Here is a 96,310-nt window from a genome sequence, read left to right as displayed (position 1 = left end):
CGCGTGCATGAAAAAGCCTCTGCAAGGCACACGCATTGCCCATCGGGCGATCGCCGGTCCCGTCCCCATCACCGGCAAGCGCACAAGCGCTGGGGACATTCTTGATGACTTGAAGAGGTATGAATCATGGCTCTTGTATTCCCACGTGTGGCCAGAAACCTGGCCAGGAACGGGTTTTTCCCAACCGATGCCGAGACGGTTCGCCGGATCGGTTTTGCACTCACGCCTACGGGTGACAAGCCGGTACGCATTCTGGATCCGTGCTGCGGCAAAGGAGAGGCAGTTGTCCAGCTGGTTCGTGATCTGGGGCTGCGCAAGGCGAAGACTTATGGTGTGGAACTGGACGCTGACCGTGCCATCCCGGCCCGGCAGCAGCTGACGCATCTGCTTTGGTCGGACGTGCAGGACACCTCGATCGAGGCTGGCGCGTTCGACCTGCTGTTCCTCAATCCGCCCTATGGAGATCTGGTGGCGGACAAGGCCGCGACCGGCAACGAGGACATCAGTCGGTTCGAGGAACTGTTTGTGCGCCGGACGATGCCGACCCTGGCCATGGGCGGGGTGATGGTGTTGATCATCCCGCACTATGAGATGCGGCCGAAACTGTGTGGTTGGCTGGCTCGATCGTTCGACCGGTTGACGGTTCGCCGTGCTGCGGTGGACACGTACAAGCAGGTGGTGATCTTCGGTATCCGCAGAAGGGCGGTGCAGGGGGATGTCTCAAGGCAGGTGGCCAAGCTGGTTGAGTTGGCTGCCAACCCCGAGTCGATTCCCTTTCTTCCGGAAAGCCCGGATGGGTGGGTTGATGGGGTAGTCGAAGATGTAGCTCCCGAGCAATTCATCGCGGTGGCTGCGGACTCGATTCAGCAGTTGCGCAAGGCTGACGTGGCTCGCGTTCTGGATGAGACGCCCCGTGCACACCGTCACCGTGTCGCCGGCTACATCAAGCTGCATCGTGTCGATTTGAGCGATGAGGTTGACCAGGTGGTGTCTGAATCTGGCGGTCTGGCGATGCTGACTTTCCCCTTGCGAGGGACGGTTACGTCCGAGGCGCCGATCAGGTTCGTGGCACACGAACTGGATCCGGTTTTCCTTGGGGATGCAGCTGCACGCAACCCGGTGCTGTGGAACACGTTTGAGAGCTGTCTGGGGCAGGGTGGAGTTGAACCCAACAAGCCGCCTTTGCACGAGATGTCGGACTGGCATATCGCCATGCTGACGGCTTCTGGACAGAGCAACGGCGTGATCGCCGATGAGTCCGGGTATCAGGTTCTGGTGAAGGGTCAGACGACCAAGACCCAGCACAAGACGACCGAGGTTGAGTACGGGGAGGATGGTCTTCCGGTGGCTGAAGTGTCCACGGTACGAGAGCGTTTCGTGGCCTCGATCCGCGCACTGGACATCACCCCCTGGTCACCCCGCTTCGGTGAGTCTTTCACGGTGCAGTAGCGCCATCCAAGCCGGCGATCAGAAGGATCGCCGGCTCTTCTTCTTCACAACCTTCAATAGGAAACGATGTCATGAAATTTCGTGTTGCTGTGGCATGTCGTGATGCAAATGGGTGTGCGGCGATGCCGGTGTTTGATGTCGAGGCTAATGAACAGGAACGGCGGGACGGTGTTCACTACCGCAAAGCTGCGGAACAGGCTACGCAGAAGGGCTATGAGTGGCCCTATGTCTGCTTTGATGACAGTGAGCAGGCTGTCATTCTGAAGTGCGCTCAGGCCCTTGGAATCGCAACTCAGGTTGTTGCGATCGACATGACTGGTGGAGCCATCCACTCGGTGCAAGCCGACGCGGGTGACATCCGAGTCATTTGCTATGACACGGATGATCTTTACGAGAGCGAGTTGGTTGAAGATCGACCACTTGGGAGCAACGGTGAAATGATCACGTGCTGGGCTTGTGATTGCCTGGCCGATGAGAATCCACACCTCGCCAAGCTCTTGTAGAGCTTGGCGCAGGCTTCGTTGTTTCAGCCCCCGTTCGGGGGCTTTTTCTTGCGCGTGATCCGGCTCGGTGCCGGCGTCGTCGCGTGCATGAAAAAGCCTCTGTAGGCACACGGATTGCCCATCGGGCGATCGCCGGTCCCGCCCCATCCACCGGCAAGCGCACAAGCGCTGGGGCATTGTCTGCAACAAGGAAATCAACATGAGCAATCATCAGTTGGAGATCCCGGCCAAAAAGCCGGGTTGGTTCTGTGTCACCTGTGGAGCGGAAGAGGTCTTCCACGATGCCCAGGTTCGCTGGTGTCGGGACACGCAGGATTGGGAGGTGGTCGCGGTACTCGACGATCACTGGTGTGAAGCCTGTGCCAATGCCGGCAAGGAAGGCGAGACGGTCTTTGGTGAGCTTGAAGACCAGCAGGAGGTGCCGGTATGAGCGCTTCTCAACCAACCATGCCAGCACTGCAATCAGCAGTGCATCGCGTTGCCACAACGGCCATGAAACTGTTGGGAAGGGGCTGTCGTGAGACGCTCAAGGACGTGGATGATCCGACCCTGGAAGAGGTGCTGATAGCCATGCGTGCCAAGGCCAAGGAGATCATGCCCAGCGTGCTGGAAGAGGTCCAGAAAAACCCGTGGCTGGTTGTACCCTTGCTTGATGATGCAGCGATGTCCGTGTATCAGTCTGGGAAGGCTCAACTGGAGGCGATCATGGAAGGTCGGTCATGACGATCCTGTCTGTCACCGGGCATCGCCCGGCCAGACTCGGTGGGTACGGAGATACGGTCAATGGCCGGCTCCATGCGCTGGCCCATCGAGTGCTTGGCGAGCGATCGCCAAAGCTGGTGTTGACGGGCATGGCACTTGGCTGGGATCAGGCCATTGCCAGGGCCGCACATGATCTGGACATCCCGTTCCATGCCTATATTCCGTTTTCAGGACAAGAGGCGCGCTGGCCAGACCATGCGCGTCGGCGCTATGAGAAGCTGCTGGCCGTTGCCGAAAAGCAGGTGCATGTCAGTCCCGCGTACAGCCCGGCCGCGCTGTTCCAGCGCAACGAGGCGATGGTGCGGGATTCAGACGAAGTGGTTGCACTCTACGATGGCAGCGGCAAAGGCGGCACCGCGCATTGCGTGGCGTTCGCCCGGCGTCTGGGAAAACCGGTCCTCAACGTCTACGCGATGTGGTTGGAAATGGCCCAATCTGGTCGCTGAACAAAAAAATGTTGCCCCAGGCAATTTGGTGTATGATCCGGACAGGTGATGTAAGATTTCATCTAGTGCGGCTCTGTTCCGTACCTTAAGCAACCCGGCAGGCATTCCTGCCGGGTTTTTTTTCGCCTGCTGTTTCCGCATGAATAGTCAATGAACAGAAAGGGCGCGTAAGTATTCCCAAAGGTGCGAAAGGGGCGCAGACTGGTTCCATCGACAGTCAAGGACCACCCCATGCAACGCACCGGAACACGTTTCACCCTGTACTTGCGGGAAGGCGCCGAAGAGGTGCTGGCCGGCTTTGAGAAAGAGCGGTCGCCGCGTATCAACCAGGTGGTACAGGACTACATGGGTTTCGTGGAACACCTGGTGCCGGGCCTGACGGCTGCACAGTGGCGGGTGCTGGTGGATCTGGTGGATGGTGATCCGAAGATGCTCGAAGAGCTGCGAACGGTCGCGCTGCTGTGGGGAGTTGTCCTGACACAGCAGGATGCTGCCCAGGCCCGAGGTGTGGATGCCAGCGAGCTGGCAGCTCACCTGCGTTCGTTCTCGGACCCCGAGCAACGGGCGCTGCGAGAGGTGCTGTGGCGAGTGCGTGCCCGGATCGAGCAGGGTCTGGATTTCAGTGTCGCATTGCAGCTGGCCGGTGCGCCTGTGGTGGATGCCTCATCAGAGGCGAAGCCGGCTACAAAGCAGACCGGGCGCAAGTCGCTCAGGAGTGGATCGTGAGTTCTGTTCGCATTCGCAAGGGGCGACTGCATGCGCTTCGTGGCAGCGGCAGGGCATGGTCGGAAGTGGCGCAGATCACGGGCTACTCCGTGGCTGCGGTGCGCGTGATGGATCAGGTTGGATCCATGAAGCATGCGTTGCCGGGCAAGCGTCGGGAACTGGCGGAACGGCTGGGTCTGATCGAGCTTGTGAAGCCTGGCGATCAGCATGCCGCTGTTGAGCAGGTCCACGTGGGTCATCCATCACTGAATCAACAAACCCCACTACAGGAGAGCTGACATGGAACAGAACATCGTGATGAGCAATTCGTTCGTCTTCGTCCTGGCATGCGTCTTCATGACGCTCCTGGGCATGTATCTGCGAAGCGTGTGTGAAGTGCGTCGTGGGCGCAGGTCGGAGACGGTCGATACCGAAGAGCTGGAAAAGTGGACGCAGGCGGAAAAGCTGATGAAGCGGGTGCTGTGGGTACTGGCCCCGGTGCTGGGCTTGGCGCTGCTGCTGTCTCGCAGTGCTTTCGGCTGAGCCAGGGTCAAATCAGGTGGGAGCTGGTGCCATGGACAAAAAACAGATCGAACAGCTGGTGCTCGATGAGCCACGTATGGCGCCCGTCATGGACATGCTTTCTGAGTTGTACCAGATGGATGAAACGCAGCTGGAAAAGCATTTTGAAGCGGTGCATGGGCGATTTGCGTTGGAACCAGAGGATCGGTAATGAACAAGGAATCACAAACCTTCCCGATGACCGATCTGGAAGCCATCGGAACGATTGTCGCTGTGTTCGAGGAACTGCAAAAGCGGCAGAAGATTGCCACGGACCAGGAGAGGCAGGTGTTGGAGCCGTTGCTTGTCCGCTCCGCGCAGGTGATCTCGCACGTGCGAACGCGACTAAATGCAACAAATCGAAGAAATCAGGGCTGAGTGCGCTGATACAAGGGGCAAGCACATGAAAACTACAGTTGAGTACCAGGGCTACTACGCCGAGCTTTCCCCGGTGCCAGGTCAGAATCTGGTGCAGGGCAGGTTGCTGTATGTGGCCGATGTGGTGGCTTTCACCGTGCCGCCGGCGGCGGCACGGGCCTGCTTTGGGCAGGTGGTGGAGGACTACCTGAAGAAGTGCCACCAGCTGGGCCGGATGCCGCCCTTTGTCTGCCCGCAATGCGATCAGCCCGCCGAGGATCTGCTGACCCATGCGTTCGCCACGGCGCTGTGCGGACAGCCGGTGTGTGCGGACTGTTACACGAAGGCGTGTGCACCTGCTGTTCGGGTCGGGAACTGCTGATGAGCGCGCTCAACGTGGTGGATTTAGTTGTGTTGGACTTGATGGTTTGAGGAGATTTTATGAACAAAAAAGATTTGCAGTACATTATGGATAGCGAGGAAGTCCCGAATGAACTCAAGGAGGTCATTCGACGCTACGGTGAAGTGGCTTGGAGATCGAGTCCTGACGGCAGATTGCTTTCAACGCCATCCGCATTTATTTATGGTCCGTTCGTGGGTATGGGGTTGTTCTTGGCAGTACACGCGCTTCTATCTTTATTCGGAGTGAGCTACATAGATGATCCGTTGCTGTACTTTGCGAGCGTCGCATTGTTCATGTTCCCGGTTGCTTTGTTGGGCATTCGCTACATGAGCCGAGTAATCTTAAGTTGGCGTAATGAGATGGGCGACACGTCGGATGAAAAAGACCGCATTCGTAAAGATTTGCACCAACATCTGAAGGCTTTTCTTTCATCTGAAAAATTGTCTGATGACATGCGGGAGTTCTTTACCAGGGTGGCGGAAAAACAACAGCGCCGGAAGCGCCTTTGGGGGTGATCAAGATGATGCGCGCCCGGCTCGGCTATGGACTGTCCTGGCTGCTGTATGCGCTGGGTCATCTTGCCTGGCTTGCCAGGTGCCCCTACCGGATCTATGACGGGCTGATGACCCGATCATTGAGTGTGCAGGATCGCTTCGGTGCCACCGGCCCGTGGGTGGCACCAAGCGGCGATGAACTGACTGGATCAGCGCTTAGCGAAGAGGCTGGCCGATGAGCTACTGGCGATTGTCCGTGCTGCCCGGCTTCATCCTTCTGACCGGCGCCATAGTGGCGCTCATGGCCCGTTTCGTCTTTTCCAAGACTCCAATGGTCGGCGCCCTTGCCGATCAGGTGGCCAGCTACGCATTCCCGGTGGCGCTGGTTCTGGCATTCGTGGTTTACATGTGGAATTTGCTGGCGGTCCTGGAATGGCAGCGCAATCCAGATGCAGCAGCCTGTCGCCACTGCGGTGGCCCGCTGGGCCACATCAAGGACGGCCGCTGGGGGCCGTATTCCAAGTGTTTCGCGTGTGGGCGGAACACGCCTCGCACGTAGGCGATCAGCAATAGGCAGTCGGCAGCTCTTCAATGCGCGTGGTGTAACGCGGTGACAGCGAAGCCTGACGCATCGCCCAGGTGGGCGCCTTCTGCCAACCCGTGGCAGCAAAACCGATCACGCCACGCCCGAACCTGGCATTGATTCCGTCCACAACGTCCATGAGGCCATCGCCGGCTGCTGCCGGCGCAAACAGATCGGGTTGGACCAACTCACGCTCTACCAGGTCCAGAAGCCAAACCCCGGCCTTCCTGTAGCAGTGATCAGTCTTGAAGAAGCCTGATTGCAGCAGTCGATGCATGGTGTGCAGCAGCTCGCGTGTGTCCGATGTCGGGATTGGCAGTGCGGCCACGCGCTGCGGGTGGTGTTGAGGCAGATCCGACCGGAAAGCATCGGTGGATGCGAACACACCCAGGGCGCCGGCCACCAGATTCCGGGATCTCAACTTCTCGCCGGCACGCACGGCGAACGTCGCCAGGGCCTGGGCGATATCGTCGTGATTCTGGACAGCGCGCCCGAAGGTGCGGCTGACCATGATCTGTTTCCGCGCCGGCTCCATTTCGGTCAGAGCGAGGCAAGAATCGCCACGCAGCTCGCGCTGAGTGCGCAGCAGGACGACGCCGAATTGATCGGCAATGTGCTGCGAGTCGGCATCACGCAGCGCAAGGGCATGGTCGATGTCCAGGCTGCGCAGGCGCTCTGCCCAGCGGTGGCCAACACCCCAGACATTCGCCACCGGCGTGGCTTCCAGGATGCCCGCCAGTGCGGCTGGAGGAAGTGCGCACAGGTCTGCCACGCCGGCAAGATCGGCCGGGTACTGGCCAGGCTTGCGCGTGACCGTCTTGGCGACGTGGTTGGCCAGCTTGGCCAGTGTCTTTGTCGGGCCGATGCCGATGCAGGTGGGTATGCCGGTCCAGCGCCACACGCGATCGCTCAACGCTTGCGCCCACGGGCCGCGTTGCGTGATCTGGCGCCGATCCAGCAGGAAAGATTCATCAATGCTGTACGCCTCAACCGGCAAGCCGGTGTCGCGCAAGATGGAAAGCACGCGGGCGCTGATGTCTCCGTAAAGCGGAAAGTTCGCAGACCGTATGTGGAGCTGTCGCCGGACGGTGACCGGAACCTGGTGGATGGGATGTCCCATACGAATCCCGAGTGCCTTGGCTTCCTGGCTGCGAGCGATCACGCACCCGTCATTGTTGCTGAGCACCACGACCGGTACGCCGCACAGGTGGGGCTGGAAGATCCGCTCACAGGAGGCGTAGAAGTTGTTGGCGTCGATCAGATGGAACGCAGTGTTCATGCGCTGATCGTTCGTGAGCCGCTGTACTGACCGTGCCCTCGGTGCATCTGCCTGGCCACGCTGGCTACCACGTAGATTTCCACCTCGGTTTCCAATGGCAGCACGATGGGCGTGTGCCGAGGGTTGCGACAGTGCAGCTCGATGTGGGTCGGCATCAAGCGAAGCACCTTGCAGGTTGGCTGATTGCCTTCCCAAGTGGCGATCACGATGTGACCATCCACAGGTTCGATGCTGCGATCGACCACCAGAATGTCGCCGTCGCAGATGCCGGCCAGGATCATCGACCAGCCGGATGCGCGGTACAGATACGAGGCGGCCGGATTGCGGATCAGCACCTGGTTGAGGTCGATGCCTTCGTCAAGGAAGTCCTCTGCCGGCGAAGGAAAGCCAAGGGCAACACGGGCCGCGCCCATGGGTAGGTGCAGCTCTGGCGGTTCGGGGTGCACTGCACCCAGGGGGATCGCGACGGTGTGCGATAGCGTGGTGGTTTCAATCGGCATGGCGGGACGGAGCAAGAGGCAGGCTGTTAGCAGCAATGCTAACAGGTGCTGGTGTCGAGTCAGGCACTCACTTTACGGGTTGACACAAATGGCGTGCCATGCCTAGACTGGCATCGTTAGCGGCACCTCAGCGTTTCTGAGGTCGGTCCACTCGCATCCAACCTGGACCAGGCTCACAAGAGCCGGATGCATCCTCAACTCAACCCTGACGGGAGACAGACTCTCCCCGACCAGGGTGGTGTTCTGTCTTCCTGAATGGGTATTTTTCATTCAAGGAGTCTTCACCATGAGCACCGCTACCAACAATTTCCACAACACCGCCCTTCGTGGACCTGCCTACCTGAACGACGTTCGGATGGTCACTCCCAAGGGATCTCGCCGTGGCGAACCATATTTGGCCGCCCGCGTGAAGTTTTTGCAGGGTGCCAAGAACCCTGCGCAAGGCGACCCTGATGAGGGTTTCCTCGTCAACTGCAACATCCAAGGCCCTGCGGCTGAGCTTCTGAACCAGTACGCTGGTTCTGAATCGCAGATCTGGGCTGTTGTCCGCGTCAGCAATTTGTCGTCCTCGATCTACACTCGGTCGAAGGACAGCAAGTACGGCAAGGCTGGTGACCCGGCCATTGCCAACTACGGACGCCTTTATGCCGTCGAACAGATGTATGTCGACGGAAACAAGGTCTACTCTCGCACTGACGAGGCAGCGGAAGCTGACTCCCAGGCGAAAAAGGACGCCCCTCGCCGCGCAGCGGTGATGGGTGACCAGCACGATGGTTCGTCGTTCGATGACGATGACATCGGATTCTGAGTTCCACGCCGCAACCGAAAGGCACCCTCACCAGGGTGCCTTTCGGCTTTTATGGGCAGGAGAAATCCATGAACATCTACGAGATTTGGGGGAACAAAAACCCCGACACCGGCGCCTTCATGCAGAAGACCCGCCGCGTCCTCAAAAACGATGAGCAAGCCGAAGAAGAAGCACATCGTCTCTTCGGGCAACACGGTCAAGAGCATGAGGTCCACTTCCTGTATCCGGTCACTGCCGATGTTGAGGCACTTGATCGCGAATGGGATCCGCATGAGCTGCCGTTCTGAATGCAATGAAGGTACGGCAGGTTTCCTGCCGTACCAATGATGTGTGCATGGACCTGGGCATCCGGGTGCCCAGGTCCATGCACATCCCATCTACGTGCTGAACTGCCCCGCGACGGCCTCCCTACCTTCACATCATCATGCGGCCGTTTTGCCAGTCGCACCTGGTGATGTCATTCCTGATCAGGCTCGACCGCACGAGCACAAGGCTTCACCTGTGCGGTAATCAAAAATAAATCACGGTCCGCCCCCTGCTCCGTGTGCAGCGTTGGTTTGGCAAGGCCATCGCGGGGCCTACTTGCCGTGTCCCGGTGAGACTTGCCGGGACGCGGTTTCCCCAGGCGCACTTGCAAAAGTGTGCCTGGGGAAACCGAACATCCCCTTTGCTTGGAATCCATCGGCATCTGCCGATTCGGCCTCACCGATCTGAAAAGGCCAGCCGGCTTGTACCGGCGATCGACTCTCCCACCCAAGCAAAGGAGCACCACCATGTGGTTCCAGGGCACTCTGGCCGTCAAGGCCGTCAATGGCCGCAACGGCCCGTTCAATGTCGCCAAACTCCATCTGGAGATTGGCGAGTTTGCAATCAAACACCCCCTGATCCAGCAACTGGATGAAGGGCGCTACCCCGTCACTGCTGACGTGGAAAACATCTTCATCGCCACCCGGCCAGCCAATGGAGCTTCCATTTCGGAACTGGCGGTGTGGGCACGTGATCTTCAGATCCAGTCCGATGAAGCGCAGGAAAACTCGGATGACAACGATCCCCTGATGGCGCCGGGGCTGGTTGAGGAACCCGAGGATGAGATTCCTGATCCTCCGACACCTGTTGCCAGCAAGGACGAACCGCAATCTGCTGACGGGAGCGATCTGCACCCAACATCGGATGAGGACGCAGAACCTGATCCGGATTCGGAGGTGGCCAAGCTGTTTGGCGATCTTGCTCAGGCCGTGCTGGCACGCCAGCCCGTCAAGCTGGATCCCGCATCGGGCTTGATGCGCAAACAGGTCGCCTACCTGAAAGCCAATGGCTTCCGGTTCAAGTCGACCGACAAGATCTGGTTGCCCATCATCGAGTAAAGGGAAAAGCAGGCCGGCAATCATGCCGGCCTGCTCGCTTCTGACTTGCCCGGTGGATTTCCCTGGATGTGTGGCGTTGTCCGCGCACCCAGGGAAATCCACCACCGCAAGAGAGGCCCCGATGAAAACCGAACCCATCATGATGTTCCCTGGTGTCTATCCGATCAGCCGCTGCGAGCGAAAGGTACAGGTCGGCGCCAAAGCCATCCTGGCTCGCGCCGGTCTGCTTGATGCGGTTTGGCCCACGCGAGATCGCATCGAGCACATCTTCTACAACACGTTGACCCAGCGCATTTGGGTTCGACAAACCAACCGGCATTACCCGGTCATGGATCTCAAACAAGCCGTCGTGCATCTGAAGAAGAACGGCTCGGACGCAAGCGACTGTCGGCCTCTGGCCGGCTTGCTTGAAGCTCCACACTACAGGGCGGTCATGATCGACATCCGATCCCCGACAGTCTGGCGGCGTCGGGTACAACACAACCGCCCACCCCTGGCAGGGGACACCCGGGTGATGGTCCACGTCGAACCGACAAGGCCCATCGCCCCGCAGCTGGCCAGCTTTATGGCGCCGCTGGAGTAGCCCTGCCCTTCCAGCCCCCATCCGGGGGCTTTTTCATGTGCGCGAGCCGGCCCGGTGCCGGCGTCTGCGCGCACATGAAAAAGCCTCTGCAAGGCACACGCATTGCCCATCGGGCGATACGCCGGTCCCGTCCCCATCACCGGCAAGCGCATAAGCGCTGGGGACATTCTTGAAAGGAAAAAGCCATGGATCGCGCTTCTGCGAAACAGTACGTGCACGGTGTCGTGCACGCGTTCGTCCCGAGCAATGCTCGGAAGTACAATTTCGGTTACATCAACCCGATGGAGCCGGCCCAAAACACGCTGGGGTTCTTCATTGACCCCAGGCCGATGGAGGGCACGGTGGTGGCCTTCGATGACTTGCTTCTGGTCAAGACCGGGCGCATCCAATTCATCGGTGTCCCGGCCAGCATTCTGAGGGGAGATGAGTTGCCCCAGGTGGGTGACAAGGTCCAGATCGTGCCTTATGCCCGTCGCAAGTTTGATGGGCGCAGGTTTGATGAGCCGAATGTCGAAACCCGGACCATGCCGGACGGCACGCAGTACGAGGTCAAGACGCTGGTCATCGGTGGTGGTCATCTGGAGTTTCCGCTGGAAACCAAGCCCACCTGTCCTGAGCTTGCGGAGATGATCCGTCAGATGACGGTGTTGCCGGCGCCTGGCTCTGATTGTGGCTATCGCAGGATCGTCCACATGATCGCCGATGCCGGTGGCAAGGACTTCCGGTTGGTGGATCCGGTGCCTGAGAAGATCATCGAAACCCCTCCTGAACTGAGCTTCCACGTGTCAACGGCCATGTTCCAGGGCCGCGTGGCGGTGCGTTACAACCGAGGCTCCGATACCTACGAAGTGCACGCCGATAGCGACCATGCCGGTCGTGATCCGATTCGGATTGAAGATGTGCACTTCATCGAGCTGGGTGAGGTCTTCGAGCGCATCTTCGATGATGGCTCCTGGGCCTATGTCACCGTCAACATCACCAAGAGGGCGCGTCGGCCGCGTGCCAAGGCCCACTGATGGGTAGTCAGCTGTACCACATTGACGTGGTGAACACCGACATGGATCGCCGCGTTCGGCAGACCGCCTATCCCATGACCCGGCGCGAGTGCGAGGTCATGGCCAGCAAGATGACGCCATACACCTGGCGGAAGATCGAGCTGGTTCCGGTGCCTGATCCCATCCACTGAGCGCGCTTTACGTGCTCACTCACCAAGCCCCCATTCGGGGGCTTTTTCATGTGCGCGAGCCGGTCCGGTGCCGGCGCCGTCGCGTGCATGGAAAAGCCTCTGTAGGCACACGCATTGCCCATCGGGCGATCGCCGGTCCCGCCCCCATCACCGGCAAGCGCACAAGCGCTGGGGGCATTATTGAGAGGAAATAGCCATGATCTTGGATGTTGATGTCATCTGCGGTGGTGCTGAAAGCGGTGATTCATGTGTCACCCAAAGGCGGCGCGCTCAGAGCTTCGGGCCGCAACCGGTTGAGCACTACCTGATCCGGAAATCCGCCTCCAACTCGGTATCGGTGCGCCCGCCTGTCGGGAAGCGATTCAGTGAAGAGCAATGGGCTGCGATCCGTGAGTGGATTGTAGCCACAGGTCGTTGGACTGCGATTCGGCATCCAGGTGAGCAAAGCCTGCTTGCCATTGCCTACCACCATGGAGCGCTGTGGTCAGAGTTTCCATCTTCTAGCTTCGTATCGAAGAAGAAGAAGGCGGAGGCCGCTGCCTTGGCTGAGAGCGATCGCGTGAAAAAAGCCATACAGGAGGAAACCGCCAGCCTGCTTCAAACACAGGCCGGGAAATGGGTTCGAGGCTACATTGGCGAAGATCTGCTCGGTGACTACAACGCGGCGCGATTGGCAGATGCCATTTCGGCAACTGATCCCAGCAAACGCCAGCTTCGATCGTTCCTGTTGAACTGGCAGGTGGGCGAGAAGTTGAAGGCCGATGGCCTGCCCGAAGATGTTGTTGACACAAAGGGGCTGGTTTCCTGGTTGCGTCAACGGATGCTCAACGAACTGGCTGTTTGACAAGCCCAGTTTTTCAGATTGCTCCACCAAGCCCCCATCCGGGGGCTTTTTCATGTGCGCTTGCCGGCCAGGTGCCGGCGTCAGCGCGTGCATGAAAAAGCCTCTGCAAGGCACACGCATTGCCCATCGGGCGATCGCCGGTCCCGTCCCCATCACCGGCAAGCGCACAAGCGCTGGGGACGTTTTCCCAAACCAGAGGTGCTTCCAATGTCCTTCTATTCCCTTCCAGACGCCCGTGGCGTCTTCTGCGACGCTGCGGTCATGACGACCGATGGCGTTCTCGTGTTTGCCTCGCTGTGGGGCCGCGATACGGTCATCCAGGGTTTGCTGGGCAACCTGCAACTGCCCTTGGTTGATGGTGGCCTGAATCGTATCCGGCTGGCCCGGACCGACTCTGACCAGCCGCTGGCGCCCGAGTGGATTCAGGGCGGCGCTCGCTTGCCCAATGTGGATCTGTACGACAAGACCACAGGCCGATATCCCAAGCAACCTGGGGATTCGGTCGTAGGTTCACTGGTCCACCTGTTCCTCTTCCACAAAGACGTGCAGGACCAAGGCTGTGGGTACGTACTGACCAAGGACTCCACGACTGATGGCCAGTCGCTGCTGTGGCAGCGCTTCAAGCAAATGCAAACCCTGCCGCTGCTCGATGACTGGCAGCAGATCGTCATGGATGAGCTGCATCAGGCTGGAACCATCCAGCCACTGACGTGCGTGGGAAATGTGCGCGGTTGGCACATCAACTTCGCCGATCAGGATGCATTCGACGCTCACATCACTTCGCTGCTCAGGGCCAACACCCTGCCCCTTCCTTCTCGCAACTCCCTGTAGGAGACGTTCCATGAGCATTTCCACCCTGCCGCTTCGCGGCACCACCCGCCAGGTTCCCGACTTCATCCAAGCCGGGGACAAGGACGTGGCTCTGGCTGATTTCATCAGCCACTTTCGCTCCGGTCTGCTCCACCAGATCGGTCAATCCACACCGGTCCAGTACCAGGGTCCGAATCGTTCGCGGGATCAGGTCATGGATGGCCTCAAGCGCACGCCCTTCCCCAAGCAGCGTGAGCGCGTGCAGGCCATGGCCACGCACTTGCTCGACTTCAACTCGCCGTTCGCGGTGCTGAACGCTGAAATGGGCACCGGCAAGACCATGATGTCGATCTGCCTGGCTGCCGTTCTGGAAGCCGAAGGCATCCGCCGGCATCTGGTGCTCTCTCCGCCACACCTGGTTTACAAGTGGCGGCGCGAGATCCTGGACACCATTCCCGGTGCCAGGGTCTGGGTGCTCAACGGCCCTGATTGCATCGCCAAGCTCCTGGCCTTCCGCGAAGCTCTCAAGAGCAAGCGGCGCGTCGTGGGTGAGGTGGATCCCCCCGAGTTCTTCATCATGGGGCGGGTCCGGATGCGCATGGGCTTTCACTGGCGAGTTGCCGCCACATCCCGCAAGGAACTTGTCCGTCAGGAATCCACGGATGGCACCGGCAAGGTACACGTCCACCAGTTCACCAAGGTGGTCGCTGCCTGCCCTGACTGTGGAAGCATCGTCCGGGATGAGGAAAAGCACAGCGTCGGCTATGACAGCTTCATGTCACTGCAACGCAAGGCAACCTGCACATCCTGCAAGGCCAGGCTCTGGACGCTCATGCGGCCAGGTGGCAAGCAGGCCAATCCGGATGACTCGGTACGCAAGGCACTCCTGGAACTGCCCACCATCGGTCCCAAGCGCGCTGACGCGCTCTTGAGGATGTTCGGTGCCAAGTTCCTTGGCAGCATGCTGGAGGACAACATCTACGAGTTCACCAACCTGCTCGATGAGGATGGCGATTTCGTGTTTACCCAGCGGCAATCCGAACGCATGGAACGCGCCCTGAGCAAGATGGAGTTTTCGCTCAACGGCGGGGCGCCGTATCAGCCGACCGAGTTCGTCAAACGCTACCTGCCCAAGGGATCGTTCGGCTCGCTCATCGTGGATGAAGGCCATGAGTACAAGGCAAGCAACAGTGCTCAGGCCCAGGCGTTCGGTGTGCTGGCCAGCCAGATCAAGAAGGTCATCCTTCTGACTGGCACCCTCATGGGTGGCTATGCCGATGACCTGTTCTATCTGCTGATGCGGGGCATGCCCAGCACGATGATCGCAGACGGGTTCCGCTTCAACGCCCAGGGCAGCATGGCTACTGCGGCCATGGCTTTCATGCAGCGGTACGGGGTGCTGAAGACGGTCTACCGGGACAAGCAAGGCGAAGGCGATGACTTCAAGACCGCAAAGGGATCCAAGAAAACGGTCAATGTCTCGCGGGCACCGGGGTTCAGTCCGGCTGCCATCGCACGCTACCTGCTCCCGCACACCGCCTTCCTGAAGCTCAAAGAGATCGGCGGCAATGTGCTGCCGGCCTATCAGGAAGACCTGGTGGAGGTGGAAATGGACTTTGCCATGCGTGCCAAGTACACCGAGATGCAGAACAAACTTGTGGATGCTCTCAGGGAGGCCCTTCGTCGCGGTGACCGCAGCTTGCTGGGTGTGGTCGCCAACGCGCTGCTGCGTTGGCCGGAGACGTGTTTCGAGTCGGAAATCATCAAGCATCCGCAAAGCAGGGACACCCTCATGGTCCTGCCTTCGATGTTTGGTGAGGATGAGGTCACGCCCAAGGAAGAGGCACTGATCGAGCTGGTCAGGACCGAACGGGCCAAGGGACGCAAGACCCTGATCTACACGGCCTACTCCGACAGTCGCGACACCACCACACGGTTGCGGAGGATCCTCAAGGATGCAGGGTTCAATGCGGCCGTACTGAAGGCCAACGTCCCCACGCATAAGCGCGAGGACTGGATTGCCGAAAAGGTGGACTCGGGTATCGACTGCCTGATCTGCAACCCCGAGCTGGTCAAGACGGGGCTGGATCTGCTGGAGTTCCCCACCATCGCCTTCATGTCGACGGGCTTTTCTACCTTCACCGTGCTTCAAGCCGCACGTCGATCCTGGCGTATCGGCCAGAAGGAGGATGTCCGCGTCGTGTTCTTCGGCTACACCGACAGTGCACAAACCCGGTGCCTGAAGCTGATGAGCAAGAAGATCCAGGTGTCCCAAAGCACTGCCGGCGAAATGCCGGAAACAGGGCTGTCGGATCTGGATGAAGACGATGGCGATTCCATCGAAATGGCGCTGGCCAAGGAACTGGTCGGCACGTGACCGCAAGCCCCCTCACCGAAAGGTGCGGGGGCTTTTTTTTGCCCGCGCTACTTCAGTCCCAGCAAATCCATCGCGTCAGGCTTCTTGGCGGCAGGCTCTGGCGCCTTCCCGCCCTTCCCCTTGCCCTTCTTCGGGCGCGGCTCTGGTTGTGGTGCAGGCTTGCGCGGCGGCTGACTGGTCCCCTTGCGTGCCGCCCGGGCCTGCGCCAGCTCTTCAGGCGTGGAGCGCTTCAACAGCGGGTTGGCCACCCAGCGCATGCCCGCTGGCAAGATCAAGGCGCCCGCCTCCGGAGACAGCATCACCAGGTTCAGGCCACTGGTCTTGGGCGCATCCGGCTCACCGGTGTCGATGCGATACGTGAAGACGTTTTGCCCCGGAGCAAGACCGTTGTGAACCGCCCACCGCGATCCGCGCAGGATGTTCTGGAGCATCAAGTCATCGGCATACGACCCCTGAGCATCTTCACCATCGGGAAGCACATACTCGCCCTCACCAAAGGCATACGGCCGGGCCTTCAAGAACTCACGGACCGCCTTGGGCGTCACCAGCCCCAGACACTGAGGAAGCTCAGCAGCTCCATGGATCAAGGCCGTGCGCGTGTTCATCTCGATCACCTCGCCGGCCGGAATCTCACCAGAAGCATCAGGCACACGACTCAGGCACTCACGCAACCACTCAAAGAACGCACGCATGATCGGTGGATCCACGTCCTGGTCCGCACTGCGCAGATAGTCACCGTGCTGGTTCAACGGCGCCCACTTGGTATCACCACCTGGTTCAGCAACAGCTTCAACAGACCCAGAAGCATCGGTTGCCCCAACAGGCTCTTGTTGTTCCACAACAGCAGCAGCTTCCATTGCCCCAGATGCAGGCTCTTCATCGGCCAGCGCGGCCGGCGCCGCTTGGCCAGAAGCCGTGGGCACAGGATCATCTGCCACAGATGATGCGGGTCCGGCCGCAACTGGTGCCGGTGCCTGCACAGCATCTTCATCGTCGGATGGTTCCGGATCCGCTGCCTGCCGCAAGAACGCCAGCGCAGCCGCCTCAGCATCGCTGATGCCCTCATGGTCAGGCGCCACCGCCGGCACCCGAGGATCTGCACTGGCTGCCCCAACGGGTGCTTGCGCGGGCGACGGCGGTGGCTGCACTGGCGCAGCTACCGGAGCGGCAGCCGGCACCGCAGGTTCAATGCTCGATGCCCCAACAGGTACTGCGGTTGAAGGTGCCGGCGTCGCGGTGCCCGTCACGTTGACACTTGCAGCTGACACCGGCTTGCGCGTGGTCTGCGCCAACACGTGTTCCTGCGGCAACGAGGGCGACACCACTTCGACCGTGCCATCGAACTGGCCAGGACGGTTCTTCAACGGAAACACCTGGTCAATCGGGAAGACCAACACCGTGAACTTCTCAACAACCGTGTGACCATCCGCCGTCTGTACCTTGATCGAAAACACCCCACGGCGACGGCCAGCACCATCGTCGTAAGACAAGGCAACGCCGGCATCGGTCAGCTTGGTCACCGTCCCCGGTGCAGACTCCGGAAGGCCCTGCACGCCGGCATCCACCAACGCGGTGTGAAGGTCGTTCATCACCGTGGATCGCACAAAGATGTAAGCCCCCACCACCCACGCATCCGAACCGCCCGTCTGGGTTGCACCCTTGGCCGCTCGACCGTTCACCACCCAATCACGCGCCAGCTCGCGCAAGGCCATCGCAGCGCGCTTGTAGACCGGCATCTTCACGCCAGACTCGGATACCGTTGCCCCAGGCAGTGCGCCACCTACGTTGCGGGCCGCAGACTGACCATCAGCCTCACGGCAGATCTCGCCAATCACACCGCAGTTGAACTGATCGCCATAAAGCCAGGCGCTGAGCTGACTCAACGCCTCCGGGCACTGGTTGAGCCAGGCACAGCCAGCCGAAGGCAACAGCCGGCCCAGCATGAGTTGAGCCACACGGTTGTGGAACTCGTAGTCAGCACCCTCCACCCATGAAAACGCATACTCGGTTGCCCCAAGGGAATGAAGGCTCTCACCCCAAACGGACACCTTGTCGTGCCAACGGCCACCCACCTTGGCACGCAGCTGGAACCGCGCAAGCGGACGCCCCGCGTCATGGCCCAACGCGCCCACAAACACGGCATAGGTCCAGATCAACGCCTCACGGCTGACACGCTCCGGCTCTGCGCCAAGCGGCAGGCGCAGGGAAGTGCGTTTCGCCATCGCGTTCTCGATCACTTCCAGCGTGTGTTCCAGCTGCCCCAAGGGGCCAGCATGGTGATGGGTCTGAGACGCCGGCAGGAACTGCACCCGCTCAGCAAAGGCAGCGATCGGATGAACATAGAACTGCTCGAACTGGTCCCGCGTCACCTTGGATGACTTGAACAAGCGATCCTCGATCTGCGGCCACCGGGGAAGAAGCTCCAGCAGCTCGCGCCCACTCAACACCGGGTGCGTTGGCGATCGGGCAATCTCCTCCAAGGAAACACGCGGGCGCTTGGGCGCAGACGCCGGCACCGGGGTGGCCGGTGGTGCCGAAGCGGGACCAGGACGGAACGTCTTGAGCAGCTTGTCGAACATCGGGATGTGACCTCGTTTTCGTGTGGCGCAACGGGCTTCCTTTGCCCCTCCTTTGCTCCACCCTATTGGCTGTACCTCTTGGCGCAGCCGGCTTTTATACCTGTTAAGGCCCGCCAGGGCCTGTTACCTGTTAGGGCTTTTCAGACGTGGCCCCCGCGCTATCCAGCGGGGGCCACTCCTTTTCGATAAGCCCTCTTCCCCTTTCCCTCTTCTTGCCCTCTCCCCTCTTACGGAGCCGCTCACGGCTCCGCGCTCCTGGGCTTTGCTTGCGTCCTTTCTTGCCAATCCTTTGCCGGGGACTCGTCCGGAGTGTACCTTCTGGTGTTGGAAATGTGCGGAATCCGCGCGAACAGGGTTCCAAACGGAAAACAATTCGGTATAGTAGCGCCACAGGAATGGCGGCAACGCCGAACGAAATCACCAACTGCAAGGGGTTCCACGACGATGCAACGCTTGATGTCATTGGCTTTGGCCACCGTGATCGGAGTCGCCGGGTACGCAGTGCCCGAGGTGGCCGAAGCAAGCCGCTACGCAAGGGTGGCGCCCAACAAGCTCACAACCGCCCAACGTGCACCGCTGCGCGCCATGGTCGATATCTCGTTCCCGCGTGGAACCGTCACCACGGTTGGACAGGCCGTGAACGTCGCGCTGGCTGGTAGCGGCTATCAGCTGGCACAGCCTGACTACCAGGCGCACACCCTGTTTCAGTTGCCGCTGCCCGAGGTCCATCGTCAGTTCACGCAAATCGAACTGGCTGCCCTGCTGGTGGCCCTCGGGCAGCCGGGCTACGAGCTCTTGGTGGATGACGTGAACCGCCTCGTCAGCTACCGCCGCTACACCGGCTCTCCCACGGAGTGACCTGCCGTGAACCTGGGGGGGATTCCACAGCAACCGTTTGCAGCCGCTTCGTCGGTTGCTGGCGGGCCGATTGAATCGGTAATCAGCGTTGCGGCAAAGGGAATGCCGTGGCTGGCGGTCGCTGTGGTGGTCATCGTGGCCAGCACCCAGGTTGGCAGGTTGGTTGCACGCTGGTGGAGGTGCAGGCGATGAGCCGGTTCACAGTGGATCAGCAGCGAAACCCGCTGTTGCTGGTTCTTGCCATCCTTGTTCTCGCGCTTTTTGCATACAGCGTGTTGACGCATGGCGGCAGATCGAACACCCCCTCGTTGACCGACGCAATTGCTGCCCCCAAAGGTGGCAATGGTCTTTTTTTCGGTGCCATGGAGGGTGCCGACCTTTTTGAGGGTGAGGCAAAGGCCACCGCCCAGACTGCCGGCGTAAGCGATACCCAGATCCATTCCTCTTCATCATCCGCAAGCAGCCTGGCTGCTCTCCAGTTGGAGCTGGAGGCCCTTCGCAATGAAGTGCGCCAGATTCAGGCCGAGCTTGCTGATGCCCGTCTACGGCTGCGCGAGATTGAGGCCCCCTTCGCTCCTTCACCCCCTCGGAGCGACCTCGATCAGCAGCCCACGGCTGGCACTGGAACTCCCCAACCAGTGCCAGCCGGCCTTATCAAACAGCCCACCCCTCACTTCGCCCTTAACGGGGTTCGCAAAGTGCAGGGAAATGCGCAGGCCCAGATCACCATCAAAGATGCCCCAGACGCTGGTTCAGCACTGATCACAGCGGGTGAATACGTGCTGCTGCCCAACGGCGATCACAGCCCGTGGATGCTGCTGGATGTCGATGTCGTAACCCGCAGTGCGACGTTTCTCCGGGTCGGTCGAACCATAACTGTTTATGTGGAGGAATAGCGGAAAGCTATTAGTTTTTTGGTGGGCCATCTAACCAAACACCCAACAACAGCGCACAAGGCGCATAAGGAAAGCACCATGAATATCAATATCTTCGGCAAGGCAATGATCTTCGTTTTCGGATTCGCTCTCATCAATGGAGCAACGGCCGCAGATCCGGGTCTGACGGATCAGGTGGCCAGTGCAGGCAACGCACAAGTCGTCACTCCCCAGGTGCATGTGAACAAGGGCGAAAGTGTTGTTACAGCCAGTGAGATTCTGCCGGGAATGGGCGCCTCCACATCTGTTGCTGCAAGTGCAAGCGCCGGTGCGAAATCGGGTTCTTCGGCCAGTTTGTTCTGGGTCACCCTGGGTCAATACATCCCGGCAATCAAGATTCTGATTGCGGTGGTCCCCGGCCAGGAGTAATCCATGTTTCCCTTGTTCCCGCGTCTGGCTCTTGGCGTCGTCGCACTGGTTGCGCTGTCAGGGTGTGGCCTGTTTCAACCGCGTACCGTGATAGTAGAGCGCCAGGTTGAAATGTGCTCGCCCGTCGCTTCGCCATACACCTCCTACGGCTCTGAAATCCACTTCCAAAGCCTTGCCCCAGCGGTGCCGGCAACTGCCGACTATCCACCACTGGAGCAGGACGGGCAGGACCAGAACAAGGATGAGCTGGAATGAGGCAGGTGCTCTCCATCGTTCTGACGGTGGCTGCTTTTGCAGCCACCGCTGCCGGCGCGCAGCAGGTTGAACCTGATGCGCTGCGCAGGAGCCAGGCGCAGCAGTCCCAGCAGGTCGGCACCGTCATCCATTCCTCGCAGATCGACCGATCGCAGTGGGCCTCGCTCACCGAGGCCGATTGGGAGCGTTACGACGACATCATGAAGGGGCCGCGCCGGTTCTGGTCGCCTGGTGTGGACCCGCTCACCGTGTTGGGCGCCGAAGCGCGGTCAGATGCAGAGCGCATGCGTTACGCGGAAATGCTTGTGGAGCAAGAGCGTGATCGCGCCGAGAAGGAACTCGCCTTTACCCGCGCCTATGGTGATGCGTGGATTCGTATGTACGGCGATGAAAAGCTGCTGGATCCAGTGCGCCTGGGCATCGAGCAGGTCATCCCGTTCGACATGACTGATCGCATCGCGATCTTCATGGACACCACATGCGTTGCCTGCACCAACATCATCCAGCAAGTCCTGCCACACCTTCAGCGGGCGCCATGGCCCGGACTGGATATCTACTTTGCCGACAAGGAAGAAGAGCGCATCCAGAACTGGACCGCTGCTGCCGGTATCCCCTACGACATGGTGGAGTCCGGCCGCGTCACCATCAACTTCGAGGAAGGGATCCTCGCGCAGCTCCAGGGCACCGACATGCCCAGCTATCCGGTTGCCTATCGCCGTCGAGGGGACAGCTTCTCGCCGGTTGAAATGAGCTACCTGCTGAGGGCTGATCTTTACACCACGCACGACGCGGCGCCCGCTACGGGTACTGCTGGTGGTGGTTTTCTCGATCGCATCAGGAGCTTGATCCCATGATCAGGCTCACCCTTCATGCAGCTTGTTCGGTGCTGTTCGCACTGACTGTTGCAGGCACGTCCATGGCAAAGGAGGCGATTCCGCCTGCCTACGTCAGCATCGCTGACGAACACGGCGTGCCGGCGAACCTGCTGTATGCCATTGCCAAAACCGAATCCAATGCCGGGTTCTCCGGCAAGCCGTGGCCATGGACGCTGAACGTCCGTGGGGCGCCGCTGTACTTCCAGACCCGCAAGCACGCGGTCGACTATCTGGAGCAGGAAATCGCGGCCGGTGAAGATCGCATCGCCATTGGCTTGATGCAGATCTACTGGCGCTACCACGGCGATGCCATCGGCTCGGCCGATCTGGCCATCGACCCCGTTTTCAACGTGGCCTATGGCGCCTCGTTCCTTCGCTCGCTCTTTGAGCGCCACGGCGATTGGGCCGTGGCCACTGCCTGCTATCACCACTGCGACAGGAAGAAGCCGCGCCTGGGCGACGACTACGCCCAGCTGGTTGCCAATCGTCTCGGGAGGATCCAGCCGTGATCGCCCGCATCCTCATTTCCGCTTTGATCGGCGGCAGCACGCTCGTCGTGGTCATGGACGCCTCTACGGCTACTACGCTGCCGCCGATCACCCATCTGCAAGTGATCCACGATACCGGTGAGGGAATCCCGGTACACGCCTTTGTGGGGCCGGCGCTCAAGCGCCTGGAGGAATCCAACGCACAGGCTCGCCGGACTGAGCCTGTGACCCAGCCGCCGCCGTTGGAGCAAATGCTGAAGCTGCCGCTCGTATCCCGGATGACGCCGGGACAGCAGCCGCATACCGCGCTGCCTGAGCAAACCGCAAAAGCCATGACCCAAGGCATGTTCGTGGTCGGGGCCGACGAAGCCTCACAAGCATGGTTGGTCCAGAACGAAGAGTGGCTGTTCCAGCGCAACTCCGTGGGCTACCTGGTCCAGGCCGAAACGCTCCTGGACGTAGACCGCATGCTCGAAGCCGCAGGCCGGCTCCCGCTCACGGTCCTGAATCTGGATGCGTTGGTGGATGAACTCAGATTGGTCCACTACCCCGCTGCCCTCACGGCGCAGGGAATCAGTTTCAACACCAGTGACCTGGAGCCGCGCAAATGAATGCCGATCACGACGCCATCCGTCGCATGCACCTGCTCGGAGAAGCCATCGGCCCGCACGCCGGCATCGCCCACGGCTGGGCTGAATACGTGTGGTCCATCCTCAATGCCGTTGGGTCTGCCATGGTCCATCTGGAAGACCCCATCGAGCACGACCGGTTGTGCCAGTACGTGGACAACCCGGATCCGCTGATCAAGCGGTATGCGAACAAGCTCATTCATTCGGCACTCGATGACGGTCTGATCCAGCTGCCCGAAGACTGGCCGCTCACCATGCGAAAGCTGCTGTGCAACCCGATGCCGGGCCGCAAGTTCGATCCCTGGATGTGGAAGCGCGATACCGAAGCCTGCTGGCTGGTGCTGCTGGTAACCGGCGAGCTGCGCGACGTGTTCCCGAACGCCACCCGCAACCTGGTAGCTCGCACCAGCGGTGCGTCGCTGTTCGGTCACTACATGCTCGGGCGCGGCTGGTCCAGCCTGCCGGCGAACAGGTCGCCTGAATTCGTGGCAGAAAGCGCACTGGAGTGGATCACCTGCATCAATGCCCAGATGCGCGGAGCGCAAGCGGCATGAGTACCGGTCCGCTGGAAGCCCTGTTGCGCCCCCCGGTCGAGATGTATTCCTCGATCGTGGCGGCATCGGCTGCCAGCTTCATGCTGATCGCCCCCGAGCGCCTGATGATGGTGCCCACCGTGGCCTACGGTGGCGCAGCCGTCATCGGCGGACTGGCGCTGTCGCGCCTGCGTGATGCGCACCGGATCCGCAAGTATCAGCGCGGCCTGCGAAAGCTCCCCTACTGGTCACTGGCGCCTGACCAGATCCCGGTGTCTGATCGCTATCTGTTCCTGGGCAATGGCTTCCGCTGGACCGGCACCCATACGCAGCGCCTGTACGACGCGATGCTGCCGGACAACCTCAAATACTCGGAGCCTTCCAGGCTCTACCAGCGCGCTCGCGATTTTGAGGTGAAGCATGAGCGCAACCCCATGGCCAAGGGGCTCATCAAAGCCTTGCAGGCTCAGCGCTGGGCCATGCTGCCGAACCCGGTGGCGCCCCTGCCCGATATCGGCGGCACGCCAGCTATCCACGGCGTGGGCCTGCTGGAGGGCGAGGCGCCGGTTCACCAGGCCCTGGGCGAGCGAGTTGCGCACACCATCGTGATCGGCACCACTCGCGTGGGCAAAACCCGCATGGCCGAGGTGCTGATCAATCAGGACATCCGGCGCGGCGATTGCGTGATCGTGATCGACCCCAAGGGTGACGCCGAGCTGCTCAGAAGCTGCTACGTCGCTGCCGTGCTGGCTGGACGTGCCAAGGACTTCCACATGATGCACCTGGGGTTCCCTGAGCACTCGGTGCGATACAACCCCATTGGCGACTATGCCCGCATCACCGAAGTCGCCACCCGCGTGGCGCGCCAACTCCCTGGTGAAGGCCAGTCAGCCACGTTTCGCGAGTTCGTATGGGGTTACGTCAACGGCATCGCCAAGGCCATGGACTACCTGGGCATGCGGGCGACCTACAAGTCGCTGGAAACCTACGCGATCAACATCGACCCGCTGGTGGCTCAGTACGCCGAAGCCGTCATTGTCGATGCGCAGGAAAAGAAACTCATCAATCTGCCTTCCGAATGGCGAGAGCAGCTGAAAGAGTTTGCCCATGCGCGTACCGACGATGGTAAAGCGTTCCTGATGAAGGTGTCGCGGGCGCAGCAGGAGCGCAACCGCTACACCGTGGCGCTGGCGAAGATGGCGATGGGCGAGTCGGACATCTACATCTTCCGGGGCTTGAAGAACCTGATTTCCGGGACGGCAGGCGAAGCCCTGTTCGGGCTGTTTGAATATGACCCGTCTTACTACAGCAAGCTCACCGCCTCGCTGTTGCCCTTCCTCGCAAAACTCACCACCGGCAAAGTGGCCGAAATCCTGGCGCCGGACTATTCCGATGCCAGCGACACCCGTCCGGTGCTGGATTGGCTGAGTTTCATCCGTCAGAACGGCATCATCTACATCGGCCTGGATGCCCTGTCAGATCCGGACGTGGCAGCCGTGGTCGGCTCCACCATGTTCAGCGATCTGGTGTCCACCCTGGGCCGGGTCTACAAGCACGGCTACCACGAAGGGCTGCCGGATAACGGCAAGCCTATCCAGCGTTTCATCCGCCTGCATGCCGATGAGTTCTCGGATCTGATCCGTGAAGACTTCATTCCACTGCTTAACAAGGGCGGTGGCGCCGGCTCCGTGGACAAGGGTGGCTTCTCTGCCACCGTCTACACGCAAACGCTGTCGGACATCGTGGCAAGGCTGGGGGATGTGAACAAGGCGGGCCAGACCCTGGGCAACCTCAACACGGTGGTCATGCTGCGCGTCAAGGAGCCGAAGACGGCGGAGTACCTGACCGAACAGCTGCCGAAAGTCACTGTCAAAACCACGATGCTGGTGTCCGGGTCGCAAGACAATCCGGACGGCGATTCGGACGTGACGTTCCGTTCCGGTCAGGAGCTGCGCATCACCAGCACCGAAGTGCCGATGGTGTCGGTGGATTCGCTGATCAATCTGCCCAAGGGGCAGGCGTTCGTCCTGAAGGATGGTGGCTCGCTCCACAAGATCCGGCTGCCGCTGGCCACCAACGCAAAGGTCGATATCCCGTCCTCGATCGAAGGCATGGCAAAAGCCATGGCCGACAACTACCGCTCCGAAGGCGCAGACGAATGGGCCAGGCACACCCCCGTCTGGGAAAAGGTGTTCCGCGATGCGACAGCCGCGCAGACCCTGCTGGACGCCAACACCGTCATGCCCTCGCAGTCCCCAGGGGATTGGTATGCGCCGGAGCACGGACAGGCAGGCGGGCAGGACGCTGCCGGTGGAGACGACCCAGATGGAGCGCCGCTGGCTGGTCTGGACATCTACGGCCAGAACGACGATCACGGTGGGGGCGCATGAGTACGCAGACCTCCAGCGCCCAGATCAGGCCATTGAGCAGCTACCCGTTCTATGTGCGGGCGCTGTTCGGCTCGATCAGCTTGTGGGCGTTTCTCATCATCGCCTGCGTGGGCAGCATCGGCCTGGAGTGGGCCGGACTGGCGCTGGACTTCTGGGATGCCGGCCACTCCCAGCAGCAGGTGGCCGATGAGCTGGACTTCCTCTCGCGCTACGCCGATGACCGGTTCATGCGCATTGCGGGCGTCCTGACCGACTGGATCTATCACATCTGCTGGTACTGGTCGCCGGTGGGCTGGACCGTGATGCTGTTTGACATGCTGGTCGATGCGCCCCTCTGGGTGCAGATGAGCGATTCAGCACGCGAGTCGGTGCAGGTGGTGACCCTGCGCATCGTCATTTCCATCTTCACCCTGCCCGCTTTCGCCCTGGTCGCATGTGTGTCCCTGATCGAGGGCCTGGTCAGGCGTGAAATCCGCAAACACTCCGGTGGCGCGGAGTCGTCGCTGATCTTCCATTTTGCAAAGCGAAACGTGAAGCCATGGCTCATCACGCCGTGGGTCTTCTATCTGGCAAACCCGTTCACTGTGCACCCGAACTGGATTTTCATTCCGTGCCTGATCCTGTTCGGTATTTCCATTGCCATCACGGCGTCCACGTTCAAGAAGGTACTTTAATCATGAAGCTGATCCCCCAATGCAACAACCTTGGCTATTTCTCCCGCCGCATGGCGCCGGCACTCCTGCTTGTGGCAGTGACATGGTTCGGGATGTTGGTGCTGGCATTTTCACCTTCAACCGCGAAGGCAGATACGGCACTTGAAAACGAATCACTGACCGCACTGCTTGAACAGCTGCGGATCGTGCACGCCCTGGTCGATCAGGCCGAGCAGAACTCGGACCAGAGCAAGCGCGTGAACTTCAACTACGCGGCGGTACGGGCCGACATCAAGACCATCGAGCTGGGTATCGAACAGTACGTGGCCGGCATGCGCGATGCCCCGAAGCGGATTGAACCGCTGGGTGGCGAATACCGCAGGTGATCGGAATGGATATTTCATCCATCGCTGATCTTGTGTCGCTGCTGCCGATGGCTGCTGCTGACCCAAGCACCGCGTATCAGGCTGGGACAGGAGGAAGCCACTCGGTAACCACCATCCGGCGCCTGATTGTTGCGACCACCATGGTGATCCTGGCGGTCTGGGCGGCATGGGCGGCTTGGGGTCGAGTTGAGGCGTATTGGGAGCAGCGGATTCACTTCAAGGCATTGCTGTTTGATGTGATTGGAGTGGGGATTGTTTTTACCGTGATGCTGGGTTTGTTGATAGCTGGTCTGTAGTGCTGTTTGGTTCAATTTAACGGAGTGTGAAATGACTATTTTCAATAACATGGAAGCAAAGAACATGCTGCGCATGGTAGGTGTACTTGCCCTTGTGGCAATTCTGTTTCTGATTGCGCCGGATGCCTTGGCACAGTCTCTTCCGCAGCCACCTGACGGCATGGGTGGACAAAGTGATGGTGACTGGATGGGTGCTATCGGCAAGTTGGTTGCCCGTGGCGCGGGCATTGTCCTGGTGATCGTATCCATCGGCGCGGCTATTGGTGCCCTTTGGTACATCGTTGCGACGATCAACAACATCCGTCTTGGCAAGGCCGATATGGCTGCCCTGGGCATGGCCGTTCTGATCGCCGCCGCTGGCCTGGGTATTTCGGCTCTGTTCGCCAACTACGGCATGACCATCTTGGATGACAACAAGAGCTTCCTTGAAGGCAGCTGATAGAGGGGCCCGGTAGCAACATCCCGGTCCATTGATGGAGAGTCCCATGAGCAGTTTTCAATACACACGTTCGGTCGAACATGAGCCTGTGGCCACCCGAGTCAACCATCAACCTGCCTCACTGCTGGGTATCACCAGCTCGGAGCTGGGGTTTTTGATGATGGTTGCAGCGATCGTGTTCGTGGTGATCGTGATTGGTGGTTTCTTCGTGGGACTCTCCTTCTTCTCGCCTTTGTTGGGCTTGCTTATTGGTGCGGGTCTGGTTGTTTTCGGTGCGGGCAGGCTCCGCGCTGTTAAGCGGAATCGACCGGATCGGTATTACATGCATCGCATGTGGTACTTCCTGGCAAAGCATGTGCCGGGCGTCGCTGGCGAGATCGTCATGCGCTCCGGGCCTTGGTCTACGGGCCGGGACTCCAAATAATCACACGGGTGACCATTCATGTCGTATGTAAGAGCAGTCGAACAAAACCGTTTCTTCATCAAGGTTCTGTTCGCAATCATCGCCCTCATGGCGGCAAGTGTCCTTGCCATGGCGTGGCTCGTAGGGCAATCCCGGTCAAACATCCGCGTGGATGTGCGACCCGGGCTGGCTGCGCCGGTAACCGCACGTGAAGGCGAAATGCCTTCCGAAAATGTCTACAACTTCGCGCTGGTCGTATTCCAGCAGCTCAATCGCTGGCGTGTGGATGGCGCGAAGGATTACCCCGAGCAGATCAAGCGTGTGTCCGCTTTTCTGACGGATCGGTATCGCGGCCAGTTGGAGATCGACAGCAAGCAGCGGCACGCACAGGGTGAGCTGGCCTATCGCACCCGTTCTCTGGCGCCGCCACCCGAACTGACGTTTCAGACAGATCGGGTGACCAAGGTCAATGACAACCTCTGGGTGGTCTATCTGGACCTTGAAATGCAGGAAACCATCCGGGGCAACGTGATCAAGGACACGATCATTCGCTACCCGATTCGCGTGGTTGCGTACTCGGTCGATACGCAGTTCAACCCCTACGGCCTGTTGCTGGACGGTTATCAGGATGAGCCAGTGCGGCTCGATGCTGAAGAACTGGCCAAGCTGAACATTGTGCGGAAATAAAGGAGACACCCATGTACCGCCTCTGCATCCCCTTTTTGTTGCTGCTGGCCCTGGGTGTCGGAGACGCCCATGCGCAGCAAGCTGATCGCATCGTCTGGCAGCAACGCCCGGAACAGGTCCAGTTGTCCGTGGGTCAGGAAACAGCCCTGATCTTCCCGGCGCCAGTCGAGATCAAGTATCCCCGAACCCTGGGTGGACGGCTGGAAGTCACCAGTCTTGGTCGCCGGGTTTTCATCAAGCCGCATGGCGATTTTGATGCAACCCGGATCCATGCCCAGACGCTGGGTGGCGGCTCGTACTATCTGTTCGATCTGTCCGCCACTGACGGCAGCGGTGCACCGGCCGAGATCCAGATTTTTGACGCCACTGCCGAGCCGTCCACGGAGCTTGCCTACAGCGACGGCCCGGTGCCGGCAGCCACCGAAGGCTGGGGCACCAAGATCGTCCCACTGATCCGGTTCATGGCATCGCAATTCTATGGCCCGGAACGGCTGACAGCTCAGCTGCCCGGTGCACGGCGGATCACCGTGGATCAGACCCCGATCGACCTGGTGCCGCTTCGCCATCAGGTGCTGGCTATTCCGCAGGCCGGTTGGCACTACCGGGGCCTGTATGGCTACGCGGTCAAGATCGCCAATCACAGCAACAGCGACTACATCGTGGATCCGCGTGACTTCCGTGGCGCCTGGGTCAGTGCAACCGCTCAGCACTCGCTGCTGACCGCAGGCGCAAGCCAGACGGCACAGACCCGGGCGACCCACGAAACCATCGTCTACCTGACCTCCACCCGGCCGCTGCGCAAGGTTGCGCAGCCGTCCGTGCATGCCCGTGTGGAGGCCCCATGAGCATTACAACGAAAACCCCCAAGCTGATCCCCATTGCAGCAGCGGTCATCGTACTGCTGGTGATCGTGTTCGGATTGGCCCAATGCGGCTCCGATGCACCGGCACCGCGCATCGCGGCCGACAAGCAAACGGGCCTGTCCCGTGCCGAAGGCGACACGCCGGCAGAAGTCCTGGCCCGTGTTTCGTTGCGTCAAAGCGAATACGAATCGGGTACTCGCGACATGCAGCGCCAGGTGGAATCGTTGCAGTCCCAGATTGCCGAGTTGCTCAAAAAGCAGCAGACCACACCAGGTACAGCAGACGGCGTGGTAACAGCTACGAACGTGCCCACTGGCTCGCGCCCGGTTGCACTTGATCAGGTGCAGGCAGCTGAGGTTGAACGCCTCAAGCGCGAGCTGGAAGAAAAGAACAAGGAAGTGGATCGCCTGCGGGGTAACCGGGGTGCGGCTGCCGGCGCCAGTTCCACGGCTGGCAGCGACATTCCGCCCGAATTTGGCTATGACAAGGATCAGCCACCGCCGCCCGCTCGTCGCACCCGCTCGATCTCCGACATCCCAGGCTTGATCGCCGGTAGCACCCGTACAGCCATCGGCAGCGCCACCAGCATCATCCCCGGTGCCACCGCTGGGGATTGGATTGTGGTTCGCCCCCTGGATGCACCTGATGGGCTGACAACCGCCGCCACGGCGGTCACCGGAGCTGCTGCGGGCATCGTGTCTGGTTCCCCGGCAGCGCGGGGACTTGGATCCTCTTCTTCCCGTTCTGGCAGTGGGTCGCGCAGAACGGAAGAGGAAGCCGTCAGCAAGGTCTACACCATTCCGGCCAACGCCACGTTGCTTGGGGCGACCTCAATGACGGCCATCATTGGCCGGATTCCAACATCCGGGCAGGTCAGTGATCCCTACCCCTTCAAGATCATCACCGGCCCTGAAAATCTCGCCACCAATGGCATCGAGATTCCAGGTCTGGAGGGCATGGTCTGGCAAGGCACGGCGGTAGGCGATTGGGGCCTGGGCTGCGTTCGCGGAACACTGGAGCAGGTCACCTTCACGTTTGAGGACGGGACGATCCGGACCGTCGACCAGCAAAGTGCACGGCGTGATTCGGGCAACCAGAGCCGCGCCAGCGGCGACAGCCTGGGTTGGATCAGCGATGACCGTGGCATCTGCGTCCAAGGTGAGCGGATCACCAACGCGGCTCCGATCCTGGCTGCACGTACCGGCGTGGCCATCTTCGATGCCGCAGCAACGGCACTTGCCCGCGCAGAAACCACGACCTCGCTCAGTGCCATCACAGGCGCCGGCTCGGAGTACCTGACCGGCGACGTTGCCCGCTACGCCGGCTTCTCGGGCCTGGGCGCCGGAGCCGACGATTTGAAGCGTTGGCTGGATCAGCGCCTGAACCAGATCTTCGATGCCGTCTATGCCCCTCCCGGGCAGCCGCTGACGGTGCACACCAACATCGAAATCGCCATCGACTACGACCCCATTGGAAGGAAGGTTGACCATGAACAAGTTGCTGCTGCCGATCGCAATCGCCCTCTCGATTAGCCTGATCGCGTCCGGCTGTACGCGGACGCATCGCAAGGAAGGCCCCATCCCCCGTACCGGTCCGACGATCGCCGAGATCTACCGGGGTTCGGCTGCCCACGGAACGGTGGATGGCCACATGCGGCCAATTCATCGCGGTGATGTGGATCTGCATAGCTATACCCGCCACAGCGGTAACGAGATCCGGCAGCTGTTCCCCACGGTCAACAACCCGGTGTTGGTGACCTACATCTTCCCGCACATCGCACAGGGTGGATTGCCGGTGCCCGGCTACACCACCGCGTTCCGCATGTACGCCGATGACGCCTTCGCCCTGCCGGGTGAGGCGCCGCTGTTCCGAACGGATGAATCCAACCGATGAACCAGTCTGCCAACAATTCACTGCTGTCGCGTCTGACTGACATGTTCTTCGTGACCCAACCTGGCCCGCAGGATGGCCAGGTTGGGACTGGCACGCAGGATGCGGCCAACGATCCGGCAGCCATTTCAGCCACGGAGCGCCATGTCCACCCGGGCGCCACGCACGGGAAGATGAGCGACATCAGACGGGCCTATCAGGAGCCGCCGAGCTTCCTGAAATTCGTGCCCTTCCGCGACTTCGACTCCGAATACGGCGTCTTCGTTTTTGACGATGGCCTGAACTGCGGTGTGCTGTTCGAGATCCAGCCGTATCCGACCGAGGCCCGCAGTCTGGACGAACTGGAAACCGTGGCGGAAACCATCGCCACGACCTTGCGTGAGGCCATCCCGGAGGAAGTCGGCTCCCCCTGGATCGTGCAGGCATACGCGACCAACGAGCGCTCGCTGTATCAGGCCACACAGCACTTTGAGCAGTACATCGCGCAACTAAAGCCCGAGTTGCTCAAGACCAAGTTCACGCAGGAGTGGATCAAGGTCATGCGCGCCCATCTGGAGCAGGTGGGTCGGCCGGAGGGCGTGTTCTTCGACAAGTCGGCCAAGAACATCCCCTGGTCGGGCAAGCAGGCCCGCCACTTCATCGCGCTGTATCGCCGGCATTCCCCTGCGTCGTTTGCCGACGCGGCGATCGAAGCGAACAAGGTGGCCGAATCGTTCACGGCCTCGCTTCAGCAGGCCAGTGTCGGCGTGCGCAGGTGCACCGCCAAGGATCTTTACGAGTGGATGTTCCCCTGGCTCTCACCCTGCCCGCCATCTTCTGACGGCGACCCCTACCGCTACGTCCGTGAGACGCCGATCTACGACACCGGCCACCAGGACATGCCCGAGGGTCGGGGCGAGGATTTCATTGCCGGATACGACCTGGGCGACTCAATGGTGTTGGGTCATCCGGTGAGCGATGAAAAGAACCAGTGCTGGTGGTTCAACGGGCTGCCTCATCGGGTGCTGACCTTGCAGCAGCTCACGCGATCACCCAGCTATGGGCATCTGACCGCCGAACGCACCTTTGGCGACGCCAGGATGACCTTGCTCGATCAGATGCCCGAAGGCACCACCTTCGTGCAGACGATCGTCATCAAGCCACAACACGAAGTGCGGGAAGAGCTGGAGCGATTGCAGGTGGCATCACGCGGCCACCGCGAAGAATCGCGAGCTGCCAAAGAGGAAGCCCAGAGTTGCGCGGTCGAGATCGAGGCCGGCAACAAGATGTATCCGATGGAGTTCAGCGTGTATGTGCGCGGCCGCGACATCGAGCATCTGAACAAGGTCAGCAATGAAGTCGCCGGCACCCTGCGCAACCAGGGCCTGCGGATGATGGAACTCGGGCACGATTTTTTCGTGCTCCACAAGTACGTTCAGCAGCTGCCGTTCGCCTATCGGTACGATCTGGATCGCCGTCGCACCAACCGGGCGCGCTATGTCTTCTCGCGCCAGATCGCACGCATCATGCCGATCTACGGACGCGGTGTGGGCACCGGCAATCCTGGCCTGATGTTCTTCAATCGCGGCGCAGAGCCGCTGATGCTCGATCCGATCAAGGATCGCAACAAGAATGCCCATGCCCTGATCCTGGGGCCGTCCGGGTCGGGCAAAAGCGCCTTCATCAACGGCGCCACGCTGAACCTTCTGGCGGTTCACCGCCCCCGCGTCTTCATCATCGACCCGTCTGCCAGCTTCGGGCCAATCACCGAATACTGCGCCGCTCTTGGACTGAGCACGAGCTACCTGCGGGTAGGCTCCCCTGGTGTGACCTTCAACCCTTACGCGGACGCTCTGGAGCTTCTGAACGAGCCGGTGGAGGAAGTAGAACAGCAGCCGGCCACGGATGAGGCAATGAGCACCACATGGGACGCCTGGGCAGATAACGAAGAAGAACTGCGACGGGATCTGATGGGCGAAATGCTCCAGAAGACCCAGGCCATGGTGCTGGCCAACGAAGGTCCGGAAAAGCGGGCGCAGGGGCTGAAATCCTCCCTCAAGGCCAAGTTGCGTGAGGTCATTCTGGATGCCACCCACAGGGTCGCAGCAAAGAATCAGGAGCGTGCCGCCCAAGGGCTTGAACCGTTGCAGGTGACCCCTTCGGATGTGCGAGCCTCGCTGGAAGAGCGCGCCAACAAGGAGAACAGCGAAGAGCTGCATGATCTGGGCTACTCGCTGGCGAACTTCTGCGGCAAGGACACCTTGGCTGGCCGCATGTTCGATTCCCAGGGCATCCCGATGCCCGAGTGCGATGTCACCGTCATCGAGTTTGGCTTGCTGGCCAACGAGCGTTATCAGGCTGAAATGATCGTTGCGGTCATGAGCATGTTCGACCGGATCCACTACCTGGTCGAGAAGAACCAGCACGATGATCGGATGACGCTGATCGTGCACGACGAAGTGCACGTGCAGCTCAAACAGCCGCAGCTGGCTCCCTATATCACCGGCATCGTGAAGCTGTGGCGAAAGCTGGGTGCCTGGTATTGGGCGGCGACGCAGGACTTCCAGGACATCTCCAACAACGCCAAGGCGTTGCTCAACAACCTGGAATGGACCTTCACCCTCCAGATGGGCGAGTCCGATGTCAACGACATGGGCCGATTCCGGACGCTGACCGACGACGACAGGAACCTGTTGCTGTCGCCGAACAAGCAGCCCGGCGATTACGTCGAGGGCGTGGTCATCCGCAAGGGTGTGCCTGATATCCGCATGTTGTTCCGCTCAGTCCTTCCTCCCATTGCCCTGGCGCTGGCCGGCACCGAGAAGGAAGAGAAGGTTCAGCGCCAAAAGCTGATCGAGCAGTACGGACTGAACTCTTTCCTGGAAGCCAACATCAAGTTGGCCGAATTGATCGCAGAGCGACGCGCCAAGGCCACCCGGATGGATGGCAGGCGCAAAAGCTGGCAGGAGGGCGCGTGATGAGTCGTTACCTGATGGGTGGCTTGCTTCTGGCGGTGCTGGCGTTCGCAAGCGCGCCAGCTTTGGCGCAGGGCGTTGAGATCGTGCACAGCAAGGCTGTTACCACCAGGGCGATTGCCCCAGACGATCTGTTGCCTGGAAGGATCCGGCTTTTTGTCTCAGACCAGGCTCCCATGCAGGTCAGCGACCGTCTGGCACAGGTGCTTGAAGAGGCTGGCGTGACGGTCGATGTGCACCACGTCGATGAGCTGGCCAAAGCGGAGGCCGCACTGAATGCCTCCCTGCCCAAGGACATGGCCGAAGCCGAGGCGCTGATGAAGCGCCGGATCGCGGATGGTATGGCGCTGGATCAAGAGGTGCAGCGTGGCTGGCTGAACGTGATGATGGTTCGGCAATTCCAGATCCAGCGAGTGCCCGCCGTGGTCTTTGATGACTCTCAGGTGGTCTACGGCGAATACGATCTGGAACGGGCGCTGCGGCACTACCAGGTGGCAGCGGAGCGGTCACGATGAACGCACTGGTTCGGCGCCTGATCGTACTGTTCGCGCTGGCGCTCGGGATCCCGGCGCCAGCCGGCGCGCAGTACGCCTTCAACACCTCTTGGGCAACCGGGGTGGCGATTGAAGGTGTGCCGCTGTGCCTGAACTGGTGTGTTGTGGGCGTCTGCTATTTCCTGGTTCCCAACTGCACGCCGGTCGGATGCTTCCCCACGATCGAAACCACCGCCAGGATCAAGCACAAGTTCCCGGACGTGATCGTTTCGTCGTGGACCGCAGGGCCGAATCCGTATCTGGAAGGTGCCGCCCTGTACGACATTGCAGCTGCTGCCGCTGGCGGTTCGATGATGGCCGGCGTGTTGGGTGGAGGCGAGCACATCCGGCGCGACAGCATCCTTACAACCCCGGAATTTGGGGATCTTGCGCCCAAGGTGGAGGCCGATCAGGCAGTCAAGGGAACTGGCGATCAGGAAGAACAACAGCGATCAACGCACTTGCGGTTCAAGCACACGGCCGTCATTGGCCACCCCATGACAGCGGTAAACCAGGGCGGGGTGTTCGGTGCCATCGGCGCGAACATCCCGGGGATGTGCCCCTCCGAGGCCATTCCGATGCTGTCCTACTACCACTCCGATTTCGACGCGATCAACTGGCGAACGGGCCTGACCGATCTGCTGCATCCGATGTGGCTGCTGTTCGCCAATGTTCCGGGCTTGTCCGAGGTGGGTCTGTGGCCCCTGAATGTGTATGGCCCGCGCTTTCCCCGCACCGGGTTCGTCAACCAGTATTCCGATTACATGTCGGCGGCCGTCGCCGCTGATCGCGCCATGCACATCGTCACGCGATTGCTGCAATGGCGCATCTATGTGCCGCTGTATCGACCGGATTTGCCGGCTGATGTGAAAGCCCCAGGCGAGAGCATTGGCGACTGGCTGGACACCATCGGCAACTCGCTGGGCCTGCTTAATGGGCCGTGGCAGATGGTGCTGCCCCTGCCCGATCCGTCTTGCAACAACTTCGGCCTGGAAATGGATCTTGGTCGCGGCAACGACTCTGGCCGCTATGCCTGGAATTACTGGCAGAGCTACGAGTGCTGCCTCACAAGAAACGGAATCTATCTGGGGAGCGTCAATGCCACCGAGCTGGTGTGCATGGCGCTGGGAGACTGATCATGTCTATTCGGATGCGCATTGCCTCGTTGCTGTTCATGCTCGCGGTTCCTCTCCATGCGCTACACGCGCAAACACCGGGCGGTGGAGGGGATGAGGCGCTGGAGTTGCAGGATTTCGATATCGCCACAGCCACGGAAGTGGCTATGGAAGGGATGGAGAAATGCATCAACTGGTGTGTCACCGGTGTGTGTTTCTTCCTGGTGCCCAACTGCACGCCGATTGGATGCTTTCCCACGATTGAAACAACGCCTCGCATCAAGCACGACTACCCCGATGTGATCGTGTCCGCCTGGACGACACGGGGCAATCCGTTTACCGAAGGCGGGGATCTCTATGACGAACTTCAGCATGAGGTGGGGTCATCCTTCATGGGTGGTCTGCTGGGTGGCGGTCAATCCGTGAGGCATGACGCGATCATGGAGGAAGCCACCTTCGGAGAGCCGACCGGAGATGATGTGGAAGCGGTAGCTGGCAGCGGGGATCGAGAAGAACAACAACGCTCTACGCACCTTCGCTTCAAGTACGCCACGGTTATCGGCCACCCCATTACTGCTGCCAGTGAAGCTGGTGATGGGGATATTCCCGGTATATGCCCATCCGAAGTAACCCCGATGATGGCCTATTATCTTTCTGATTTAGATGCATTAAGTTGGCGGGGGGGGGGGGGCTGGATTTAGTGAATCCAGTATATTTACTTTATGCAATGGTTCCGGGATTATCAGAGGTTGGATTATGGCCGCTTAATGTATACGGGCCGCGATTCCCTCGGACCGGCTTTGTGAATCAATATAACGATTACATGTCCGCAGCAGTTGCGGCTGAAAGGGCAATACATATTGCAACAAGACAGAATGAATTGAGGATTTACCAGCCATTGCATGACGAAGACATGCCAGAGGATGTTGAGCCACCAGGTCCAAGCCCTGACAACGTGGTCAGTTCGTCGGATGAGGCAGAGCTTCGTGGTGGTCCATGGCAAATGATCATGCCGAGAAAAGACAAGTCCTGTCACACCATGGGTGCTGAACTTGATTTTGCACGATCCAATGATTTTGGCCGGTATGGCTGGAACTACTGGCAAACCTACAAGTGCTGCCTGACCCGGAACGGGATCTATCTGGGCAGTGTGGAAGATGAGGAAGGCGACGGTGCCTGCCTCGAAACCAATTGAACCGAACGATTGCGACAAAGGGTGATGTGATGAACGCGAAGCGACTGGTGATTACGAGCATGGCCGCAGGCGCGGTGTTGACCGCAGGGATGATGTTTGCTGCGGAGTCGGCCAACGCTCAGCGTGGCCCGATGTACTACCGCCTGGGTGGCGCCTCCCCTGTGCCGCCTGCGGCACACCTGTCCTATACCTATTCGATGGGCGTGAACTTCCGGGCGGGCGCGAATTTCTCCTGTGGCAAGTTCAATCTCAAAGAGAACATCGCCGGCGTGCTGGACAGCGTGAAGGGCGCGGCCGATGACTTGCAGAACATGATGGTACAGGCTGCGAACTCCGCCATTGCCTCGCTGCCGGCACTGATCCTTCAGCGCATCAACCCGGGTCTTTACGACATCTTCCAGAACGCCCTGCTTGAGGCCAAAGCCCGGGTGAATATCTCGGTGGCCTCCTGTCAGCAGCTTGAAGCCGCGATGGCCGATGAGGATCGTAATGCCTTCCAGGAATGGATCCGTGTGGGTCAGTGGAACTCCTGGCAGGAAAAGGGTGCTGCAAATCCAGCAAAGGCGCCAGCGATCAAGGAAGAAGTCGCAGAAGACAACGGCCGCGATGGCACCACCTGGATCTGCTCCGATGACAGTGACGACAAGGCCGGTGGCGAAGGTCAGCGACCGATCAAACCGGTGCGCGACGCGGTGGTGGCCGGCATCAACATCATGCTCGATCGCCAGGGATCGGGCCGACCCAATGAAATCTGCTCGAATGCACCAATCCCCAGCGGCAGCGGATCGGGTAGTTCTGATCGTCTGGCGGGCCTTTGGGATCGACCCGAGGAAGTCGCAGAGTTTGCGGCCCAGGTCGTCGGTGACACCACGGTCTTTACCTACGATACGCCGGGCAAGGAATACCAGCCTGGCAAGGGCATTCTGCCCTTCGTGGAGCGTGATTCCACCATGGTCAACGTCAACATTGGTCAGGCCATCCAGCAGAGCATGGGGCAGCCGCTCAGCGAGGCAATGGTCGAGGCCATCAGTGCGCCGTCGCTGAACATCACCGAGCAAACGCTCGATGCGCTGCGGCAGATGCAGGGCGAAGAGCGAGCTGCCTATGTGAAGCGGCTGGCAGACGAAGTGGCCGTTGCCCGGAACATCGAAAAGCTGCTGCTGGTGCGCCGGGCGCTGCTGGCGGCGCGGGATCTTCCGGACGTTCGCAACTCGCCGGCAACCACCCAGATCAATGAGGCGATCGCTGAGCTGTACGAGGAAGTGGAAGAACTGATGTTCGAGACACGGATCCGGCATGAGTTGGTCAGCAACACGGCCCTGCTGATCCTGGGCGAACAGGCAGCACGCCGGATGGAGCCGATCATCATCAATTCCCCGGACGGCGGCGGTGGCATGGAACATGGCGCGCCTTCGCGTGGTGGTCTTGTCGGCGATGAAACCCCGTGATGGACATGCCGATGACTGATTCCGCGCCCGTGACCATGACCCGTACTCGCCGTTGGTGGCGGCGAGCACGGCTCCTGTTCGGTGTCCTGATGGCCCTGGCGGCTGCGGCCCTGCTCACCCTGATCCTGTCCCATTGGGCGTTCGGACCGGGTGCGCAAGGCATGTGGCGGATGCAGGAGGCGCTACAGGGGGCACGCTGGCCCTCGGCCATTGCACGCGGTGTGTTTGGTGCAGCGGTGTTCCTGGTGTGGCCACGGGTGTTGGTGTGGCGCAGCGGCCGGGAGGGTTGGAGTCAGGCTCGTCTGGCGGCAACCCTCCAGCGTGATCGTCTGTTCATCGGCGCTGCGATCTTCGTGGATGTCGTGGTCCTGAATCTTCCCCTTTGGATCTCTCTGGTGCGAGGCTGATATGGGCGTTTTTTCGTATGCGGAGCTTTACACGACCATTGTGGGGTGGACCCTCTATGGCCTAGTCTGGGAGCTGCTGACGCTCACCGGCATCGCGTGGATCCCGTTCCTGATCGCGATCTACCAGAACACCCGCGAACCGATGGAGGCACAGGAGTCGCGTGACGCGACCCAGGTGTCGATCAGGCGCATGTTCTGGTCGCTGGGCGTCATGGTGCTGGTGGTGGCTTTCTGCGTAGTCCCGACCACCGGGATCAACGTCAGCACCGTCACTTTCACTTGCCCGCCGACCCTGGGCAATCCATCGGCGGCATGTGTGTCGGGCGTGAGCTACGGCAGCACCGGAACGGGCTATGACGCCGCACCGATGCCAGGCATGGCAGGAGGAGCTGCCGGCAGCACGATCAAATTGCCGATCTTCTGGGCGGGCCTGTCCTCGATCAGTGGCGGCTTCATCAACGCGATGGTGTCCGGGTTGCCTCAGCGTGCTGGCTTGCGTGAGCTTCAGAGCGTGGCGGCGGCAGCCAACATCATAGATCCGAATTTGAGCAGCCAAGTACAGCGCTTTACCAGAGAGTGCTACATCCCGGCCATGAACAAGATGGAGGGATGGAAGGCGGGCGTTGGAACATCCAACCATCAGGGCGTGATGCAAATGCTCGAAGGCAATGCCATCGGCTCAAACCGATCCATGGATTACATCGGTAACAGTTTGCTTCGCAGTACGGTGGGACTGTATGTCCCCTGCCCCAATCCAGACTTCTGCGGAAACACCCTGAAAGCCTCGGCGCCGGTCCCTGGCTACGAAGGCGATGGCCGCCCGAACTGTGATGAATGGTGGAACGATCTCCGTAATGGAAAGCCCGATCTTCACCATGGTCTAGTGGAAGAAGCTGCCAGGAACATGTCGGGCGGCACCAAGAGCAAAGGCGAAGTCCTGGCCGGCATACAGGGAGCGGTAATGGGTGCAGCCCAATGGGCGGGATTCAACATCGACATGTCCGGTGGAATTGATGAGGACATGCTAGTTCACATGGCAGCTGGGAATCTGGTGCACACGGCTTCTTCGCGTGCTGATCGGGCTATTTCTGCTGGTTTGACAGCTGCGGATCATGCTTTCAAGTGGATAAACCCACTGAATCCCGGTGGGCTCTCCAGTTTGATCAACATGGAAAACGTGAGATCAGTAGGCCAAACATATGGCCTTGCCTCAGAGAAGTTCTCTCTGTCCATCAAGATGCCCCTCATCATGAAGGCCGCACCCTTGGTGCAGTCGATCCTCATCATGGTGATCATCGCGCTGGTGCCCATTGTGATGGTGATTGGCCGCTACAGCCTGAGCACGTTGATGGTGTGCGGGATCGGGTACTTCACGGTGCGTTTCTGGACCGTGTTGTGGGCGATCGCGGCCTGGGCGGATGAGCTGCTGTTTGCCCTGTTCGCCAGTAACCAGTCCCTGATCGAAACCGGGAGCTTTGGGCCGAACGATGCTTCGATCTCGTTCGCTCGTTATGCAATGCAGCTGAGCGAGTACCAGATGAGTTCGGTGGTGGAGCTGACCACGGTCATGCTCTACCTGGGCATGCCGGCGATCTTCTCCATGCTGCTGGGCTGGGCCGGTGTCGTCGGCATCAACGGCCTGAACGAAGGCATGAAGGGCATGATGTCCAGCACCGAGAGCGCGGGTAACCGGGCGGATCAGGGTGTCCGGTCAGCTGCTGGCGCGGCGGCTATTGCTGCCGCTGCACCTGTTGCGGCAGCAACTGGTGGTGTTGGCGGTGCAGTTATTGGTACGGCAGCTCGTGGCGCATCAGACATCATCCGGAAATGAGAAACGGGGCTATGCCCCGTTTCTTTAAAACTAATCCAGATATGGAAAATCTACGTTGAGCTTAGTCACCCCACCCATAGTCATCCCAGATGCTGAAAGGGTTGATGTTCGCAACGGTAAGCGGGTGAGTCGGGTTGTAGATCAGATCAACAACTTCGTTGCCCTTCGGTGGGGTAGTTTTGATCACATTGGCCACCACACCCTCCGGCACCGGAGGTGCCCGGAAGGCATTGACAGCGGCGTTGAGGATGGATTTCAGCATGACCTGGCTCCTTGGAAGGGGCCTCACGTAGTAGAGGGATCTCACCACATGAGACTGAGGGATGGTTGCACTGTACGCCTGGCGGGCGTCGTGCGCAATTTTTGCTCACCCGCGAGGGGTGTGTTGTTCAGCCTGGGCCTGCTGGCGGCATGGCCAGGGCTGGCACTGTCGGCACCCGATTCGGCAGTGACCAGCGCGCCGGCCGCAACGTCAGCGCGCTACATCATCGAAGGACAGAACCTAAGCGAATCCGATGAAAAGCAGCGGAAGATGAACCACTACCGGTTACGGGAGTGGCGCCGGATGATGGACACCGAGGTCAACGAACGCACGCGGCGGCACGCGCTGTACTGCGCCCAGACCATCGGCAGCGATATCGGCTACTGGCGACCGGAAGATGACCCGGCGTGCGAGTTGCCATGGTTGGGAGGGCGGGCGCCGTGAGCGAGCCTCAGAAGGAATCCACCCCGCCTCTGTCCGGCAAGGAATACTTCCAGGCCGTCCACGAGGAAGGCGTCATTGCCCGCTTTGCCGGCGAAGACGAAAGCGCCTGCCCGGACCCCGAAGACTCCTTCGAGCACGGCGCCTGGATGAGCGGCTGGCGCCAGGTGGATCCGCTGCCAACAGCGCAACGCCTGGCCTTGGTCGGCATCGCGCTGGTGGGCGACAACGGCAAGCACACCATCGAGCAGGTGCGCTATGCCGATGCCCGGCAGATTGGCTACGGCGACTCGGATCGCGGCTTTACCTACACCATCACCCGGAAGTTGAAGTTCAAGGGGCTGATCGAGTCCATCAGCGTCGGCCGCGATGAGAAATCCGGGGTGAAAGACTACGTGTACCGGATCACACCCCGTGGCCAGCGCGTGGCCGAAGAGATCGTGGAGCAGATGGCCGATCTGATCTTCGAGCACGGGGATAAGCAGGAGGATCAGGGATGATCCAGCGCGAAGTCACATCCAGATGGACCAAACTGCGCAAGTTCGCCTATGTGGCCCGTTCGCTGCACACCAAGAAATACGTGTACCGGAAAGCACAATATGTTGGCGGGCCGATCGTCCACACCTCTCATCCCAAAGCCTTCCGCAGGGCGTTCGTCGCCGCTTCCTTGAAGCCATCGGTGAGGGTTGAAGTCGGTCCCATCATGGTTCAATTCATGGTCTTTGACACACTGGTTGCCAGCTTTGACCGGGTAACCCGCAAGATCAGGAAGCATGAGTACGATTGGTTTTGTCCGTTTTCTTTAACCCCAACCAACATCCGAAACCTTGCGAATAGGGTTCATCGCGAGCGCTGGAAGATCATTGAGCAGCATTACAAGAATCAGGCCCCCAAGGGCACTCTTCGACTTGATGATCACTGTGCTGGCTATATCCATAGTCGCATCAGGGCGGTCAGGCCGCTGATCATACATGCCATCAAGTCTTTTACCGAGGCATCTGTGCCGCATGTGGTGTCCGCTTTCAGGTCTGCTGGAATGCAGTATCTGACAGGCGACAGGATGTTGCGGTACGTGAACGCGATGGCGAGTCGCGGCGAAGGACCAGCTCGGATTTTATTTGCACTCAAGACGTGGCCTGCACTGATGCGAGCACTCATGCTAAGGCCGAATTGCAAAGGCGAATTCGACGATATATTTGACGGCGTGCCGCCCGCTAAGGTGCTGTCAAAGGCGCTGGACATTCCGCACTTCGTGGTGCGGCGAATGATCGGCGTCACTACACAGCGCACCGGGTTCCTGATCACTGGTCCTGATAGCCCCTTGGACCTGATGCAGCACCTGCCTCAGCATGTTCTTCCCAGATCCCGGCGCGACTGGTTGGTGTTGGGGAAAATCGTACATCCGGTTTTGCAGGAGCTTGAGGATGGCCGCACCTCCTATAACTGGTGGGGCGGCGGGTTGCCGGTATACGAGGAACAGTGGAATCAGTTGGTCCCGTGCCTTTTCCGGGGTGTGAAGAAGCTCTCTGATCTGGAGCAAATTCGCACCGCCCTGCTGACCTTTGTCGATGCTTTGCAATCACTCAATGGAGCAATCGCACGACTACACCACGTGGCTACGGCGGATGACAACAGCGAATCGACCGCGCAGTGGCGACGTTTGGCTCAGTTTTATGGAGGGATCCGGAGCATGTCACTGCCCCAGATGGCCCGGCTATCCACGGCCTACCATCAGGCCCATGACCGGATCACTCGCCAGGTCAGCTCATCGTTGCTGGGAGAATCCGACCCTACAAGCTGGCCTGGGCTGATGCCCGAGGCCCAGCTTGACATTCCCAACTCCAAGATCGTCGCTGTCGAGTTGTTGAGCAGCGGTGAACTTCTCAAAGAAGGGGCTGCGTTGTCTCATTGCGTGGGTTCCTACGACAGTCCCTGCCTGATGGGAGAAAGTCGCATTGTCTCATTGCGTCAGGATGGACGTTCGCTTTCAACGATCGAGTTTGTTCAAGAGCGGGTTGACGGAAAGCCCATTCTTCACATCGGGCAGCACTTCGGGCGCGACAACAGGGATCCCAGCGCACGTTGCCTGAAAGCTGCCAGGTGGCTGCACGGCTATCTGAAAAAAAAGGGGCGCAAGCGGTGGCCCAAAAAGCTGCTGGCCAAGGACAAGGTCACCTCGCTGATTGAAGTCAGGATGATGGACTTCTGGATGGAGCAGGCATGATCGCCAAGGCACAGGTACTGCTGCTGGATGCTGCCGGTGATCGCGTGCCGATGCCGGTAGGTCACCCGGATGACCCGGATTGGCAGATGGCCCTGAAAGCGCATCTGGACAGGATCAAGCGCGAACCGGTCCTGTGCACCTGCACCACGCCGGCACCCAAGATCACTGTGCGGCAGATTGGCGCCCAGGAACGACTGTTTCTGGCGATCTATCCAGAGTCAGGACCAGGGCACGATCCGGATTGCTGGTTCTGGCGACCCAACATCGAGCAATCCGGCCGCAAGGGTTACGTCGATCGGGTGGTCAGCCACGACGGCGAGAACCTGGTGGTGTCCCTGCGCCACGGCTTGAACCGGGCGCCGCCACCGGCAGACACCACGGAGGTGCGCACCACCGGTCTGGGTGTTGGCCAGCCACGTCGCCGGCAGCGCGCCATGTCGGCGCTTGGGTTGCTGCACCTGCTGTGGGAAGAGGCCCGCATCAATCACTGGCATCCGCGTTTCAGTGATCGGCGCTGGTGGCCTGCGATCACCGCCCTGCGGGCAGCTGCGGGCCACACCCGGATCCGGCAGCGCGGACAAGAGCCGGTGCCCGTGGTCAACCGCTGCGTCTTCGTCCCGCCCTTTCCTGGCGAGCAGGACAAGAAGGCCCAGGCCGAGGTGCTGTGGACGCTGTTCCAGCCAGGTCGCAGAAAGCGCGGCGGTGATCGACTGATGGTAATGGGTCAGGTCGCCGGGTTCTGGGACCGGCCGCGTGCGGTGCGCGTTGCCGGCCTGACCCGCCTGTATCTGAATCTGGTGCCCGATGACTTTGAGCGCCTGTACGAACGGCACACGCAGCTGGCGGCGTCCAGCGATCAGGTCGTTGGGCTGTTCATGCTGGAAACCCAAGGTGTGGACCGGCGCAACAACATGCGCTGCGCGGTCATTGATGCCGGGATGATGGCCTGTACCAAGGCGCTGATCCCCGTGGATAGCCGCTTGGAGCATGAGGTGGCGTCTCGCCTGATCCAGAACGAGCGACGGTTCTACAAGCCCCTGCGCTATGACGCGGAGGTTGATGCAGTGCTGCCGGATTTTGTGTTGCTCGATGCCGGTACGCCGTACCCGATGGAGGTGTACGGCATGGCCACGCCGGCCTACGAGGCCCGGCGCGAAGAAAAGCAGGCGTACTACGACGAACAATTCGCCGGCCGCTGCTGGTCATGGGACGCGGTGGCCAATGACCCGATGCCGGCGTTCCCGGCTCGGGTGTTTCGATAGGAGAGGATGCTGTGAGGGAACACACGAACATCTTGTGGCAAGGACGCCCGAGCCAAGTCCTGAATGCCAACATCTACATGCTGTGCGCGCTGGGTGCGCTGCTGGTGGTGCCGCTGCTGATTGCTGCTTGGCAGTGGCTCAGTCTGCGGGCGGTGTCCTATCAGGCCACGGGTGAAACCCTCACCATTCGGCATGGTGTCCTGAACCGCCAGGTCGAACAGGTGGAGCTGTTCCGGATCAAGGATCTGTCGCTGAGCAAACCGGTGTGGCAGCGCATGCTCGGCATGGGCACCATCGAGCTGCTGACATCCGATCAGACGGCGCCCGTGGTGCGTCTGGAGGCCATCGCCAACAGCGATCAGGTGCTGGAGCTGCTGCGCTCCACGGTGCTGCGTGAAAGGCAGGCCAAGGGAGTGCGGGAGATCGACCGATGAGCGCCTTCCCGCTTCGCAATGCGGCCAAGCTGGTGTCCGAGGATCGGCACCCGGTCAAGCAGGCCCTGTACGCCATGGAGCGTGCCCAGGTGCATTCGGTAGAGCCGTTCCGTGTCGTGGATGAGCAGCTGAGGGTGGATGCGCAGTTGCGCTATGCGGCCGTCCTGCTGGCGCCGGACAAGATCATGCGCCGGCAGGTGGTGGTGCTGACCGACTGGACCCGGTGCGGCCTGGTCAAGTCGCTGGCCTTGCCCATCTACGTGTCCACCTTGCGGCGTGCCCAGACGCAGATCCGCCGTTCGGCTGAGTTCTACTTCCTGCTTCACTACCCTGCCCGCTTCCTGGATCCCATCGCGTTCGACGTGGCCATGGCCCGGCTGCCGTTGCTGGGCGAGCTGGGTGAGGCGCAGCGCATCGTGTGGGTGGATGTGCTCGAACGATGGCTGGTCCACGGCCATGATGCGGAAACGATCGCCACGGCGACGCAGATGCGGCCCACGCAGATCCGGGCCTTCATCAGGAACGCTGCATGGTCCTACCGCCGCGCTCGCGTGCAACCAAGCCCACTGGATCCCTTCCGCTTTGGTCGGCCGCGCTGGGGCGGGTTTGGCTTGGCCTGGGATGAGCTGACACAGGACTACATCGTGACACCGGAAGATCGCCCGCCGCTGGATGCCTGTGCACGCATTGAAACGATCTTGGCCGAGATTAAGTGGAGTCATCCGACTTCGCATCTGGGTCTTCGACCCACGTTTGACCAGGCGCTGCCCTCGCAGCAAAGCAGGATTGAAGATCCGGCAGAACACGATCCATGGAGCGGCAGCGATGACGGGATCGACCTGGCCGATCTGTTCGCAGGATCCGTGGACGACTTGATCGCCGGCTAACCCGGCCGCCCCAGAACACGCTGTCACTTCCAGGCGCCGGCCATTGGCCGGCGTCTTGCTGTGCGTGTTCGGTGGTCGGATTGCACCAGTAAACGTGTGTTCTCGATCCTTAAATGTGCGGAATCCGCGCAAATAGAGGTTGAAACAGAACGGCAAAGGGTGGATGATGGCGCGCATTGCGCAATGCCGGGTATCCAAATGGGACAGCGGAAAACAGGGGGGCGAGCTTTGTGGCTCGCGCTGATGGCAGCAGGACTGCTTGGGCTGAACATGAGTCACGCCCAGGCGCAGGCGTTGACGCCTGTGTGGTATCTGGTTCTGGACAACAAGTGGTACGAGGTCAATCCGACCGACTACTTCGTTGAAATCATGGGCGGCGCCACCGCCGTGATGGTCCCTGACAGCACCCAAGCGAACTGCCGTCGCAGCAATGGTCAGGCGGGTGTGCCAAGCCAGCGCTTGTTGGTCTACGGCCCGATCTACCAGATGGTCTACCTGGCCGGCAGCCAGTATTACGAGTGGGAAACCATCGGCAATTACAAGGTGAGGATCTTCCGGGCGACCTCCTCAACCGGAGACATCATTTGCGATAACGCGCTGACCGAAGAGCCGTTCCCTGCCGGGACGGCTGATCTGGCGGTTTCGCTGGTCGATAGCGTCGACCCGGTGGCGCCTGGTGCGGCCTTCAGCTACACCGCTACCGTTTTCAATGCTGGCCCCGATGAAGCAAGGTCGCCGAGCCTACTGTTCACGATCCCGGGCGAGGCCGTCTACAACAGTGCGGGCGGTCCGGGATGGTCTTGCACTCGCTCCGGCGTACAGGTCACCTGCGCATCGCTGACATCGCTTGCGTATGGGGCTTCGTCATCTGCCAGCGTCAACCTGCTGGCGCCGGCTGCCCCGGGCCACACGCTCAATGCGACGGTGACTGCAAGCGCCAGCAGTTCGGATCCGAACCAGGCCAACAACGTATCGACCCAGAGCACCCAGGTCAGCGGCACGCCGGCATCTGCCGATCTGGCGATCTCCATGGCGGACGCCTATGACCCGGTGGTGGCCTCTACGGCCTACGCATACACCATCACCGTAGAGAATCTGGGTCCATCGACAGCGGCCAATGCGGAGGTGACCTACACCCTGCCCGGCCCGCTCACCTATGTGGGCACGTCAGCTCCTGGCTGGACCTGTTCGCTGACCAATCGCACGCTCAAGTGTCTGCGCGGGAATCTGCCGGCAGGCACCAGCTCACAGATCGTCGTTTCTGTCACGGCGCCAGGTACGTCGACCACGCTGACCAATTCCGTCTCGGTCAGTGCGATCACTCCGGATGAGGTGGGCGCCAACAACACCGACACCGAAAGCACCCAAATCGTCACGCACTCGCAGTCGGCAGATCTGGCAGTAGGTGTGACCAATCCCGGGCCGCAGGCCGGGGGTGCGCAGTACAGCTATCTGGTTGGAGTGAGCAACAACGGTCCGATGGGCACCACCGCTGTTGAGGCCACCTTCGCCCTACCCACGGGCGCGGCCTACAACGGCGCCTCGGGTGCTGGCTGGAGCTGCCTGCCGGGTGCAGGTTCGGTGACGTGCACCCGCGCCAATCTGGCAAACGGTGCCAGCGCGCCGCTGACGATCCAGGTCACCGCGCCATCGACAGCAGGGGTCGCGGTCTTCACCGCCAACGTCCGCAGTGCGCGGGGCGACGCCAACCTGCAAAACAACACATCGAGCGTGACTCACCAGGTCAACAACCCAGGGTGGGAGCCGCCGTTGTTTGAGGATGGGTTTGAGCAGTATCAGGTTTTCAGAAACGGGTACGAAGTTGAGGCTGATGAGGCTGATTGATTAGGGGCAGTCGTGGTGGCGGTTGCCTGATGCAATTTGATGCTTTGTTTATCTTGGAGTGGACATGAAAAGTTCAACAGGGAAGGTTGTAGGGGCGCTTCTGGCCCTCTTGGTAGGTGCGGGGGGCTTGCAAGAAGTAAAGGCTGCTCAAAATACAAATGTGGCAGTCGATAACAAACTCTGCCCAAGCGGAGAGGCTTCAGATGATCCGCGATTCTGCGAAGATCCTATCCCTGCCTGCACGTCACTGAGTGAAGCATGGTGGCCTAGCGCACCGGTTGTTAGAACAAATGATGATGGTGAAGAGTACGAAACTGCAAGGTGGCGGCTTGGCGTCACAAATAACGGTGGCGAAGCGTGTCGTTTTCGTGTTGTGGCGTTTAATCCCATCCGAAAAAACGGGCTGTACGATCCTGGCGATCAGGCATTTCTTGGTGAACATAATGCACATCCATCATTCATTAGTAGGCGTACTGATCCATTCCCATATACTGGAGTATGGCCACAAGATGTAGCTCAGGAAAACGGGATTCCCTACTCAACTGAGTGGATGGCGTATTATCAGCCAGACCATGCGGGGCACATTCCCGGTAATCAATGGGCGGGAGTTCTAAGCCCCGGAGCCACTGCATGGTGGTGGGTGGGTCAAGGAAATGGGTTTCGCCTCACTGATGATTGGCGCTCAAAAGGGTGGTTTGTGGGTAATGGTGGCTCATGGGCTGGCTGTATCCACTTTGCGGCAGAAGGTGCTCGGCCAGTTGCTCGTGCGGGAACTGGTGAGATCGTTTATACATCGAGCATGACTGCTCAGGATGATGGAATTATCATTCGCGGCTGCCTCGGTGGGCAGGGTTCTCCTGGCCCAGCTGACCTGCGAATCGTCAAGTCCGGTCCGGATGCCGTCCAGCTCAACACCAATCACAACTATGTGATCACCGTAACCAACACCGGTGGCAGCTCCGCGACCAATCTTGTGGTCGAAGACACCTTGCCGGAAGGCGTTCGTTTCCAGAGCTTCCTGACCACCGGCAATTTCACCTGTAGCAGCAGTCTTGTGGGAACTCGGGATCGCCTGACCTGCACGCGCCCGAACCTTTTGCCAACGCGCCTGGACTCGATCAACGTCAATGTGCGGTTTGAGCCAACGGGTACATTCCCCATCTTTGTGACGAACACCGCATCGGTCGCGGCAGATGGCATTTCACCGAAAAGTTCGTCGGCCAATACCACCGTCCGTGGTCCGGCCGATCTGACCTTCGTCAAGACCGGTCCTGACACCGTGGTCACGGGTAGCAACATTAGCTGGACCATCCAAGGCACCAATGCTGGTCCTGACCGTGGCCGTGGGATTTATGTCAATGACACCCTGCCGCTGGGAACAACCTATGTTTCTGCAAGTGGAAGTGGCTGGTCATGCAGTTTGATCAATCCCCCCCGCAATGTGCGATGCACGCGAGCCACGAATTACGAGGCACCAATTGGGCCATTGCCGCCGATCACGATCACGGCCAATGTCACCGCTGCCCCAGGTTCCACCCTCCGCAATGTATGTACGGCTAGTTCGCAAGTTGACCCAACGCCGCAAAACCCGGACTGCGAGGCAACCACGACAGTCCTGGCACAAACCGCTGATCTGTCGTTCCAGAAGGCCGGCCCTGCAACGATTGCCGCAGGCGGCGCCATCACCTGGAACATCACAGGCAACAATGCCGGCCCTGCGGTGGCTGAGAACGTCCAGGTAGTCGATACGGTGCCCGCTGGCGTGACCAACATCGCCGCGACTGGTACAGGCTGGGCCTGTGCAGTAGCCGGTTCGGTTGTGACCTGTGATCGTGCCATCGCGTCCGTGGGAACGATTCCACCGATCACGATCTCCGGCACGGCACCAACCACGCCCGGCCCGATCACGAACACCTGTACGGCTTCGTCTTCCACCATCGACCCGACACCGGCAAATCCGGCCTGTACCACGACCACGGAAGTCACGCAGGAAGCGGACCTTGCGGTATTTAAGAGCGCTCCCTCATCGGTGATGGCCGAAGCGACCTTCACCTACCAGATCCGTGCCCGCAACAATGGGCCGAATCCGGCGCTAAGCGCTCAGATCGTGGATACGCTGCCTGCCGGAGTCACCTACCTGGGCCATTCTCAGGACAATGGCTGGTCATGTGCCATGGCGGGTCAGACGCTGACCTGCAATCGTGCAAGTATTCCGTCGACACCGACCAATCAGCAAGCATCAACAGCTGCCTGGGTGCAGGTAAGGGCGCCTGAGCTGCCGACGACCCTGGTCAACACGGCAACCATCAGCTCAACCACGACCGATCCGGTCCTCGGCAACAACAGCAGCAGCGTCGAGACCGTGGTGAATGCCACAGCTGGCCTGTCGATCGCCAAGACCGACAGTGCTGATCCGGTCTATACCGGTCAGGCGTTCGAGTATTACCTGGACGTGACCAATGTCGGGCCATCGGCAGCTACCAATGTCACTGTGAGCGATCAGGTGCCAGCGGAGTTGACCCTCATCTCAGCCACGGGATCAGGCTGGAATTGTACTGGTGCCGGGAACAATCTGATCTGTACGCATCAGTCCACGCTTGCTGCAGGTGAGGAGTCTCGGATCACGGTGAATGTTGTGGCGGGTGTGGTGAACACCGAAACCGTGATCACCAACACCGCATCGGTGGAAAGCGACGAAGAAGACAGTTATCCGGCTGACAACGTGGCGCAAGAGCAGACCACGATCATGCCGGCTGCCGATCTACAGGTAACCAAGAACGCCGATACCCTGACTCCGCGAGTGGGCGAAACGGTTGTGTTTACTGTCTCAATTCGTAATGCCGGCCCATCTGACGCAACCGGCGTCCGGGTCAGTGAGCAACTTCCTACCGGCTATCAGTTCGTGTCGGCCAACGCCAGCCAGGGGGCCTACAACCCGTTCCTTGGCATGTGGGCTGTGGGCAATCTAGCTGATCAAGGGGGCGCGACGCTGACGCTGGAAGCCCTGGTGCTGGCATCGGGTGAGTATCGAAACTACGTGATCGGTGAAGCTGATCAGGAAGATCCTGATCCGAGCGACAACGAAGATGAAGTGACGCCTGACCCTGTGCCGGTTGCAGACCTTGACCTGATCAAGGTGGTTGATAACCCGACACCGCGAGTGGGCGATCAGGTGGTCTTCACGGTCGTGGTCCGCAACAACGGCCCGTCCGATGCCACTAACGTCCGTGTGATTGAGCAACTGCCGTCCGGCTTCGAGTTCGTCTCCGCACAGGCCGATACCGGCGCCTATGACAGCGGCACTGGCCTGTGGAATGTGGGCAGCCTGGCCAACGGTGGGCAGGCTCGCCTGTCTCTTGTGGCTCGCGTGCTGGCCAGCGGCGATTACCGGAACGTGGTGACCGCCACGGCCGATGAAGAGGATCCAACGCCGCCAGAGGATGAGGAAACGCCGAACCCGACTCCGGTATCGGATCTGGGTGTGACCAAGAGCGTGGACAACGCCACGCCGTATGTCGGTGAGGCAGTGACCTTCACGGTCGTGATCAACAACGCCGGTCCGTCCGATGCGACGGGTGTCCAGGTGACCGAGCAGCTGGAGTCGGGCTACAGCTTCGTCTCCGCAGCGGCAACGGTGGGCAGTTACAACGAAGGCACCGGCTTGTGGTCCGTGGGCAATCTGGGTAATGGCGAAAGTGCCACCCTGACCCTGGTAGCGCTGGTGCAGGCAGAGGGTGAGTACCGCAACGCGGTCGTGGTGTCCGGTAACGAAGAAGACCCTGATCCGATCAATGATGAGGATGAGGTGACCCCGGATCCGGTGCCGCTGGCCGACCTTGGCGTACAAAAGATGATCGAGGGGTCAGAGGAAATTGGTGACCCGCGCATTGGTGGTCAGATCACCTACACCGTGATTGCGACCAACCATGGTCCTTCCACTGCCTCCAATGTGGTAGTTAACGAGCAGCTTGAGTCCGGATACAACTACGTGTCTTCAACGGCATCGCATGGTGCATACGATGAAGCCACCGGACTGTGGACCATCGGCGATCTGCTTAACGGCGAGTCTGCCACGCTGTATCTGACGGTCGATGTGCTGGCCGAAGGCAGCTACCGCAACCACGTCATCATCCTGGGTGATGAAGAGGATCCGATTCCGGAGAACAACGAGGATGAGGAAACCCCGACGCCGGTGCCGGTGGCTGACCTGACGCTGGTCAAGACTGCGGACAACATGACCCCCAATGTCGGGGACACCATCGTGTTCTCGGTCGTCATCTCCAACGCCGGTCCGTCCACAGCCACCAATGTGGTGGTGGATGAGCAACTGGAAACCGGATACAGCTTTGTATCCGCGTCGGCCACTGCTGGCACCTACGATGCAGTGACTGGCCTGTGGACCGTGGGTAATCTGGCCAACGGTGAGAGCGCGACCCTGACCCTGACTGCGCTGGTGTTGGCAGAAGGCGAGTACCGCAACTATGTGGTCGGCGGTGGGGATGAAGAGGATCCGACCACCCCCGAGGACGAAATCACGCCTGACCCGACGCCAGTTTCAGATCTTGGCGTGGTCAAGGTGGTAGACAACCAGACGCCTCATATCGGGGATCAGGTCACCTTTACCGTAGTGGTCAGCAACGCCGGCCCATCTGATGCCACTGGCGTCGAGGTGGCTGAGCAGCTCCCGTCCGGCCTGTCCTATGTCACATCTTCTGTTACCGCTGGCAGCTACAACGCCGGCACCGGTCTGTGGAGCATTGGCGACCTGGGCAATGGCGCCAGCGCCACGCTGACCCTGGTGGCTGAAGTGTTGGCCTCCGGCAGCTACCAGAACGTGGTGGTGGTGTCCGGTAACGAAGATGATCCGGACCCGGAAAACAACGAGGACGAATCGACTCCAACTCCGACCCCTGTTGCAAACCTCAGCGTCCACAAGGTCACCGAGTTCATGACCCCGCAGGTAGGTGAAACCATCACCTTCCAGGTTGATGTCTTCAACGCCGGTCCGTCTGATGCAACGGGTGTGGTGGTCACAGAGCTGATCGAATCCGGTTACAGTCTGGTTTCGGCGGTGCCTACGCTCGGTGGCTATGACGCTGCAAGCGGTTTGTGGACCATTGGCAATCTGGCAAACGGTGCCGGCGCGACTTTGGTCCTGACCGTCGAAGTCTTGGCTGAAGGCAGCTACCGCAACGCGGTCGTCGTGGTGGGTAACGAAGAAGACCCGGATCCGACCGACAACCAGGATGAGGTCACACCTGATCCTGTGCCGGTGGCTGATCTGCAACTGGTGAAGACGGCTGACTCGATGACCCCCAGGGTGGGTGACGACATCACGTTCAGTGTGGTGGTCAGCAATGCCGGCCCGTCCAGCGCCACGAATGTGGTCGTGACCGAACAGTTGGAGACGGGCTACAGCTTCGTTTCTTCCAGTGCCACGCAAGGTGCCTACGACGCTGGCACCGGCCTGTGGACCGTGGGCAATCTCGCCAACGGTGACAGTGCCACGCTGACGCTGGTGGCCACGGTGCTGGCCGAGGGCAACTACCGCAACTACGTGGTGGCCGGTGCGGACGAAGATGATCCAACGGATCCGGAAGATGAGATCACTCCGGACCCGACGCCGATCGCTGATCTGCATATTGTGAAGACGGCCGACACGATGACGCCGAACGTGGGCGACAACATCACGTTCAGCGTGGTGGTCAGCAACGCTGGACCGTCCGACGCCACGAATGTGGTCGTGACCGAGCAGTTGGAGACGGGCTACAGCTTCGTGTCCGCCAACGCGACCCAGGGCGCCTATGACCCCGGCACCGGCCTGTGGGCCGTGGGCAACCTTGCCAACGGCGACAGCGCCACGCTGACGCTGGTGGCAACAGTGCTGGCCGAGGGCAGCTACCGCAACTACGTGGTGGCTGGCGCCGATGAGGATGACCCGACGCTGCCGGAAGATGAGATCACCCCGGATCCCACTCCGATTGCGGATCTGTCGCTGGTCAAGACAGCCGACACGATGGAGCCGAAGGTGGGTGACGACATCACATTCAACGTGGTGGTCAGCAACGCTGGTCCGTCCGACGCCACGAACGTGGTCGTGACCGAACAGTTGGAGACGGGCTACAGCTTCGTGTCTGCCAACGCGACCCAGGGCGCCTATGACGCCGGCACCGGCTTGTGGACCGTGGGCACGCTGCCCAACGGTGACAGTGCCACGCTGACGCTGGTGGCCACGGTGCTGGCCGAGGGCAGCTACCGCAACTACGTGGTGGCCGGTGCGGACGAAGATGATCCGACATTGCCGGAGGACGAAATCACGCCGGACCCGGTGCCTGAAGCCGATCTGCAATTGGTGAAGACCGCTGACACGATGACCCCAAGGGTCGGTGATGACATCACCTTCTCGATCGAGATCAGCAATGCCGGCCCGTCCAGTGCGACGAACGTGGTCGTGACCGAGCAGTTGGAAACCGGTTACCAGTTCGTGTCCGGCGATGCGACCCAGGGTGTCTACGATGTCGGTACGGGCCTGTGGACCGTGGGCAACCTTGCCAACGGCGACAGTGCCACGCTGACGCTGGTGGCCACAGTGCTGGCCGAAGGCAGCTACCGCAACCATGTGACCGCGACCTCCGATGAGGACGATCCGACGCCGCCGGAAGATGAGATCACCCCCGATCCCACGCCTGTGGCCGATCTTGGCATCGTCAAGACGGTGGACAAGGACAGCGTGGAGGAAGGCGACGAGGTGGTCTTCACTGTCGTGGTCACCAACCACGGTCCGTCCGATGCCACCGGCGTGCTGGTGGCCGAAGATCTGCCTGCCGGATTGGAGTATGTGTCCGATGTGGCCGAACGCGGCGCCTATGACCAGGGCGTCTGGACCGTGGGCGATCTTGCCAACGGCGAGAGCGTCACGCTCACCATGGTGGCCACGGTGCTGGAAGGTGATGACCACACCAACATCGTGGTGGTCGAAGCCGATCAGGAAGATCCGAGCCTGGAGAACAACCAGGATACGGCGACCGTCACCCTGCGTGGTGGTGGCGTGGACCTCTACGTCATCAAGACCGTAGACACCAATCGTCCTGAAGTGGGTCAGATCGTGACCTTCACCGTTGAGCTGGGCAATCGTGGCTTGCGGGATGCCACCGGGGTCCAGGTCACCGAGAAGCTGCCCTCTGGCTACACCTTTGAGGAGGCTGAAACGACCTTGGGCACCTACGATGACGAGGTTGGTTTGTGGACAGTGGGTGATCTGGCCAGCGAGCAAACCGCTACCCTGACCATCAGGGCGGTGGTGCTGGAGGAGGGCGACTGGCTCAACCAGGTTGTCGCCACTTCGAACGAGGATGATGAGGATGAGTCGGACAACAGCGACGAGGCGTCAACCACGCCGCGTGTCCTGGGTCAAAAAGATGTACTCTTGATCCCGACGACCTCGATCCCTGCCCTTGCCATCCTGGCTCTGATGATGCTTGCCATCGGTGCCAGGATTCGCAAACGGATTTAACTGATCTGGAGGGATTTACGACAAGGGGCCGCGCTATGCGCGGCCCCTTGCTATCAAGTGAAGGAAAACTGAGGAAGTGTCAAAGGTTGGCTGGCGCTTGTTGAGGCGAGTGCTACCATGCCAATGCCAGTCGAGAAGGCACTAAGGAAGACGTGCCTTTAATTCGACCATACGCCACGCGAGTCAACAGAAACATGTCCAAAACGTCCGGTCCATCAGGGCCTTCCCGTGAAGAAGAGCGGCGGAAGGTGGTTGAAAGAACACGGAGCCGCATCGAGCGTTACATGACGCAATATGTCCCGGGAGTTCTCAAGACCGTGGTCATGAAGGCCACCCGCATCCGCGATGTCATCGCCACCAACGGTGGTTCCAGGGAGATCGGTGTCCAGTACCTGGAGCCAAGCGACCTATACCGTGTGCGTTACGAGGTGGCGACAGCGACGCTGGGAACACATTACATTTTTCTTGAATGCAGCTTGTTCCGAGTGCGTCTGCGTGTGGGTCTTGGATCCGATGCTGCTGCAACCGGAGACAGTTACGAGGGTTGGTTACAATTGTTAACAGGAGCCCTAGTTTCCAGCGGGTGGGATGTTATATTCTCAGATTTGGAGCCACCAAATTCAGTTGAACTGAGGGCTTCCATACGGCTACCCAAGGACTACATCATGGACAGCCAGATCTACATGAAACTTGCAGCACAGATTGCCGGCGCAGTGGGTATGCTGATTCTGGAAACAGGCAAGCATGGGTTTTACACGCTGCCAACTCTGCCGGATCGAATAGACTTCGATTGAAGATTTTCCGTGATGAGATGAGGTTATGATCAGGGGTTTTCAGCTTGATGTGAGGGGGGTAACCGCCGCCGAAATGGCATCACTTTTCCCGGCCTTGGCCCAGGTGCGCTGGCACCAGGCGCTCGGTAAGAGCGGTGCGGTTCAACTGCTTTTTGACACCGGGCTGAGCCTCTTGCTTCATGGGAAAACCGTCCACGAATGGTCTAGGTCGCTTGCGCGGCTGGATGTGGATGTCGAGGAACTGGCCTGGTATCTGGGCTTGGAAGACAGCACCCCTTGCCGTGACCGCTCCTTGGCCGGGCTGCTTCGGGAACTGGCCAACTGCCTCACTCCCTCCCTGCCCTCTAATGAGCCGGTCTTTGTTCCGGCTCAAGTGTCGGTCCCTGCCCCTGCAACGGCGAAGCTCGTCGTTGCCAACTACTTGCGCTGAGTCTTCCTCGCCGGCTTGCTGTCGGCCTTTGATGCAAGTAGTTCGATCTGGCGGTTCACGCGATCGCGCTCTTCGGCCAGTGCCTTTTCGTGCTGCGCGACTGCCTGTTCGTGCCTGGCCTCGATCTCTGCCAGGCGCTTGGTCAACTCCCGGTTCTGGCCATGCACCGTCGCAAGCTCCAGCTTGTCCTGTTCCCTGCCCTTCTGGTCGGCTTCCATCTTCTGGTGGGCGGCTTCCATCTTTTGGGTCAGGCCCTCAACCTGCTTTGAGAGCGAGTCGACCAGCGCCTGCCTGTCGGCAAGCTGCCTATCCAGATCCTTGTTCACAGCGCCCGCTGCGGCAAGGGCCTTCTCGTGTTCGTGCAGCAGCGCCTGAGCCTGGGCCTGGGCCTGTGCGGCCGCAGCTCGGGCATGTTCCAGCGCCTGCCGGCTTTCATCGACGGCTTGCCGGGCGGCATCGCGTTCACGCTTGGTGGTGGCCAGCTCCGCGTCGAGCCGACCGATTTCCGATTGCGCATGCTGAAGGTTGGCCTCCAGCTGCGTGCAGCGCTCTGTCAGAACCTGCTCGCCCTGGTGCAACGCATTGACACGGTTTTCCAACGATTCGCGCAACGCCTGCTGTGAGGCCAGTTGCTGTTCAAGGGCCTTGATCTGATTGGTTTGCGTGTCCAGCGTGTTCTGGATCTTCGCGGCCTCGCGGACATGCCGGGCCTGTGCCTTTTCCAGCTCTTCGCGTTGGGTCACCAGTTCGTTGTGGGCCACCTTGCGAGCCAACTGCATCACGCTGGAAACGGCTTCGCGCAGATGCTTTTCTTCCTCGGTTTCGGCCGTCAGGTTCGTGCCCATGAGCGTGGGGCCGTAATGCTCGTACCAGGCGGTGAGCATCCGATTGATGGTAGTGACCGATCCTCGATTCCCCAGGTACTCGCGCAACCCCGCATTCGTGGGTCGCTCGCCCTGGCTGATAACGGCGTCGATCGCGGACCAGACTTCGGCTTGGGTCAGGTTCCTGGTTGAGGTGCTCATGGGTTCGTTCGGATCTGGTGTGGGTGCGCGGACGGTCGGCCATCCTGACCGCAGGCGCCTGGCTTGGCAATCTGCGAGCTGGTCAGCGCAGGGATGTCATGACCTGGTGGGTCCGGAAACTGATGGTGCATCCGCCCATCCAGGAGTCGGCCAGCGGCCTTTTTACCAATGCGCTTCATGACCGCGTTCTGGTCATTGGAAGCGCCTTCCATCATGTCGATCGGTGCCCACTCACCCCACTGCTTGAACAGGAACGGGACGCCTACCTGTGCGCACTGGTCCCGGAGGCTTCGGACCCAATCACGATGAGTGGGTCGGGCGCGTTTGCCTGACTCGCCGCCGCAGATCACCCAATCCAGTGCTTCCAGTGCGTTGGTTCCATCGTTCAAGCGCACCGGATTGGCGAACACACCCTCAAAGCTAATCGGGCCAAGCATCGGCTCGATTGAAAGAAACCGCACTGCGGCCGGAACGGCCAGCAGTTTCGGGATGTCGCGGTCAGCTTCAGCCTGTGTGACCACGGTGGCTCCCAGCCATACGTTGGGCATCGGCCACATACAGCCAGGCTCCTGCAACCGCGACATGGCTTCCTGGATCATGTCGGCCGCGTTGCCAATCCGTTTGGTCAACAGCAGCCAGTCCAAGTTCGGCGTGCTGCGGATCAGATGGAACAGGTCAGCACGCCACTGTGGATCGACCTCGCCGTCGAACACATCCGCCAGCGAGGCACAGAACACGCGACGGCGGGCAGGACGAAGGCAAGGCTCAGGGCATTGCCCACAGGCAGCCTGTGGCCCGCTTGCGATGCCGCGCCACCCGCATCGGGCGCAGCTGTAAAATGGCTGGGCGTTCCACTGCAACGGCTTGCGCCAATAGGTGGGCGAGGTGCGAACCCGTGGCTGGCCGACACCCCACTTCACCACGCCGAATCTGGATGTTGTCTGTTCGGCGTAGCAGTGATCGCACGCGGGTGAAATCCGGGTGCATCCCACCCACGGGTTGAACGTGCTGTCGCACCACTCAATCGACGTGACATCAGCCATGGTCAGATCTCCCTATTTGTCATCAAAGTGGCAGGCCGGGCTGTGCGCCGGCAACCCGTCGCCTCGCCGTTTCCACGGCCTCGCTGTCCTGGTCGATGCCGACGAACCCGAATCCAAGATCGACGGCTGCCTTGCCTGTCGTGCCGCTACCGCACCACGGATCCAGTACCTCGCCACCGGGTGGGGTGACCAGACTGCAAAGCCAACGCATCAAAGCAAGCGGCTTGACGGTCGGATGCAGGTTCGGGCCATCCGCATTGCGCTCCTGTGCTGTGGGCTTGGCACAGTAGAAAAACCTGGCTGCACTGCCTACATCACCACGGGCCTGTAGATCCATCGGCTTGCGAACACCGTTGAATACGCGGCCACCGGTTTGCGTGGTCTGGTGACTGGCCTTGGTGTCGCTGCTGGCCCCGGGTGTATCTGGGAAGGCATCCAGCACCTGCTGGCTGCCATCATGGATGACATTGGAAGGCCAGCGCCCGAGCTGTGCGCCATCCTTCGCATCTTCGTCGTCAGAATCGCCCTGTACGGGCACACGGGCCTGCCCGATGTTGAGTGCTCCTGTCCCCCATCGAAGGACGTTGGAACGCATGCTGGACTCACTGGCGGGCTTTTGAGCCAGAACAATCGGCTCCAGCGCCGGCTTGAGAGCCTGCAAGCCGTAGCGCCACTCTTCCAGGCCCTCGATCTCCAGCTTCCGGGCTTTCGGGAAGCCGGTGCCGAAGATCCACGCCAACAAGGGATGGATCGTGAATCCGGCATCCTCGATGCGACTGGCCAGGCGATGATAGGTGCGGCTGCCGGAGAAGGCGATCAGGTACGCACCTGGCTTCACCACGCGGAAGACCTCGCGCAGCTCCGGCAGCGTCGGCAGCTCGTAATCCCACTGCTGACGCTTGAACCCCAGGCCATAGGGCGGATCGGTCACCGCTGCATCAAAGCGGCAGGTTTCAAGAGTTCGCATCACATCCAGGCATGCACCCTGGATGATCTGCGGCGAGCGGGCGTCGCCACTGCCGTCAGCGCGTGTCATGGTGCTGGCCCTTATCGTCGGTGAGCTGGAACTCGGGAACGAGGATCTTTTCGTTCCTGTTCCATAGAGCGCAGCAGATGCTGGCCACCGCGATCGGATCACCGGTCGCAAGATGAGCCAACAGCATCCGCGACAGCGATCGCTGATCAGTCGGGATTGGGCCTGACTGGTCGCCAGCATCCTTGCTGCGGTTGATCGCCATGTTGGTCTTCATCGCGGCCGCGAACAGGCCAACGCATTCTTCATCGTCCAGCCGCCGCACTTCATCGTCCGGGCCATGCAGCGCGATCAGCGCACTGATCGCATGTTCCAGTGCCTTGGCCGTGACGATCGCGTCAGGGTGGATCTGTGCGTCCAGTTGCGCGCCTGCATGCAGCTCGCGCAAGGCTCCAAGATAGTTCGGGTTCATTGCCAGATTCCTTGTCATCGTCAGGATTCACACAGGCCAAGATCGGACGTGCATCCGCCTCCTGCCTGCTGTTGGAAAAAGAGGTCAAACGCCAGCAGGTAGACAGCGGTGCTGTCCTTGCCTCCACTCACGTTGACCAGGTGCTGTGCTTTGATGCCCATCACGCCGCCCTCCGTGGCAGATCCGAAATGCCAAGGTGGAAGCCAGGGAATGGTCGAAACCGCTCAGCGCCAGCGCGCAGGTAATCGAGCATCGCTTCCACGACCAGCCAGCGGCGCCCGTTTCGTTCGGCTGCCATTCCGGTGGTGGCGGTGCCGCCGAACGGATCAACAATCAGATCGCCTACATCCGACAGGAATCGAGTGAGAAACTCGGGGATGGCAAGCGGCTGGCCAGCTCCGTGAACCGGCAAGCCCAACGCACGTGCATCGGCGCGGTACTGGTTGGAGTCCGCACAGGTGTGTCCGCGCACCAGGACATTGGTGGGGATCCTGCCGGCAGTACGCTGCCCAAAGCGGCCCGGATGGATCCGGTAGGCGCCGTCGCTGTAGCTCTGGTAACGCCGCTCGCCGCCCTGCCCCATCAGTTGCTGATGCTGCTGCGTGTGAGCTTCAAGGACGCGCCGGTTGTCTGACTTCACCTTGGTGGGATCGTTGGTCAGCCAGTAGATCGGCTCGTACCCCACGTTCAATTGCACCCTTGCCATCGAGGCCCAGCGGACCGGGCCAGGTGGCTTGGACGGGTTCGACCAAATCAGGGTGTCCATGCGATGCAGGCCGAAGCGATCGCACAACATCAACAGCAGCCGCTCCGCGTACAGGGACCGCGAGGGCAGTCCCTGCTCGAACACGTCATTGCCCAGATTGATGGCAAGGCTTCCACCAGGAGCCAGATGCTTGATCAACGGCTCCATGGCTCTACAGATGAAGTCGATGTAGGTGGCTTCATCACTTGGACCACCGTAGGCACGGCTCTTGCGCAGCGGGTATGGCGGTGAGGTAATCACCGCCGTGATCTGCTGGCCCAGGCCAGCCAGCACGTGTTCGCACTTGCCCCAAATGGCTACGCCAAGGTGAGTTGAAAAGGCGACAAGCCGAGTCGTGTCTATTGCTTCATGCAGGCCCGTTTTGGTTCGCACGGCCACGCGCCACGCGCCGCGCTGCGCGGGGTCGCGCTCGACCAGCCCCATGTGCTTCAAGGTCTGGATCTTCCAACGCACATCGCGCTGATACAGGTTGTGCTGTTGCCCTGATTCACCCACGGGCACCCGCCGGCCCGTCACTGCTTCATCCAGTCCGGCGCTTTGCGCCACCTGATCGTAGATCTCCCGGGTGGTCAGGCTTTGGCCTTCCGGTGCCGCCAGGAAGGCATCGGTGACATGCGGAAACAGGTCAAGTTGAATCGCGCCCGCGCTCATGATCTGACGCCTTCTTCCGGTGATGGCAGCGTCATGGCCATGCCCATGTCCCGCACCCAGATCGGCGTGCTGGACAGCGCGAAGGTTTGTCCGGTGCGCGCCATCAGCAAGGTCCGGCCGATCTCGGTACCGATGGCCTTGGCCGCTGCGCGAGGCACCGCGTTGCCGATTCGCTCGCGCCAGGCTTGATCGCTGTTGCCCGACAACACGAAGTGCTGTTGCGCAGCAGCAACCCTGTCCGCCTCCGCGATCTCGCCGGCAACCTTGGGATCGGTCGGCCACCGTTCCTCTGGATCAAACAGCGACTGCAATGCAGCGAGTTCCAGCGTGGTGAACGGCCGATGCCAGGTGCCGTCCAGGCTCTGGATCCTGCACACCAGGTTCTGCCGAGCCTTGGGCATGACATCAACATCCGCTGCTCCGGCAGCTGCCTGCACTCGATCATCGGCTACGGCAAAAGCGCCATGGCCGGTGTCGCTTCTGCCGATCACGGTGCTGGTCGTGTCATCGAGCGATGTCACCTGGTACTTGCCCTGGCCAGCAAAGCTGCTGTTGGAGCGAGGGTCGGCAACGCCGTAGGCGCCCATGTTGTTTCCACCGATGACGGTGCCGGCGTGCCCGGCCCAAGGCGTAATCGGGTACTTGGAATAAAGTGGACCCTGTGCTGGCCGTGGGTCGGACACGCACTGGCCCGAACCATGGGCGCCAGTCACTGTGCCGGCGCGGCCGCGCCAGGGCACGATGCGGAACTCGTTGTTGTGCTTCTTCGGCCCCGTGTGCCGGGGATCGGCAACGCTGAAGGTGCCCTGCCCTGGCGACTTCACCCCGATGACGGCGCCGGCAATGTCGTCCATGTGCATGACGCCGAACTGCTTGTACTGCGCAGCTCCCTCGCGATGACGCGGGTCGGCAACTGAGAACTTGCCGGTGGTGGCTCTGGCCGAGCCGGTCACGGTGCCCGCAGGATCTTCCCAGCCGTTCACGCCCAGCACTCCGTTGTGCCAACCGGGCACAACCAGGTAGTCGCGCAGGTAGCCATCCTGGACCACGAGCCGGTTGAGGCTGCGCCAGTCGCTCCCAGCTTCGACAAACGCCAGCCGCACCCAGGTCTTCCATTGCAGGGCCGGAATGCGGTGCATCGGACCACCACGGTCAAGATCGCCGGGCAGTGGCATCCGGCCCAGGACATCACCCACGCGCCCATGTGGGCGCTTGTGCGGCTCGTACAGGAACGGTGGCACCTTCTCTGCGTGACGGGCCACCATGAGGAAGCGGCGTCTGCGCTGCGCAAGACCGCCCAGCTCGCCGCAGTCATGCGTGGTTTCACGGACCACATATCCGTAGTGCTCCAACATGCTGACGATCTGGTCAAGCAGGTGACGACCACGCGATGCGATCAGCGGCACGTTTTCCAGCAGCAGGATCGGAATCGGATCGTCCTTGTAGGCTTCCAGCAGCAGCATGATTCCGCGCAACGTCAGCTCGTTCAGCGCCGTGTAGCGAAGGGTCCGACTCAAGGTGTCAGTCATCAGCCCGCTGAAGGCTTTGCACGGCGGACTGAGGAACACCGCGTCCGGGTGCTCGTTCCCAAATGCATGGTGGATGTCGGCAGGCACCGCCTCGCGCCAGCCTGCCGGTGGGTCTTTCCTGTGGAAGGCCCGGTACTGCTCCAGTGAGAACAGATCCAGATGCGTGCCGGCGACGCCGGTCAGCATCTTGAAGTCGTCCAGCCCGGCCGGATCCACGTCGATACCGCCGATGCAGCGCATGCGCGCCTTGGCCGTGCCGATGTCCGGACGGGCATCGTTGAAGCCGGCCGCACCAGATCCTGATCCGCAGAACAGATGCCCGTGACGGATCTCGAATTCAGCGGCCATGGGCAAGCCCTCGCCTGTCGATCATCCCGTTGAGCATTGCCAGCTGAGCCTGAGCGATGAACTGGTCCAGCTCAGCGCTCTTGCGTTCCAGCGCCTGGCACAACGCGATCAGACCTTCATCGCCATTGCGCTCGCTCGCGAGCTGGCGGGCCTGTTCGATTTCGATACCAAGCACGGTGGGTGTGCCTGCGGGCCTGTCAGCCCGCAAGGCAGGCGTGCATGTGTCGGGGGTGTTCTGCATGTCCATCTCCAAAGGGTTTTCGGGTGTTGACACGGTACACGGTACACGATACGGTACACGCTACGCAACGCCACCGATAAGGAAACCTAGCGGCATCAGGTGAACAAGCCGGAGGCGGAAGAAAACGACGATTTGACAGCCCGGAGAGGCGTGACGCGCCGGGAGGTCCGAAGCAACAGAGGGGTCAGTGCAAGGGCTTGCGCCTGTCACGCTGACCTAGCAATGTTCCACACAGGCGTCCAAACCTATTTCAAGAGGAATCAGTCAATGAAACTCACGAAGATGTTCTTTGTGGCTTGGGCGTTGTCGCTCTGTGGCTTTGTCGGCGCGGCTGCGCCGAAGATCGGTGTGCTCAAGCCTGAAATGAACGGTGTGTCCGCTCTGCTCTCCCCGGCGTCTGGCCAGATGAAGCGACAGGACGGACGCCCTGGGCAGATCAGCTTGGTAGCACTTGGAGAGGGAAAGTACCGGGGCACCTTCTCCGACTATGACGATGCCGGCGCACAAGTGTGGCTGGACTTTCACGGAAGTTTCGTTCACGCATCCGAAGAGGATGTGCTGGACGGAAAACACCTGGGTTCAATGGAAACGAAGCTGTTCTATGCCCCGGATGGGCAGCACCCGGACGACCGTTTCCAGTACGGAACCATCAACGTGATCTGGAAGACGCCGACCACGGCCATTGTCCGCGTGCAACAGGGTGACCAGAAGCCTGGCCGACCGGCCGCGTATGGTATGGATTTCCGTGATGAACCAGTCGCAAAGATGGCTGGGTATCACGAGTCCAGCCCCTTGGGGATGATCGACTTTACGATGCGCGTCCGTGTTGAGAATGTTGATGGAAGCGTGCAGGTGGTGGAAGGTGTCGCCCATTTCTTTGGAACACCCATTGCCAATCTCGCGCCCTTTCTCGCAGAGAGCACCCAGCATTATATCTACGGCATGTATTGCTGGACATGGCTGAACTGCCAACAAGATCTGATGCCCCTTCTTCTGGATGGGATGGGCTGTCAGGAAAATGACTATTGTCAGGTTGTTCTTTTGTGGGACAACGCAACCCGCAAGGGGACTCTTGAAGCGATGGTGCGTCCTGAAGGTGACTGGAAGACGTGGCATCGTGAAAAGAAGGGAGCTACGGGTGTTGTGATGTCGACCTACCCTGGTTCGGTCTTTCCCATGGCGGGTGTTGGACAGGCGTCGGGTGGGCGGACGATCAGCTTTGAGCTGATCCCTATCCAGGGAGCATATGGGTGGTTCTCTGATGAGGCGGCGCCCGAAGATCCAGTTGGCACTGTCGGCCCTGCGCCGGACAACAGTTGGTGACGGGCGATGGCTTGGTCACCTGCATCGAAGCGGCTGAAAGGCGTGGCTGAAACAAAGATCAAGGGCGCCGTCGCCACACTGGCGGCGCCCTTTCCAGGGGCATGCCCATGAGGGTGCCGGTCGCAAGCACACTGAGGCTGCGGTTACCGGGCCTGGAGTGGATCTCCCGCACGCCGGCCCGCCTGTACGTTGGATCCGATAACGAGCTGACCATCGTGTTGCGAGGCGGGTCCGCCCCTGAGTGGATGGCCTCGCTTGAACACCAGGGGATCGAGGCAGAAGAACTGCTTTGGAATCTGGGGATCCCTCCACATGAATCTGAGCCACCGGAAAGCCATAAGGCCCTGCTCCAAAGGGCGTTGGTTTTGATCCAGGAGCACTCTTTAATCAGTGAATGAGGTGTGAGCCATGAAGTATGTAATGAGCCTGCTCGCAGGCGTGATTCTGACTGTCACAGCATGCTCCCCTGGGGCCAGCGATCCCTATCTGGGGATGTACTACAACGACAAGAGTCCGAGCTTTTCAGTTGTTGAGATTGTGCGCGATGGGGACGCCTATCTCATGCAGGATGTGTTGCTCCATCCGGATCACACTGAAGTCCGAAAGATCCTGCTCAACAAGAAGGATGGACATCTTGCCTACCCCAACAGTCTGGGTGGCACCAGCTTCGTCCTCTCCGAGGACAAACAGACGTTGTATACCAGCAGCGGCAACATGGTTCGCATCACCCGTGAGGAGATTGATGCAAAGCTCAAGAAGATTGAGGAGTACCAAGCCATTGCCTCGGTGAACGAGATGGCCTGCAATGCTGAAAAAGCCGTCTACATGGAGCGTGTGAGGGGTATTTCCAACCGTGGTCGGCATGACCTTGCTATGCAGGTGTTGTACGAAGAATACACCGATAAGTACGAGGAAGCCGCCAAGGCCATTCCGGGTTGCCACAAGGACGGTCAGCCAGGCCCGGAAAAGCCGGTGCCCAGCCGTATAGCCAAGATCGGCAACGCTGACAGGCCCGCTGCTCCTGTCAGTACACCGAACTCGTCCAACAGCTACAGCCGTGGTCAGGGGGGTTAAATGTTGTTGTGCGTTACTGGTGGCTAACGAAGGATGGAGATCGTGATTGCCTTGATCTTTACGAGCGCCATTACAGCGCACACCGATACGCGGATGGTCGAGAACGAAAACTGTTCGTTGGGCCGGGCGAGTTGGCCGACACCTTGCAGGCCCAAGCCGACAAACTGTGCAGCTGTCCGCCAGCTGGTGCAGCTAACCAGGACGACTCTGAGGCATCAAAGTGGAGCATCGACACATGACGTACAAGATCAATTGGTTCTTAGAGACAAATTGGCCGCATGATAAGCCCACAGAGCCACCACTGACTGGAATGGACTGGACTCGGGTGACGCAGTTCCCCTTCCTGCCGAGAGTCGGAGACATGATTTCTCTCGGTGAAGGTGAGGATCCGCTTGAGGTTGAGTCTGTGTTCTTTTTCACTAAATCGACGTGCGTCGAAGTGCATGTGCACTTCAAGTTTGTGGATGAACGTTGTTCGTCAAAGTCTATGGTTGAAGCTGGCTGGATCGAGGGATGAAATGGCAAAGCTCAAAGTATATAGTGGCCTGACCCTCGGTCAGGGCCGAAAGGAGGTCCGCACGGTGGTAGCGGCACCGAGCTGGAAGAGGGCAGCAGAAATAGCCGGCCTTAGCATTGGCTTCATGCGGGATTATTGGTCTATCACCGGCAACACCAGTGAGATTGAAGCAGCGATGAAGAATCCCGAAACCCTTGTTCTGATTGATCAGTAGAAGCGCACGAAAGTGACAGGCCATATATGCCAGCCGCTGGCCCTTCCCATGGCCGACTCGGATCTGCACGCCGTGGATCTGGGCCGTGGGCTGCATCTGCCGATTCCAGATGAAGCAACGGTCGCCTTTGCGCAATGGAACGCGGATGTAGCAGACAGCTTCGCGCCCAACACCCACAGGGCGCTTCATTCCGCGCTGCGCGGGTACGCCCTGTGGTGTCAGCAGGGCCAACTTGCCGCGCCGTTGCCGGCGACACTGGACATGATCCTGGCCTACTGCGAGCACCTGGTAGCCGCAGGGCGCAAGCGATCCACGCTGGAGGCCCATGTGTGGGCCTTGAACCTGATCCACGAAGCATTGGAGCTGTCCAATCCCTTTGCAACAAAGCGATGGAAGCGTCGTTGGCCCGGGATCCTGCGCAATCCCCGGCTGGATGCCAGGAAGGAAAGCAAGAAGGGCCTGACCTTTGATCTGCTGGTGCAGGCGGTGGCCGCGATCGAGGATGACTTGCGCGGCCTGCGGGACGCCGCGCTGCTGCGGGTGGCCTATGACACCTTGTGCCGGCGCTCTGAATTGGTGGCCATGCGCTGGGAAGACATCGAGCGGCATGAGGATGGCACTGGCTTGGTCCACGTGCTGCGCTCCAAGACCGATCAGGAAGGCGTGGGCATGATGCGGTTCCTGCGACCCGACACCATGAAGGCGCTGGATCATTGGGGCCAGGCGCTGGTGCTGGCCGGTGCGCAGCTGGCCGATGCCGGTGGCGCCCTCTTCCGCCCGGTGCCCCGTGCCATCGAACAGTCAGCCAGCGCCCGACCGCTGTCCACGCGACAGATCCCCGAGATCATCAAGCAACGCTTGGGCGCCCTGGGATCCCACATCGACCCGGCTGACTATGCCGCCCACAGCACCCGGATCGGGGCTTGCGAGGATCTGATGGCCTCCGGTGCGGATCTGGGACTGGTCATGCTTGCAGGTGGCTGGAGCACCAGCACGCAGCCAGTGAAATACGCCCGCAAGCTCGATGTTCGCCGTGGTGCAATGGCAGCTCTGGCCAGCGCTCAGGCCGAAATCGGGAGTTGAACGTGGTTCTGTCTTGCCGTACAGTCGCGCATGGAACTGCCAACCACGTTGGCACCCGGCTCCGCACGCGCCGCATCGGAGCCACGGCCACAAGGCCGGGCGCATTCTCCGCAACACCCCGATCGGGCAACACATGCCCATGGGGTGTGTCGTTGTTCCGTGACGGGCATTTTTTGCTTTTCAGTCAAAGGAACAGGGACATGAAGAACTTCATCCGTTGTGATGACCAGGGCCGCGAAGTCGTCCCTGGCGATGACTACTGCATCGTTTACGATCCGGCCACCAATCTTGAGTGGCTGGCTGATCTGTTGCCGGAACCGCACAACTTTCATGATGCCGGCAAGGCTGCTGCCAATTTGGATCTCGCTGGCGGCAGTTGGCGTCTCCCGACATACCACGAGGCCCTGTCAATTGTGGACGTGACTCGCTCTACTCCGGCTCGCGACCCGGCTTTCCGAGCAACGATCAACACCTCGAAGTCGATCTCCGAAGTCATCTGGACTTCAACGTCTGATGCCTCCAGTCCGTTGGACGATGCCTGGGCCGTGTTTTTTCAGTTCGGTCACTTGGGCGTTTATATCAAGAGTATGGAATGGTGGGTCCGTCCATGCCGCATGCGAGGAGCAGCATCATGAACCAAGCCACTGCACGCAATGAGCCGTTCAAAGGCAAGCTCGCCGCATCCGTTGGGTACGATCTGGATGTGGTGGTTTTGACCTCTGGGAATGGCCGCTTCTACCTTGGAACGGCATCACGTATGGCTGGCCCGGAATCCCGCGAGAGTGTCGAGTATTGGGACTCCCGGGAAGAAGCAATCGAGGCATTGGAGACAGGCGACTGGACCCAGCGCGATCATCCGTGAACTAGACATACCTGATAATGATTTCGAGCCGTTGCAGCGGTTTCGCAAAGCTCTCATCGGCGCAAAGAAGTGAAAAAGTCCCAATGCGCGATCCTTCAAGTTCTCGAACAACGTCAACCGGCACCTTGAGGCAATTCACGAAGGTCGACACTTTCAAGCCCCCAATCGGGGGCTTTTTCTTGTGCGTGATCCGGCCAGGTGCCGGCGCCGTCGCGTGCAAGGAAAAGCCTCTGCAAGGCACACGCATTGCCCATCGGGTGATCGCCGGTCCCGTCCCCATACACCGGCAAGCGCGCAAGCGCTGGGGACGTTCTCCAAGAGGTACTGACATGACGCAATCTGAAATGTTTTCCGTGGATCCCTTTGAGATGGCCTTCATCGGCATCGGGATCCAGCAGGGTCTTGACGAATTGAAGCAAGAGCTTCACCGCCTGATGGTGAAGTACCACCCTGGCGGGATGATCGAGTTGGTCCATGAGTGTGTCGGATTTTGCATGAACCAGTTGAGCAAGGTTCCCGACAACATCGAGCTGGATGGTGTATTCGCTTACGAGGTGATCGAGCCACTGGCAAAGTGGGCGGTGACCACCCGCCTGCAATCCGATGCCCCGCTGCGCGACAGTGATGGATACGCCAAGCTGCTTGATCTGCTCGCAGATGTGGCCAGTGTGCCCGTCATCGAGTGCACGATGGATCCGGCTGGACAGCTCACTTTCCTGAAAGCCTCGAAATGGCCGGAGGGTGTTCCACCGCCCAGGATTGTGGTTCGGGATGTCCTGCGTCACCCCATCGGTGAGCTGACGCCGGGCAACTGCCACGACCTGGAAAAGGTGAAATCGTGGTTCCAGAAGATGACGGAAACGGGATTGCTCTTCCATCCTGATGACGATCCGGCCACCGTGATTGCCAGCGCCAATGATGAGCGGACGTTCACCGATGCTGAAGCGCGCCACCTATCTACGTTGATGCCACTGCTGTTCAAGAGTCACGGCGATGTCATTCACGAGGTGGCCGCACGATGCATCGGGGTAGCCTGATTCATCACCTAACTGGCTCCTGCTGCAATCCCTCCTTCAGCCCCCATTCGGGGGCTTTTTCTTGCGCGTGATTCGGCCAGATGCCGGTGCCGTCGCGTGCATGAAAAAGCCTCTGTAGGCACACGGATTGCCCATCGGGCGATACGCCGGTCCCGTCCCCATCCACCGGCAAGCGCGCAAGCGCGGGGACTTTCTACGAGGTGTTTACCATGAACCTGAAACAGAAGGTTGTTTTCGTTGTGCTCCAGGCCCTGGCCATGCTGGTGACCTTGTTCACCGGCATCAAGGTTATGGCCTTCCGTCCCAACTCCGGGACGGGCTTCATGTTCGCGATCGAATCGCTGGCTATGGATAGCCCTGTCCTGACCCGGGATCTTCCGGAGACGGCCAGCACGATTCGTCGTTGTCTTGCAGCTCGCAAGGCTGTCAATCACCTGATGAGCAGTCATCAGGAACTGTACGTCGACGGCACTGCCTAGACCTCATCGCCGCCCCTCTTGTGAGGGGCGGCCTTTTCCTCTATGGAGGCCGATATGGCTACTGAAACAAAACCCAAGTTGGACGCCAGGATGAGGAAGGCATTGCTGATCCTGGAAGAGGGCGGCAAATGGCACCATAGCCTCAAAAGCAATCGCTACATTGGCCGCGAGCAATTCGCGGCGTGGCTCGAAGATGATGATCACGTCATCTGCAACGGATTTGGCATGGCGACCTTTCTCCACATGAAGAAATTCAACCTGATTGTTCGGGACTTCACTGTCCTTCCAGGCTCAGCCTGGCAACAGGAATGGACGATCTCGCACGTGGGCCGTGAGCTTTGCAGGGAGCTGGACGATGAACAGTGAGCAGATGCCTGACACCCAACCCGGCCACTACTACGTGAGCGTGCTTGATGGTCGCCGGCATGCGCTGGCACTTGGCCCGTTCACGAACGATCATGCGGGCGCGCTGGCCCAGGTGTCTGCGGTTCGACGCCTGGCCAATGAGCGATGGCCCGAAGCTACGTGGTGGGCCTACGGCACGTGTCGGATCCCTTCGGAGGTGCAGTCGCCGCCGAGGGGCAAGATGAACGCGGACTTCCCTACTCTCTTCGATACAAGGAGCTTCTCATGAAAAGTGATCCCCTTCTGGTGGATGCTGTCATTGATGCTGCCCGGCAGGTGGTCCAGCGCTGGGAACATGGTGATCTGGCAGAGGCTGTGCGTGAGCTGGATCAGTCATTGCAGATGCTCGATACCGCAGGTTCTGCGAACAGCGCAAACATCCTGATCGGTGAGCTGTTGGATCAATGTCAGGACGATCCGGCCTGCGCCCAGGAGCTGCGACCGCTGTTGCAACGCCTCCACGATGTTGTGGTAGGCTGACCGTGAAAACGGCACCTCAGCGTTTCTGAGGTCGGCGCACCCGCATCCAACCTGTGCCAGGTCCACAAGGACCGGATGCATACTCAACCATAACCCCGAAGGGACATTCCCTTCGGGATGTCTCTTGGGGTTTTCCCAGGAGACACATGATGGAACTGATCGTTCTTTTGGCTTGTAGTGCTGTCGGGATTGTCATTTCCCGCTGCATCATCTTCCCCCTGCTGTCGGCCATTCAGACCGCCAAGTATCAATCCCAGGCCAGTGCTCCTGGTCGCTATCGCAAGAGCCGCTAAACGCGGAACTTTTGGATCAAGGAACACTCCGGCCTATGCCGGAGTGTTTCATTTCTTCGCTTTACCGCCCCGGCGGATCCGGGCTTCCTGATAGGAGCAACATCATGGTTATGACCAAAACCGCAGCGATCAAGGCTGCCTTTGACTCTGACGAAAAATCCGTTGAGTCCCTCATCACCCACGCTCTCCAGGAACTCCGCGACCATTCCTGTCGAGTTGCTGAGCGACTTGCTCTCCGGGAGCAGTCAAACTAATGGCTGATGCCATCATCCACCTGCGCGTCCCAGCGATCACCAAAGGTTGCTGGATTCGCGCAAGCCGAGCCGCTGGCATGCGGCTCACAGACTGGATCGTTGACGCCGTGGAGGCACAAATGAAGCGCCAATTGGCAAACGTGAGCATCCCCGAAGGTCTGTCGTTCGCGGATCTGAAGCTGTCCCGCAATGCTGACGGCAGCGTCAGCTTTGATCTGGCGGTCATTGAGCGCATCTGCACTGCCAGTGATCTACCCGTGGCATTGTTCCTCGATGCTCCGGAGGACAATGTTTCTGGTTTGATCGTTGCCTGGTATGAGGCACACCGCCAGCAAGGTGGAGCGCCTGACATGGTGGCAGAGGACTTGATCGCCGAGGTGATCGCCGAAGAGCAGGCAGGCCAATCACACAGCCTTGAACCAGGGCGAGCCTGATTGCACTTTCTTCTGACATACACAAGCCCCCGACCTTCACAGGCCGGGGGCTTTTTTTTGGCTCTGTTAGCGTTGCGTGTTGGTAAAAGGCCCGACACAAAGAAAAGGGCCTAGAAACAGGCCCTTTTAGATCAAACACTTAGGTTGGAGCTGGAGGCTACTTGGAGGCCTTCTTGGCCGCCTTACTCTTCTTGCTCTGTGTTGCAGTCTTGGCCTTCGTCAACGAGCCCAGCCAAGCCGCCATGATCTTGTCGGCGTCAATGCGCACCTGGTCCACAATGGCCTCTCGCTTGGCCTTGTCGTGCTCCTTGTGTGCCTTCTCTACCTGTTTGGCGAGGTCGGTATGAGTCTTGTCGCTCCGGTTGAACACCGGCAAGCGCATGTGCTTGAAGATATCTCCAACCTGGATAGCCACATTGTGGCTCTCAACGAACTCGGCCACCGTGGTTGAGTTGAGAATGCCACAGAGGTAATGGGCTTCGGCCTTGTTGTCCAACGCCACAAAGAAGATCTTGTGATCTGGAACATAAGGGCGCTTGCCGACGAGAGGAACATTCGCGCTGCCGGCAACAGCCGCGCTGAACTTACCTGACATTTCAGCCCAAATGACCTTCCAGGGCTTGAAAGTGAAGTCGCCGACATTGTAGATGGCGTAATGTGGTGCGCCAGTCTGCTTCATCCTGCCCCGATAGGTGGATCGGTTCTCAAGCAGTCGGCCTGGGGCCTTGTTGAAGCCTTCGAGATACGTCTTTGTGCCTTTCAGGATTGCGTATTCGCTTGCGGCCTTCTCGAAATCGGCTTTCTTGATCCCCTTGTTCGGGACGATCGCGAACAACTCTTCGACGGGCTTTAGATAGCAGGGTTTGAAGTCAGCCGCACCTTTGATCAATGGATAAAGCCAATCGGTCTCAACCCAACCCTTGCGCTCCGGTCCAATGTCCTTCTTGCCCGCTTTTGGGCGAGACGCGATTTGAATCTGTTTGGTTGTGCTGTTGAAGCCGAGTTGCCGCACAAAATAGACGCCGTTGAGGTCCACGGTAATTCCCTTGCGTCCCTCCACCCATGGCTCTGCCTCGATGACAGACATCGGTTGAAGTGCCTTGAAACGCCCGGGTGAAAGGATGGCCCATGGAGAGCCTGTATCTGTGTCTGAAACCGGATTGGCCTCCATGTCCGTGCGAGTGGTCTTCGACTCCACTTGTGGCCACGTCAATGCAGGATTGATACTCCTTCTTTCGTCCGGCTTGGCATCCCAAATCTTGTAGGGCACCGGGTAAGCAGGCGCTTTTGTGGTCTTCTCGAATACCGCCACTGCGGTTTTGTTGGCCGCGTCCGGGAATGGCTTCAATGCTTTCAGATCGTCCACACTGACGGGAACGAGATTGCCCGTGTCATTGATACGGAAGTTCCGGAACCCTGACGATGACGGGTTTTGGAACACGGCCTGGGTGATGACGAATGCCAACTTGCCGCCATCCTTCAACCACTTGTCGCCCGTGGTGTAGGTGATCATGGCGGAAATATCCAACTCGTTGCCGCCATGGTGCTTGGTCTTGGAGAAAATGTCGTAGCCCTCGCATACCGTCTTGACGCGGTTACGGTAGGCCTCCGGGAGACTGGACCAGCGAACCCAGGGCGGATTGCCCACAATAGCGTCAAACTTCCCAGCCGTGGCCGACCAGAAGAAGTTGCGGACGATCCGGAACCAGATCCCGTTCCAGCTCTTGCGGTGGAGGGCAAGCACCTGGTCGTAGGTTTCGTGCAGCGGCAGCGACCACTCGGTGCCTTCCTCCGCCGACACGAGCCCGCTGGATAGGAGCAGTCCCTGGACCACATGGAACTCTTGGTCTTGTTCGACCTGCTCACCCATGACTTCAAGCACGGCGTCCAGGCGTTCACGATTGAAGGCCAGAGGTGCTGGCAACTTGATCTTCAAGTTGGCTTCGCTGCTCCCGATCTCGTAGGGAACAACCTTCTGCCCATCGACCGGATCGGGGGCTGGTGAATAGATGGCGTCCGCGAGCAACACTGGGATTTCCACCGCAGTTCCCGGAGCCTGTTTGAGCAGTTCAGCAATCTCCATGAGGAAGTTCACGCGCGCCGTCTGGACAGCCAGGGGATTGAGGTCGAACCCCCAAACCTCGCTGCACAGCGCTTCGATCGTGGTAACTGGGTCGAGACCTTTGCCCTGGGCTTCGGTCTTCTTGTGCCGCAATACGGAAATCAGGAAGGCACCTGATCCACAGGTAGGATCCAGGAAGCGCTTGCCAAGCCAGTCCCCGTTCTTCACCCGGTCAACGGTGAAGTCCACCAGCCAGTCGGGCGTGTAGAACTCGCCCAGGCTCTTGCGTAGCGTTTCCGGCACCAGGTCCTGGTAGAAGTCGCGCAAGGTGTCGCGCTGTCGATCAAGGTGATCGGTGCGATACAGGGCCAATGTGCCCAGCAGGGCTTTCAGCGATTGAACGAGAGCCGATTGGAAACGATTGTCTTTACCTGCTTCCAGATACCAACTGAATATCGCTTCTTCGACGAATCCGTTGATATTGGAGGCGCTGAACAACCCTCCGCGCTCAATGTCGTAGTCGAGCTTCTCCAAAAGTTCCTGTGGGCCAAGCAGGGCACACATTGCTTCTGCTGGCGACTTCTCTGCCGACAGCCCATGGGCGGAGACGATCTCCGCCGCAAGCAGCTTGATCAACAGGGAGTTGTAGGAGTGAATGACGAAAAGGCGACCCGCCAGGCTGTGCTGCTTCGGCCCTGTCCATTTGAAGTTCAACGCCTTGTCGATGGCTGCTACCTGGTCTCTCGTCAGGTCCGCAACCTGCCCGTAAAGGCTCTTCCATTCCTCGTAGAGCATTTTGATCTTGGAACTGGCAGGATCCTTCAGCGCGGCAGACAGCGCGTCGGAGAACACCTGCATGACGTCAATGGCAACTTGTGCGCCATGACCAAAATCCCGGATGAGGTTGGTCGATTCAACTGCTGGCCGAAAACTGTCTAGGCAAGCGTCAACCACCATGCCGAACGAATGAAGAGAGAACGGCAACAGGTGGCCCGAATGGATAACTCCAGCGCGCACCTGGGCAAAACAGACATGATCGCCGTCGATGGCAATGCCGATGTAATCGGCTTCGGGAAGGCCTTCTTGCGTTGACAGGCGTTGAATGTAGGGCAAGAGGCGCTTGTCTGTTGCTTCCTTGAACTTGGAGCTGGAAGCGCTGCCCTTGAACAGGCCCGGCCCTTTGAACTCGATGACGACATTGTTGTAACTGCTGTCGCGCTTCTGGCGTTCTGCGTCGAAGTCGAGCCCCGTCGCCTCTTCCAGCGCACTGACCCAAGCCAGGCGCACTTCTTCCTCTCCGTGCCAAGGCTTACGCCGCTTGCGCTCGATCGTCTTGAAGGCTTTCAAGACGACGGCCGGGTCGGCTTTCTTTGCGGCAGTGGGCTTTCCAGCCATGGGGGATTCTCCGGTAGTGAACTTACCTTTTTCTACCGGAAATCTGGCCAGTGTCAATGGCCCGATCTAGTCGCCCAACGCCCCCGTCAGGAACTTCCTTGGGCTCGGCTTGGTGGCGGGAACGTCCAGGTAGCGGTGCCAGCCCAGGCAGTTCGGCAGGTTCTTGGTGGCAACGCCACGGAAGCGGAACATCCACCCCTTCAAGCGGCTGTCATAGGCGTTGACGTTCTGGATGTGATAGACCTCGCCCTTGCGCTTCTTCTTGGGGTTGGCGGGCACGCAGCGCAGTTCAATGTCCATGGCCTTGGCAAGCGTGCGGTAAGCACTGGCGTTGTCGGAGCAGAGCACGACGTCCATGGCAAGCGCAGGCACGAGTGCCTTGCCAATGTCCTTGGCCGTGCGCGAGGGAAGCGCCTTGGTCAAGGTCTTGCCAGTGGAGCGGTCGCGAGCAACCAGCACCTGGATTTGCTCACGCGACAGACCACGCTGGCTGGCGGGTTCGCCACGGCGCTTGGCCGGACGGGGCATGTCCTTCTTACGGCCCTTGAAACTTTCCTTGAAGAAGGTTTCGTCGGCTTCCACGATCCCGGACAACTCGGTCGGGTTCATCTGGCTCATGGCTTCCAGGAAGCGATGACGCCAGCGGAAGGCAGTGGGAACACTCACGCCCACCCTCTTCGCTCATGAGCGAGTTGCGCCGTGAGCGAATGGGCATCAGTGCCCCGCGACTGGAATTGGCTTTCTCGTTCCGTCAGTGGCTCGGTCGCGCAGTGCGCGCCGAGGGTCAACCTGATCGCAGGATCTGGGTCTGTGATGGACGGCTATCAGACAAGCAACACCAGTACCTGACAGGCCCCTGTCGGCGGATTCTGCTGCCCTACGAGCGACAGGTCCATTTCGCCCTTGTTGGCAAGTAAGGTCCGCTTGTGACATGATTCATGGGCAAAATGCGCGGAATCCGCGAAAATGACGCGCCAAACCATTGCAGCGAGACGGTCATGACGGTCTATCAATTCCCATCACCCGGACAGAACCCCACTCCTGGAACGGCTGCGGGCACTGCTCCGCAGGCATCCCTGGGTGTCGTAGGTTCGCTTACTCAATTGCCCGGCGTCTCAGAGCGCTATGCGCGCAAGTTGGCTGCTGGCTCCCAGCAGCTCCACGGCGCCATCCGCATTGCGCGTCAGGGCAAGGGGGCCTTGCTTCAGGTAGGCGGCTTCTCACGCCACTTGGATGAGCGTGAACTTGTCTGGCTGCGGGATCGCCTTGAAGGCATCGAGGCCGATCTTGAAGCCGAACGCTACTTCGCAGTGGACTGAGATCCATGCGCCCGATTGCTGGTCACCGCAGTGTCACATTGCCAAGCCATCCGGCTGGGCGTAGACTCGGGCGAAAGCAACACCAACAAAACAAGACAGCCCACAAGAGGCTGACAGCTCCGACACTTTTGCTTAGGTACGCGCCCTGCTACGGGGCGAACAGCGAGGACAGTATGGTTGGCGACCAAGCCAACGCCGCAACGATTCCCTTTGTTGGCGATCATCCCTGCACGGACCACGCGATGGGTCTGGCGACCAGCCGTGTGCGTCGTAGGCGTGCAGTCGGTGATCGAGCCATCAGAACCCCAGAAACGAAAAACCCGCGCTGGCGGCACGGGTTTTTCAGGAGATGGTGTTGTGATGTGACAGAGGGTAGACGATTGACCCAAACCCGAACCAGACACCAAAGCCCCAAGGGACGGCGCTATGGTACTTCGGGTCAATCGTCTGTGCAAGCCTTTTTTATGTGGATGGGGGGGGCATGCTGGCGGCATGCAGTTACCTGCCATACATCTGAAAGGCACAAAGCATGTCCACCGGGTAGGCCCACGCCCCCCCGGCCCTCACCGGCGATAGCCAGGTCGGACCATGCGATCCTGTTGAGCAGGACACCAGCACAGACACGTCTACCTTCTGCCTCATCGACAACGCCCTCTCCCCTGACCGGGAGTAGGAGCGAATGTCTGACGCCCTAGATCCCGCAAAGCGAAATTCCCCGCTGGCCAACTCTTCGCACCGCGCCATCCGCTGGCGGCGGCCGAGTGGCCATGCCAATCACCCCAAGCTCCAGGAGCTGACCATCAGCCGCTTGCTCGATGCGGTGGAGAAGGTCACCTCCCATCGCACCGCCATCCAGAGTTGCCCGCTGTGGAATGACCTGGGCAACCGGATCAACGTCTTTGATCCGCCGCCGCCCCCGGATGAGCCGACCGCGCCGGCGCCAGGTGAGGATCCTCCGGGCAAGAAGGCTCGCAAGAAGGGAACTGCTCGCGGCCGCAAGCGTGCGCTGCGCAGAGACGGAGGCATCAACCTCATCACCGTGCTGTGCGTCTTGATCTGGAATGCCGACTACTCCAAAGCCACATCCAACGGGTACATCGGTTTGCCACTTGATCGCGGCTCCAACTCATGGGAGCCGCACACATGGAAGCGGCTCTTCGAGTTCGGCTTTGGTCAAACCATTCCCGGAGAGCTTTCCCTGGCCCGCATGGAGCGATGGACTCGTGCTCTTGCCGAAGCCGGTCTTATCAAGACCTATCGGCGCAAGCACATGTACGAACCCGGCAGCTTCCAGGAACTGCCGGCCGTCAAGCTCCTGACGCCCGAGATCTTCAAGCTCTGCGGCACCTTTGGCGTCTACAAAGCCATGCGTCGAGAACAGCGCAAAGATCAGGAATCCGAGCGTTCCAAAAAACGATTGGAAAGCATGGGCAAGCTGGTCGATCTGGACAAGCACAAGAAGAAGGTCGCCAAAGATCTGCCTGAAGGTGTCCAGGCCGAACTGATCCAACGCAAGCAGGACACATCGAGCTGGCCGCCACCCACGGAAGGTGTGCATGACGCCGGCAGTGCGATGGCACACCTATCCAAGTTCTTCGGCAACAAAGTGGCAACCGATCCAAATCCTACTGAGTGACGCTACACGCGGCACCGGCGCTTTACGCATCCTCTTCCCACTCAAGGCATTCCGGCGACGCCCCTGGCTCCATACGGAGCGAATTAGGGCGGTTGCTGGCACCTTTGGGTGATCCCAACGCTCCTCAACCACAACAAATCAGCACTTGATCGCCAGATCCGGGCTTGATTGCCGTCAAGTTGGCCAGCTTGTCTTGCCTTAAACCTCGGAACCCTTACCAAGTCCGATCCGCAGCACCCAGCATCGCTGCTCTAAATATGGGTTTGATGTGGGCAAAACGTGGGCTCTACAGCTCCTCCTATCTTTCAGATAGCTCTTAACGACCCGGTGCCCACTTCGTGGTCACCAAATTGGATAGCTGCGCAACGACCGGAACCAATCCTGGACACAGACAGGGGCATCGCCTTCGGCGATACCTCCTGCCCGGCAAACCGGATCACGGGCAGCAAGCTGCCCGCGCTCCGGTGCGGGCGCGCGTGCGCGTCTGTTGTGAACGTAACTGGCCTCTTCCTGCTCAGGGTCAGCAGTGGAGTGGGAAGATTTCGGGAAGGTATCTGTAGGCGGTGCCTTGATCGCCCTCGATGAGGCAGTAGCAGGGGTCCGCTTCCGCCTGACCGAACCCCTCGATGCTCACCTCCGTTCGATCACGGTGCGCAGGACAGCGCCGGTCGCTGGTTTGCCACCCTCACTACCGAGTTCGATGACCATGTGGCCGATGCTCGCAAACCCCTGGCATGTAAGAGCAGGCCCGATTGCGGCGCTACTAGCGCCACTACACCCGTCAGCGGGATGCGGCCATGCGCCGGCAGGGACTGGATCCGGCCAGGGACACGCGCATCGAGCCATCCGGCCGCATGCGACGCACCCAGGCCCGTATCGGAAGCCTGCATGCCGGCATTGCCGATGCGCGACGCGATCACCAGCACCATCGAAAGAGAACTTGCTCAGCGTGATGAAACAAGAAAGGGCCTGTCGATCGACAGGCCCTTGGAAGGTTCCTTCTGGTGTGGGCTGTGAACTTTTAGCCGGATGGCGCCAGAGTGACTCGATGCGTGATTTCAGTCATGACGCCTGTCCAGGAATCGACGGATCCCGGCTCAGGTATTGGGCTGGAATAGCACTGGAGCGTAAAGTCATAGTGAGTGGGATTCGTGGGATGTCGAGGGAGATTCCCAACCTGAAACCCATTGGCTGGATTGGTTGTGGCTGGCCAGGCCCGGTTCCATCCGCTTACCGATGGCTGTGACCGACTTCCCCAGCACTCTTCGCTTGGGATGGCTGTCCAAGTCAAACGCGAGGCGATATCGCCTGCTGGCACATCACCCAGCGGCGCCGTGATCGTGATTGTTGCCGGCGAGAGGGATGAAGCAACACCGATGCCTGGACACTCGCCATCGGAGTCCAGCACGCAGTCAACGTAGACATGGCCATCTTCCGCATGCTCGATGGGGCTTACGATGGGCACTGCCGCCCGCTTCACACCACCGATATCGACCTGTGTCGTTTCGGTGGCGCCATGAATGGGATCGACGTTCCTGATAGCCAACTTGCCGCTGGCGAAACATGACTGGCAGCCCATCAGGAGCGCCAGCGCCACGGCGCATTGGATCTGATGTTGCATGAGCGTTTGGGTGGTCATGGTTTCAACTCCCTGGCGCAAGGGTGACGCGGTGGGTCTTTTCCACTACGGCGACGATCTGTGATCCCTGCCAGGCCGGCGTGTTGGAGTAGCAGCGCAACGTGAAATCGTAGTGCGTCGGGTTCGTCGGATGCCGTGGGAGGTTGCCAACTTGGAAACCAGAGCTTCCCGTTGTTGCAGCTGGCCACGCCTGCTGCCAAGCGGTGACGGTTGGGTTTGAGCCGATGCCGGCGCACACATGGGCGCTTGACGTGTTCCAACTCAGTCTTGCCGAAGTGTTGCCTGCCGGCACCGTGCCGGTTGGAGCCGTGAAGTTCAGGCTTGGTATGCCAGTGGCAGGCCCGAACAAGGCTCCTTGACCGACATTCGGGCAGTTGGCTTTTTGATCCAGTTTGCAGTCAACGGAGTAATTGCCTTGTTCATCCAGGCTGATACCCGAAACCATGGGTAGGGCGAGTCGGAATGCCCCATCATGATGAGCCTTGGCATCATCAGGCGCCCCAGGAAGGGCGTCTACGTTCTCGAAGATGAGTTTCGTGGGTGTCTGGCTATGGGCACTCGAAATGCCCAGGCTAAGCCCCAGACTGAACAGCACCAGGTGCTTGAGGATCGAATAGGTCTTCATGGTTCTGGCCTTATGCGTCGCATCTGACATTCGGGTTGTGGTGTTTCATTTCCAGAAGGAAATGTTCCCTGATTGCGGGCGGGATCCCCGTCAACGAAACACGTCGCTGCCCTGCCCTGTCACCAATGGCCTGGGACAGCCGCATTGCGGCGTCACAAGCCCGATTCCTGATTTCAGCGTCTGTGCGTACATCCGGATCGGTAACGAGCAGCAGCTGCGACAGCACTTTCTCTAAGTCACCAGGAAGTGTCTGCGGGGCATCATCGTTCCAGTATTTGATCATGGGATCCATGCTGATCACTCCCCTGCTTGCGACAGGTCAAAGGTAGTCTCCAGGCGCTTCAAGAGTTGCCCGATTTCTCCACTCATCAAGGTGAACGTGGCATCCACCTCGGCCACAAGGGATTGATGATCGTCGTTCGCAAGTGCCTCTGTAGCTGATTCAAGGAACTTGAGTTTCCTAATCACCATGTCTTCGCCAAGCACGAACGAGAGCCGCTCATCGAAAACAAGCCCGAGTTGGAGGCATTGCTTTCCAACCTTCAGGTGCTCCTGGATTTCGGTGGCGTCCATTTCCTGGCGGCGGCACTTGACGATGGCGCCGGCATCCACCGGATCCCGGAGTTCACATTCATCGCCAATCATGAATCCTTCCGGCAGCGCGTCACCTGCGAGCCAGCCGGTCATGATGGCTCGGGGGCTGGATTCGGCGTTGACCGGCACCGCAGGAAATGATCCAAGCGCCTCACGAATGGCTGACACCACCGCTTCCGCATTCTTGCGGCTGGTCGTATCCACCACCAACCAACCCTGCTTCAGATCCAGGTAGGCCCCTACCCGGCTTGGACGTGCGAAAGCCCGAGGCAGAAGATCCGTCAGGACTTCATCTTTCAGGCGCTTGCGCTCCCGACCACCTGCACTGCGACCCTCGCGTTCGCGCAGCTCATCGAGCTTTTCGGCCAGGGCTTGATTGAGGACGGCGGCGGGCAGGATCTTCTCTTCACTGCCCAGATTCAGCAGCAGGCAGTCACCAATCAGCCGCGAGAGTTCTTCTTCCCCCCGGCCGAGAGGTGAGACAAAGCCACGGGTGGCCAGCTGCAAGGGGCCGAGTGGGCGAAGTGCGTGCTCGGGCAGCCGACCAGGCAGATCAGCCAGGGCACTTCGGAGTTTGGGTGCAAATCGGAACAACGTGATATTTCGGAAGAGCATGGGGTCATCCTTGTTGTGCGGTTACTCCACGAGTGGTCACCGTCCCTGGCTTTCCATTCTCATCTGATTGTGTATGGCGGCAGCTTCCGTCCGTTTGTTCTTTGCTGTATTTGGAGCAGCCCCAGAAATAGCCCTTGGCGCCCTTTTTTCTGGACAGCAATCCACTTTTGCATGACGGGCAGATGTACTTTTCGCTGGGAAGGGTCCGGAGCTTGCCCTTCAATGATTCTGGAATCATTGAAGGGCGGGGGGGCTTGAAACGATTGATTTCACCGTGGAGCAACACGTGCATTTGGAGCATCAGTTGCTTGTAGTCCATCTTTTTCTGTGCAATCTGGTCCAGCAAGGATTCCACTGAGCGGGTGAAGTCGTATTCCAGAAACTGGAAGTTGGTCACCAGCATGTTGACCACCAACTCGCCTTTCGCCAGTGGGGTCAACTGGAGCCGCTTGTTGCTCTTGACGTACTCGCGATCTTGTAGGGTCTTGATGATGCCGGCGTAGGTGCTCGGTCGGCCGATCCCAAGGCTTTCCATCGTCTTGACCAGGGTGGCTTCAGTGAATTGAGCTGGTGGTTTGGTCATCCGTTTGGAACAATGACCCTTGACCGGTTCATGCTGCGATCGAGCTTCGAGCTTTGGCAGGGGCCGGTCGTTTGATTCATCCTCGTTATCGCCCTCTTCTGCCACTGGCTCATCGAGCATGGCCATCCAGCCCTTGTCCAACAGCACCTGGCCGCGAGCAACGAAGGTAGCCTCGCGTCCCTCGGGGCTGGTGCCAGCAAGCGTGACGGTAGCGGTGTCAAAGACGGCCGGTTTCATTTGCGAGCAGATCGCCCGCAGGCGGATGATCTGGTAAAGCCGTGCGGCGTCTTGCCCCAATCCGTTCACTTCTTCGACGCTGACATCGGTGGGTCTGATTGCCTCATGGGCTTCTTGCGCCCCCGCTTTAGATCGGGATTTTTCGACCTTGGCGGGGATGCTGTCGGCCATGCCGACTTGCCTCAACCAGTCCCAGATTGCGGTTCGACCTTCTTCCGAGATGACGGCCAAATCCGTTCGGTGGTAGGTGATGGCACCTGCCTCAAACAGATCCTGTGCGGCCTTCATGACGGCGCTTGTTGAAATCTTGAGCTGCTGACTTCCGACCTGTTGCATGGTGGAAGTGATCAGTGGCGGTGGCGCCTTGCGCTGCTTGCGGGCTTCTTCCACATCGGTGACGCGCACACGCGGAGTCTTCGCGATGTCCTGGGCGATGGCTTCATCGGTGCAATGCGGCAGACCTTCGGCGTTGTACGGGGTGCTATCCCAGGTTGCCGCCCACGGCAGCTCATTGGTGATGAAATCCAGTCGCACGACATAGAAGGCGTGTGGCGTGAAATTCCGGATCTCTCGGTCGCGTTCGACAATCAGGCGCAATGCCGGTGACTGGACGCGCCCTGCTGACAGATCGTTGAAACCGGTGGCTGACTGGAGCAATGGCGACACCCGGTAGCCGACGATGCGGTCAAGTACCCGGCGAGCTTCTTGGGCTGCTACCAATGGGCGGTCGATGCGACGCGGAGCTGCGATGGATTTCTTGATTGCCTCAGCGGTGATCTCGTTGAACGCGCAACGCTTGGGATTGCGCAGTTTCAGGGCTGCCTCAAGTCGTGCGGCTATCGCCTCCCCTTCCCTGTCCGGGTCGGTGGCCAGGATGATGTCTGATGTGCCAGCCATCGCTTTTCTGATGCGTGCGATGACCTCTTTCCCACGCTTGCTCAGGACGTACTCTGGCTGGAAGTCTGGCGCCTCGGGGATGAGCGTCGGTGGAAGATCATCAATGTGTCCTGCCGATGCGACGCAGCGATAGCCCTTCCCCAGGATGCCTTCGATCTTCTTGGCCTTTGTGGGCGATTCCACGATTACGAGCGTACTCATCACCCTGCCCCAACAGGTGGCGGCGGCGGGATCATGGAATCCCGTTTTTCAGTGGCGCTGGTTACACGGATCAGTTCTGCACTGTCCCATTCACCACTGCCCTGCTTTGCCTTGATGAGTCTGGTTTGCATGGCGACTTCAAGCAGCTGGCCTTGCAAGTCCGTGTCGATCTCGAAGTCCACAAAGTACGGAGCTGGATTGCTTCCACGCTCTTCCGTGCTCGTCCACTTGCGCTTTAGTGCGGCACTGGCTCCGACACGGCGAGTGATCGCGCCGACATTCGGAAGCGAAAATTGTGCGCCCAGGTTTTTGACATCATTGAGCCAGATTCCCAGGAGAAGGTGGATGGGATGAGTCTCACCGCCCGTCGCCTCTTCTACGTTCCGAGCAACAACGGGCACCCGCTGTTCCATCAGCGCTACCAGATTGGTGATGGCGCCCCTGGGCTTGCGCTTGTTGAGCGCGATATCGAATGTTTCCAGGAAGGTCTTTCGGGGGATGAACTGAAGATCCGTGGCCCGGCTCACCTCCCGGTTGTTGATATCCTCCAGGGGTTTGATTCGGAGCGTGCCAATGCCCTGGATCTTCACGTCCTTGCCGCGCAGCAATTGTTCCCGGACGACTCTGGCCACTTCGTTGATGAACTGTGTGGCTTGGCGCTGGGTCATACCCGTCTCGAACGTGAGGCCGCTGACGACCTGTTGCTGAGACTGTCGGCGATACCCTACGGGGGGTCTTTTACTGGCGGTGCTCATGGCAGTTTTCTTTGTCATCGTCTGGTTCTACGTCGCAGTTGGCCGAAAGCCTGGTCAGCGCATTGACCCACTTGCGGCCTGATTGATACCTCCTGAGAGACTGGACTTTTCCCCCATGCCTGATTTGCGAGAACCTGGCCATGTCGGCCAGGTTCTCGAAGGTGCTGCTCATCTGTCAGCCTGCTGCGGCGCGAGCCGGTTCAGCTTCTTGCGGTGCGCCCCTGCGAGGCTGCAACTGGAAGCTGGCCAGATCGTCAATCGTCAGGTAGACATCCGACAGGACAACCTCAATGCCGGCCCCATGCTTCACGCCACTGTCATCGGTCCATGGGTCGGTGCTCTGCAAGCGGCCCACAATCTTGACCATCTGACCCTTTTTCAGTCGCGCTACACGATCGACCAGGCGGGCGTTTTCTTCGTTCCCGAAGGCGACGCATCCAATCCAGAAGCTGTCGGTGACTTCCCACTCGCCATTGTCAGTGAAGCGTCCGGTTTCGCGGATGAGCCGAAACCTGCTGACCTTCACTTCCCCCTTTTCCAGATGGGTCACCTCAGTGATGCGACCTTCCAGTTCAACGGTGTTCTTCGTATCCGTCCTTGCCATGTCTTGCTCCAGTTTTGGTTGGTACTGCTCTTGGTGGATCCGGTGTGGGTCACCGGGGTGCTGCTACCTCGGAATGGGCATGTTGCGTCAACCCTTCCAGATGGATTTTGTTTTTGATGATGATCTGTCTGGCCGAGTGCGCCATGGATGACTCCGTGTTCAAGATCACCAGCATGGATGTGACCAGGCCGAACCAGTTCCTCAATTCATTGGTCATGTTTTCTTGACCCAAGACCTCGGGCCAGTCAGCCATCGTGATCCATGTCCTTCCCTTGCGAGCGGTGCGATAGCGCCACTGGATAGCCAAGGTACGGACGTTCTTCTTCCCGCTGATGCCCAATGCGAAAGGGAGCTTGAGGCTTTCGACATAGTTCTTGATGTCCAACTGAAGTTCGCGCATGGCGTCCTCAATCGCATCCAGGGCCGCGTCACATTCGGCCAATTTGGCCGCGTATAGCGGGAGAAGCTGTGTCGGCGCGAGGTTGGTGGTTGCGCCACCGCCATCACCGAACAGGTCGTTGAACTTGATCTGATAGCCCCGGACGACATCCCAATGGTTCCTCTCTCTTCCGGTGCTTCCAGTAAATGGTGAACGTGCCATCGCGTTCGGTTCCCTCTTATCGTCTATTCTTTGTGTGTGCCGAATCCGCGAAGATGACGCATCCTATCATTGCACATTCTGCGTCTCAAATTGCGCGGATTCCGCACACTGCCCCAACCGATACTTCTTCAACATTCACGATTGCGCCATCCGATCACCGGCCCAGGTGTGGGGGCAACTTGTCGCCCTGCCAGATTGGATCAGGCATCGAGCCGGTTGGGATGCGGAAGTGTTGCTTCACGAATGCTTCCAATTCGGCTGGTACAGCGTTGGTGCTGTTCTCGCGCTTTGCCCCAATGATGCTCTCGCGCTCCAGGAACAGCCGGGTGCCTGACCAGATGAAGAAACTGATCGACCGCCACTGCTTCATCAGCCGGTTGATCTCGATGAAGATCGCCTCCTTGGAGGGGATCAGGTTGTTCAGCTGAGCGTGGCGATACCGGATGGTGCAGCGATCAGCCAGCACCAGCAGATCAAGAAGCAGATTGGCGTACTGCGTTGAAATGAAGATCGGGTCATGCGGGCGTGCGATCTCTTCCGGGCGCGGCGTTGCCCATGACAGTTCGCGATGCACCAGCTTCATCCGCTCGATGCGCAGGCCATCCAACTGGTCCATGCGTCCGATCAGGTCTTTCTCGAATTGCTGCATGTAGGCGTATGCCAACAGCAGATGGAAGTCGGCCCACGGGTTCCCGCGATTGCTGAGTGACACGGCCTTGCTCAAGGCGCCGGCGCAGGCGAAGAATCCAGGGATGAAGGATTTACCGCCCTCGGCCTTTCGCCCCTTGTACATGTCCATGCCGTTCATCGAATGGAACTCGATGACGGGCTGGCTCATGATCGGCCCGACCTTGCCGTCGATGATGGCCGACCGGTTCGTCTCGTTCGACGCATTGTTCTGCTTGTCGCGCAACGCGACGACCTGCATGTACATCTCGTAGTACGGGTTCAGCTCATCGGGCTGTTTTCCGAAGACGAAGAACCCCTCTTTCCGCAGGAATGCTTCACAGCGGTCGATGTTGATCTTCGTGACCTGGGTGTCCGGCGTGATGCCGGCATCACCGATGATGGGCGGCTGGACTTCGGTGTTGGCCACAGGGGGCGGGATGATGCTCATGGTGATCTCCATTCAATAAATCTGATTGCGCCATCCGATGGCGCTTGTGGTGATTGGTTCAGGGGTTGCTGGTGGTGGAGCTGGTTGGAGCAGGGGCTTGATCGTCGGTGGCCGACTCGATGCTGTGAGCGACCAGGACGCGCATGAAGGTGATCAGCTCCTTGGCCAGATGCTCGGTGGCCGGCTGAGTGTGTGCTTGTGCCAGGAAGTTGAGCAGCGGGTCTTGGGTTTCGGCTTGTGAGGTGATGTGCTCCACAAGAGATGAAACCGGTTGGGGCAAATCCAGTTCTGCGTGTGCCTGGCGCCACGTGGCCATGGAGCTGCGCAGCTGCGACATGCGTTCGGTGCGAGAAACCCGTTGGCGCACCGGCGTGCTGGTTGCCCCATCGGTGCTGCTTGTCCCAGGGGGTGGCTCTTCGACGGTGGTGCCATCTGATGCAACGGGTTCGTCAGGCGTTTGAATTGATGCAGGCGGATCCTGATTGGGGGTTTGTTCGGTTGGGATAGGCGTGAGCAGCATGTCCCAGGATGGCAGTTTGATAGCGCTTCCACCGGGTCTTTTGGAGCCAAGGTTGGTCCAGACGGTGTGAGCTGTTTCATCGTCCAGGCCGATGGCGTCCTGGACGCAGAGGATCCAGTGTGCGGTGATTTCTGCGGCGAAGGTGTTGGGGTCTTCGTTGGGGTTGGTGTCGCAGAACTGTTTGGTCCACTCGATGCACAGGGCATTGAATTCGTCGGGGGACTCGGACTGCTTGAATGTGCAGTAGACGATCTGGCAATCACGGTGGATCTGTCGCAGCAGGCCGATGCTGTTGTGCCCATTGGTCAGCACACGCGGGTTCCACTGGATGACGGGTGCCAGTTGTGTGGTGGTGAACAGGGCACGCCCGATGCTTTCCAGTGAGCGGATCTTCTTGAACCGGCCTGATTCTTCGAGCCGGCGTGCGAAGTCGCGATTGGACATCCGCGACCCTTGCTGTGCCTCCATGAGGTTTTTGAGGGTGGTCAGGCCGTGTGCGGTGTCGGCCCAGATGGTGTCCTCGCGTTCGAGGTTTTCATCCAGATGTGCCTCGAAGATAGTCATCTCGCTCTCGAACGGCTCGAAGCGAGTGATGGGCTTTGCAAACTCCGGGCGTGGTCGCGGCTGGGTGCCTTCGGGCAGCTGCTGAGCCAGGGCATCGTAGTTGTCGACGATATAGTTCAGTGCGCGCAGGCGACCGTTGCCGCCCTTGGCCACGATGAAGTGGGCTTCGTGTGGCCGCTTGGTGATCGAAATGGGGTTGATCAGTCCGGACGTGAAGATGGACCAGGCCAGCGATTGGATGGCGTCGTCGGCGTGGCTGGCCAGTCGCGGGTTGTTGTCATAGGAGTGGATGTGCTCCAGGTTCACGCGGAACTGGTCATTGCGTTCGGTGGGGATGATGACGCCGGGAATCGGGGTTTCTTCCAGCATCTGCGTGATGCCGGTGTAGTCCTGGTTGTCGGTTGCCGGCGTGGGGTCCGGGGTGCTGGCTGGCGCACCGGATTGCGCCAGTGAGGTCAGATAGTCGTCATCAAACTTAGGCGCGTGTCGGCGCTTCTTGGTGGTCATCATGCTTCTCCGAGCAGCTCATCAATCAGGGTGTCGATGGTGGCCCCGTGGTTCTTGTCCAGGACGTAGACAGGCTCCATGGCGTTCGTGGCGTTCACGAATGCCTGGGAGTCGGGGATGTAGGTGTCCAGCAGCGAGACACGTTGCAGGGGGGTGCCTTGGGTGCGGTGCGGTGCAAGCTGTTGCTGGAGCATGTCCAGGTAGGCGCTGCCGCTGGTGGTGTGCTTGCGCAGGCGTGACACGACCACGGAGATTTTGAGATTGCGGTATGGCGCCCAGCGTGGCGCGTTATCCAGATTTCGCGCCAGATCCGATGCGCCACGAATGAAGGCTTCGACGCTGAACTTGTCGGGCACAGTGGGCGAGAGGATGGAGTCGGCTGCGATGGCGCAGGTGTAGCTGATGATGCCGGGCGTACCGCTGGAGTCGATGACCACGTGGGTGTAGCCCAGGTTGGCCTCGCGCAGCGCCTGGATGGCGACCAGCAGGCTGGTGTGTGATTCCTGCGACTGATCCAGCAGAGACTTCAGCTCGTCGTTGCTGATGTTGGCCGCGACCAGATCAAGGTTCTCGATCTGGGTGGGGGTGATGGCTTCCTTCGGAAAGGGCGCATCACTTTGCCCAGCTTCGATGACCTGCCGGTAGCCGGCCTTGATGGCGGCGGCCAGCGGGTATGCGGTGGACAGATTGCCCTGTGGGTCGCCGTCGATCAGTAGCACGCGGTTGCCGGGGCGCCGTGCGAGGTTGGCTCCCAGATTGGTGGCCAGGGTGGACTTTGATGTCCCGCCCTTGGTGTTGTAGATGGTGATGGTGTGCATGGATGTACCTGTAGGTGATGTGTTTGTTATGGGAAATGTGCGGAATCCGCGAATCCAGTCTACACAAATAAAACCCGGTGTCTATCTTTTTCTGCACCGAGTGTCCGCTGAGCTGACACTTTCGGTGGTTTCGGTCACTGCGCGGAGTGTCCGCTCAGCGGACATTCCTGCTTGCCGGTGTGTCTGTCCTGCAAGTGTCCGCTGAGCGGACACTTCCTACAGGTCGCTCAGATGCCCTACCAGGTGGTGAAGCGAGTCCGTGGTGATGTTGCTGAAGGTCAGGGTGTAGGTGCTTTGGTCGGTGGTGTCGGGCTGGTGTTGGAGGATTGCTTCAAGGATCCCGTGCAGGGACTCGATGCCCCATGCCTTCAGGGTGAGGGTTCGGTCTGCCCCGCTTCGCGACCAGTTGATATGCACCGGGCATGAGAGGCGTTCGGACAGCGATGCGCTCAAGGCTTCGACGGCGCTGTCGGTGGTTTCCTCGGCATGATCTGGCGTAGGTGTTGTGGCGTTGGCTGCGGGCGCCTCGCCAGCGTCGTGCATCGCGCCTTCTTGCGGATCGTTCTGTTTGAGCAGCTGCCGCAGTTGCTGGATGGAAAGGCGTTCGTCCTTGATCAGGTCTGCCCATCGGTGCTGGTCCGGATGGGGCAGGGCGAACAGGAGTCGGGCATGTCCCAGGGTGACCCGGCCTTGTCGGACCAGGTCGCGTAGATGGGTGTCCGCAGTGTGCAGGCTGATCCAGCGCGATACGACCGATCGTTCCAGCCCCAGCACCTGACCGATCTGGAAGTCCGGTAGGCCGGCATCACGCAGGGTGGAGCAGTAGGTGTCCAGATGCGGGGTAGGGTGGCTGTGCTGATGCAACTCGCGGATGGCAGCGATGCTGTTTGCCGAGGTTGAGCCTTCCTCCAGTGCAATACAGGGCAGGGGGGTATGGCTGTGCAGCGGTACCGCCCACGGTGAAATGAGCAGGGCGGGTTGGCGCACCAGATCGCGCAGGACCAGGCCATGCGTGGCGGCCGCAGGGTAGGGCGACATGAGGGTTTCAACACCCGCCTGGAGCTTGTGGGCGCTGGTGGTGAGCAAGGGCAGTGGTTGGCGGCGTAGCGGCTTCATGGGTCACCCCGTTATGTGGCACGTGCCACGCAAGGGTAGGGTGGTCCGCTGCCGGTGTCCACTGTGTGGCATGTGCCACATAGTGTGGCGCAAGCTTGCCGCAGCACACCGGGCTTCCGTTCTTGGCTATATTCGCTTCGTCAACGGCACCTCAGCGTTTCTGAGGTTGGTCTACCCGCGTCCAACCTGGACCAGGCTCGCAAGAGCCGGACGCATTTTCACCAACTGACAAGGCAAAGTCAGTTGCCGGATACTCGATTCAGGGAGTCCGGACGGGTTACACAGGCCCGTGCAAAGAAGCCTCGCTGTCACTCAAGGTGGCAGTTGTAGAGGTGAGTCGTCTGAATCGTGCCCTGGGCAACAATCCCCAGAGAGGGCTTCCCGCAAGGGAAGCGCGATGGCACAACACCCGGCGATTTGGCCGCGCAGGGTGAGACTGGAAGCTGAACCCTCATCGGCAGCGGGGGATGTGTTGAAAGCGCGGATGCGGCGCAACGAGGCCCATCGGATCAAGGGCAACATGCTGGATCGGTCCATCTTGGATGGACTGACGTGCCAGGGTAGCGCCTGGATACACACGCGCCCCGACCAGCACCCTGCACGGCCATTGCCGCCGTGCAGGGACGCAAGGGGATGTATGCTGAACACTACAACGGCACCTCAGCGTTTCTGAGGTCGGTCCACTCGCATCCAACCTGGACCAGGCTCACAAGAGCCGGATGCATTCTCAACCTAACCCCAACCCTGACGGGAGACAGACTCTCCCCGACCAGGGTGGTGTTCTGTCTTCTTGGATGGGTCTTTATCAAGAAGGAGTCTTCACCATGGGTAACTTCTACGACGCGCCACACGGCCTGGGCAGCATGTCTGCCCAGGAACTGGACCACATTGCTCTGGAACGGGGTGGCGTGGTTCGCTCGATCGGCTATGGTTATGCCCTGACCGGCGAGGTGGGCGAACTGCCGGGCGGCTGGACTGCCCGGTGGATCAACACGCAGGGTATGGGGAACCACGGCACGCTGGTGCTGTCCCCGCTGACCGCCCGCGCTCGCGGGGTTGCCCGCGAGGGTGCGATCCGCTCGTTCGAGCGGGCCGGTCTGACTCGCCTTCAGGCCCAGCGCCTGTACCGCGTGAAGGCGCGGTACAAGCACGAGCTGGTTGGGGTATTGGCCGATGTCTTGGTCAATCCCGGCCAGGTCTTGGCCATGCTCGCTCATCCGGGTTGCTACGGATTTGGCTCCGGCCGGTCCGAGTGGTCCCGCGCCTGGGGCGCAGCGTTCGGCCCGGAAGGGCTGGGGCTGTCAGCACCGCGAGAGGCGGAATTGGCAAAGATGGTCAGCGCATGCGTTGGCTGACCATCACAGAGGCCCTTCATGGCTTCTGATCTTCCCCCCACAAGCCCCGGTCCGCATACGCAGGCCGGGGCTTTTTCATTGACGATGCTTGCTGATTGTGGCAGTGTCGCCGTACACGGCATCGCAGCGTCTCTGCGATACAGGTTCCGCACGCGCCAAACATCGGGACCACGACCACAAGGTCGGGCGCACTCTTCACCATCCCCTGATCGGGCAGCACATGCCCTTGGGGGCGTGATGTTGTTCCGCGACGGGATTGTTCTGTCTGAAACAAGGAGCAACACCATGAGCCTGTCACAAGGTAGCCGGTATCCGGCTGATGCAGTGGAAGAGTTCAAGGCCACCGGAAAGGTGGTTGGGTTCAAAGTTCAGGACTTCCGCACCGACAAGACTCCGGCGCTGCCGGAAGTCATCGAAGCCCTGAAAGGGCAGTTGGAATGGATCGGCCCGCCCGATGAGGATGGGTTCCGTCTGACAGTCGGAGACTGTTGGGAGGATGCTGAAAGCACCATCACCGACCAGGCCAACAAGGTCTACAAGATCAAGGCCACACTTGATGGCACGCCGGAAGGCAAGCCGATCTTCCTGTTTGTCTGGGAGGGCGGTTGCGATCCGGCTATTGATCTTCTGGATCAGGACCAGGACTGGTCCGAATACCTGCGCTCTGCCGATTGTGGTGACCTGGAGTTTTCGGAGTATCTGGAAACCTACGGCCTGCACGCAGAGGCCATCCAGGAGCTGGATCAGGTCGAGGATGACGAAGATGAGACGCAGCCCTGCCGCGTCTGGGTGTCCTACAACTACTATGCAGGTTCCCTGGGCCGTCCGGCAGATGGCTTCCTCACCGAAGGGATGTTCAACGGTGATGGCCGCTATGGTGGCGATCCTGGACAGCACTATTTCGAGAACGCAGCAGCAGCTCGGGAGTGGGTCGAGGAGCAAAGCGAAGGCACCTACTACTTGAGCCACGGCGAGGCCAGCAGGCCCGACTACTTCGTCTGTCGCTGAGTTGTCAAGGCTCCCATTTTCAGCCCCCATTCGGGGGCTTTTTCATGTGCGCGAGCCGGCCCGGTGCCGGCGTCGCCGCGTGCATGAAAAAGCCTCTGCAAGGCACACAGCATTGCCCATCGGGCGATACGCCGGTCCCGTCCCCATCACCGGCAAGCGCACAAGCGCTGGGGACTTTTTATAGAGGGTTTCATCATGTCCAACGAAGTTGTTGAACACACGCTCGCCTTGGCGAGCATCGCCGGGATCCGCGAGGTTCCCGAAAGCCGTCGTCTGGCGACCCTGCCCCGGTTCTTTGGACCGAGGATGTACGTTCAGGCAGAGAGCACCATCTATAACATCGCAAGTGGGATGGTCAGGAACTATCGGGGTGCCTACTGGCACTACTACACCCGCAACAGCGACGCCTTGATTCTGGTGCCATCGCTGGGCGAGCCGGAAGACTTGTTCACCATCACGAATCTCGAAGAGGGTACGGAGTACCGCATGCACGCTGATGCCATCGGCATCAGCGTGTGCCTGTTCGCGTACAGCCAGCTGTCGTTCTGGTGTGACCGCTTTGGCGTGAGTCAGGACACAGAGCGTTTTGCTGACCTCTATCATGCGGTCAGGGACGTGGCCTGCGATCACCCGCAGAGCCAGCACATTCTTCAACTGATCGACTAGGAGCACAGGCATGAACGTGGACAGGCAAATGGCGCTGGACGAAGGCGTCGCCGCATTGCATCGGCTTGCAAAGGTGGCCCTGAATGACTCAGGGCAGTGTCGGTTCATCGCCCGGTTCCTGCTCGGCCTCTACAACGGCACGCGCTTCCCGTTTGATCTGACGGATCTGCGGGCGGTTGATGGCAACTTGTTCGAGGACTGCATGTTGGTCCTGCGGATGGATGCGCGGTTCACCGAAAAAGAGGTGCATTGCTACTTCACCGAAGGCGGGGCCTTGTTTGAAGAGATGGCAGCCCGCTGGATGGTGCAGGATCACAACGAATTGCGTATCGCGGTCAAGACCGGTGTGCGCGAGGTGACCAAGTACGTGCATGAGGGCCTGGGTGAAAGAGCGACTGGCAAGGTGCTTGTCTGTGGCCACACACCCGGCTACCGGAATGTGTCCGCCACGCTGGAACTTCGGAGCGATCCGGGTGCCGAGCCGGTCACTGTAAAGGCCGACTTCGACAACGCATCGTGCCTGGCCTTGTTTGAGACGATCCGCGACGCCCAGGCCACGGCCTGGGGGTTGGGAGATCCGATTGACAAGAGGCCGGGTGAAGTCCGGCCAGGGTGGATGAAGAGCCTGGCCTGACCATCTCTCGCACATGAATTACAGCCCCCTTTTCAGGGGGCTTTTTTATGGAGGACGATCTGATGCAAACCTATGAGATCAAACAGGTGAGCTTGGGACAGAACAAGGGCGCACCGCGCATCTTCATCGAGAACCATCGGCTGGGACAGGCGGGCTTTTCGCCAGGTGTCCGGTACGAGGTTAAAGTCGATGAGGGGCGGGTGGTGTTGCAGCTCAAGGAAGACGGTGATCGCGTGGTGTCAGGGAAGGCGCGAGGCGAGGTGCAGGTGCCGGTGATCGACCTGAACTCCAACCGCGTGTTGGGTCAGTTTGCAGATCACGCATCGGTCCGCCTGGTGGTGCGTTACGGCCAGATCCATCTGCTGCCGCTGGCCTCGCGCAAGCGGGCACGCGAGCGACTTGATCGACTGGTCAACCGGCTGGAAGAAGGCAAACCACTTCGCACCGCGTCGGTCTGTCACGGCGGTGGTGTGCTGTCCAAGGCGCTGCACGATGGATTGGGTGCAGCGGGCGTGACTTCGACGTTGGTCATGGCCAATGACTTTGAGCCAGGTGTGCTGTTTCAGGCATCGCTTCACAACCCGGTCTGGAACAAAAGGACCAAGGCGGTTGCAGCTCCGCTGCAAGAGATCGTCACCGATGACTATCTCTTGGGACAGGTGGGTGAGATCGAGGTGTTGGAGGCGGGTTTGCCGTGTACGGCCGCATCGCTTTCAGGTCGCGCCAAGAAGCATCTGTCGATGGCCGAGGCCGATGAAAAGGCCGGACATCTGGTGGCCCCGTTTCTTGCACTCATCAACCGCATGCAGCCTGCCATTGTGGTGCTGGAAAACGTACCGCCTTACCAGAACACGGCCAGCATGTGGCTGTTGCGACATACGCTCCGCGATTGGGGGTATGTGGTGCATGAGGCGATCCTGGGTGCGCAGGACTTTGGTTGCCTTGAAGATCGCAAGCGACTTTGCATGGTGGCGGTGACCACGGGCCTGAGCTTTGAGATCGAGGCCGTCAAGCCGCGATTGCACAGCAAGCCGCGTGTGCGTGATGTTCTTGAGCACGTGCCCGACGATGATCCGTCCTGGAAACAGGTGGCCTACCTGAAAGCCAAGGAAGAGCGGGACAAGGCCGCAGGCAAGGGGTTTCGCATGCAGCTGGTGGACATGGATGCCACCCGCATCGGAACGATCGGCAGCCAGTACATGAAGGCCCGCAGTACCGAGCCACGGATTCCGCATCCTGATCCGGATGATCCCAGGTCGCGGTTGCTCACACCCGGTGAGCATGCTGCTGCCAAGGGTGTGGATCCGGTACTGATCACCGGCATGCCGGCGACAAGGGCACATCACCTGCTTGGCAACGGCGTGTGTCCTGCGCCGTTTGAGGCAGTGGCCTACTGCCTGGGTGTGATGCTCACTGCGATGGTGTCGAAGATGACAGATCACGCGCCGGCATTCGCCGCCGCCAGATGATCGCAACACCTGCTGTTTTCTTGCCCCCGTTCGGGGGCTTTTTCTTGCGCGTGATCCGGCCAGGTGCCGGCGTTGTCGCGTGCATGAAAAAGCCTCTGCAAGGCACACGCATTGCCCATCGGGCGATCGCCGGTCCCGTCCCCATCACCGGCA

At 60.0% G+C, this 96,310-nt stretch carries 108 protein-coding genes; 80 read left to right on the top strand and 28 right to left on the bottom strand.

Annotated elements, in window-relative coordinates; all coding sequences use genetic code 11:
• Nucleotides 1–126: 126 nt before the first annotated feature.
• Nucleotides 127–1,449, top strand: coding sequence for a DUF6094 domain-containing protein (locus WDB66_RS13435; RefSeq protein WP_339399115.1), 1,323 nt, complete (start codon nucleotides 127–129; stop codon nucleotides 1,447–1,449).
• A 53-nt stretch (nucleotides 1,450–1,502) separates the two neighbouring features.
• On the opposite strand, the gene WDB66_RS13430 is transcribed toward WDB66_RS13435, so the two are convergent.
• A complete protein-coding gene (locus tag WDB66_RS13430; protein ID WP_339399114.1) occupies nucleotides 1,503–2,153 on the bottom strand; it encodes a hypothetical protein in 651 nt (216 codons plus the stop codon).
• On the opposite strand from WDB66_RS13430, the gene WDB66_RS13425 reads away from it, so the two are divergent.
• The 12 genes from WDB66_RS13425 to WDB66_RS13370 all read left to right on the top strand — a co-directional run bounded on the left by WDB66_RS13425 (nucleotide 2,152) and on the right by WDB66_RS13370 (nucleotide 6,239).
• A complete protein-coding gene (locus WDB66_RS13425; RefSeq protein WP_339399113.1) occupies nucleotides 2,152–2,382 on the top strand; it encodes a hypothetical protein in 231 nt (76 codons plus the stop codon). The genes WDB66_RS13430 and WDB66_RS13425 overlap by 2 nt on opposite strands.
• Nucleotides 2,379–2,675 carry a hypothetical protein gene (locus tag WDB66_RS13420; RefSeq protein ID WP_339399112.1) on the top strand — a complete coding sequence of 99 codons (297 nt, stop codon included), beginning with the start codon at nucleotides 2,379–2,381 and terminating at the stop codon, nucleotides 2,673–2,675. Before WDB66_RS13425 ends, WDB66_RS13420 begins: the two co-directional genes overlap by 4 nt.
• Nucleotides 2,672–3,160: an SLOG family protein gene (locus WDB66_RS13415; protein ID WP_339399111.1), complete on the top strand. Its 489-nt coding sequence runs from the start codon at nucleotides 2,672–2,674 to the stop codon at nucleotides 3,158–3,160. The genes WDB66_RS13420 and WDB66_RS13415 overlap by 4 nt, the downstream gene beginning before the upstream one ends.
• A 231-nt stretch (nucleotides 3,161–3,391) precedes the next feature.
• A complete protein-coding gene (locus WDB66_RS13410; RefSeq protein WP_339399110.1) occupies nucleotides 3,392–3,886 on the top strand; it encodes a hypothetical protein in 495 nt (164 codons plus the stop codon).
• Nucleotides 3,883–4,164, top strand: coding sequence for a hypothetical protein (locus tag WDB66_RS13405; protein WP_339399109.1), 282 nt, complete (start codon nucleotides 3,883–3,885; stop codon nucleotides 4,162–4,164). Before WDB66_RS13410 ends, WDB66_RS13405 begins: the two co-directional genes overlap by 4 nt.
• A gap of 1 nt (nucleotide 4,165) precedes the next feature.
• Nucleotides 4,166–4,408 (top strand): hypothetical protein, encoded by a 243-nt coding sequence (locus WDB66_RS13400; protein ID WP_339399108.1) that lies wholly within the window; start codon nucleotides 4,166–4,168, stop codon nucleotides 4,406–4,408.
• A 31-nt stretch (nucleotides 4,409–4,439) separates the two neighbouring features.
• Entirely contained in the window at nucleotides 4,440–4,598 is a 159-nt protein-coding gene (locus tag WDB66_RS13395; protein ID WP_339399107.1) for a hypothetical protein, read from the top strand.
• Nucleotides 4,598–4,804: a hypothetical protein gene (locus WDB66_RS13390; protein ID WP_339399106.1), complete on the top strand. Its 207-nt coding sequence runs from the start codon at nucleotides 4,598–4,600 to the stop codon at nucleotides 4,802–4,804. Before WDB66_RS13395 ends, WDB66_RS13390 begins: the two co-directional genes overlap by 1 nt.
• 25 nt (nucleotides 4,805–4,829) lie before the next feature.
• Nucleotides 4,830–5,165 (top strand): hypothetical protein, encoded by a 336-nt coding sequence (locus WDB66_RS13385; protein ID WP_339399105.1) that lies wholly within the window; start codon nucleotides 4,830–4,832, stop codon nucleotides 5,163–5,165.
• 59 nt (nucleotides 5,166–5,224) lie between these two features.
• A complete protein-coding gene (locus WDB66_RS13380) occupies nucleotides 5,225–5,701 on the top strand; it encodes a hypothetical protein (protein WP_339399104.1) in 477 nt (158 codons plus the stop codon).
• A complete protein-coding gene (locus WDB66_RS13375) occupies nucleotides 5,698–5,919 on the top strand; it encodes a hypothetical protein (protein ID WP_339399103.1) in 222 nt (73 codons plus the stop codon). Before WDB66_RS13380 ends, WDB66_RS13375 begins: the two co-directional genes overlap by 4 nt.
• The gene (locus WDB66_RS13370; RefSeq protein ID WP_339399102.1) at nucleotides 5,916–6,239 is read left to right on the top strand and encodes a hypothetical protein; all 324 of its coding nucleotides are present in this window, start codon (nucleotides 5,916–5,918) and stop codon (nucleotides 6,237–6,239) included. Before WDB66_RS13375 ends, WDB66_RS13370 begins: the two co-directional genes overlap by 4 nt.
• 4 nt (nucleotides 6,240–6,243) lie before the next feature.
• Here the strand turns inward: WDB66_RS13370 and WDB66_RS13365 are convergent, their stop codons facing one another.
• Both WDB66_RS13365 and WDB66_RS13360 read right to left on the bottom strand, forming a co-directional pair.
• Nucleotides 6,244–7,542: a Y-family DNA polymerase gene (locus WDB66_RS13365; RefSeq protein WP_339399101.1), complete on the bottom strand. Its 1,299-nt coding sequence runs from the start codon at nucleotides 7,540–7,542 to the stop codon at nucleotides 6,244–6,246.
• Nucleotides 7,539–8,042: a LexA family protein gene (locus tag WDB66_RS13360; protein WP_339399100.1), complete on the bottom strand. Its 504-nt coding sequence runs from the start codon at nucleotides 8,040–8,042 to the stop codon at nucleotides 7,539–7,541. The genes WDB66_RS13365 and WDB66_RS13360 overlap by 4 nt, the downstream gene beginning before the upstream one ends.
• Nucleotides 8,043–8,328: 286 nt before the next feature.
• On the opposite strand from WDB66_RS13360, the gene WDB66_RS13355 reads away from it, so the two are divergent.
• The 9 genes from WDB66_RS13355 (at nucleotide 8,329) to WDB66_RS13315 (ending at nucleotide 16,014) form a co-directional block, all read left to right on the top strand.
• Nucleotides 8,329–8,850, top strand: a complete 522-nt coding sequence (locus WDB66_RS13355) for a DUF3577 domain-containing protein (protein ID WP_339399099.1) — start codon at nucleotides 8,329–8,331, stop codon at nucleotides 8,848–8,850.
• Nucleotides 8,851–8,918: 68 nt separating this feature from the next.
• A complete protein-coding gene (locus tag WDB66_RS13350) occupies nucleotides 8,919–9,137 on the top strand; it encodes a hypothetical protein (protein WP_339399098.1) in 219 nt (72 codons plus the stop codon).
• A gap of 486 nt (nucleotides 9,138–9,623) precedes the next feature.
• Nucleotides 9,624–10,214 carry a DUF3275 family protein gene (locus tag WDB66_RS13345; RefSeq protein WP_339399096.1) on the top strand — a complete coding sequence of 197 codons (591 nt, stop codon included), beginning with the start codon at nucleotides 9,624–9,626 and terminating at the stop codon, nucleotides 10,212–10,214.
• Between the two features lie 121 nt (nucleotides 10,215–10,335).
• Nucleotides 10,336–10,797, top strand: a complete 462-nt coding sequence (locus WDB66_RS13340; protein ID WP_339399095.1) for a hypothetical protein — start codon at nucleotides 10,336–10,338, stop codon at nucleotides 10,795–10,797.
• A 185-nt stretch (nucleotides 10,798–10,982) separates the two neighbouring features.
• Nucleotides 10,983–11,813, top strand: coding sequence for a GTPase (locus tag WDB66_RS13335; RefSeq protein WP_339399094.1), 831 nt, complete (start codon nucleotides 10,983–10,985; stop codon nucleotides 11,811–11,813).
• Entirely contained in the window at nucleotides 11,813–11,983 is a 171-nt protein-coding gene (locus WDB66_RS13330; protein WP_339399093.1) for a hypothetical protein, read from the top strand. Before WDB66_RS13335 ends, WDB66_RS13330 begins: the two co-directional genes overlap by 1 nt.
• A gap of 196 nt (nucleotides 11,984–12,179) precedes the next feature.
• On the top strand, nucleotides 12,180–12,827 hold the full coding sequence (locus WDB66_RS13325; protein WP_339399092.1) for a hypothetical protein: 648 nt from the start codon (nucleotides 12,180–12,182) through the stop codon (nucleotides 12,825–12,827).
• Nucleotides 12,828–13,034: 207 nt separating this feature from the next.
• Nucleotides 13,035–13,658, top strand: a complete 624-nt coding sequence (locus WDB66_RS13320) for a hypothetical protein (RefSeq protein ID WP_339399091.1) — start codon at nucleotides 13,035–13,037, stop codon at nucleotides 13,656–13,658.
• 10 nt (nucleotides 13,659–13,668) lie between these two features.
• Nucleotides 13,669–16,014, top strand: coding sequence for a helicase-related protein (locus WDB66_RS13315; RefSeq protein ID WP_339399090.1), 2,346 nt, complete (start codon nucleotides 13,669–13,671; stop codon nucleotides 16,012–16,014).
• A 47-nt stretch (nucleotides 16,015–16,061) separates the two neighbouring features.
• Here the strand turns inward: WDB66_RS13315 and WDB66_RS13310 are convergent, their stop codons facing one another.
• Nucleotides 16,062–18,593: a TraI domain-containing protein gene (locus WDB66_RS13310; protein WP_339399089.1), complete on the bottom strand. Its 2,532-nt coding sequence runs from the start codon at nucleotides 18,591–18,593 to the stop codon at nucleotides 16,062–16,064.
• A 456-nt stretch (nucleotides 18,594–19,049) separates the two neighbouring features.
• Between WDB66_RS13310 and pilL2 the strand changes: the two genes are divergently transcribed.
• The 26 genes from pilL2 (at nucleotide 19,050) to WDB66_RS13180 (ending at nucleotide 41,025) form a co-directional block, all read left to right on the top strand.
• Entirely contained in the window at nucleotides 19,050–19,451 is a 402-nt protein-coding gene (gene pilL2, locus WDB66_RS13305; protein ID WP_339399088.1) for a PFGI-1 class ICE element type IV pilus protein PilL2, read from the top strand.
• Between the two features lie 188 nt (nucleotides 19,452–19,639).
• Nucleotides 19,640–20,347 carry a hypothetical protein gene (locus WDB66_RS13300; RefSeq protein ID WP_339399087.1) on the top strand — a complete coding sequence of 236 codons (708 nt, stop codon included), beginning with the start codon at nucleotides 19,640–19,642 and terminating at the stop codon, nucleotides 20,345–20,347.
• A 78-nt stretch (nucleotides 20,348–20,425) separates the two neighbouring features.
• On the top strand, nucleotides 20,426–20,755 hold the full coding sequence (locus WDB66_RS13295; RefSeq protein WP_339399086.1) for a hypothetical protein: 330 nt from the start codon (nucleotides 20,426–20,428) through the stop codon (nucleotides 20,753–20,755).
• Between the two features lie 3 nt (nucleotides 20,756–20,758).
• Nucleotides 20,759–21,010 carry a hypothetical protein gene (locus WDB66_RS13290; RefSeq protein ID WP_339399085.1) on the top strand — a complete coding sequence of 84 codons (252 nt, stop codon included), beginning with the start codon at nucleotides 20,759–20,761 and terminating at the stop codon, nucleotides 21,008–21,010.
• Nucleotides 21,007–21,864, top strand: a complete 858-nt coding sequence (locus tag WDB66_RS13285; RefSeq protein ID WP_339399084.1) for a TIGR03759 family integrating conjugative element protein — start codon at nucleotides 21,007–21,009, stop codon at nucleotides 21,862–21,864. Before WDB66_RS13290 ends, WDB66_RS13285 begins: the two co-directional genes overlap by 4 nt.
• On the top strand, nucleotides 21,861–22,394 hold the full coding sequence (locus WDB66_RS13280; RefSeq protein WP_339399083.1) for a transglycosylase SLT domain-containing protein: 534 nt from the start codon (nucleotides 21,861–21,863) through the stop codon (nucleotides 22,392–22,394). The genes WDB66_RS13285 and WDB66_RS13280 overlap by 4 nt, the downstream gene beginning before the upstream one ends.
• Nucleotides 22,391–22,984, top strand: a complete 594-nt coding sequence (locus tag WDB66_RS13275; protein WP_339399082.1) for a PFL_4695 family integrating conjugative element protein — start codon at nucleotides 22,391–22,393, stop codon at nucleotides 22,982–22,984. The genes WDB66_RS13280 and WDB66_RS13275 overlap by 4 nt, the downstream gene beginning before the upstream one ends.
• A complete protein-coding gene (locus tag WDB66_RS13270; RefSeq protein WP_339399081.1) occupies nucleotides 22,981–23,556 on the top strand; it encodes a hypothetical protein in 576 nt (191 codons plus the stop codon). The genes WDB66_RS13275 and WDB66_RS13270 overlap by 4 nt, the downstream gene beginning before the upstream one ends.
• On the top strand, nucleotides 23,553–25,925 hold the full coding sequence (traD, locus tag WDB66_RS13265) for a type IV conjugative transfer system coupling protein TraD (RefSeq protein ID WP_339399080.1): 2,373 nt from the start codon (nucleotides 23,553–23,555) through the stop codon (nucleotides 25,923–25,925). The genes WDB66_RS13270 and traD overlap by 4 nt, the downstream gene beginning before the upstream one ends.
• Nucleotides 25,922–26,599: an IncC plasmid conjugative DNA transfer DtrJ family protein gene (locus WDB66_RS13260; RefSeq protein ID WP_339399079.1), complete on the top strand. Its 678-nt coding sequence runs from the start codon at nucleotides 25,922–25,924 to the stop codon at nucleotides 26,597–26,599. Before traD ends, WDB66_RS13260 begins: the two co-directional genes overlap by 4 nt.
• Before the next feature lie 2 nt (nucleotides 26,600–26,601).
• Nucleotides 26,602–26,964: an integrative conjugative element protein, RAQPRD family gene (locus tag WDB66_RS13255; RefSeq protein ID WP_339399078.1), complete on the top strand. Its 363-nt coding sequence runs from the start codon at nucleotides 26,602–26,604 to the stop codon at nucleotides 26,962–26,964.
• A 5-nt stretch (nucleotides 26,965–26,969) separates the two neighbouring features.
• Nucleotides 26,970–27,260: a DUF3262 family protein gene (locus tag WDB66_RS13250; RefSeq protein WP_339399077.1), complete on the top strand. Its 291-nt coding sequence runs from the start codon at nucleotides 26,970–26,972 to the stop codon at nucleotides 27,258–27,260.
• A gap of 31 nt (nucleotides 27,261–27,291) precedes the next feature.
• A complete protein-coding gene (locus WDB66_RS13245; protein ID WP_339399076.1) occupies nucleotides 27,292–27,699 on the top strand; it encodes a hypothetical protein in 408 nt (135 codons plus the stop codon).
• A 46-nt stretch (nucleotides 27,700–27,745) separates the two neighbouring features.
• On the top strand, nucleotides 27,746–28,123 hold the full coding sequence (locus WDB66_RS13240) for a DUF3487 family protein (RefSeq protein ID WP_339399075.1): 378 nt from the start codon (nucleotides 27,746–27,748) through the stop codon (nucleotides 28,121–28,123).
• A gap of 18 nt (nucleotides 28,124–28,141) precedes the next feature.
• Entirely contained in the window at nucleotides 28,142–28,789 is a 648-nt protein-coding gene (locus tag WDB66_RS13235; protein ID WP_339399074.1) for a PFL_4703 family integrating conjugative element protein, read from the top strand.
• 11 nt (nucleotides 28,790–28,800) lie between these two features.
• On the top strand, nucleotides 28,801–29,634 hold the full coding sequence (locus tag WDB66_RS13230) for a DUF3438 family protein (RefSeq protein WP_339399073.1): 834 nt from the start codon (nucleotides 28,801–28,803) through the stop codon (nucleotides 29,632–29,634).
• Nucleotides 29,631–31,184 carry a TIGR03752 family integrating conjugative element protein gene (locus WDB66_RS13225; protein ID WP_339399072.1) on the top strand — a complete coding sequence of 518 codons (1,554 nt, stop codon included), beginning with the start codon at nucleotides 29,631–29,633 and terminating at the stop codon, nucleotides 31,182–31,184. The genes WDB66_RS13230 and WDB66_RS13225 overlap by 4 nt, the downstream gene beginning before the upstream one ends.
• Nucleotides 31,141–31,545 (top strand): TIGR03751 family conjugal transfer lipoprotein, encoded by a 405-nt coding sequence (locus WDB66_RS13220; RefSeq protein ID WP_339399071.1) that lies wholly within the window; start codon nucleotides 31,141–31,143, stop codon nucleotides 31,543–31,545. The genes WDB66_RS13225 and WDB66_RS13220 overlap by 44 nt, the downstream gene beginning before the upstream one ends.
• Complete coding sequence (locus tag WDB66_RS13215) at nucleotides 31,542–34,499, top strand: conjugative transfer ATPase (RefSeq protein ID WP_339399070.1); 2,958 nt, start codon at nucleotides 31,542–31,544, stop codon at nucleotides 34,497–34,499. The genes WDB66_RS13220 and WDB66_RS13215 overlap by 4 nt, the downstream gene beginning before the upstream one ends.
• Nucleotides 34,499–35,011, top strand: coding sequence for a DUF1525 domain-containing protein (locus WDB66_RS13210; protein ID WP_339399069.1), 513 nt, complete (start codon nucleotides 34,499–34,501; stop codon nucleotides 35,009–35,011). The genes WDB66_RS13215 and WDB66_RS13210 overlap by 1 nt, the downstream gene beginning before the upstream one ends.
• Nucleotides 35,008–36,165, top strand: a complete 1,158-nt coding sequence (locus tag WDB66_RS13205) for a TraU family protein (protein WP_339399068.1) — start codon at nucleotides 35,008–35,010, stop codon at nucleotides 36,163–36,165. The genes WDB66_RS13210 and WDB66_RS13205 overlap by 4 nt, the downstream gene beginning before the upstream one ends.
• A 2-nt stretch (nucleotides 36,166–36,167) precedes the next feature.
• Nucleotides 36,168–36,845 carry a hypothetical protein gene (locus tag WDB66_RS13200; protein ID WP_339399067.1) on the top strand — a complete coding sequence of 226 codons (678 nt, stop codon included), beginning with the start codon at nucleotides 36,168–36,170 and terminating at the stop codon, nucleotides 36,843–36,845.
• Between the two features lie 26 nt (nucleotides 36,846–36,871).
• Nucleotides 36,872–37,339: a TraU family protein gene (locus WDB66_RS13195; protein ID WP_339399116.1), complete on the top strand. Its 468-nt coding sequence runs from the start codon at nucleotides 36,872–36,874 to the stop codon at nucleotides 37,337–37,339.
• 29 nt (nucleotides 37,340–37,368) lie between these two features.
• Nucleotides 37,369–38,787, top strand: a complete 1,419-nt coding sequence (locus tag WDB66_RS13190; protein ID WP_339399066.1) for an integrating conjugative element protein — start codon at nucleotides 37,369–37,371, stop codon at nucleotides 38,785–38,787.
• Between the two features lie 11 nt (nucleotides 38,788–38,798).
• The gene (locus WDB66_RS13185) at nucleotides 38,799–39,194 is read left to right on the top strand and encodes a hypothetical protein (RefSeq protein ID WP_339399065.1); all 396 of its coding nucleotides are present in this window, start codon (nucleotides 38,799–38,801) and stop codon (nucleotides 39,192–39,194) included.
• 1 nt (nucleotide 39,195) lies between these two features.
• Nucleotides 39,196–41,025: a conjugal transfer protein TraG N-terminal domain-containing protein gene (locus WDB66_RS13180; RefSeq protein WP_339399064.1), complete on the top strand. Its 1,830-nt coding sequence runs from the start codon at nucleotides 39,196–39,198 to the stop codon at nucleotides 41,023–41,025.
• A gap of 61 nt (nucleotides 41,026–41,086) precedes the next feature.
• Here WDB66_RS13180 and WDB66_RS13175 read toward each other — a convergent pair whose 3' ends face one another.
• Nucleotides 41,087–41,287 (bottom strand): hypothetical protein, encoded by a 201-nt coding sequence (locus WDB66_RS13175; protein ID WP_339399063.1) that lies wholly within the window; start codon nucleotides 41,285–41,287, stop codon nucleotides 41,087–41,089.
• 120 nt (nucleotides 41,288–41,407) lie between these two features.
• Between WDB66_RS13175 and WDB66_RS13170 the strand changes: the two genes are divergently transcribed.
• The 10 genes from WDB66_RS13170 (at nucleotide 41,408) to WDB66_RS13125 (ending at nucleotide 57,117) form a co-directional block, all read left to right on the top strand.
• Nucleotides 41,408–41,731 (top strand): hypothetical protein, encoded by a 324-nt coding sequence (locus WDB66_RS13170; RefSeq protein WP_339399062.1) that lies wholly within the window; start codon nucleotides 41,408–41,410, stop codon nucleotides 41,729–41,731.
• Complete coding sequence (locus WDB66_RS13165) at nucleotides 41,728–42,228, top strand: PadR family transcriptional regulator (protein WP_339399061.1); 501 nt, start codon at nucleotides 41,728–41,730, stop codon at nucleotides 42,226–42,228. The genes WDB66_RS13170 and WDB66_RS13165 overlap by 4 nt, the downstream gene beginning before the upstream one ends.
• On the top strand, nucleotides 42,225–43,952 hold the full coding sequence (locus WDB66_RS13160; protein WP_339399060.1) for a PcfJ domain-containing protein: 1,728 nt from the start codon (nucleotides 42,225–42,227) through the stop codon (nucleotides 43,950–43,952). Before WDB66_RS13165 ends, WDB66_RS13160 begins: the two co-directional genes overlap by 4 nt.
• Nucleotides 43,949–45,214 carry a DUF1173 family protein gene (locus WDB66_RS13155; RefSeq protein WP_339399059.1) on the top strand — a complete coding sequence of 422 codons (1,266 nt, stop codon included), beginning with the start codon at nucleotides 43,949–43,951 and terminating at the stop codon, nucleotides 45,212–45,214. The genes WDB66_RS13160 and WDB66_RS13155 overlap by 4 nt, the downstream gene beginning before the upstream one ends.
• Before the next feature lie 32 nt (nucleotides 45,215–45,246).
• Nucleotides 45,247–45,648, top strand: a complete 402-nt coding sequence (locus tag WDB66_RS13150; RefSeq protein WP_339399058.1) for a PH domain-containing protein — start codon at nucleotides 45,247–45,249, stop codon at nucleotides 45,646–45,648.
• Nucleotides 45,649–45,722: 74 nt separating this feature from the next.
• Nucleotides 45,723–46,535, top strand: coding sequence for a hypothetical protein (locus tag WDB66_RS13145; RefSeq protein WP_339399057.1), 813 nt, complete (start codon nucleotides 45,723–45,725; stop codon nucleotides 46,533–46,535).
• A 96-nt stretch (nucleotides 46,536–46,631) separates the two neighbouring features.
• Nucleotides 46,632–48,380 carry a CARDB domain-containing protein gene (locus WDB66_RS13140; RefSeq protein WP_339399056.1) on the top strand — a complete coding sequence of 583 codons (1,749 nt, stop codon included), beginning with the start codon at nucleotides 46,632–46,634 and terminating at the stop codon, nucleotides 48,378–48,380.
• A gap of 799 nt (nucleotides 48,381–49,179) precedes the next feature.
• Entirely contained in the window at nucleotides 49,180–55,893 is a 6,714-nt protein-coding gene (locus WDB66_RS13135) for a DUF11 domain-containing protein (protein ID WP_339399055.1), read from the top strand.
• Nucleotides 55,894–56,177: 284 nt separating this feature from the next.
• On the top strand, nucleotides 56,178–56,687 hold the full coding sequence (locus tag WDB66_RS13130; protein ID WP_339399054.1) for a hypothetical protein: 510 nt from the start codon (nucleotides 56,178–56,180) through the stop codon (nucleotides 56,685–56,687).
• A 25-nt stretch (nucleotides 56,688–56,712) separates the two neighbouring features.
• On the top strand, nucleotides 56,713–57,117 hold the full coding sequence (locus WDB66_RS13125) for a hypothetical protein (RefSeq protein ID WP_339399053.1): 405 nt from the start codon (nucleotides 56,713–56,715) through the stop codon (nucleotides 57,115–57,117).
• On the opposite strand, the gene WDB66_RS13120 is transcribed toward WDB66_RS13125, so the two are convergent.
• From WDB66_RS13120 to WDB66_RS13085, 8 genes are all read right to left on the bottom strand, one after another.
• Nucleotides 57,105–58,142 carry a DNA-binding protein gene (locus tag WDB66_RS13120; RefSeq protein ID WP_339399052.1) on the bottom strand — a complete coding sequence of 346 codons (1,038 nt, stop codon included), beginning with the start codon at nucleotides 58,140–58,142 and terminating at the stop codon, nucleotides 57,105–57,107. The genes WDB66_RS13125 and WDB66_RS13120 overlap by 13 nt on opposite strands.
• A complete protein-coding gene (locus WDB66_RS13115; RefSeq protein WP_339399051.1) occupies nucleotides 58,139–59,185 on the bottom strand; it encodes a phage Gp37/Gp68 family protein in 1,047 nt (348 codons plus the stop codon). The genes WDB66_RS13120 and WDB66_RS13115 overlap by 4 nt, the downstream gene beginning before the upstream one ends.
• A gap of 22 nt (nucleotides 59,186–59,207) precedes the next feature.
• Entirely contained in the window at nucleotides 59,208–60,116 is a 909-nt protein-coding gene (locus tag WDB66_RS13110) for a DNA methyltransferase (RefSeq protein WP_339399050.1), read from the bottom strand.
• Between the two features lie 91 nt (nucleotides 60,117–60,207).
• Nucleotides 60,208–60,630: a hypothetical protein gene (locus WDB66_RS13105; protein WP_339399049.1), complete on the bottom strand. Its 423-nt coding sequence runs from the start codon at nucleotides 60,628–60,630 to the stop codon at nucleotides 60,208–60,210.
• Nucleotides 60,631–60,650: 20 nt separating this feature from the next.
• Nucleotides 60,651–60,791, bottom strand: coding sequence for an adenine nucleotide alpha hydrolase family protein (locus WDB66_RS13100; RefSeq protein WP_339399048.1), 141 nt, complete (start codon nucleotides 60,789–60,791; stop codon nucleotides 60,651–60,653).
• Nucleotides 60,791–62,047: a DNA methyltransferase gene (locus tag WDB66_RS13095; protein ID WP_339399047.1), complete on the bottom strand. Its 1,257-nt coding sequence runs from the start codon at nucleotides 62,045–62,047 to the stop codon at nucleotides 60,791–60,793. The genes WDB66_RS13100 and WDB66_RS13095 overlap by 1 nt, the downstream gene beginning before the upstream one ends.
• Nucleotides 62,044–63,792: a DNA cytosine methyltransferase gene (locus tag WDB66_RS13090; protein WP_339399046.1), complete on the bottom strand. Its 1,749-nt coding sequence runs from the start codon at nucleotides 63,790–63,792 to the stop codon at nucleotides 62,044–62,046. Before WDB66_RS13090 ends, WDB66_RS13095 begins: the two co-directional genes overlap by 4 nt.
• A gap of 121 nt (nucleotides 63,793–63,913) precedes the next feature.
• Nucleotides 63,914–64,165, bottom strand: a complete 252-nt coding sequence (locus WDB66_RS13085; RefSeq protein ID WP_339399045.1) for a hypothetical protein — start codon at nucleotides 64,163–64,165, stop codon at nucleotides 63,914–63,916.
• Between the two features lie 267 nt (nucleotides 64,166–64,432).
• On the opposite strand from WDB66_RS13085, the gene WDB66_RS13080 reads away from it, so the two are divergent.
• The 14 genes from WDB66_RS13080 (at nucleotide 64,433) to WDB66_RS13015 (ending at nucleotide 72,620) form a co-directional block, all read left to right on the top strand.
• Nucleotides 64,433–65,488 carry a hypothetical protein gene (locus tag WDB66_RS13080; protein WP_339399044.1) on the top strand — a complete coding sequence of 352 codons (1,056 nt, stop codon included), beginning with the start codon at nucleotides 64,433–64,435 and terminating at the stop codon, nucleotides 65,486–65,488.
• A 408-nt stretch (nucleotides 65,489–65,896) separates the two neighbouring features.
• Entirely contained in the window at nucleotides 65,897–66,562 is a 666-nt protein-coding gene (locus tag WDB66_RS13075; protein ID WP_339399043.1) for a hypothetical protein, read from the top strand.
• Nucleotides 66,563–66,797: 235 nt separating this feature from the next.
• Nucleotides 66,798–67,079 (top strand): hypothetical protein, encoded by a 282-nt coding sequence (locus WDB66_RS13070; RefSeq protein WP_339399042.1) that lies wholly within the window; start codon nucleotides 66,798–66,800, stop codon nucleotides 67,077–67,079.
• A gap of 1 nt (nucleotide 67,080) precedes the next feature.
• Nucleotides 67,081–67,293, top strand: a complete 213-nt coding sequence (locus WDB66_RS13065) for a hypothetical protein (protein ID WP_339399041.1) — start codon at nucleotides 67,081–67,083, stop codon at nucleotides 67,291–67,293.
• A 357-nt stretch (nucleotides 67,294–67,650) separates the two neighbouring features.
• Complete coding sequence (locus tag WDB66_RS13060) at nucleotides 67,651–68,376, top strand: tyrosine-type recombinase/integrase (RefSeq protein ID WP_339399040.1); 726 nt, start codon at nucleotides 67,651–67,653, stop codon at nucleotides 68,374–68,376.
• A gap of 200 nt (nucleotides 68,377–68,576) precedes the next feature.
• Nucleotides 68,577–69,011: an Lcl C-terminal domain-containing protein gene (locus WDB66_RS13055; RefSeq protein ID WP_339399039.1), complete on the top strand. Its 435-nt coding sequence runs from the start codon at nucleotides 68,577–68,579 to the stop codon at nucleotides 69,009–69,011.
• Nucleotides 69,008–69,238, top strand: a complete 231-nt coding sequence (locus WDB66_RS13050; protein WP_339399038.1) for a tudor domain-containing protein — start codon at nucleotides 69,008–69,010, stop codon at nucleotides 69,236–69,238. Before WDB66_RS13055 ends, WDB66_RS13050 begins: the two co-directional genes overlap by 4 nt.
• Nucleotides 69,239–69,567: 329 nt before the next feature.
• The gene (locus tag WDB66_RS13045) at nucleotides 69,568–70,275 is read left to right on the top strand and encodes a hypothetical protein (protein ID WP_339399037.1); all 708 of its coding nucleotides are present in this window, start codon (nucleotides 69,568–69,570) and stop codon (nucleotides 70,273–70,275) included.
• Nucleotides 70,276–70,484: 209 nt separating this feature from the next.
• Nucleotides 70,485–70,754, top strand: coding sequence for a hypothetical protein (locus tag WDB66_RS13040; RefSeq protein ID WP_339399036.1), 270 nt, complete (start codon nucleotides 70,485–70,487; stop codon nucleotides 70,752–70,754).
• A gap of 54 nt (nucleotides 70,755–70,808) precedes the next feature.
• The gene (locus tag WDB66_RS13035; RefSeq protein ID WP_339399035.1) at nucleotides 70,809–71,120 is read left to right on the top strand and encodes a hypothetical protein; all 312 of its coding nucleotides are present in this window, start codon (nucleotides 70,809–70,811) and stop codon (nucleotides 71,118–71,120) included.
• The gene (locus WDB66_RS13030) at nucleotides 71,110–71,388 is read left to right on the top strand and encodes a hypothetical protein (protein WP_339399034.1); all 279 of its coding nucleotides are present in this window, start codon (nucleotides 71,110–71,112) and stop codon (nucleotides 71,386–71,388) included. The genes WDB66_RS13035 and WDB66_RS13030 overlap by 11 nt, the downstream gene beginning before the upstream one ends.
• Entirely contained in the window at nucleotides 71,385–71,639 is a 255-nt protein-coding gene (locus WDB66_RS13025; protein ID WP_339399033.1) for a hypothetical protein, read from the top strand. The genes WDB66_RS13030 and WDB66_RS13025 overlap by 4 nt, the downstream gene beginning before the upstream one ends.
• Before the next feature lie 149 nt (nucleotides 71,640–71,788).
• Nucleotides 71,789–71,932, top strand: a complete 144-nt coding sequence (locus WDB66_RS13020; RefSeq protein ID WP_339399032.1) for a hypothetical protein — start codon at nucleotides 71,789–71,791, stop codon at nucleotides 71,930–71,932.
• 253 nt (nucleotides 71,933–72,185) lie between these two features.
• Complete coding sequence (locus WDB66_RS13015; RefSeq protein ID WP_339399031.1) at nucleotides 72,186–72,620, top strand: hypothetical protein; 435 nt, start codon at nucleotides 72,186–72,188, stop codon at nucleotides 72,618–72,620.
• Between the two features lie 157 nt (nucleotides 72,621–72,777).
• Here WDB66_RS13015 and WDB66_RS13010 read toward each other — a convergent pair whose 3' ends face one another.
• Both WDB66_RS13010 and WDB66_RS13005 read right to left on the bottom strand, forming a co-directional pair.
• Entirely contained in the window at nucleotides 72,778–76,077 is a 3,300-nt protein-coding gene (locus WDB66_RS13010) for an Eco57I restriction-modification methylase domain-containing protein (protein WP_339399030.1), read from the bottom strand.
• A gap of 66 nt (nucleotides 76,078–76,143) precedes the next feature.
• Complete coding sequence (locus WDB66_RS13005) at nucleotides 76,144–76,749, bottom strand: IS1595 family transposase (protein ID WP_339399029.1); 606 nt, start codon at nucleotides 76,747–76,749, stop codon at nucleotides 76,144–76,146.
• 266 nt (nucleotides 76,750–77,015) lie between these two features.
• On the opposite strand from WDB66_RS13005, the gene WDB66_RS13000 reads away from it, so the two are divergent.
• The 3 genes from WDB66_RS13000 to WDB66_RS12990 all read left to right on the top strand — a co-directional run bounded on the left by WDB66_RS13000 (nucleotide 77,016) and on the right by WDB66_RS12990 (nucleotide 80,049).
• On the top strand, nucleotides 77,016–77,396 hold the full coding sequence (locus WDB66_RS13000; protein WP_339399028.1) for a hypothetical protein: 381 nt from the start codon (nucleotides 77,016–77,018) through the stop codon (nucleotides 77,394–77,396).
• Between the two features lie 679 nt (nucleotides 77,397–78,075).
• Nucleotides 78,076–79,032, top strand: a complete 957-nt coding sequence (locus WDB66_RS12995; RefSeq protein ID WP_339399027.1) for a hypothetical protein — start codon at nucleotides 78,076–78,078, stop codon at nucleotides 79,030–79,032.
• An 888-nt stretch (nucleotides 79,033–79,920) separates the two neighbouring features.
• A complete protein-coding gene (locus WDB66_RS12990; RefSeq protein ID WP_339399026.1) occupies nucleotides 79,921–80,049 on the top strand; it encodes a hypothetical protein in 129 nt (42 codons plus the stop codon).
• 4 nt (nucleotides 80,050–80,053) lie between these two features.
• On the opposite strand, the gene WDB66_RS12985 is transcribed toward WDB66_RS12990, so the two are convergent.
• The 12 genes from WDB66_RS12985 to WDB66_RS12930 form a co-directional block, all read right to left on the bottom strand.
• Nucleotides 80,054–80,671, bottom strand: a complete 618-nt coding sequence (locus WDB66_RS12985; protein WP_339399025.1) for a hypothetical protein — start codon at nucleotides 80,669–80,671, stop codon at nucleotides 80,054–80,056.
• Between the two features lie 4 nt (nucleotides 80,672–80,675).
• A complete protein-coding gene (locus WDB66_RS12980) occupies nucleotides 80,676–81,296 on the bottom strand; it encodes a hypothetical protein (RefSeq protein ID WP_339399024.1) in 621 nt (206 codons plus the stop codon).
• A gap of 10 nt (nucleotides 81,297–81,306) precedes the next feature.
• Nucleotides 81,307–81,588, bottom strand: coding sequence for a hypothetical protein (locus WDB66_RS12975; protein ID WP_339399023.1), 282 nt, complete (start codon nucleotides 81,586–81,588; stop codon nucleotides 81,307–81,309).
• Nucleotides 81,589–81,593: 5 nt separating this feature from the next.
• Nucleotides 81,594–82,505: a recombination-associated protein RdgC gene (locus WDB66_RS12970; protein WP_339399022.1), complete on the bottom strand. Its 912-nt coding sequence runs from the start codon at nucleotides 82,503–82,505 to the stop codon at nucleotides 81,594–81,596.
• 4 nt (nucleotides 82,506–82,509) lie between these two features.
• Nucleotides 82,510–84,423 (bottom strand): type I DNA topoisomerase, encoded by a 1,914-nt coding sequence (gene topA / locus WDB66_RS12965; protein ID WP_339399021.1) that lies wholly within the window; start codon nucleotides 84,421–84,423, stop codon nucleotides 82,510–82,512.
• Entirely contained in the window at nucleotides 84,423–85,178 is a 756-nt protein-coding gene (locus tag WDB66_RS12960) for an HU family DNA-binding protein (RefSeq protein ID WP_339399020.1), read from the bottom strand. The genes topA and WDB66_RS12960 overlap by 1 nt, the downstream gene beginning before the upstream one ends.
• A gap of 175 nt (nucleotides 85,179–85,353) precedes the next feature.
• Nucleotides 85,354–85,782, bottom strand: coding sequence for a single-stranded DNA-binding protein (locus tag WDB66_RS12955; RefSeq protein WP_339399019.1), 429 nt, complete (start codon nucleotides 85,780–85,782; stop codon nucleotides 85,354–85,356).
• A gap of 49 nt (nucleotides 85,783–85,831) precedes the next feature.
• On the bottom strand, nucleotides 85,832–86,383 hold the full coding sequence (locus WDB66_RS12950) for a hypothetical protein (protein WP_339399018.1): 552 nt from the start codon (nucleotides 86,381–86,383) through the stop codon (nucleotides 85,832–85,834).
• A gap of 154 nt (nucleotides 86,384–86,537) precedes the next feature.
• A complete protein-coding gene (locus tag WDB66_RS12945) occupies nucleotides 86,538–87,500 on the bottom strand; it encodes an AcaB family transcriptional regulator (RefSeq protein ID WP_339399017.1) in 963 nt (320 codons plus the stop codon).
• A 58-nt stretch (nucleotides 87,501–87,558) separates the two neighbouring features.
• Nucleotides 87,559–89,091 (bottom strand): ParB N-terminal domain-containing protein, encoded by a 1,533-nt coding sequence (locus tag WDB66_RS12940; RefSeq protein WP_339399016.1) that lies wholly within the window; start codon nucleotides 89,089–89,091, stop codon nucleotides 87,559–87,561.
• Nucleotides 89,091–89,909 carry a ParA family protein gene (locus tag WDB66_RS12935; RefSeq protein ID WP_339399015.1) on the bottom strand — a complete coding sequence of 273 codons (819 nt, stop codon included), beginning with the start codon at nucleotides 89,907–89,909 and terminating at the stop codon, nucleotides 89,091–89,093. Before WDB66_RS12935 ends, WDB66_RS12940 begins: the two co-directional genes overlap by 1 nt.
• Before the next feature lie 216 nt (nucleotides 89,910–90,125).
• Nucleotides 90,126–91,025 (bottom strand): hypothetical protein, encoded by a 900-nt coding sequence (locus WDB66_RS12930; protein ID WP_339399014.1) that lies wholly within the window; start codon nucleotides 91,023–91,025, stop codon nucleotides 90,126–90,128.
• Nucleotides 91,026–91,849: 824 nt separating this feature from the next.
• Between WDB66_RS12930 and WDB66_RS12925 the strand changes: the two genes are divergently transcribed.
• The 5 genes from WDB66_RS12925 (at nucleotide 91,850) to WDB66_RS12905 (ending at nucleotide 96,157) form a co-directional block, all read left to right on the top strand.
• On the top strand, nucleotides 91,850–92,380 hold the full coding sequence (locus WDB66_RS12925; protein WP_339399013.1) for a hypothetical protein: 531 nt from the start codon (nucleotides 91,850–91,852) through the stop codon (nucleotides 92,378–92,380).
• A 285-nt stretch (nucleotides 92,381–92,665) separates the two neighbouring features.
• Nucleotides 92,666–93,388, top strand: coding sequence for a hypothetical protein (locus tag WDB66_RS12920; protein ID WP_339399012.1), 723 nt, complete (start codon nucleotides 92,666–92,668; stop codon nucleotides 93,386–93,388).
• A gap of 195 nt (nucleotides 93,389–93,583) precedes the next feature.
• Nucleotides 93,584–94,054: an antirestriction protein gene (locus tag WDB66_RS12915; RefSeq protein WP_339399011.1), complete on the top strand. Its 471-nt coding sequence runs from the start codon at nucleotides 93,584–93,586 to the stop codon at nucleotides 94,052–94,054.
• A 10-nt stretch (nucleotides 94,055–94,064) separates the two neighbouring features.
• Nucleotides 94,065–94,688 carry a DUF7673 family protein gene (locus WDB66_RS12910; protein ID WP_339399010.1) on the top strand — a complete coding sequence of 208 codons (624 nt, stop codon included), beginning with the start codon at nucleotides 94,065–94,067 and terminating at the stop codon, nucleotides 94,686–94,688.
• Between the two features lie 47 nt (nucleotides 94,689–94,735).
• Nucleotides 94,736–96,157, top strand: a complete 1,422-nt coding sequence (locus WDB66_RS12905; protein WP_339399009.1) for a DNA cytosine methyltransferase — start codon at nucleotides 94,736–94,738, stop codon at nucleotides 96,155–96,157.
• Here the strand turns inward: WDB66_RS12905 and WDB66_RS12900 are convergent.
• Nucleotides 96,127–96,310 (bottom strand): hypothetical protein (locus tag WDB66_RS12900; protein ID WP_339399008.1); only part of this gene is annotated, 184 nt, incomplete at its 5' end. The two genes, WDB66_RS12905 and WDB66_RS12900, sit on opposite strands and share 31 nt — an antisense overlap.

The organism is Denitratimonas organivorans (assembly GCF_037478135.1).
GTDB lineage: Bacteria > Pseudomonadota > Gammaproteobacteria > Xanthomonadales > Xanthomonadaceae > Denitratimonas.
This window is presented reverse-complemented; position numbering and strand designations above follow the sequence as displayed.

Coding starts and splice junctions, on each gene's coding strand:
- WDB66_RS13065 (WP_339399041.1), top strand. CDS start 67,081: ATGGCAAAGCTCAAAGTATATAGTGGCCTGACCCTCGGTCAGGGCCGA.
- WDB66_RS13335 (WP_339399094.1), top strand. CDS start 10,983: ATGGATCGCGCTTCTGCGAAACAGTACGTGCACGGTGTCGTGCACGCG.
- WDB66_RS13350 (WP_339399098.1), top strand. CDS start 8,919: ATGAACATCTACGAGATTTGGGGGAACAAAAACCCCGACACCGGCGCC.
- WDB66_RS13260 (WP_339399079.1), top strand. CDS start 25,922: ATGAGTACGCAGACCTCCAGCGCCCAGATCAGGCCATTGAGCAGCTAC.
- WDB66_RS13175 (WP_339399063.1), bottom strand. CDS start 41,287: ATGCTGAAATCCATCCTCAACGCCGCTGTCAATGCCTTCCGGGCACCT.
- WDB66_RS12920 (WP_339399012.1), top strand. CDS start 92,666: ATGAGCCTGTCACAAGGTAGCCGGTATCCGGCTGATGCAGTGGAAGAG.
- WDB66_RS13160 (WP_339399060.1), top strand. CDS start 42,225: ATGATCCAGCGCGAAGTCACATCCAGATGGACCAAACTGCGCAAGTTC.
- WDB66_RS13395 (WP_339399107.1), top strand. CDS start 4,440: ATGGACAAAAAACAGATCGAACAGCTGGTGCTCGATGAGCCACGTATG.
- WDB66_RS13030 (WP_339399034.1), top strand. CDS start 71,110: ATGAACAGTGAGCAGATGCCTGACACCCAACCCGGCCACTACTACGTG.
- WDB66_RS13330 (WP_339399093.1), top strand. CDS start 11,813: ATGGGTAGTCAGCTGTACCACATTGACGTGGTGAACACCGACATGGAT.
- WDB66_RS13070 (WP_339399042.1), top strand. CDS start 66,798: ATGACGTACAAGATCAATTGGTTCTTAGAGACAAATTGGCCGCATGAT.
- pilL2 (WP_339399088.1), top strand. CDS start 19,050: ATGTCATTGGCTTTGGCCACCGTGATCGGAGTCGCCGGGTACGCAGTG.
- WDB66_RS13055 (WP_339399039.1), top strand. CDS start 68,577: ATGAAGAACTTCATCCGTTGTGATGACCAGGGCCGCGAAGTCGTCCCT.
- WDB66_RS13240 (WP_339399075.1), top strand. CDS start 27,746: ATGAGCAGTTTTCAATACACACGTTCGGTCGAACATGAGCCTGTGGCC.
- WDB66_RS13145 (WP_339399057.1), top strand. CDS start 45,723: ATGGAGCGTGCCCAGGTGCATTCGGTAGAGCCGTTCCGTGTCGTGGAT.
- WDB66_RS12935 (WP_339399015.1), bottom strand. CDS start 89,909: ATGCACACCATCACCATCTACAACACCAAGGGCGGGACATCAAAGTCC.
- WDB66_RS13355 (WP_339399099.1), top strand. CDS start 8,329: ATGAGCACCGCTACCAACAATTTCCACAACACCGCCCTTCGTGGACCT.
- WDB66_RS13230 (WP_339399073.1), top strand. CDS start 28,801: ATGTACCGCCTCTGCATCCCCTTTTTGTTGCTGCTGGCCCTGGGTGTC.
- WDB66_RS13290 (WP_339399085.1), top strand. CDS start 20,759: ATGTTTCCCTTGTTCCCGCGTCTGGCTCTTGGCGTCGTCGCACTGGTT.
- WDB66_RS13425 (WP_339399113.1), top strand. CDS start 2,152: ATGAGCAATCATCAGTTGGAGATCCCGGCCAAAAAGCCGGGTTGGTTC.
- WDB66_RS12980 (WP_339399024.1), bottom strand. CDS start 81,296: ATGAAGACCTATTCGATCCTCAAGCACCTGGTGCTGTTCAGTCTGGGG.
- WDB66_RS13205 (WP_339399068.1), top strand. CDS start 35,008: ATGAACGCACTGGTTCGGCGCCTGATCGTACTGTTCGCGCTGGCGCTC.
- topA (WP_339399021.1), bottom strand. CDS start 84,423: ATGAGTACGCTCGTAATCGTGGAATCGCCCACAAAGGCCAAGAAGATC.
- WDB66_RS12970 (WP_339399022.1), bottom strand. CDS start 82,505: ATGCTCTTCCGAAATATCACGTTGTTCCGATTTGCACCCAAACTCCGA.
- WDB66_RS12955 (WP_339399019.1), bottom strand. CDS start 85,782: ATGGCAAGGACGGATACGAAGAACACCGTTGAACTGGAAGGTCGCATC.
- WDB66_RS13190 (WP_339399066.1), top strand. CDS start 37,369: ATGAACGCGAAGCGACTGGTGATTACGAGCATGGCCGCAGGCGCGGTG.
- WDB66_RS13220 (WP_339399071.1), top strand. CDS start 31,141: ATGAACAAGTTGCTGCTGCCGATCGCAATCGCCCTCTCGATTAGCCTG.
- WDB66_RS13210 (WP_339399069.1), top strand. CDS start 34,499: ATGAGTCGTTACCTGATGGGTGGCTTGCTTCTGGCGGTGCTGGCGTTC.
- WDB66_RS13100 (WP_339399048.1), bottom strand. CDS start 60,791: ATGGGCATCAAAGCACAGCACCTGGTCAACGTGAGTGGAGGCAAGGAC.
- WDB66_RS13380 (WP_339399104.1), top strand. CDS start 5,225: ATGAACAAAAAAGATTTGCAGTACATTATGGATAGCGAGGAAGTCCCG.
- WDB66_RS13135 (WP_339399055.1), top strand. CDS start 49,180: ATGACTGCTCAGGATGATGGAATTATCATTCGCGGCTGCCTCGGTGGG.
- WDB66_RS13195 (WP_339399116.1), top strand. CDS start 36,872: ATGGTTCCGGGATTATCAGAGGTTGGATTATGGCCGCTTAATGTATAC.
- WDB66_RS13080 (WP_339399044.1), top strand. CDS start 64,433: ATGAAACTCACGAAGATGTTCTTTGTGGCTTGGGCGTTGTCGCTCTGT.
- WDB66_RS13420 (WP_339399112.1), top strand. CDS start 2,379: ATGAGCGCTTCTCAACCAACCATGCCAGCACTGCAATCAGCAGTGCAT.
- WDB66_RS13035 (WP_339399035.1), top strand. CDS start 70,809: ATGGCTACTGAAACAAAACCCAAGTTGGACGCCAGGATGAGGAAGGCA.
- traD (WP_339399080.1), top strand. CDS start 23,553: ATGAGTACCGGTCCGCTGGAAGCCCTGTTGCGCCCCCCGGTCGAGATG.
- WDB66_RS12940 (WP_339399016.1), bottom strand. CDS start 89,091: ATGACCACCAAGAAGCGCCGACACGCGCCTAAGTTTGATGACGACTAT.
- WDB66_RS13410 (WP_339399110.1), top strand. CDS start 3,392: ATGCAACGCACCGGAACACGTTTCACCCTGTACTTGCGGGAAGGCGCC.
- WDB66_RS13105 (WP_339399049.1), bottom strand. CDS start 60,630: ATGAACCCGAACTATCTTGGAGCCTTGCGCGAGCTGCATGCAGGCGCG.
- WDB66_RS12985 (WP_339399025.1), bottom strand. CDS start 80,671: ATGACCACCCAAACGCTCATGCAACATCAGATCCAATGCGCCGTGGCG.
- WDB66_RS13315 (WP_339399090.1), top strand. CDS start 13,669: ATGAGCATTTCCACCCTGCCGCTTCGCGGCACCACCCGCCAGGTTCCC.
- WDB66_RS13430 (WP_339399114.1), bottom strand. CDS start 2,153: ATGTTGATTTCCTTGTTGCAGACAATGCCCCAGCGCTTGTGCGCTTGC.
- WDB66_RS13360 (WP_339399100.1), bottom strand. CDS start 8,042: ATGCCGATTGAAACCACCACGCTATCGCACACCGTCGCGATCCCCCTG.
- WDB66_RS13075 (WP_339399043.1), top strand. CDS start 65,897: ATGAAGTATGTAATGAGCCTGCTCGCAGGCGTGATTCTGACTGTCACA.
- WDB66_RS13185 (WP_339399065.1), top strand. CDS start 38,799: ATGACTGATTCCGCGCCCGTGACCATGACCCGTACTCGCCGTTGGTGG.
- WDB66_RS13345 (WP_339399096.1), top strand. CDS start 9,624: ATGTGGTTCCAGGGCACTCTGGCCGTCAAGGCCGTCAATGGCCGCAAC.
- WDB66_RS13045 (WP_339399037.1), top strand. CDS start 69,568: ATGACGCAATCTGAAATGTTTTCCGTGGATCCCTTTGAGATGGCCTTC.
- WDB66_RS12975 (WP_339399023.1), bottom strand. CDS start 81,588: ATGGATCCCATGATCAAATACTGGAACGATGATGCCCCGCAGACACTT.
- WDB66_RS13385 (WP_339399105.1), top strand. CDS start 4,830: ATGAAAACTACAGTTGAGTACCAGGGCTACTACGCCGAGCTTTCCCCG.
- WDB66_RS13400 (WP_339399108.1), top strand. CDS start 4,166: ATGGAACAGAACATCGTGATGAGCAATTCGTTCGTCTTCGTCCTGGCA.
- WDB66_RS13155 (WP_339399059.1), top strand. CDS start 43,949: ATGATCGCCAAGGCACAGGTACTGCTGCTGGATGCTGCCGGTGATCGC.
- WDB66_RS13340 (WP_339399095.1), top strand. CDS start 10,336: ATGAAAACCGAACCCATCATGATGTTCCCTGGTGTCTATCCGATCAGC.
- WDB66_RS13245 (WP_339399076.1), top strand. CDS start 27,292: ATGACTATTTTCAATAACATGGAAGCAAAGAACATGCTGCGCATGGTA.
- WDB66_RS12945 (WP_339399017.1), bottom strand. CDS start 87,500: ATGAGCATCATCCCGCCCCCTGTGGCCAACACCGAAGTCCAGCCGCCC.
- WDB66_RS13310 (WP_339399089.1), bottom strand. CDS start 18,593: ATGTTCGACAAGCTGCTCAAGACGTTCCGTCCTGGTCCCGCTTCGGCA.
- WDB66_RS13025 (WP_339399033.1), top strand. CDS start 71,385: ATGAAAAGTGATCCCCTTCTGGTGGATGCTGTCATTGATGCTGCCCGG.
- WDB66_RS13125 (WP_339399053.1), top strand. CDS start 56,713: ATGATCAGGGGTTTTCAGCTTGATGTGAGGGGGGTAACCGCCGCCGAA.
- WDB66_RS13295 (WP_339399086.1), top strand. CDS start 20,426: ATGAATATCAATATCTTCGGCAAGGCAATGATCTTCGTTTTCGGATTC.
- WDB66_RS13390 (WP_339399106.1), top strand. CDS start 4,598: ATGAACAAGGAATCACAAACCTTCCCGATGACCGATCTGGAAGCCATC.
- WDB66_RS13050 (WP_339399038.1), top strand. CDS start 69,008: ATGAACCAAGCCACTGCACGCAATGAGCCGTTCAAAGGCAAGCTCGCC.
- WDB66_RS12905 (WP_339399009.1), top strand. CDS start 94,736: ATGGAGGACGATCTGATGCAAACCTATGAGATCAAACAGGTGAGCTTG.
- WDB66_RS13215 (WP_339399070.1), top strand. CDS start 31,542: ATGAACCAGTCTGCCAACAATTCACTGCTGTCGCGTCTGACTGACATG.
- WDB66_RS12995 (WP_339399027.1), top strand. CDS start 78,076: ATGTCTGACGCCCTAGATCCCGCAAAGCGAAATTCCCCGCTGGCCAAC.
- WDB66_RS12960 (WP_339399020.1), bottom strand. CDS start 85,178: ATGAGCACCGCCAGTAAAAGACCCCCCGTAGGGTATCGCCGACAGTCT.
- WDB66_RS12930 (WP_339399014.1), bottom strand. CDS start 91,025: ATGAAGCCGCTACGCCGCCAACCACTGCCCTTGCTCACCACCAGCGCC.
- WDB66_RS13280 (WP_339399083.1), top strand. CDS start 21,861: ATGATCAGGCTCACCCTTCATGCAGCTTGTTCGGTGCTGTTCGCACTG.
- WDB66_RS13120 (WP_339399052.1), bottom strand. CDS start 58,142: ATGAGCACCTCAACCAGGAACCTGACCCAAGCCGAAGTCTGGTCCGCG.
- WDB66_RS13370 (WP_339399102.1), top strand. CDS start 5,916: ATGAGCTACTGGCGATTGTCCGTGCTGCCCGGCTTCATCCTTCTGACC.
- WDB66_RS13020 (WP_339399032.1), top strand. CDS start 71,789: ATGGAACTGATCGTTCTTTTGGCTTGTAGTGCTGTCGGGATTGTCATT.
- WDB66_RS13225 (WP_339399072.1), top strand. CDS start 29,631: ATGAGCATTACAACGAAAACCCCCAAGCTGATCCCCATTGCAGCAGCG.
- WDB66_RS13435 (WP_339399115.1), top strand. CDS start 127: ATGGCTCTTGTATTCCCACGTGTGGCCAGAAACCTGGCCAGGAACGGG.
- WDB66_RS13325 (WP_339399092.1), top strand. CDS start 12,180: ATGATCTTGGATGTTGATGTCATCTGCGGTGGTGCTGAAAGCGGTGAT.
- WDB66_RS12990 (WP_339399026.1), top strand. CDS start 79,921: ATGCCGGCATTGCCGATGCGCGACGCGATCACCAGCACCATCGAAAGA.
- WDB66_RS13235 (WP_339399074.1), top strand. CDS start 28,142: ATGTCGTATGTAAGAGCAGTCGAACAAAACCGTTTCTTCATCAAGGTT.
- WDB66_RS13015 (WP_339399031.1), top strand. CDS start 72,186: ATGGCTGATGCCATCATCCACCTGCGCGTCCCAGCGATCACCAAAGGT.
- WDB66_RS13415 (WP_339399111.1), top strand. CDS start 2,672: ATGACGATCCTGTCTGTCACCGGGCATCGCCCGGCCAGACTCGGTGGG.
- WDB66_RS13200 (WP_339399067.1), top strand. CDS start 36,168: ATGTCTATTCGGATGCGCATTGCCTCGTTGCTGTTCATGCTCGCGGTT.
- WDB66_RS13095 (WP_339399047.1), bottom strand. CDS start 62,047: ATGAGCGCGGGCGCGATTCAACTTGACCTGTTTCCGCATGTCACCGAT.
- WDB66_RS12915 (WP_339399011.1), top strand. CDS start 93,584: ATGTCCAACGAAGTTGTTGAACACACGCTCGCCTTGGCGAGCATCGCC.
- WDB66_RS13300 (WP_339399087.1), top strand. CDS start 19,640: ATGAGCCGGTTCACAGTGGATCAGCAGCGAAACCCGCTGTTGCTGGTT.
- WDB66_RS13085 (WP_339399045.1), bottom strand. CDS start 64,165: ATGCAGAACACCCCCGACACATGCACGCCTGCCTTGCGGGCTGACAGG.
- WDB66_RS13250 (WP_339399077.1), top strand. CDS start 26,970: ATGGATATTTCATCCATCGCTGATCTTGTGTCGCTGCTGCCGATGGCT.
- WDB66_RS13365 (WP_339399101.1), bottom strand. CDS start 7,542: ATGAACACTGCGTTCCATCTGATCGACGCCAACAACTTCTACGCCTCC.
- WDB66_RS13255 (WP_339399078.1), top strand. CDS start 26,602: ATGAAGCTGATCCCCCAATGCAACAACCTTGGCTATTTCTCCCGCCGC.
- WDB66_RS13040 (WP_339399036.1), top strand. CDS start 70,485: ATGAACCTGAAACAGAAGGTTGTTTTCGTTGTGCTCCAGGCCCTGGCC.
- WDB66_RS13115 (WP_339399051.1), bottom strand. CDS start 59,185: ATGGCTGATGTCACGTCGATTGAGTGGTGCGACAGCACGTTCAACCCG.
- WDB66_RS13285 (WP_339399084.1), top strand. CDS start 21,007: ATGAGGCAGGTGCTCTCCATCGTTCTGACGGTGGCTGCTTTTGCAGCC.
- WDB66_RS12925 (WP_339399013.1), top strand. CDS start 91,850: ATGGGTAACTTCTACGACGCGCCACACGGCCTGGGCAGCATGTCTGCC.
- WDB66_RS13320 (WP_339399091.1), top strand. CDS start 13,035: ATGTCCTTCTATTCCCTTCCAGACGCCCGTGGCGTCTTCTGCGACGCT.
- WDB66_RS13270 (WP_339399081.1), top strand. CDS start 22,981: ATGAATGCCGATCACGACGCCATCCGTCGCATGCACCTGCTCGGAGAA.
- WDB66_RS13180 (WP_339399064.1), top strand. CDS start 39,196: ATGGGCGTTTTTTCGTATGCGGAGCTTTACACGACCATTGTGGGGTGG.
- WDB66_RS13010 (WP_339399030.1), bottom strand. CDS start 76,077: ATGGCTGGAAAGCCCACTGCCGCAAAGAAAGCCGACCCGGCCGTCGTC.
- WDB66_RS13000 (WP_339399028.1), top strand. CDS start 77,016: ATGGGCAAAATGCGCGGAATCCGCGAAAATGACGCGCCAAACCATTGC.
- WDB66_RS13130 (WP_339399054.1), top strand. CDS start 56,178: ATGACGCAATATGTCCCGGGAGTTCTCAAGACCGTGGTCATGAAGGCC.
- WDB66_RS12910 (WP_339399010.1), top strand. CDS start 94,065: ATGAACGTGGACAGGCAAATGGCGCTGGACGAAGGCGTCGCCGCATTG.
- WDB66_RS12950 (WP_339399018.1), bottom strand. CDS start 86,383: ATGGCACGTTCACCATTTACTGGAAGCACCGGAAGAGAGAGGAACCAT.